The organism is Sphingomonas sp. Mn802worker, assembly GCF_000382485.1.
Taxonomy (GTDB): Bacteria; Pseudomonadota; Alphaproteobacteria; order Sphingomonadales; family Sphingomonadaceae; genus Sphingomonas.
Genome location: NZ_AORY01000004.1, coordinates 112,581 through 225,009 on the forward strand (window position 1 = coordinate 112,581; position 112,429 = coordinate 225,009).

Annotated in this window: 108 protein-coding genes, 3 tRNA genes, 1 pseudogene and 1 riboswitch (2 of these 113 only partly in view); of the genes and pseudogenes, 54 read left to right on the forward strand and 58 right to left on the reverse strand. The window is 65.4% G+C overall.

Annotated elements, in window-relative coordinates:
• Positions 1-353: the 3' portion of a hypothetical protein gene (locus SMN802W_RS0103990; RefSeq protein ID WP_019515599.1), read on the forward strand. Its footprint begins 190 nt before the window's first position; only the last 353 of its 543 coding nucleotides appear in the window; the start codon falls outside the window, past its left edge; its stop codon occupies positions 351-353.
• Positions 354-527: 174 nt separating this feature from the next.
• On the opposite strand, the gene SMN802W_RS0103995 is transcribed toward SMN802W_RS0103990, so the two are convergent.
• The 3 genes from SMN802W_RS0103995 to SMN802W_RS0104005 all read right to left on the reverse strand — a co-directional run bounded on the left by SMN802W_RS0103995 (position 528) and on the right by SMN802W_RS0104005 (position 5,531).
• Positions 528-1,451 (reverse strand): Gfo/Idh/MocA family protein, encoded by a 924-nt coding sequence (locus SMN802W_RS0103995; protein ID WP_019515600.1) that lies wholly within the window; start codon positions 1,449-1,451, stop codon positions 528-530.
• 23 nt (positions 1,452-1,474) lie between these two features.
• Positions 1,475-2,566, reverse strand: a complete 1,092-nt coding sequence (locus SMN802W_RS0104000; RefSeq protein ID WP_051083495.1) for a glycosyl hydrolase family 43 — start codon at positions 2,564-2,566, stop codon at positions 1,475-1,477.
• A gap of 82 nt (positions 2,567-2,648) precedes the next feature.
• Complete coding sequence (locus tag SMN802W_RS0104005; RefSeq protein WP_238560103.1) at positions 2,649-5,531, reverse strand: TonB-dependent receptor; 2,883 nt, start codon at positions 5,529-5,531, stop codon at positions 2,649-2,651.
• 159 nt (positions 5,532-5,690) lie between these two features.
• Here SMN802W_RS0104005 and SMN802W_RS0104010 point away from each other — a divergent pair, with 159 nt between their 5' ends.
• The 4 genes from SMN802W_RS0104010 to SMN802W_RS0104025 are packed head-to-tail and all read left to right on the forward strand — an operon-like array spanning position 5,691 to position 10,711.
• Positions 5,691-7,502 carry an IlvD/Edd family dehydratase gene (locus SMN802W_RS0104010; protein ID WP_019515603.1) on the forward strand — a complete coding sequence of 604 codons (1,812 nt, stop codon included), beginning with the start codon at positions 5,691-5,693 and terminating at the stop codon, positions 7,500-7,502.
• Positions 7,502-8,350, forward strand: a complete 849-nt coding sequence (locus tag SMN802W_RS0104015) for an SMP-30/gluconolactonase/LRE family protein (protein WP_019515604.1) — start codon at positions 7,502-7,504, stop codon at positions 8,348-8,350. The genes SMN802W_RS0104010 and SMN802W_RS0104015 overlap by 1 nt, the downstream gene beginning before the upstream one ends.
• Before the next feature lie 32 nt (positions 8,351-8,382).
• A complete protein-coding gene (locus tag SMN802W_RS0104020) occupies positions 8,383-9,519 on the forward strand; it encodes an aldose epimerase family protein (RefSeq protein WP_019515605.1) in 1,137 nt (378 codons plus the stop codon).
• A gap of 58 nt (positions 9,520-9,577) precedes the next feature.
• Positions 9,578-10,711 (forward strand): cellulase family glycosylhydrolase, encoded by a 1,134-nt coding sequence (locus SMN802W_RS0104025; protein ID WP_051083497.1) that lies wholly within the window; start codon positions 9,578-9,580, stop codon positions 10,709-10,711.
• A gap of 89 nt (positions 10,712-10,800) precedes the next feature.
• On the opposite strand, the gene SMN802W_RS0104030 is transcribed toward SMN802W_RS0104025, so the two are convergent.
• From SMN802W_RS0104030 to SMN802W_RS0104045, 4 genes are read right to left on the reverse strand one after another with little or no spacing between them, the layout of a single operon-like run.
• Complete coding sequence (locus tag SMN802W_RS0104030) at positions 10,801-11,793, reverse strand: glycoside hydrolase family 43 protein (RefSeq protein WP_019515607.1); 993 nt, start codon at positions 11,791-11,793, stop codon at positions 10,801-10,803.
• Positions 11,790-12,416 (reverse strand): 2-dehydro-3-deoxy-6-phosphogalactonate aldolase, encoded by a 627-nt coding sequence (locus SMN802W_RS0104035; protein WP_019515608.1) that lies wholly within the window; start codon positions 12,414-12,416, stop codon positions 11,790-11,792. Before SMN802W_RS0104035 ends, SMN802W_RS0104030 begins: the two co-directional genes overlap by 4 nt.
• Positions 12,413-13,282, reverse strand: coding sequence for a 2-dehydro-3-deoxygalactonokinase (locus SMN802W_RS0104040; protein ID WP_019515609.1), 870 nt, complete (start codon positions 13,280-13,282; stop codon positions 12,413-12,415). Before SMN802W_RS0104040 ends, SMN802W_RS0104035 begins: the two co-directional genes overlap by 4 nt.
• Positions 13,279-14,868 carry a sodium/sugar symporter gene (locus tag SMN802W_RS0104045; protein ID WP_019515610.1) on the reverse strand — a complete coding sequence of 530 codons (1,590 nt, stop codon included), beginning with the start codon at positions 14,866-14,868 and terminating at the stop codon, positions 13,279-13,281. The genes SMN802W_RS0104040 and SMN802W_RS0104045 overlap by 4 nt, the downstream gene beginning before the upstream one ends.
• Positions 14,869-14,986: 118 nt before the next feature.
• On the opposite strand from SMN802W_RS0104045, the gene SMN802W_RS0104050 reads away from it, so the two are divergent.
• Positions 14,987-15,709 carry a FadR/GntR family transcriptional regulator gene (locus SMN802W_RS0104050; protein ID WP_019515611.1) on the forward strand — a complete coding sequence of 241 codons (723 nt, stop codon included), beginning with the start codon at positions 14,987-14,989 and terminating at the stop codon, positions 15,707-15,709.
• Positions 15,710-16,051: 342 nt separating this feature from the next.
• Entirely contained in the window at positions 16,052-17,095 is a 1,044-nt protein-coding gene (locus tag SMN802W_RS16360) for a redoxin domain-containing protein (protein ID WP_037523280.1), read from the forward strand.
• A gap of 36 nt (positions 17,096-17,131) precedes the next feature.
• Here the strand turns inward: SMN802W_RS16360 and SMN802W_RS0104060 are convergent.
• Positions 17,132-17,206 (reverse strand) — tRNA-Thr (locus tag SMN802W_RS0104060).
• A 104-nt stretch (positions 17,207-17,310) separates the two neighbouring features.
• Between SMN802W_RS0104060 and SMN802W_RS18550 the strand changes: the two genes are divergently transcribed.
• Complete coding sequence (locus tag SMN802W_RS18550) at positions 17,311-17,460, forward strand: hypothetical protein (protein ID WP_193378568.1); 150 nt, start codon at positions 17,311-17,313, stop codon at positions 17,458-17,460.
• A 16-nt stretch (positions 17,461-17,476) separates the two neighbouring features.
• Here the strand turns inward: SMN802W_RS18550 and SMN802W_RS0104070 are convergent, their stop codons facing one another.
• Positions 17,477-19,276, reverse strand: coding sequence for an aminopeptidase P family protein (locus tag SMN802W_RS0104070; protein ID WP_019515614.1), 1,800 nt, complete (start codon positions 19,274-19,276; stop codon positions 17,477-17,479).
• 183 nt (positions 19,277-19,459) lie between these two features.
• Here SMN802W_RS0104070 and SMN802W_RS0104075 point away from each other — a divergent pair, with 183 nt between their 5' ends.
• The 3 genes and pseudogenes from SMN802W_RS0104075 to ppc all read left to right on the forward strand — a co-directional run bounded on the left by SMN802W_RS0104075 (position 19,460) and on the right by ppc (position 23,250).
• Positions 19,460-20,026, forward strand: a complete 567-nt coding sequence (locus SMN802W_RS0104075; RefSeq protein WP_019515615.1) for an HNH endonuclease — start codon at positions 19,460-19,462, stop codon at positions 20,024-20,026.
• A 41-nt stretch (positions 20,027-20,067) separates the two neighbouring features.
• Positions 20,068-20,502, forward strand: a complete 435-nt coding sequence (locus tag SMN802W_RS16370; protein WP_162139992.1) for a hypothetical protein — start codon at positions 20,068-20,070, stop codon at positions 20,500-20,502.
• Between the two features lie 67 nt (positions 20,503-20,569).
• A pseudogene (ppc, locus tag SMN802W_RS16375) lies at positions 20,570-23,250 on the forward strand (phosphoenolpyruvate carboxylase).
• 81 nt (positions 23,251-23,331) lie between these two features.
• On the opposite strand, the gene SMN802W_RS18805 reads toward ppc, so the two are convergent.
• Complete coding sequence (locus SMN802W_RS18805; protein WP_274543654.1) at positions 23,332-23,457, reverse strand: hypothetical protein; 126 nt, start codon at positions 23,455-23,457, stop codon at positions 23,332-23,334.
• Positions 23,458-23,572: 115 nt separating this feature from the next.
• On the reverse strand, positions 23,573-26,182 hold the full coding sequence (pepN, locus tag SMN802W_RS0104095; protein ID WP_026325725.1) for an aminopeptidase N: 2,610 nt from the start codon (positions 26,180-26,182) through the stop codon (positions 23,573-23,575).
• Positions 26,183-26,306: 124 nt separating this feature from the next.
• Between pepN and SMN802W_RS0104100 the strand changes: the two genes are divergently transcribed.
• Entirely contained in the window at positions 26,307-27,875 is a 1,569-nt protein-coding gene (locus tag SMN802W_RS0104100; protein ID WP_156818756.1) for a M28 family peptidase, read from the forward strand.
• Positions 27,875-28,690, forward strand: coding sequence for a hypothetical protein (locus SMN802W_RS0104105; protein WP_019515620.1), 816 nt, complete (start codon positions 27,875-27,877; stop codon positions 28,688-28,690). Before SMN802W_RS0104100 ends, SMN802W_RS0104105 begins: the two co-directional genes overlap by 1 nt.
• On the opposite strand, the gene SMN802W_RS0104110 is transcribed toward SMN802W_RS0104105, so the two are convergent.
• From SMN802W_RS0104110 to SMN802W_RS0104120, 3 genes are all read right to left on the reverse strand, one after another.
• On the reverse strand, positions 28,600-29,523 hold the full coding sequence (locus SMN802W_RS0104110; protein WP_026325726.1) for a DMT family transporter: 924 nt from the start codon (positions 29,521-29,523) through the stop codon (positions 28,600-28,602). The genes SMN802W_RS0104105 and SMN802W_RS0104110 overlap by 91 nt on opposite strands.
• 51 nt (positions 29,524-29,574) lie before the next feature.
• Positions 29,575-29,811 carry a hypothetical protein gene (locus SMN802W_RS0104115; protein ID WP_019515623.1) on the reverse strand — a complete coding sequence of 79 codons (237 nt, stop codon included), beginning with the start codon at positions 29,809-29,811 and terminating at the stop codon, positions 29,575-29,577.
• Positions 29,812-30,016: 205 nt separating this feature from the next.
• Positions 30,017-30,325, reverse strand: coding sequence for a hypothetical protein (locus SMN802W_RS0104120; protein ID WP_156818719.1), 309 nt, complete (start codon positions 30,323-30,325; stop codon positions 30,017-30,019).
• A 196-nt stretch (positions 30,326-30,521) separates the two neighbouring features.
• Between SMN802W_RS0104120 and SMN802W_RS0104125 the strand changes: the two genes are divergently transcribed.
• Positions 30,522-30,977 carry a glycine zipper 2TM domain-containing protein gene (locus SMN802W_RS0104125; protein ID WP_019515625.1) on the forward strand — a complete coding sequence of 152 codons (456 nt, stop codon included), beginning with the start codon at positions 30,522-30,524 and terminating at the stop codon, positions 30,975-30,977.
• Between the two features lie 37 nt (positions 30,978-31,014).
• On the opposite strand, the gene SMN802W_RS0104130 is transcribed toward SMN802W_RS0104125, so the two are convergent.
• The 3 genes from SMN802W_RS0104130 to SMN802W_RS0104140 form a co-directional block, all read right to left on the reverse strand.
• Positions 31,015-32,016, reverse strand: coding sequence for a threonine aldolase family protein (locus SMN802W_RS0104130; protein WP_026325727.1), 1,002 nt, complete (start codon positions 32,014-32,016; stop codon positions 31,015-31,017).
• Between the two features lie 46 nt (positions 32,017-32,062).
• A complete protein-coding gene (locus SMN802W_RS0104135) occupies positions 32,063-33,124 on the reverse strand; it encodes a sodium:calcium antiporter (protein WP_019515627.1) in 1,062 nt (353 codons plus the stop codon).
• A 320-nt stretch (positions 33,125-33,444) separates the two neighbouring features.
• Positions 33,445-35,586 carry a transglycosylase domain-containing protein gene (locus SMN802W_RS0104140; RefSeq protein ID WP_019515628.1) on the reverse strand — a complete coding sequence of 714 codons (2,142 nt, stop codon included), beginning with the start codon at positions 35,584-35,586 and terminating at the stop codon, positions 33,445-33,447.
• Between the two features lie 110 nt (positions 35,587-35,696).
• Between SMN802W_RS0104140 and SMN802W_RS0104145 the strand changes: the two genes are divergently transcribed.
• Positions 35,697-36,164, forward strand: a complete 468-nt coding sequence (locus tag SMN802W_RS0104145; RefSeq protein WP_019515629.1) for a YaiI/YqxD family protein — start codon at positions 35,697-35,699, stop codon at positions 36,162-36,164.
• Positions 36,165-36,209: 45 nt separating this feature from the next.
• A complete protein-coding gene (locus SMN802W_RS0104150) occupies positions 36,210-37,088 on the forward strand; it encodes an aldolase/citrate lyase family protein (RefSeq protein WP_019515630.1) in 879 nt (292 codons plus the stop codon).
• Here SMN802W_RS0104150 and SMN802W_RS16380 read toward each other — a convergent pair.
• Positions 37,073-37,558, reverse strand: coding sequence for a hypothetical protein (locus SMN802W_RS16380; protein WP_019515631.1), 486 nt, complete (start codon positions 37,556-37,558; stop codon positions 37,073-37,075). The two genes, SMN802W_RS0104150 and SMN802W_RS16380, sit on opposite strands and share 16 nt — an antisense overlap.
• 140 nt (positions 37,559-37,698) lie before the next feature.
• Between SMN802W_RS16380 and rpiB the strand changes: the two genes are divergently transcribed.
• Genes rpiB through SMN802W_RS0104180 form a run of 5 tightly spaced genes read left to right on the forward strand, consistent with a single transcriptional unit; the run spans position 37,699 to position 40,833 of the window.
• Positions 37,699-38,133: a ribose 5-phosphate isomerase B gene (gene rpiB, locus SMN802W_RS0104160; RefSeq protein WP_019515632.1), complete on the forward strand. Its 435-nt coding sequence runs from the start codon at positions 37,699-37,701 to the stop codon at positions 38,131-38,133.
• Entirely contained in the window at positions 38,130-39,455 is a 1,326-nt protein-coding gene (glyA, locus tag SMN802W_RS0104165; RefSeq protein ID WP_019515633.1) for a serine hydroxymethyltransferase, read from the forward strand. The genes rpiB and glyA overlap by 4 nt, the downstream gene beginning before the upstream one ends.
• Before the next feature lie 5 nt (positions 39,456-39,460).
• A complete protein-coding gene (locus tag SMN802W_RS18555; protein WP_019515634.1) occupies positions 39,461-39,634 on the forward strand; it encodes a hypothetical protein in 174 nt (57 codons plus the stop codon).
• Positions 39,635-40,096 carry a transcriptional regulator NrdR gene (gene nrdR / locus SMN802W_RS0104175; protein ID WP_019515635.1) on the forward strand — a complete coding sequence of 154 codons (462 nt, stop codon included), beginning with the start codon at positions 39,635-39,637 and terminating at the stop codon, positions 40,094-40,096.
• Positions 40,093-40,833: an RNA methyltransferase gene (locus SMN802W_RS0104180; protein WP_019515636.1), complete on the forward strand. Its 741-nt coding sequence runs from the start codon at positions 40,093-40,095 to the stop codon at positions 40,831-40,833. The genes nrdR and SMN802W_RS0104180 overlap by 4 nt, the downstream gene beginning before the upstream one ends.
• A gap of 9 nt (positions 40,834-40,842) precedes the next feature.
• Here SMN802W_RS0104180 and SMN802W_RS0104185 read toward each other — a convergent pair whose 3' ends face one another.
• Both SMN802W_RS0104185 and SMN802W_RS16385 read right to left on the reverse strand, forming a co-directional pair.
• On the reverse strand, positions 40,843-41,703 hold the full coding sequence (locus SMN802W_RS0104185; RefSeq protein WP_156818720.1) for a Brp/Blh family beta-carotene 15,15'-dioxygenase: 861 nt from the start codon (positions 41,701-41,703) through the stop codon (positions 40,843-40,845).
• Between the two features lie 14 nt (positions 41,704-41,717).
• Positions 41,718-42,440, reverse strand: a complete 723-nt coding sequence (locus SMN802W_RS16385) for a bacteriorhodopsin (protein ID WP_037523293.1) — start codon at positions 42,438-42,440, stop codon at positions 41,718-41,720.
• Between the two features lie 456 nt (positions 42,441-42,896).
• Here SMN802W_RS16385 and SMN802W_RS0104195 point away from each other — a divergent pair, with 456 nt between their 5' ends.
• Positions 42,897-43,628: an HNH endonuclease gene (locus SMN802W_RS0104195; RefSeq protein WP_238560104.1), complete on the forward strand. Its 732-nt coding sequence runs from the start codon at positions 42,897-42,899 to the stop codon at positions 43,626-43,628.
• Here SMN802W_RS0104195 and SMN802W_RS17800 read toward each other — a convergent pair.
• The 3 genes from SMN802W_RS17800 to SMN802W_RS17810 all read right to left on the reverse strand — a co-directional run bounded on the left by SMN802W_RS17800 (position 43,623) and on the right by SMN802W_RS17810 (position 45,073).
• Complete coding sequence (locus SMN802W_RS17800) at positions 43,623-44,033, reverse strand: hypothetical protein (RefSeq protein WP_202951004.1); 411 nt, start codon at positions 44,031-44,033, stop codon at positions 43,623-43,625. The two genes, SMN802W_RS0104195 and SMN802W_RS17800, sit on opposite strands and share 6 nt — an antisense overlap.
• Positions 44,034-44,109: 76 nt before the next feature.
• Entirely contained in the window at positions 44,110-44,604 is a 495-nt protein-coding gene (locus tag SMN802W_RS18470) for a RipA family octameric membrane protein (RefSeq protein WP_443208577.1), read from the reverse strand.
• A 58-nt stretch (positions 44,605-44,662) separates the two neighbouring features.
• Positions 44,663-45,073 (reverse strand): TIR domain-containing protein, encoded by a 411-nt coding sequence (locus SMN802W_RS17810; RefSeq protein WP_083925588.1) that lies wholly within the window; start codon positions 45,071-45,073, stop codon positions 44,663-44,665.
• A gap of 822 nt (positions 45,074-45,895) precedes the next feature.
• Between SMN802W_RS17810 and SMN802W_RS17820 the strand changes: the two genes are divergently transcribed.
• The 3 genes from SMN802W_RS17820 (at position 45,896) to SMN802W_RS0104210 (ending at position 49,040) form a co-directional block, all read left to right on the forward strand.
• Positions 45,896-46,849, forward strand: a complete 954-nt coding sequence (locus tag SMN802W_RS17820) for a COG2958 family protein (protein WP_083925590.1) — start codon at positions 45,896-45,898, stop codon at positions 46,847-46,849.
• A 171-nt stretch (positions 46,850-47,020) separates the two neighbouring features.
• Positions 47,021-47,596, forward strand: a complete 576-nt coding sequence (locus SMN802W_RS0104200) for a recombinase family protein (RefSeq protein WP_026325731.1) — start codon at positions 47,021-47,023, stop codon at positions 47,594-47,596.
• A gap of 769 nt (positions 47,597-48,365) precedes the next feature.
• Complete coding sequence (locus SMN802W_RS0104210; protein WP_019515642.1) at positions 48,366-49,040, forward strand: hypothetical protein; 675 nt, start codon at positions 48,366-48,368, stop codon at positions 49,038-49,040.
• Positions 49,041-49,443: 403 nt separating this feature from the next.
• Here SMN802W_RS0104210 and SMN802W_RS18120 read toward each other — a convergent pair whose 3' ends face one another.
• Positions 49,444-50,010 carry a hypothetical protein gene (locus SMN802W_RS18120; protein ID WP_156818721.1) on the reverse strand — a complete coding sequence of 189 codons (567 nt, stop codon included), beginning with the start codon at positions 50,008-50,010 and terminating at the stop codon, positions 49,444-49,446.
• Positions 50,011-50,220: 210 nt separating this feature from the next.
• On the opposite strand from SMN802W_RS18120, the gene SMN802W_RS18885 reads away from it, so the two are divergent.
• Complete coding sequence (locus tag SMN802W_RS18885; RefSeq protein WP_083925592.1) at positions 50,221-50,463, forward strand: DUF6771 family protein; 243 nt, start codon at positions 50,221-50,223, stop codon at positions 50,461-50,463.
• Positions 50,464-50,598: 135 nt separating this feature from the next.
• On the opposite strand, the gene SMN802W_RS17485 is transcribed toward SMN802W_RS18885, so the two are convergent.
• From SMN802W_RS17485 to SMN802W_RS17830, 3 genes are all read right to left on the reverse strand, one after another.
• Positions 50,599-51,258: an outer membrane protein gene (locus tag SMN802W_RS17485; protein ID WP_083925594.1), complete on the reverse strand. Its 660-nt coding sequence runs from the start codon at positions 51,256-51,258 to the stop codon at positions 50,599-50,601.
• 424 nt (positions 51,259-51,682) lie between these two features.
• Positions 51,683-52,531, reverse strand: a complete 849-nt coding sequence (locus SMN802W_RS18125; protein ID WP_156818722.1) for a hypothetical protein — start codon at positions 52,529-52,531, stop codon at positions 51,683-51,685.
• Between the two features lie 817 nt (positions 52,532-53,348).
• Positions 53,349-53,555 carry a helix-turn-helix transcriptional regulator gene (locus SMN802W_RS17830; protein ID WP_083925595.1) on the reverse strand — a complete coding sequence of 69 codons (207 nt, stop codon included), beginning with the start codon at positions 53,553-53,555 and terminating at the stop codon, positions 53,349-53,351.
• Positions 53,556-53,691: 136 nt separating this feature from the next.
• Here SMN802W_RS17830 and SMN802W_RS17835 point away from each other — a divergent pair, with 136 nt between their 5' ends.
• On the forward strand, positions 53,692-54,870 hold the full coding sequence (locus tag SMN802W_RS17835; RefSeq protein ID WP_156818723.1) for a tyrosine-type recombinase/integrase: 1,179 nt from the start codon (positions 53,692-53,694) through the stop codon (positions 54,868-54,870).
• A gap of 63 nt (positions 54,871-54,933) precedes the next feature.
• On the opposite strand, the gene SMN802W_RS0104235 is transcribed toward SMN802W_RS17835, so the two are convergent.
• Positions 54,934-55,019 (reverse strand) — tRNA-Tyr (locus tag SMN802W_RS0104235).
• A gap of 228 nt (positions 55,020-55,247) precedes the next feature.
• Between SMN802W_RS0104235 and rlmB the strand changes: the two genes are divergently transcribed.
• Positions 55,248-55,994: a 23S rRNA (guanosine(2251)-2'-O)-methyltransferase RlmB gene (rlmB, locus tag SMN802W_RS0104240; RefSeq protein WP_019515647.1), complete on the forward strand. Its 747-nt coding sequence runs from the start codon at positions 55,248-55,250 to the stop codon at positions 55,992-55,994.
• Between the two features lie 31 nt (positions 55,995-56,025).
• Here rlmB and SMN802W_RS0104245 read toward each other — a convergent pair whose 3' ends face one another.
• Positions 56,026-56,343, reverse strand: coding sequence for a 2Fe-2S iron-sulfur cluster-binding protein (locus SMN802W_RS0104245; protein ID WP_019515648.1), 318 nt, complete (start codon positions 56,341-56,343; stop codon positions 56,026-56,028).
• A 78-nt stretch (positions 56,344-56,421) separates the two neighbouring features.
• Between SMN802W_RS0104245 and SMN802W_RS0104250 the strand changes: the two genes are divergently transcribed.
• On the forward strand, positions 56,422-57,051 hold the full coding sequence (locus SMN802W_RS0104250) for a DNA-3-methyladenine glycosylase family protein (RefSeq protein ID WP_019515649.1): 630 nt from the start codon (positions 56,422-56,424) through the stop codon (positions 57,049-57,051).
• Positions 57,052-57,141: 90 nt separating this feature from the next.
• Here SMN802W_RS0104250 and SMN802W_RS0104255 read toward each other — a convergent pair whose 3' ends face one another.
• On the reverse strand, positions 57,142-57,603 hold the full coding sequence (locus tag SMN802W_RS0104255) for a VOC family protein (protein ID WP_019515650.1): 462 nt from the start codon (positions 57,601-57,603) through the stop codon (positions 57,142-57,144).
• Positions 57,604-57,767: 164 nt separating this feature from the next.
• Positions 57,768-57,877: riboswitch (TPP riboswitch) on the forward strand.
• Positions 57,878-57,905: 28 nt separating this feature from the next.
• Between SMN802W_RS0104255 and SMN802W_RS0104260 the strand changes: the two genes are divergently transcribed.
• From SMN802W_RS0104260 to dapF, 5 genes are all read left to right on the forward strand, one after another.
• Complete coding sequence (locus SMN802W_RS0104260) at positions 57,906-60,215, forward strand: TonB-dependent receptor (RefSeq protein WP_019515651.1); 2,310 nt, start codon at positions 57,906-57,908, stop codon at positions 60,213-60,215.
• 47 nt (positions 60,216-60,262) lie between these two features.
• The gene (locus SMN802W_RS0104265) at positions 60,263-61,372 is read left to right on the forward strand and encodes a phosphotransferase enzyme family protein (protein WP_019515652.1); all 1,110 of its coding nucleotides are present in this window, start codon (positions 60,263-60,265) and stop codon (positions 61,370-61,372) included.
• The gene (pnuC, locus tag SMN802W_RS0104270; RefSeq protein WP_019515653.1) at positions 61,372-61,926 is read left to right on the forward strand and encodes a nicotinamide riboside transporter PnuC; all 555 of its coding nucleotides are present in this window, start codon (positions 61,372-61,374) and stop codon (positions 61,924-61,926) included. Before SMN802W_RS0104265 ends, pnuC begins: the two co-directional genes overlap by 1 nt.
• A 98-nt stretch (positions 61,927-62,024) precedes the next feature.
• Positions 62,025-62,498: a DUF6456 domain-containing protein gene (locus SMN802W_RS0104275; protein ID WP_026325733.1), complete on the forward strand. Its 474-nt coding sequence runs from the start codon at positions 62,025-62,027 to the stop codon at positions 62,496-62,498.
• Positions 62,499-62,606: 108 nt separating this feature from the next.
• Positions 62,607-63,566 (forward strand): diaminopimelate epimerase, encoded by a 960-nt coding sequence (gene dapF / locus SMN802W_RS0104280; protein ID WP_019515655.1) that lies wholly within the window; start codon positions 62,607-62,609, stop codon positions 63,564-63,566.
• A 58-nt stretch (positions 63,567-63,624) separates the two neighbouring features.
• Here the strand turns inward: dapF and ligD are convergent, their stop codons facing one another.
• Together ligD and ku are read right to left on the reverse strand one after the other, a co-directional pair.
• Complete coding sequence (gene ligD, locus SMN802W_RS0104285) at positions 63,625-66,042, reverse strand: DNA ligase D (protein ID WP_019515656.1); 2,418 nt, start codon at positions 66,040-66,042, stop codon at positions 63,625-63,627.
• A 7-nt stretch (positions 66,043-66,049) separates the two neighbouring features.
• Positions 66,050-66,946, reverse strand: coding sequence for a non-homologous end joining protein Ku (gene ku, locus SMN802W_RS0104290; protein WP_019515657.1), 897 nt, complete (start codon positions 66,944-66,946; stop codon positions 66,050-66,052).
• Positions 66,947-67,033: 87 nt separating this feature from the next.
• Here ku and pdxH point away from each other — a divergent pair, with 87 nt between their 5' ends.
• From pdxH to SMN802W_RS0104305, 3 genes are read left to right on the forward strand one after another with little or no spacing between them, the layout of a single operon-like run.
• Positions 67,034-67,612: a pyridoxamine 5'-phosphate oxidase gene (gene pdxH, locus SMN802W_RS0104295; RefSeq protein WP_019515658.1), complete on the forward strand. Its 579-nt coding sequence runs from the start codon at positions 67,034-67,036 to the stop codon at positions 67,610-67,612.
• Positions 67,609-68,556: a cation diffusion facilitator family transporter gene (locus SMN802W_RS0104300; protein WP_019515659.1), complete on the forward strand. Its 948-nt coding sequence runs from the start codon at positions 67,609-67,611 to the stop codon at positions 68,554-68,556. The genes pdxH and SMN802W_RS0104300 overlap by 4 nt, the downstream gene beginning before the upstream one ends.
• Positions 68,557-68,591: 35 nt before the next feature.
• Positions 68,592-69,395 carry a PhzF family phenazine biosynthesis protein gene (locus tag SMN802W_RS0104305; protein ID WP_026325734.1) on the forward strand — a complete coding sequence of 268 codons (804 nt, stop codon included), beginning with the start codon at positions 68,592-68,594 and terminating at the stop codon, positions 69,393-69,395.
• Positions 69,396-69,414: 19 nt separating this feature from the next.
• On the opposite strand, the gene SMN802W_RS0104310 is transcribed toward SMN802W_RS0104305, so the two are convergent.
• Positions 69,415-70,305 (reverse strand): prephenate dehydratase, encoded by an 891-nt coding sequence (locus SMN802W_RS0104310; RefSeq protein WP_019515661.1) that lies wholly within the window; start codon positions 70,303-70,305, stop codon positions 69,415-69,417.
• A gap of 106 nt (positions 70,306-70,411) precedes the next feature.
• On the opposite strand from SMN802W_RS0104310, the gene SMN802W_RS0104315 reads away from it, so the two are divergent.
• On the forward strand, positions 70,412-71,116 hold the full coding sequence (locus tag SMN802W_RS0104315) for a c-type cytochrome (protein WP_019515662.1): 705 nt from the start codon (positions 70,412-70,414) through the stop codon (positions 71,114-71,116).
• A 7-nt stretch (positions 71,117-71,123) separates the two neighbouring features.
• On the opposite strand, the gene SMN802W_RS17500 is transcribed toward SMN802W_RS0104315, so the two are convergent.
• The 3 genes from SMN802W_RS17500 to SMN802W_RS0104330 all read right to left on the reverse strand — a co-directional run bounded on the left by SMN802W_RS17500 (position 71,124) and on the right by SMN802W_RS0104330 (position 73,821).
• Positions 71,124-72,233, reverse strand: coding sequence for a cache domain-containing protein (locus tag SMN802W_RS17500; RefSeq protein WP_019515663.1), 1,110 nt, complete (start codon positions 72,231-72,233; stop codon positions 71,124-71,126).
• Between the two features lie 119 nt (positions 72,234-72,352).
• Positions 72,353-73,240, reverse strand: a complete 888-nt coding sequence (locus SMN802W_RS0104325; protein ID WP_019515664.1) for an LOG family protein — start codon at positions 73,238-73,240, stop codon at positions 72,353-72,355.
• A 41-nt stretch (positions 73,241-73,281) separates the two neighbouring features.
• Positions 73,282-73,821, reverse strand: coding sequence for an extensin family protein (locus SMN802W_RS0104330; protein WP_019515665.1), 540 nt, complete (start codon positions 73,819-73,821; stop codon positions 73,282-73,284).
• Between the two features lie 413 nt (positions 73,822-74,234).
• Between SMN802W_RS0104330 and SMN802W_RS0104335 the strand changes: the two genes are divergently transcribed.
• The 7 genes from SMN802W_RS0104335 to SMN802W_RS0104365 all read left to right on the forward strand — a co-directional run bounded on the left by SMN802W_RS0104335 (position 74,235) and on the right by SMN802W_RS0104365 (position 81,333).
• On the forward strand, positions 74,235-75,398 hold the full coding sequence (locus tag SMN802W_RS0104335; protein WP_019515666.1) for a phosphoserine transaminase: 1,164 nt from the start codon (positions 74,235-74,237) through the stop codon (positions 75,396-75,398).
• A gap of 112 nt (positions 75,399-75,510) precedes the next feature.
• Positions 75,511-77,088 carry a phosphoglycerate dehydrogenase gene (gene serA, locus SMN802W_RS0104340; protein ID WP_026325737.1) on the forward strand — a complete coding sequence of 526 codons (1,578 nt, stop codon included), beginning with the start codon at positions 75,511-75,513 and terminating at the stop codon, positions 77,086-77,088.
• A 119-nt stretch (positions 77,089-77,207) separates the two neighbouring features.
• Positions 77,208-77,546, forward strand: a complete 339-nt coding sequence (locus SMN802W_RS0104345; protein WP_238560105.1) for an endonuclease domain-containing protein — start codon at positions 77,208-77,210, stop codon at positions 77,544-77,546.
• Positions 77,546-78,640: an ATP phosphoribosyltransferase regulatory subunit gene (locus SMN802W_RS0104350; protein WP_019515669.1), complete on the forward strand. Its 1,095-nt coding sequence runs from the start codon at positions 77,546-77,548 to the stop codon at positions 78,638-78,640. Before SMN802W_RS0104345 ends, SMN802W_RS0104350 begins: the two co-directional genes overlap by 1 nt.
• An 84-nt stretch (positions 78,641-78,724) precedes the next feature.
• Entirely contained in the window at positions 78,725-79,342 is a 618-nt protein-coding gene (locus SMN802W_RS17505) for an energy transducer TonB (protein ID WP_238560121.1), read from the forward strand.
• Positions 79,343-79,616: 274 nt separating this feature from the next.
• Entirely contained in the window at positions 79,617-80,906 is a 1,290-nt protein-coding gene (locus tag SMN802W_RS0104360; protein ID WP_019515671.1) for an adenylosuccinate synthase, read from the forward strand.
• A gap of 76 nt (positions 80,907-80,982) precedes the next feature.
• A complete protein-coding gene (locus SMN802W_RS0104365; protein ID WP_019515672.1) occupies positions 80,983-81,333 on the forward strand; it encodes a hypothetical protein in 351 nt (116 codons plus the stop codon).
• A 206-nt stretch (positions 81,334-81,539) separates the two neighbouring features.
• On the opposite strand, the gene aroC is transcribed toward SMN802W_RS0104365, so the two are convergent.
• From aroC to SMN802W_RS0104425, 12 genes are all read right to left on the reverse strand, one after another.
• Complete coding sequence (aroC, locus tag SMN802W_RS0104370; RefSeq protein WP_019515673.1) at positions 81,540-82,619, reverse strand: chorismate synthase; 1,080 nt, start codon at positions 82,617-82,619, stop codon at positions 81,540-81,542.
• The gene (locus SMN802W_RS0104375; RefSeq protein ID WP_019515674.1) at positions 82,616-83,188 is read right to left on the reverse strand and encodes a GNAT family N-acetyltransferase; all 573 of its coding nucleotides are present in this window, start codon (positions 83,186-83,188) and stop codon (positions 82,616-82,618) included. The genes aroC and SMN802W_RS0104375 overlap by 4 nt, the downstream gene beginning before the upstream one ends.
• Positions 83,185-83,988 carry an enoyl-ACP reductase FabI gene (gene fabI, locus SMN802W_RS0104380; RefSeq protein ID WP_026325738.1) on the reverse strand — a complete coding sequence of 268 codons (804 nt, stop codon included), beginning with the start codon at positions 83,986-83,988 and terminating at the stop codon, positions 83,185-83,187. Before fabI ends, SMN802W_RS0104375 begins: the two co-directional genes overlap by 4 nt.
• Positions 83,985-84,890: a YihY/virulence factor BrkB family protein gene (locus tag SMN802W_RS0104385; RefSeq protein WP_193378573.1), complete on the reverse strand. Its 906-nt coding sequence runs from the start codon at positions 84,888-84,890 to the stop codon at positions 83,985-83,987. Before SMN802W_RS0104385 ends, fabI begins: the two co-directional genes overlap by 4 nt.
• A 77-nt stretch (positions 84,891-84,967) precedes the next feature.
• Positions 84,968-85,924, reverse strand: coding sequence for a DnaJ C-terminal domain-containing protein (locus SMN802W_RS0104390; protein ID WP_019515677.1), 957 nt, complete (start codon positions 85,922-85,924; stop codon positions 84,968-84,970).
• Between the two features lie 57 nt (positions 85,925-85,981).
• Positions 85,982-86,884: a transglutaminase family protein gene (locus SMN802W_RS0104395; RefSeq protein ID WP_019515678.1), complete on the reverse strand. Its 903-nt coding sequence runs from the start codon at positions 86,882-86,884 to the stop codon at positions 85,982-85,984.
• Positions 86,885-86,891: 7 nt separating this feature from the next.
• Positions 86,892-89,363 carry a circularly permuted type 2 ATP-grasp protein gene (locus SMN802W_RS0104400; protein ID WP_026325739.1) on the reverse strand — a complete coding sequence of 824 codons (2,472 nt, stop codon included), beginning with the start codon at positions 89,361-89,363 and terminating at the stop codon, positions 86,892-86,894.
• A gap of 91 nt (positions 89,364-89,454) precedes the next feature.
• Positions 89,455-90,501, reverse strand: coding sequence for a glycosyltransferase family 2 protein (locus SMN802W_RS0104405; protein ID WP_019515680.1), 1,047 nt, complete (start codon positions 90,499-90,501; stop codon positions 89,455-89,457).
• Positions 90,502-90,587: 86 nt separating this feature from the next.
• Complete coding sequence (locus SMN802W_RS0104410; RefSeq protein ID WP_019515681.1) at positions 90,588-92,021, reverse strand: M48 family metalloprotease; 1,434 nt, start codon at positions 92,019-92,021, stop codon at positions 90,588-90,590.
• Between the two features lie 88 nt (positions 92,022-92,109).
• Entirely contained in the window at positions 92,110-93,939 is a 1,830-nt protein-coding gene (locus SMN802W_RS0104415) for a DUF885 domain-containing protein (protein WP_019515682.1), read from the reverse strand.
• A 103-nt stretch (positions 93,940-94,042) separates the two neighbouring features.
• Positions 94,043-96,157 carry a RelA/SpoT family protein gene (locus SMN802W_RS0104420; RefSeq protein WP_019515683.1) on the reverse strand — a complete coding sequence of 705 codons (2,115 nt, stop codon included), beginning with the start codon at positions 96,155-96,157 and terminating at the stop codon, positions 94,043-94,045.
• Between the two features lie 168 nt (positions 96,158-96,325).
• Complete coding sequence (locus SMN802W_RS0104425) at positions 96,326-96,661, reverse strand: CC_3452 family protein (RefSeq protein WP_019515684.1); 336 nt, start codon at positions 96,659-96,661, stop codon at positions 96,326-96,328.
• A gap of 170 nt (positions 96,662-96,831) precedes the next feature.
• On the opposite strand from SMN802W_RS0104425, the gene SMN802W_RS0104430 reads away from it, so the two are divergent.
• The gene (locus SMN802W_RS0104430; protein ID WP_019515685.1) at positions 96,832-97,296 is read left to right on the forward strand and encodes a winged helix-turn-helix transcriptional regulator; all 465 of its coding nucleotides are present in this window, start codon (positions 96,832-96,834) and stop codon (positions 97,294-97,296) included.
• Here SMN802W_RS0104430 and SMN802W_RS0104435 read toward each other — a convergent pair.
• From SMN802W_RS0104435 to SMN802W_RS0104445, 3 genes are all read right to left on the reverse strand, one after another.
• Entirely contained in the window at positions 97,289-97,723 is a 435-nt protein-coding gene (locus SMN802W_RS0104435; RefSeq protein WP_238560106.1) for an acyl-CoA thioesterase, read from the reverse strand. The two genes, SMN802W_RS0104430 and SMN802W_RS0104435, sit on opposite strands and share 8 nt — an antisense overlap.
• Before the next feature lie 14 nt (positions 97,724-97,737).
• Positions 97,738-98,511: a sulfite exporter TauE/SafE family protein gene (locus tag SMN802W_RS0104440; protein ID WP_019515687.1), complete on the reverse strand. Its 774-nt coding sequence runs from the start codon at positions 98,509-98,511 to the stop codon at positions 97,738-97,740.
• A gap of 76 nt (positions 98,512-98,587) precedes the next feature.
• Positions 98,588-99,796 carry an LL-diaminopimelate aminotransferase gene (locus tag SMN802W_RS0104445; protein ID WP_026325740.1) on the reverse strand — a complete coding sequence of 403 codons (1,209 nt, stop codon included), beginning with the start codon at positions 99,794-99,796 and terminating at the stop codon, positions 98,588-98,590.
• A 116-nt stretch (positions 99,797-99,912) separates the two neighbouring features.
• Between SMN802W_RS0104445 and SMN802W_RS0104450 the strand changes: the two genes are divergently transcribed.
• The 6 genes from SMN802W_RS0104450 to SMN802W_RS0104470 all read left to right on the forward strand — a co-directional run bounded on the left by SMN802W_RS0104450 (position 99,913) and on the right by SMN802W_RS0104470 (position 104,465).
• Complete coding sequence (locus SMN802W_RS0104450; protein WP_019515689.1) at positions 99,913-101,628, forward strand: class I poly(R)-hydroxyalkanoic acid synthase; 1,716 nt, start codon at positions 99,913-99,915, stop codon at positions 101,626-101,628.
• Positions 101,629-101,715: 87 nt separating this feature from the next.
• Positions 101,716-102,384 carry a phasin family protein gene (locus tag SMN802W_RS17510; RefSeq protein ID WP_019515690.1) on the forward strand — a complete coding sequence of 223 codons (669 nt, stop codon included), beginning with the start codon at positions 101,716-101,718 and terminating at the stop codon, positions 102,382-102,384.
• Between the two features lie 146 nt (positions 102,385-102,530).
• Complete coding sequence (clpS, locus tag SMN802W_RS0104460; RefSeq protein ID WP_019515691.1) at positions 102,531-102,863, forward strand: ATP-dependent Clp protease adapter ClpS; 333 nt, start codon at positions 102,531-102,533, stop codon at positions 102,861-102,863.
• A gap of 71 nt (positions 102,864-102,934) precedes the next feature.
• A complete protein-coding gene (locus SMN802W_RS16415) occupies positions 102,935-103,543 on the forward strand; it encodes a dienelactone hydrolase family protein (protein WP_083925599.1) in 609 nt (202 codons plus the stop codon).
• Positions 103,527-103,739 carry a hypothetical protein gene (locus tag SMN802W_RS17840; RefSeq protein ID WP_019515692.1) on the forward strand — a complete coding sequence of 71 codons (213 nt, stop codon included), beginning with the start codon at positions 103,527-103,529 and terminating at the stop codon, positions 103,737-103,739. Before SMN802W_RS16415 ends, SMN802W_RS17840 begins: the two co-directional genes overlap by 17 nt.
• 102 nt (positions 103,740-103,841) lie before the next feature.
• The gene (locus tag SMN802W_RS0104470; protein WP_019515693.1) at positions 103,842-104,465 is read left to right on the forward strand and encodes a glutathione S-transferase N-terminal domain-containing protein; all 624 of its coding nucleotides are present in this window, start codon (positions 103,842-103,844) and stop codon (positions 104,463-104,465) included.
• Here the strand turns inward: SMN802W_RS0104470 and SMN802W_RS17845 are convergent.
• From SMN802W_RS17845 to SMN802W_RS0104495, 5 genes are all read right to left on the reverse strand, one after another.
• Entirely contained in the window at positions 104,462-104,635 is a 174-nt protein-coding gene (locus SMN802W_RS17845) for a DUF1289 domain-containing protein (RefSeq protein ID WP_083925601.1), read from the reverse strand. The genes SMN802W_RS0104470 and SMN802W_RS17845 overlap by 4 nt on opposite strands.
• 2 nt (positions 104,636-104,637) lie before the next feature.
• Positions 104,638-105,744 (reverse strand): AI-2E family transporter, encoded by a 1,107-nt coding sequence (locus SMN802W_RS0104480; protein WP_019515695.1) that lies wholly within the window; start codon positions 105,742-105,744, stop codon positions 104,638-104,640.
• 106 nt (positions 105,745-105,850) lie between these two features.
• Positions 105,851-107,251 (reverse strand): DEAD/DEAH box helicase, encoded by a 1,401-nt coding sequence (locus tag SMN802W_RS0104485; RefSeq protein WP_019515696.1) that lies wholly within the window; start codon positions 107,249-107,251, stop codon positions 105,851-105,853.
• Between the two features lie 169 nt (positions 107,252-107,420).
• Complete coding sequence (locus SMN802W_RS0104490) at positions 107,421-109,316, reverse strand: S9 family peptidase (protein WP_019515697.1); 1,896 nt, start codon at positions 109,314-109,316, stop codon at positions 107,421-107,423.
• A gap of 482 nt (positions 109,317-109,798) precedes the next feature.
• Positions 109,799-110,761: a DUF3883 domain-containing protein gene (locus SMN802W_RS0104495; RefSeq protein ID WP_238560107.1), complete on the reverse strand. Its 963-nt coding sequence runs from the start codon at positions 110,759-110,761 to the stop codon at positions 109,799-109,801.
• 694 nt (positions 110,762-111,455) lie between these two features.
• On the opposite strand from SMN802W_RS0104495, the gene SMN802W_RS18475 reads away from it, so the two are divergent.
• Positions 111,456-111,689: a hypothetical protein gene (locus tag SMN802W_RS18475; RefSeq protein WP_019515700.1), complete on the forward strand. Its 234-nt coding sequence runs from the start codon at positions 111,456-111,458 to the stop codon at positions 111,687-111,689.
• A gap of 37 nt (positions 111,690-111,726) precedes the next feature.
• Here SMN802W_RS18475 and SMN802W_RS0104510 read toward each other — a convergent pair.
• A tRNA-Val gene (locus tag SMN802W_RS0104510) sits at positions 111,727-111,801 on the reverse strand.
• 43 nt (positions 111,802-111,844) lie between these two features.
• Positions 111,845-112,222 carry a cell cycle two-component system response regulator CpdR gene (gene cpdR / locus SMN802W_RS0104515; protein ID WP_026325742.1) on the reverse strand — a complete coding sequence of 126 codons (378 nt, stop codon included), beginning with the start codon at positions 112,220-112,222 and terminating at the stop codon, positions 111,845-111,847.
• A 134-nt stretch (positions 112,223-112,356) separates the two neighbouring features.
• Here cpdR and SMN802W_RS0104520 point away from each other — a divergent pair, with 134 nt between their 5' ends.
• Positions 112,357-112,429: the start of an N-formylglutamate amidohydrolase gene (locus tag SMN802W_RS0104520; protein ID WP_019515702.1), read on the forward strand. 773 nt of this gene lie beyond the right edge of the window; 73 of the gene's 846 nt are visible here — the first part of the coding sequence; its start codon is at positions 112,357-112,359; the stop codon falls past the right edge of the window.

Genomic DNA, 112,429 nt, shown 5'->3' on the forward strand with positions numbered 1-112,429 from the left:
ATCCGATCGAGAACGAGCCGGATCAATTGTTCATGAAGGTGCGCAGTGAAGCCAAGGACGAGCATTGGTCGGCGCAGGCCGAGGCCCGGCTCGACGCGGCACTCCGGCATATCCCCGGGATTGGACACGGGCGGCCGCTGACGATCACGTGCGGCGCATCGACCTGCGAGGTATCGGGGTCGGCCGCCAACAATGACGATTACGACAAGGTGCAGAACACCTGGGTAGCGCTGAACGCGGCGATGCGCGATCCCGAGTTGGCGCGCGCCGGGCTTGCCCTTGCCGGATCGACGCTCGGCACCGCGCGCGATGTTGCCGGGTTCGTCATCTATTATCGACGGCAGCCAGCTTGATCGCTCCCTCTCACGGGCTTCACGCTAGAAGGCGAGGTCGGCGTGTGCGCGACGCGCGCCGATGTCGCTTGCGGGGCAGTGCCAGCAATATGATTCGCGGTGCGTTATCCAAAACGGAGCGACAGCCCGACCGGCCATGTCGGACGCCGCTGCATCATCCGCGACCGTCGAGCATCAGAAGTCGAACGGCTCGACCGTTTTCCGCTCAGCCACGAGGAAGGCGTCGGCGACGAGTTGCAGCGGGCTGACATCGACATCCGATTGCCCGGTCGCGATCAGGTCCGCGAAGCGGCGGTAGAGCCGTGCATATTCCTCGTTCTGCCCGGTCGTGGCGGTCGTGCCGGGCAGCGCGATGGTCCGGCCGCCGTCACGTAAGGCGAGCGTGCCGGCCTCGGTATCGACCCCAATATCCCATTGTTGCGGGCCGGTTTGCAGGAAGTCGAGGCTGACCTCGACCGGTGCGTCGCCGCAGCGCATCCGAACGGTTGCCGCGATCGGGCTGACGCGGTTTGCGGGCACCGCCAGCGTCGCTGCGCTGACCAGCAGAGCGTGCGGCAGGATACGGGTCGCGATCGAGAGCGCGTTGATGGCGGGATCGAACACCCCGAAGCCGCCCGCCGCCATGATCCACTCCTGCCCGGGATGCCATTTGCGGATGTCCTCCTTCCAGTCGATCCGCACCGCCCGAATGCGCTTGCCCGCCAGCCAGTCGCGCGCGGTGTCGACCGCGGCGGCCTCGCGCGAGTGCCAGGTGGTGAACAGCGTCAAGCCTACGTCGCGCGCGACCTTGTCCAGCAGCGCAACCTCGGACACGGTGGCCGCAGGCGGCTTTTCCAACATCACGTGCTTGCCCGCGCGGAGGGCCGCCAGCGCCTGATCGACGCGGCCGGAGGGCGGCGTGCACAGCGACACGGCGGCGAGATCGCCGCGCGCCGCCAGCATCGCCTCGATCGACGGATATGCATCGATGCCGTCGACTTGCGCCGCGCGGCTGGCGGTGGCGGCCAGATCGAACGCCGCGACCGACGCGATCGCGGGCAAATGCTGGTCGCGCGCGATCTTGCCGATGCCGACCAGTCCCAGACGCACTTGGTTCATTGCATCACCTCTGGACGATCCTTCTACCGTGCCGGCGCAGCCGGATAGGCCGCGACCAGCGCATCATATTGCTTGCGGCTGATCGGGATCATCGATCCGTGCCGAAGCCCCGCAGGCATGGTGTAGCGATCCCACGCCGCTACACCCGAGTTGCCCGACACCTGGAACCACGGACCGGAAAGGCGTGGCGCCTTAGACAGACCGTAGCTGGTTCCGGCATATTGCTCGTAATACAGGAACCAGTCCTTGTCGCCCGGTGCGCGGATCAGCGTCGGTGCCTCGCGGAAATTGGGGCTGAGCGACGGGCCGGGCAGGGGATAGGGACCGGTCAGCGTCGGCCCACAGCTCATCCGCACGGTCTTGCCGGTCGTCCAATTGTACGACGGGTAACGCTCGTCCTTGATGATCGCGCAGTAACCGGGCCCGGAGTCGTTCGGGACCACGAAGGTGTCGATCGTCGCCATGTCCCAGTCGAACAGCCGGCGCGGCGTCCCGGTGAACCGTTTCAGGTCGGGCGACAGGACGTAGAGCGTCCGCTGGCTCGCCCAATAGCGCTCGGGATCCTCGGGTACGCCGGGCACGGTCGCGGTGTGCCATGTCAGCATGAAGCGTTTGGATGCTTCGTCGAAGAACAGCTTGGGCGCGCCGATCCGCTGCAATGGGTTGGCGAGGCCCGGGACGTGCATCAGATCGGGCTTGTAGGTGCCGAACGGCGTCCAGCGGACGAGATCGTCCGATACCCAGAAACGGATCAGCGGGTCCTCGTCGCTCTTGTTGCCGACGAGGTAATAGCGGCCATCGGGCCCGCGCGCGATCGATGGGTGGCCGTGGTAATCCTCCGTCACCGCCTTGCCGCCGTTCAGCTCCTGCCAGTGTAGGCCATCACGACTGACCGAGTAGAACAGGACGCCGTAGCGTTCCTTGGTCATGTGCGCGAACAGATACGCTTTGTCGGGGTCGACATAGGGCGTCTCGAGCGCGCCGGGCGGCACCTCCGCCTGCTGCGCCGCCGCGATCGGTGCGGCGAGCCCGGCTACGAGCGCGTGGAGAAGGCGCGATGCGCGCGCCGTTCGCCGGGGGCGAATTCTATCGGCAGTGCGGCGGTCGAAGAGCATCGGCTCGTCCTTTCCGCGGTGGCTGACACCGCGAGGCCGGCACCGCGCGGGCATGCGCCCGGCGCGATGCCGGCGTGAGTCGTCAGAAGCGGGCGCGGATGCTGGCGCCGTAGAACTTGTCGTCCAGGCGGACGTCGTGCGGGAACAGCGTCTTGTCGAAGTAGCTGTAATACCGCCCGCCGAGCACGTTCACGCCGTCGACGCTGACCGTCACGTTCGGCGTGATGTCGTAGGAGACGGAGAAGTCGAGCCGTCCGTTTGCGCGTACCCGGTTGAACTGGCTGTCGAAGTTCGCGCCGACCAACGTACCGCCGTTGAACAGCACCTCGTTATACCCGTCGCGCCAGGTGTAGACCGCGCGCGCGGTGATGCCGTACTTCTCGTACAGACCACCGGCCGTATAGGCGTATTTCGACACGCCGAGCAGCGGCTGCCCTTCGAGCGGGTCGCCCGGCGTCTTGATGACGCTGTCGGCGTAGGTGAAGTTGGCGAGCACGCCGAACCCGTCGAGCCCCTCGGGCAGGAAGTCGAAGAAGGTCTGCGTGCCGACCTCGATCCCCTTCAGCGTCGAGGAGCCGACGTTACGCGGCTGCGTCACGCGGTAGCTGATGCCGTTGATGACCTGCGTCGAATTGGCAGCAGCGACGCGGTCCTTGATGTTGCGGTAATAGCCCGCAATCGTGAACGAGCTCGACCGCCCGAAGTACAATTCCGCCGTTGCATCGAAATTGTCCGACAGCACCGCGCGCAGGTCGGGATTGCCGCCGCTGGCGGTCGGCACGACGTTGGTGTTCGCGGGGATCACGAACGACAGACCCGGGTTCAGATCACCGAAGGTCGGGCGCGACAGCGTCTTGGCATAGGTGCCGCGGAACTGAAGGTTCGAGGTCGCACGGTAACGGATGCTCGCGTTCGGCAGGACATAGGTATCGGTCGTGTCGCGCGTCGTCGGGGTGAACACGGTGTTGCCGCCGACCGAGCTGACCGAGGTGCCGGTCAGCGAGCGCGTCGAGCGCACCACGCGGACGCCGGCCAGACCATCGATCAACGACGCGCCGCCCAGGTCGATCTCGTACTTGCCCTGCACATAGGCGGCGAGCGTGTTCTCGCGCGCGTCGTAGTTGCGCGTCGGGCTGTAGGCCGGATCGCCTGCCGCGCCGCCGAAGATTGCGCGCAGGCGGTCGGTCTGGTCGAGCAGGAAATCGCGGTCGGGCGTCACCCATGCGGCCCCGCCGTTGATGAACGGGATCGTGGCGGGTGTCTCGACCAGGAAGTCGCCCGGCAGGCCGACCGAATTGACCAGCGTGTTGCGGTTGCCGCCCGGCGCGCCCGGCCCGCCCGGCGCGGTGCCGCGGAAGGTGGCGTCGCGCTTGTTGTAGCGCACGCCGATCTGGAACTGGCGCAGGAAATTGCTTTCGATGTCGAAGGCGGCATCGAGCTTCGCGGCATACTGGCTGCTGTTCGCGCGGGTGATCTCCTGGAACAGCGAGTTGGCGAAGCGGAAATCGGTCGCGCTGCCCAGCGGATTGCCCGGCGTGTTGGTGGTGCCGTGCTTGTTGTCGTCGATAACGATGCCGACGCTCGGGATCTGCTTGCCGACATCGACGATGATCGTGCGGTTGCCGGTGGTTGAGTTGATGTAGCTGAGATCGAGGTTGACGTGCACCGCGTCGCGATTGAAGCGGAAGCCGCCGCCGCCGACATATTGGTCGGTGAAGCTGGTCTTCGCCTGCGTGCTGGTCAGGCCGGGTACGCCGTTGAAGGTCGCGCTGGCGCCGACGCACAGGTTCTGCGGTGAATCGTTCGGGCCCCCCCCGGGGAAGCCTGCACCGTTGACCGGCGCGGTGAAGCATTCGTCGGTGCGCTGAACGTCGCTGATGCTGCGCGACCCGAACAGGTCGGACGAGATGAAGTAGCTACCAAAGCGCGCCCGGTAGCCGGCGTATAGACCGTCGGCGTAGATTTCGAGGTCGGGCGAGGGGCGCCACTGGAACGCGGCGTTGACCTGCGGGCGCGTGTTGCGGCCGTTGTCGACCACGCCGCCGACGCAGGTCGGCAGCACGGTGTCACGCGCACCGGGAGGGCCGTTGTTGGCCGAGCGCGGATCGCAGTTGAACGAGATCGGGCGGCTGAAATTGTTGCGCGCGTATGAAACGTCGGCGAGCAGGCCCATCTCGCCGATGCCGGTGTCCCAGCGGCCGGACACCAGCATGCCGGCGGTGAAGCTCGTCTTGTCGGAAATGTCGCCGTAGAATCCGCGTACGTTGGTGGCGACGGTCAGCCCCTTCTTGAAGTTGAACGGCTTCTGCAGCTTCATGTTGATCGAACCGGCGATGCCGCCCTCGATCAGGTCGGCGGAGTTCGACTTGTAAACGTCGACGCCGGCGAGCGCTTCGGCCGGGAGATCCTGGAACGCGAAGCCGCGACCGACGCCGGTGAAAATCTCGCGCCCGTCGACGGTCGTCAGGATATCACCGAGACCGCGAACGATCGGTGCCTGGATCTCGTTGTTGAAGCCATTCGACACCTGCACGCCGGGTACGCGCTGCAACGCCGAGGCGACCGAATTGTCGGGGAACTTGCCGATGTCGTCGGCGACGAGCGAGTCGACCACCTGATCGGCGTTGCGCTTGATGTTACGCGATGCGGTCAGGCTGGCGCGCTGACCGGTGACGACGATGTCATCGCCGACCTCGCCTTGGTCGGACGGGCCGCGTTCGGCCGCGCCGCCGACCGTCTGCGCTGCGGTCTGGTCGCCGTTCTGCTCGTTGGTGGCGGCGGCGCCGGCGGTCGGCATCTCCGCGGTCGAGCCGCTCTGCGCGGTCGAGCCTGCCTGACTGGTCGATCCGGGCTGCTGTACGGCGGTGTCGGCGGTGTCGGCGGTCTGCGCCGCGACATTGGTCGCGCACAAGGCCAGCACGAGTGCCGATGCACTGATGGTACCACGAAGTGCGGAAACGCGCATAATCCCCTCCCATGACATGGCCGGTCGCTGCGGCCTTCGCGCCATCCGCTACTTCAGTCTTATTCATCATACAAGTATTGTTTGTTGCTGCATCGCGCTGCTATATTCGGCTATACGGAAAGCGCCGACTACCGGGAGTGGGTCGGCCGGGGAGGATCGATGGCAGCGGATCAGGGGCAGGCGGGACCTGCGACAGGCGGGCTGCGTAGCCGCCAGTGGTTCAACAATCCCGACAATCCCGACATGACGGCGCTCTATATCGAGCGTTATCTCAATTACGGGTTGAGCCTTGAGGAGCTGCAATCCGATCGCCCGATCATCGGGATCGCGCAATCGGGCAGCGACCTGGTGCCGTGCAATCGCCATCATCTGGTGCTGGCGGAGCGCGTGAAGGCGGGTATCCGCGATGCCGGGGGCATTCCGATCGAGTTTCCGACGCACCCGTTGCAGGAAACGGGCAAGCGCCCCACTGCCGGGCTCGACCGCAACCTTGCCTATCTGGGGCTGGTCGAGGTGCTGTACGGTTATCCGCTTGACGGTGTCGTCCTGACGATCGGATGCGACAAGACCACGCCGTCGGCGCTGATGGCAGCGGCGACCGTCAACATTCCGGCGATCGCACTGTCGGTCGGGCCGATGCTGAACGGCTGGTACAAGGGGCAGCGCACGGGATCGGGCACGATCGTGTGGAAGGCGCGCGAGCTGCTGGCGGCCGGTGAGATCGACCAGGCGGGCTTCATCAAGCTGGTCGCCTCGTCTGCGCCGTCGACCGGTTTCTGCAACACGATGGGCACCGCGACGACGATGAACAGCCTGGCCGAGGCGCTGGGCATGTCGCTGCCCGGATCGGCGGCGATCCCGGCGCCCTACCGCGACCGGCAGGAATGCGCGTGGGAGACTGGGCGGCAGATCGTCGAGATGGTCCGCGCGGATCGCAAGCCGTCGGACATCATGACGCGCGCGGCGTTCCTGAACGCGATCCGCGTCAATTCCGCGATCGGCGGGTCGACCAACGCACCCATCCACCTGAACGCGATCGCGCGCCACATGGGTGTCGAGTTGACGCTGGCGGACTGGGAGGATCATGGCGCCGACGTGCCGCTGCTCGTCAACCTGCAACCGGCGGGCAGCTATCTGGGCGAGGATTACTACCGCGCCGGCGGTGTGCCGGCGGTCATGGGCGAGCTGTACCGCGCGGGACTGCTCGACGGCGGCGTGCTGACCGCCAACGGCGCGACCGTCGCCGATAATATCGGTGACGCGCAGATACAGGACAGCGACGTAATCCGCCCGTTTGCCGAGCCGCTTAAGTCCGATGCCGGACTGGTCGTGCTGAAGGGCAATTTGTTCGATGCTGCGGTGATGAAGCTGTCGGTCATTTCCGACGAGTTCCGCTCGCGCTATCTGGCCGATCCGGCACACCCCGACATGTTCGAGGCGCGCGCGGTCGTGTTCGACGGCCCGGAGGATTACCATGACCGGATCGACGATCCCGCACTCGGCATCGACGAGCACACCGTGCTGGTGATCCGCGGCGCGGGCCCGGTCGGCTATCCCGGCGGTGCCGAGGTGGTGAACATGCGCTCGCCGGCCGCGCTGATCCGCGCCGGCATCCATGCGCTGCCGTGCATCGGCGACGGACGGCAATCGGGAACGAGCGGCAGTCCGTCGATCCTGAACGCCTCGCCAGAGGCAGCGGTCGGCGGCGGCCTGGCGCTACTGCGCACCGGCGACATGATCCGCATCGATTTGAACACGCGCAGTGCCGACATGCTGGTCGACGACCATGAGATCGAGCGGCGCCGGTCGGAACTCGCGACGGTAGAGAATGCGATCACGCCGCCGTCGCAGACCCCGTGGCAGGAAATCCAGCGCGGCATGGTCGGGCAGTTCTCGACCGGTGCGGTGCTGGAGCCCGCGGTCAAGTTCCAGCGGATCGCGCAGCAGGGCATCCCGCGGGACAGCCACTGATGTCTGACGTGCGCATCGTTCCACGCGACCGCCGTGACACGCTGGGCGAGGGGCTGCTGTGGAGCGCGCGCGAGCAGGCGGTGTTCTGGGTCGACATCCTTGAGCGGCGCGTGCAGCGGCTGACGCTCGCGGACGACGCGGTGACCGTGTGGGAACTGCCCGATGTCGTCGGTTGGCTGATCGAGCGCGAGCAGGGCGGCTTTGTCGCAGGTATCGGGCGCGCCTTCGCCGCGCTGACGCTTGATCCGCTGACGATCGAGACGATCGCGGCCCCCGAGCCCGAGCGCGAGGGCAATCGCTTCAACGATGCCAAGGCGGATAGGGCGGGGCGCATCTGGGCCGGATCGATGCCGTTTGGCTGCGACCGACCGTCGGGGGCGTTCTACCGTCTCGACCCCGATGGCAGCGCGACGCGGGTGAGCGACGGCTATACGATCGCGAACGGTCCCGCGATCGGTGACGGGTTCCTGCTCCACACCGACACCGCGCTGCGCACGATCTTCCGGTACCCGCTGCATGATGACGGCTCGATCGGGCCGCGGACGCCGTTCATCGTGTTCGAGGACGGCTGGGGCAATCCCGATGGCATGACCTTCGATGCCGAGGGGCATTTATGGGTCGCGTGCTGGGGCGGCGCGTGCGTCGCGCGCTTCGATCCCGCGGGCCGCCGCGAGCGCGTGATCGCGCTGCCCACGTCGCAGATCACCAACGTGGCATTTGCTGGCGACGCGCTCGACCGCATGTTCGTGACCTCTGCCGCCGAGCGCTGCGACGGGGAACATGCCGGCGCGCTGTTCGAGGTCGATGCCGGCTGCCGCGGTGTCGCGCCGTACCGCTTCAAGGGATAGCGAGCGCGGTTCGTGACGCTCGACGAGGGAGAATGATGATGCGCAAGACGATGATCGCCGCCGCCCTGCTGGCCGGCACCGCCGCCAGCCCGGCACTCGCAGCCGACGCGCGGCGAAGCGACTTCGGCACCTTGCCCGACGGCCGGCACGTTCCCGCCGTCACGCTGACCAACGCCAAGGGCGTGAGCGCAACGGTGATCGCGCTGGGTGCGGCGCTGCAATCGCTCAAGATGCCCGACCGCGCGGGCAAGGTCGCCGACGTGCAGGTCGGTTACGACACGCTGGAGGGTTACGCGACGAAGCCCGAGTTCTTCGGTGCGACGGTCGGCCGCGTCGCGAACCGCGTGGCGAAGGGACGCTTCACCATCGACGGTCGGCAATATTCGACGCCGGTCAACAACGGTCCCAACTCGCTCCACGGCGGGACCAAGGGGTTCGACAAGGTGCTGTGGCAGGTCGTCGACACGAAGAACGGACCTGCCGCGTCGGTGACGCTGCGCTACGTCAGCCCGGACGGCGACATGGGCTATCCCGGTACGCTGACGACGACCGCGACCTATTCGCTCGACGAGCAGAACCAGCTGACGATTGCCTATACCGCGACGACGGACAAGCCGACCTACGTCAACATCTCTAACCACGCTTACTGGAACCTCGCCGGGCCGGGTGCCGGGGCGATGGGGCATGTCGTGACGATCCCGGCGGACCGCTACACGCCGACCGACGCGTCCTCGATCCCGCTCGGCCGTCACGCCAGGGTCGCGGGTACGGTGTTCGATTTCCGTAGGCCGACCGCGGTCGAAGACCGGGTACGCGACGCGCGTGACCAGCAGATCGTGTTCGGGCGCGGGTACGACCACAATTGGGTGATCGGCGACCGTGTCACGACCGACCAGCACATGATGGCGCGGGTGGTCGAGCCGGTATCGGGCCGCGGGTTCGAGCTGTGGTCGAACCAACCGGGGCTGCAATTCTACTCGGGCAATTTCTTCGACGGGACGGTCGCAGGCAAGAACGGCCAGCTGTACCGGATGGGCGACGCGATCGTGATGGAGCCGCAGGTGTTCCCCGACGCGATGAACCAGCCGGGCTTTCCCTCGATCCGGCTCGATCCCGGTCAGACCTATCGCAACACCATGACCTACAAGCTTTTCGTCCAGAAGAAGTAACCGGGAGGATCACGTGAAAAAGCATCTGTTGGCGTCGCTGCTGCTCGGCAGCACGCTCATGTGCGGGGGTGCCGAGGCGCGCGTTCGCTGGACCGAGGCGCAGGCGAACGCCTGGTACGGCAAGCAGCCGTGGCTGGTCGGCAGCAACTACACGCCCGCGACCGCGATCAACCAGATGGAGATGTGGCAGGCCGCGACCTGGGACCCGAAACGGATCGATTACGAGCTGGGTCTGGCACAGGGCATCGGCATGAACACAATGCGCGTGTTCCTGCACGACCAGCTATGGACGAGCGACCCCGAAGGGTTTCGCCGCCGCATCGACGAGTTCCTGACGCTCGCGCAGCGCCACGGAATCAAGCCGCTGTTCGTGCTGTTCGACAGCTGCTGGGATCCCGATCCGAAGCTCGGGCCGCAGCATCCGCCGATCCCGGGCGTGCACAATTCGGGCTGGGTGCAGGGGCCGGGTCTGCCGGGCCTGCGCGACAAGACGCGCTATCCCGCCTACCGCGCCTATGTGCAGGGGGTGATCGGCGCGTTCAGGAACGACGACCGCGTGCTCGGCTGGGACGTGTGGAACGAGCCCGACAACGGTGCCGACCAGTACAAGGGGCAGGAGGGCAAGGAGCCGCTGGTGCGCGCGCTGCTGGCGCAGGTGTTCGACTGGGCACGCGCCGCCGAGCCGTCGCAGCCGATCACCTCGGGTGTGTGGCAGCACGACGACTGGTCGCAGAACGGCGGCAAGCTGACGCCGATGGAGAAGCTGCAGCTCAGCCAGTCGGACGTGATCTCGTTCCACGACTATAACTGGCCGGAGAAGTTCGAGGCGCGCGTCAAGCAACTGCTGCCGTACAATCGCCCGATCCTGTGCACCGAATATATGGCGCGCGGCAACGGTTCGACCTTCGACGGCTCGCTGCCGATCGGCAAGCGCTACAATATCGCCATGATGAACTGGGGCTTCGTCGACGGAAAGACGCAGACCCGGCTGCCGTGGGACAGCTGGAAGAAGCCGTACACCTATGAGGAGCCGACGATCTGGTTCCACGAGGTGTTCCGCAACGACGGCACGCCGTACCGGCAGGCCGAGACCGACCTGATCCGCAGCCTGGCCGCGGCGCCCAAGGGCGTGGTGCCCGCGACGATGCCGGGGCAAGTACAGGCGGTTCCCGCGCGCCAGCGTCGACGCTGATACGAGCCGGGCGGCGTTCGTGAACGCTGCCCGGCAATAACGATGATGGATTGATCGGGAGCGGGCGTGTTGCGTCCGCTCCCGTTTTGTCAGCGGGTCGGCGGTGCCGGCTGCTCGCCGCTGACCGGCAGTGCGAAGACCGGTTGCCCGTCCTTCGACCAGGTGACGCGTTGGACATGCGGCGCGCGCGCGGGCGTGCACTTCATGCCGGCGCGCGGGTTGGCGTGATAGACGATCCACGTCTGGCTGCCGGCCGCGAAGAAGGCATTGTGTCCGGGTGCGAAGACGCCGCCTGCCGGGTTCTTCGCCACCACGGGGGTCGGCTGCTTGTGCCAGCTGGCCGCGTTCAGCGGATCGCTGCCGGGGGCGGCGTGGAGCAGGCCGATGGCGTAATCGTCCGACCAGCACGCGCTGCCCGAATAGCTGAGGAACAGGTCGCCCTTTGGTCCCTTGAGGAAGGCCGGCCCTTCGAGAATTTGCCGGCCGCCCTGCCGCTCCCATGTCTGGTCGGGGCGCGCGATCACCACCTCCTCGCCCGCCAGCGTCCAGGGGTTGGTCATCCGCGCGATCGCCAGCACGCTGTCTGGCCCGACATAGGGCGAGTAGACGAAGTAACGCTTGCCGCCGGTTGCGAAGGTGGTGCCGTCGATCCCCGACCACTGGGTGTTGACGCGGCCGCGATCGATCCAGCGGCCCTGCAACGGATCGCGCGAGGCGTTCTCCAGCACGAAGATGCCGCGGTGGTCGTCATCGTCGTGACCGCTCGCCGCCGCGGTATAATAGATGAACCACTTGCCATCGATACGGTGCAGCTCGGGCGCCCAGATCGACTGCGCGTTGGGGCCGGTCGCGGGCGGCGTCCACACGACATGCTCGGGTGCGTCGGCGAGCTTGGCCAGATCGGTGGTGGCGCGGATCGCCAGCCGGTTCCTGAGCGTCGCCATGTAATAATAGGTGCCGCCGACCTGCACGATCGACGGATCGGGGCCCGAGGGCAGCAGCGGGTTGACCAGCATCGGCGACGGTGCCGCGACGAGCGGTGCGGCAATCGTCAGCGCCAGCGCGGCAAGGGCCTTCTTCATGCCGACGCACTCCAGCCGGCGACAAAGGCATCGGCGGCGGCGCGTACCTGCGCGGGGGTCGAGCCGACGCGGTAGAGCGCAGAGCCGAGCCCGAAGCCGTTTGCCCCCGCCTCGCGCCACGGCGTCATGTTGTCGGGCGTGATGCCGCCGACGGTTAGTACGGGCACGTGTTTCGGCAGCACCGCGCGTTGCGCCTTCAACACCGCCGGGCTCGCCGCCTCGGCCGGGAACAGCTTGAGCGCGGTGGCGCCCGCGTCCAAGGCGGCGAACGCTTCTGACGGGGTGAAATAGCCTGGCAGCGACGCCATGCCGGCCGCCGCGGTGGCGGCGATAACCGACAGGTTGGTGTTGGGCGAGATGACCATGCCTCCGCCGGCGTCCTGCACGCGTGCCACATCGGCGACGTTCAGCACCGTGCCGGCGCCGAACAGCGCATGGTCGCCGAAGCGCCGCGCCAGCCGTTCGATGCTGGTGAACGGATTGGGCGAGTTGAGCGGCACCTCGATCAGCGTGAAGCCGGCGGCGAGCAGTTCCTCGCCTACGCCCTCGACTGTGTCGGGTGTGACGCCGCGCAGGATGGCGACGAGCGGCAAGGCGGCGAACGCCTGCGTGAAATCGATCATGACATGAGTTCCCAGATGCGGGTGATTCCCGCCACGAAGGCGAAGTGGCTGTCGACAGCGATGCTTTGCGCGCCGACTTGCTCGATCGCTGCGGCGTAAAGCGCGCCGAGCGCCGGGTCGGCGAGCACATGGACCCGGTCGCCCGCGGACACCTGCGCGCGCACGTCGCTGCCGATCAGCAGCCCGCTGACGTAGGAGGCGGCGTCGGCGTCGTCACGTAGGCCGAGCAGACTGGCGGGGCGAACGCCGAACAAGGCCGCGAGCAGATCGTGGTCGCCGGCGCGCGCCACGCCGTCACGGAATGCCTGTCCGTCGACGACCGCATCCGTCATCGCCGCGCCGATCAGTGCGTGATCGCGCAGCAGCGCAAAGGCTTCGCCGGTCATCGCGGTGGCGAAGTCAACCAGCGCGCCATTGCGCATACGCGCCCATTTGCAATGCGTACCGGGCTGGCACAGCAGCGCGTCTTCGGGCACGAGGCCGCCCGCGACCGCGCCGAGCAGCTGAACCTCCTCTCCACGCATCACGTCCGCGCGGGTGCCATCGACGATGCTTACGCCGGGGACGATGAAGACGTCGTCCTCCACGCGCCGCGCTGCTGCGGCAAGCGTGTCGAGCGTGGCGGGGCAGGCGACATAGCCTGCGTCGACCCAGCCGCGGTTCGACCCGATCATGCCGGCGAGCAGCATCGGCCGATCGCCCATCTGCTGCTTGAGCGCGCGGGCGGCGGCAGCGAGATCATCGTCTGCGACCGCACGGATGCCGAGGCCGTCGCGCTCGCTGCGGGTGACCACGCCGTGCTCGATCAGATAGGCGCGCCGGTTGGTCGTCCCCCAGTCGACCGCGATGAAGCTGTTCGCGCTCACCAGAAGGTCGCGTACAGGACGACGAGGATCAGGACGACGGCAAGCGCGCCGACGTTGAAGCTCGTCGTCGTGCGATAGCCGACGTCATGAGTGTCGATCGTGTCACGGTCACCGCGGTTGGGCGTCAGCAGCGAGACGACGACGGCGAGCGCGAGTGCTGCAAGGAACACGACACCCATCCGGTCCATGAACGGCAGGCCGGGCGTCCACACCTTCATTCCCCACGACAGCAGCACTGAGGCGACCGCGGCGGTGATCGCGCCCGCCTCGTTGGCGCGCTTCCAGAACAGGCCGAGCAGGAAGATGACGGTGATGCCCGGCGTGAAGAAGCCGGTGAATTCCTGGATGAACTGGAAAGCCTGCTCCGACGATCCGACCAGCGGACGTGCGGTCAGGATCGCTAGCACGATCGCGACCGACGCGGCGATGCGCCCGACCAGCACGAGGCGTCGATCATCGGCGATATGATCCTCCGCCGCCGACGGCTTGCGCTTGAACTTCGCCCAGACGTCGAGCGTGAAGATCGTCGCGATCGAATTGATCTTGGACGCGGTCGACGCGATGATCGCCGCCACCAGCGCCGCAAAGACGAGGCCGAGCAGCCCGCTCGGCAGCAGCCGCATCATGGTCGGATAGGCTTCGTCTGGCTTGGGCAGGCCGGGCGCCAGGATCACCGCCGCGATGCCCGGCAGCACGATCACTATCGGCATCAGGAGTTTTAGGAACGCGGCGAACAGCACGCCCTTGCGCGCCTCGTCGAGCGACTTGGCGGCGAGCGCGCGCTGGATGATGTACTGGTTGAACCCCCAATAGCTCAGGTTGGCGATCCACATGCCGCCGATCAGCACCGACAGGCCGGGCAGGTCCATGTAGTGCGGATTGCCCTTGTCGAGGATCATGTCGAAGTGATCGGGGATCTCGCGGGTCAGACGCGAGAAGCCGGCGACGACGCCGCTGCCCTGTCCCAGCTCGCCAAGCGTCAGATAGGCGATGATGAGGCCGCCGAGCACCAGCAGCGTCACCTGCACGATGTCGGTCAGCGCGACCGCCTTCAACCCGCCCTTCAGCTGATACAGCAGCGCGAACACGCCCAGCACGACGAGCGCCAAGTCCTGGTTGACGCCCGCGACCTTGGTGACCGCGATCGAGCCGAGCCAGATGATGCTGGTCAGATTGACGAAGACGTAGAGCGCGAGCCAGAAAAGCGCCATCAGCGTCCGGATCGACGGGCCGTAGCGCCGCTCCAGGAACTGCGGCATCGTGTAGATCTCGTTGCGCAGGAAGATCGGCAGGAAATACTTGCCGACGATCAGCAGCGTCAGCGCCGCCATCCATTCGTACGACGCGATCGCAAGGCCGATGGCATAGCCCGACCCGGACATGCCGACGATCTGCTCGGCGGAGATGTTGGCGGCGATCAGGCTGGCACCGATCGCCCACCACGGCAGGTTCTTGGAGGCGAGGAAATAATCGGTGGTGTTCTTGGGACCGGCGCCGGCCTTGTCGCGGCTGACCCATTGCGCCAGCGCGAAGATGCCGATCGCATAGGCGACCACTACCAGTACGTCGATCGTCGCCAGCTGCACCTACGCTCTCCCCATCATGCACGCTTATGCGTTCACGCTCCTTTTATATGATAGATGAGACATGTCGACTGTGATTTAGTTGCTGGTGCGACGAGCAAGGTTGGTAGAGTGGTAGGGCGTGGATATCGATTCGGAATCGCCGGTGCGGCAAAACCTTGGCCGCAACCTGACCTTCGGGCTCCAGGAATTGCTCGGTCGCGCCATCGTCGTCGGCGAATATAGCGAGAAGCCGTTCCCGACCGAGAACGAACTGGTGCGCCAGCACGGGGTCAGCCGCTCGGTCACGCGCGAAGCGGTCAAGATGCTCGGCGCCAAGGGACTGCTCGGCGCGCGGCCTAAACAGGGCACGTTCGTCATGCCGGCGGAGGCGTGGAACCTGTTCGACGCCGACGTGCTGCGCTGGTTGCTGGAACGACGCCCGTCGATTGAGCTGCTGCGCCGCTTCAACGAACTGCGTATGGGGGTGGAGCCACAGGCGGCAGCGCTCGCGGCACAACGCGCCGACGACGAGCAGCGCGCCGCTATCGTTCAAGGGCTCGAGCGGATGAAGGCCGCTGACCGCGGCGAAGACGATTCACTCGACGCCGATCTGGCATTTCACGTCGCGATCCTGCGCGCGACCAACAACCCCTTTTTCGTCCAGTTCCGCGACATGGTGGCGACCGCGCTCAGGGTGTCGATCCGCGTGACCAACCGGATCGCTGGCCGCACCGCCAGCATCCATGACCATGCAGCGGTATGCGAGGCAATCCTGGCGAGCGATCCCGACCGCGCGAAGATCGCGATGCAGGCGCTGATCGACGACGTGCTGGTCCTGATCGAGCGACTGGACGATCTCTAGGGCTGAACTCATTGATGTGAGTGTCGCGATCGCACCCAGGTCGGCAAGGTGATCGGGCTAGCCACGCGTCTTGGTTACCGGATGGAGCGGCCGCAGCCGTTCTTTCCGAGGCGCTACGACAAGCTTCGATCGCGCTTCGTCGGTGGCCGAGCGGCATCGTCTTCGTCAACCGGGACGGGTAGCGCTGGCGAGATGCATCGGGTGTTGACGTGTCGCCGACGCGAACGCCTGCCACGCGTCGCTCTGCTGCGCCAACCGACCTTCGCATGGCTCGCGATCGGCCGGTCGGCCGCTTATGATGCGCTTGCCACCGCCCGCCCGCAGCTTCAGGTTCCACATCTCATGTCCTCCGCCTCTTACCCGCCGTTGTCGATCGGCGAGCCCGCGCCCTGGTTCACCGCACCCATGCTGGGGCAGGAAGCGGGCGCGGATTTCGACAAGGCCGGGGGGCGGCACGTCCTGCTGCTGCTGTTCGGGACGGCGGCGCATCCCGCGTGCGAGGTGGCGCTGGAGGTGCTGCAACGCCACGCCTCCATGTTCGCCGATGGTCGCGCCGCGATGCTGGGCGTCACGATCGATCCGCACGACGCCCAGCATCCCCGGGTGCAGGCATTGCAACGCGCAGGGATGCACATCTTCGTCGACGCCGATCAGCAGGTCAGCCGGCGCTACGGCGCGATCGAGACAACGCCGGACGGGCTGACACTCAGACCGTATTGGGTGCTGCTGGACCCCGCGTTGCGTGTGACCGGACTGTTTCCGCTCTCTGCCGCGCAGGAAGCGATCGCGACGCTGCGCCAGCAATGCACGGCGCCGCCGATCGACGTGGCGGCGCCTGCGCTCGTGCTGCCGCATGTCCTCGACGCATCCTTCGCCGCCGAACTCATCGCGCTGCACGCTCGCCATGGCGGCGTCGAATCGGGCGTGATGCGGCAGGTCGGCGACCGCACCGTCGAGGTGCAGAACCATGCGGTCAAGCGTCGTCGCGACGTACTGGTCGAGGAACCTGCGTTGCAGTCCTACCTGCGCGAGGCGATCACGCGCCGGCTGGTGCCGATGATCGAGCGGTGCTTTCAATACCGCCCGACCGAGATCGAACGCTATCTCGTCTCCTGCTACGACGCGCGCGATCATGCGCACTTCGCGCCGCACCGTGATAACACCACCCCGGCGACCGCGCACCGTCGGCTTGCCGTCACGATCAACCTCAACGACGATTATGACGGCGGCGACCTTCGTTTTCCCGAGTTCGGCATGCGCAGCTACCGTGCACCGCGATGCGGGGCGATCGTGTTCTCCTGCTCGCTGCTCCACGAGGTGACCCGCATGACGGCCGGCCGACGCTATGCGACGCTGCCGTTCCTGTACGGCGGTGCGGCAGGCTGATCCGCGCACCAGCGCTGGTCGGCGGAATGGGAAAAATGGTGCTGCCGGTGAGGATTGAACTCACGACCTCAGCCTTACCAAGGATGCGCTCTACCACTGAGCTACGGCAGCACTCGCGTCGTGTCAGCGACGGGAGGGCGCCTAAGAGCGGTTTGGCCCATGATTGTCAAGGCGTGATCGCCGCATTAGCACAAATCCATGACCCGGCCGACTTCATGACGAAACCCGACGACCGCGCCGCCCGACTGGCGGAACAACTGCGCGCCAACCTGCACCGCCGCAAGGCGCAAGCGCGCGCCGGGCGGGAGGAGGCAGACGCGCAGACGGACACGGCGCAGGACAAGCCGCGCCGCACGCCCGAATAGCGGTGGCGCCTCCGCGTCAGGCCGCGATCGGTGCGCATTTCTCCACCAGCCAGGCACGATCATCCGCCGGCAGGACGGGACCGAGCGTTTCGACCACCCGAGCGTGATAGGCGTCGAGCCAGGCGCGCTCTTCGCGCGACAACAGGTCGGCGTCGATCAGGTCGCGCTCGATCGGTGCGAGCGTCAGCGTCTCGAACGCCAGCATCGTGGCCTCGCCGCCGGGCAGATCGCGCTCCACCACCAGCAGCAGGTTCTCGATACGGATGCCGTACTCGCCCGCCTTGTAGTAGCCTGGCTCGTTGGACAGGATCATGCCGGCGCGAAGCGGCTCCTGCGGCCCGCCGCCGGGATAGCTCGGCTTGGCGATCCGGGCCGGGCCTTCGTGCACCGCGAGGAAGCTGCCGACGCCGTGGCCGGTGCCGTGCGCGAAATCCAGCCCCGCAGCCCAGAGCGGCAAGCGGGCGAGCGCATCAAGCTGCTGCCCGCTGGTGCCGGGCGGGAAGGTCGCGGTAGCGAGCGCGATATGGCCCTTCAGCACGCGGGTGTAACGATCGCGCATCTCCGCAGTCGGCGTGCCGACAGGCACGACGCGGGTCACATCGGTGGTACCGTCGAGATACTGTCCGCCTGAATCGATCAGGTAAAGCTGACACAGCTCGATCGCGCGGTTGGACTTCTCCGTCACGTGATAGTGCGGCAGTGCGCCATTCGGGCCGGTCGCGGAGATCGCGTCGAACGACAGGTCGCGCAAGCATCCCGTTTCCTCGCGGAAGCGCCGGAGCTGCGCGGCGGCGGAGAGTTCGGTCTGGTCACCCCCCGGTGCCTCGGCAGCGATCCAGCGCAGGAACCGCGTCAGCGCCGCGCCGTCGCGGATGCTGGCGGCGCGGTGGCCTGCGATCTCGGCTGCGTTCTTGGTTGCCTTCGGGATGATCGTCGGGTCGCGAAGCGCGAGCGCGGTGCCGCCGCCCGCCTCGACCGCATCGAAGATCGCCGCGACGGCGAGTGCCGGATCGATCGCGACGCGCTTGCCCGCGAAGCGGCCGAGCGCCGGGGCGAACTCGGCACGATCGTGAACGCGCACTGCATTGCCCAGATGCTGGTGCACCGCGTCGGTCATCTTCTCCGGCGCGACGAACAGGTCGGCGGTGCCGTCCGCGCCGACGATCGTATAGGCGAGCGCGACGGGCGTACGCGAGACATCCTCGCCGCGGATGTTGAGCAGCCAGGCGGTCGAATCGAGCGCAGGGATCACCGCCGCATCGGCCCCTACCTCGCCAAGCCAGTCGGCGACGCGCGCGCGCTTCGCGGCCGAGCTTTCGCCCGAATCTGCGTCGCTGTGGACCGTCAACGGTGCCAGCGACGGGGCAGGGCGATCGTGCCACACCGCGTCGATCGGATTGGCGTCGACCGCGACGAGCTGCGCACCCTTTGCCGCCAGCGCCGTGCGGGTCTGCTCGACCCAGGCGCGGGTGTGAAGCCACGGATCGTAGCCGACGCGCGCGCCTTCGCTCGCGTTCGCCGCCAGCCAGTCGGCGACATTGTTCTCCGGCACCGCGACATAGTCCCAATCGCCCGCCGACACCTGCTCGCGCACTTGGATCGTATAGCGCCCGTCGGTGAAGATCGCAGCCACGCCCGGCAGCACCGCCGCGATGCCCGCCGATCCGCCGAACCCGGTCAGCCAGCCGAGCCGCTGCGCGTAGCCGCCGACATATTCGCTCATATATTCGTCGGTCAGCGGCACGACGAAGCCGTCGAGGTGCTGGCGGGCGAGCTCGTCGCGCAGGGCGCGGAGACGGTCGGAATGGGTCGACATGGATATTGTCCGGTTCTGGCGGGTTGATGCGGTACCATGTGCCAGACCAGACCGCGTCGCGCCAACCCGGCTGCGCCCAATGGTGGGAAGCCGCCGGGGTTGACCGGGCGAAAGCGCCTCTGTCATCATGGCGTCATCCCCGCTCGGCACAGCGGGCACGAGCGATGACTAGGGGGATCTGACGTGTTCCATCCCGATCTGATGCGCCATCCGGACTCCTGTCCGACGCTGGTGCTGAACGCCGACTACACGCCGCTGTCCTATTATCCCCTGAGCATCTGGCCGTGGCAGACCGCGATCAAGGCGGTGTTCCTCGACCGCGTCGACATCGTCGCGCATTACGAACGCGAGGTGCACAGCCCCAACCACACGATCAAGCTGCCGTCGGTCATCGCCTTGAAGCAGTTCGTGCGGCCGTCGCAATTTCCCGCCTTCACGCGGTTCAACCTGTTCCTGCGCGACAAGTTCGAGTGCCAATATTGCGGTCACGGGCGTGACCTGACGTTCGACCACGTGATCCCGCGGGCGCAGGGCGGACGCACGACGTGGGAGAACGTCGTCACCGCCTGTAGCCCGTGTAATCTGAAAAAGGGCGGGCGCACGCCGAAACAGGCGCACATGCCACTGTTCCTCGAACCGATCCGCCCGACCAGCTGGCAGCTGCAGGAGCACGGCCGGCGCTTTCCGCCCAATTATCTGCACGCGACATGGCGCGATTGGCTGTACTGGGACGTTGAACTCGAAGCCTGACGCCCGTTGGTCGCAGGTCTGGGTCGATCAAAGGGGTCATGATGCGGTTGTTGCTGGTTGGCGGGTGCGCGCTCGCGCTGATGGGCTGTTCGGGCAAGTCGGCGGACGAGAAGGCGATGCAGAATGCCGAACTGGCGAACTATACGCCGCCTTTCGTCATGTCGCGGCTCGACTTCGGCGGCGTGATCGAGCGGCGCTTCCGCCGGCTCGACGCCAACAATGACGACAAGCTGGAGCCGAGCGAGATTGCGCCGCGTCGCCGCGACTTCGTCATGCAGTTCGACACGAACAAGGACGGCGTCATCAGCACCGATGAGTGGAGCCGCGGGATGCTCGCCTGGTTCGACCGGCAGGACCTGAACCATGACGGCACCTTGACCAGCGACGAGCGCGAGCGTGCGCGCGAGTTGCACGACGCCGATCTGCCGACACCCGACGACGAGCCGGCGAACAACACCGCAGCCGCCGCGCGCTGAAGTCGGGTTCGGCGGATCAGATCGATCGGCGGTTGACCGCGCCGGTGGTGCGACGCAGCATGGCGGCATGACCCTGCCTCCGATCACCAACAACCCCGACGTGCGTTATCTCGGCCGCGTGCTGGGCGACGTTATCCGCGCCTACGGAGGCGACAAACTCTATGAGCGGACCGAGGCGATCCGCTCCGCCTCGGTCGAGCGGCATCGCAGCGGCGACGCGTCGCCCGACGCCGAACTCGGCGCGCTCGACCTCGACGAGACGCTCGATTTCGTCCGCGGCTTCATGCTGTTCTCGATGCTTGCCAACCTGGCCGAGGATCGGCAGGGGTTCGCCGCCGAGAAGGGCGCGGACATGGCCGCCGCGCTGGAGCGGCTGGCGGGCGAGGGGATCGGCCGCGATGCGGTGATCGCGCTGCTCGACCACGCGCTCGTCGCACCCGTGCTGACCGCGCACCCGACCGAGGTCCGGCGCAAGAGCATGATCGACCACCGCAACCGCATCGCGCAGCTGATGGCGATGCGCGACCGCGGCGTCGAGGTGACACCCGAGGGCGATCTGGTCGACGAGGCGATCGTGCGGCAGGTAGCGCTGCTGTGGCAGACCCGCGTGCTCAGGCGCGAGCGGCTGTATGTGGTCGACGAGGTCGAGACCGCGCTCAGCTACCTGCGTGACGTGTTCCTGCCGGTCATCCCCGCGCTCTACCAGCGCTGGGATCGCGCACTCGGGCAACGCGTTCCGTCGTTTCTGCGGCCCGGCAGCTGGATCGGCGGCGACCGCGACGGCAACCCGTTCGTGACCGCAGACTCGCTTCGGACCGCGCTCGCACGCGCGTCGGAGGCGGTGCTCGGCTTCTACCTCGAACAGCTGCACGCGATGGGGCAGGAGCTGTCGATCTCGACCAACCACGCCGCGGTCGACGGCGAGGTCGCGCGACTGGCCGAGGCAAGCGGCGACGTGGCCGAGAGCCGTAGTGACGAGCCGTACCGCCGCGCATTGTCGGGCATCTATGCGCGTACCGCAGCAACCTTTGCCAAGCTGGTGGGAAAACCCGCTCCCAGGCCCGGCGCGCTCAAGGGCGAGCCTTACGCCGACCCTGCCGGCTTGCGCGCCGATCTGGTCGCGATCGCCCGGCCGCTGGCGCAGGGCGGCGACGGACTGCTCGGCAGCGGCGGTGCGATCGGGCGGCTGATCCGCGCGGTCGACGTGTTTGGCTTCCACCTCGCCACGCTCGACCTGCGGCAGAACAGCGCGGTGCACGAGCGCGTCGTGGGCGAGATGCTGCGTGTTGCGGGCGTGTGCGACGACTATGCGGCGCTCGGCGAGGACGAGCGCGTCGCGCTGCTCCGGCGCGAACTCGCCAGCCCGCGCCCGCTCACCTCACGCTTCGCCGACTATTCGGAGGAGACCGCGGGCGAACTGGCGATCGTCCAGGCAGCGGCTGACGCGCACCGCGCCTACGGCCCGGCGTGTCTGCGCCAGTACATCGTGTCGATGTGCACGTCGGTCAGCGACCTGCTCGAGGTGCACCTGCTACTGAAGGAGGTCGGGCTCTACCGGCCGGGCGCGCCTGCAAGCGCCGACGTGATGGCGGTGCCCTTGTTCGAGACGATCGACGATTTGGAAGCCGCGCCCGGCGTGATGACGGACTGGTTCGCGACTCCAGAGGTCGCCGCGATCGCCTCAAGCCGTGGTCATCAGGAAGTGATGATCGGCTATTCCGACAGCAACAAGGACGGCGGTTACCTGACCTCGACGTGGCAGTTGTCGAAGGCGTCAACCGCGCTGCGCCCGGTGTTCGAGGCGGCAGGCGTGGGGATGCAGCTGTTCCACGGTCGCGGCGGCGCGGTCGGGCGCGGCGGCGGTTCCTCCTTCGCCGCGATCCGCGCACAGCCGCCCGGCACCGTACAGGGGCGCATCCGCATCACCGAACAAGGAGAGGTGATCGCAGGCAAGTACGGCACGCGCGAGAGCGCGATGACCAATCTTGAGGCGATGGCCTCGGCGACGCTGCTCACCAGTCTCGAACCCGCGCCGCTATCGAACAGCGAGAACGAGGCGTTCGGCGCGGCGATGGACCGCATCTCCGACGCGGCCTTCCGCGCCTATCGCGGGCTGGTGTACGAAAATAATTTCGGAGGAGGGGGGGCTTCCGCACCTTCTTCCGCCAGATGACGCCGATCGCGGAGATCGCAGGATTGAAGATCGGCAGCCGCCCGGCGAGCCGCAAGAAATCCGACGCGATCGAGGATCTGCGCGCGATCCCCTGGGTGTTCAGCTGGGCGCAGGCGCGCGTCATGCTGCCGGGCTGGTACGGCGTCGGGCAGGCGCTCGCCGGCTTTGAGGACCGCGCGCTGCTGAAGGAGATGACGGAAGCGTGGCCGCTGTTCGGCGCCACGCTCGCCAATATGGAGATGGTGCTGGCGAAATCCGACATGGCGCTTGCAGCCCGCTATGCCGAGCTGGTCGAGGACGCAGGTCTGCGGGAACGCGTGTTCGGCCGCATCCGTGACGACTGGCATCTGACCCGCGACCAGTTGATCGAGGTGACCAGCCAGACGCGCTTGCTCGAAAAGCATCCCGCGCTCGACGCTTCGATCCGGCTGCGTCTGCCTTATATCGAGCCGCTCAATCTGCTGCAGATCGAACTCATCAAGCGCAATCGCGCCGGTGAGGAGGATGCGCGCGTACGCGAGGGCATCTTGCTGTCGATCAACGCGATCGCGACCGCGCTGCGCAATTCGGGGTGACGTTGGCGTGCCTTCGCGTCAGCCCGAGATGACGTGATCGGCTCAGGCCCGTGAGGTCACGAACTCAATTGTTCGCTGACTTTACGCCAGACCCAGGCCTAGCGCCAGCGCGGCGCCGATGCCCAGCGTGCAGGCGGACAGCAGCAACGTCGCGCCGAACTCCAGCTCGCTCCAGGCGCGACACACCCGGTGGTCCCAGTGTTCCATCATCCTTCTCCTGGCGTGATCCCGTCGTCGGTGATCGTCGCCAGCGCAGAAGGTTCTCCAATCGTCCACGCAGGTCAAGACAGCCTCACTGCCCTTGCCGTACGTGGGGCTATCACTATTCAAGGCTCTTTGACGCCTGCTCGAACAGGTCCTTCGACAGGCCGGGATGCGCGACGATGCGTTCGAGCTCGGCGCGCATCAGTGCGGCACGGGTCGGATCGAAACGGCGCCAGCGGCCGAGCGGCGGCAGCAGCTTCGCCGCGGTCTGCGGATTGAGCGCGTCGAGCGCGATCAACTGATCGGCGAGCCAGCGATAGCCCGCGCCGCCCTCTGCATGGAACGCGCGCTGGTTGACGCCGAACGCGCCGATCAGCGAGCGCGCGCGGTTCGGGTTGGCAAGCGAGAAATCGGGATGGTTCGCAAGCTCGGCGACCAGTTTCGGCGTGTCGTCGGCGGAGGACAGCGCCTGCGTCTGAAACCATTTGTCGAGCACCAGCGAATTGCCCTGATAGCGCTGGTAGAAGCTGCCGAGCGCGGCGTCGCGCTCCTCCGAATGCGTGCCGACCAGCGTGGTGAGTGCGCCCTGACGGTCGGTCATGTTGTCGGCGCTCGTGAACTGCGCGTAGGCGAGTTTCGCCGCGTCGTCCGCGCCGGAGGCCGCGATATAGCCGAGGGCGACGTTGCGTAGCCGCCGCCGGCCCTTGTCCTCGGGCGTGTAGGCGTAGGCGCGACCGCTGCCCGCCTCGTACGCGGCACGCCAGCGCGGCTCCAGTTCGCGCCCGAGATCGCGGCGCAGCGCCTCGCGCGCAGCATGGATCGCGTCCGGGTCGACCGTCGACATCTGGTCGCCGACGAAGCTTTCCGACGGCAGCAGCACGGCTTCGGCGACGAAGGCCGGGTCGAGCTCGGCATTGTCGAGCGTGTCGGCAACCGCCGCGATCACCGCGGCATGATCCGCATGTCCCTCGATCGTCGCCGCGACCAGCGTGTCGAGCATCAACTGCTGCATCGCCTCGTAGCGCGCGAACGGATCGTCGTCGTGGCGGGCGAGAAAGGCGAGGTCGGCGGCAGTGCGATCGCTGTCGATCACGACCGGCGCGGAGAAGCCGCGGTTGAGCGATACGATCGGGCGCTCGGCTACGCCCTCGAACGTCACGCTCGCGCTCGCGTCCGACAGGATGACGAGCTGCTCGTCGGTCAGCGGTACACCCGTTTCGGCACCGAACAGGCGCAGCTTGAGCGGCAACACCTGCGGTTGCTTGTTCGACTGTCCCGGCGTGTCAGGCACCTTTTGCGCGAGGTTGAGCGTCGCGCGGCCTGAGCCGGCCTCATGCTCCAGCGACACCGACACGCGCGGAGTACCCGCCTGCGAATACCACAGGCGAAACTGCGACAGGTCGACCCCGCCCGCTTCCTCCATGCAGGCGACATAATCCTCGCACGTCGCGGCGGTGCCGTCGAAGCGATCGAAGTAGAGGTCGGTGGCGGCGCGGAAGCGCTCGGGGCCCAGGATCGTCGCCATCATGCGGATCAGCTCCGCACCCTTGTTGTAGATCGTGGCGGTGTAGAAGTTCGAGATCTCGAGGTAGCGTTCGGGGCGGACGGGATGCGCGAGCGGGCTGGCGTCCTCCGGGAACTGTCCCGCGCGCAAACCCCGTACGTCCTCGATCCGCTTCACCGCGGCCGAGCCCTGGTCGGCGGAAAAGCCCTGGTCGCGGTAGACGGTGAAGCCTTCCTTCAGGCTCAGCTGGAACCAATCGCGGCAGGTGATGCGGTTACCTGACCAATTGTGGAAATACTCGTGCGCGACGACTGCCGCGATGGCGTCATAATCGTAGTCGGTCGCGGTGTCGGGATCGGCGAGGATGTAGCGGCTATTGAAGATGTTCAGCCCCTTGTTCTCCATTGCACCAAAGTTGAAATCGTCGACCGCGACGATGTTGAACACGTCGAGATCATATTCGCGGCCGTAGACGCGCTCGTCCCACACCATCGACAGCTTCAATGCGTGGAGCGCGTGGTCGGTCTTCGCCAGATCGGCCTCGCGCACCCAGATGCCGAGTTCGACCGTGCGGCCCGAGCGCGTGGTGAAGCTACCGCGATTGACCGCCAGGTCGCCCGCGACCAGGGCAAACAGATACGACGGTTTCGGATAGGGATCGTGCCACTCGGCCCAGTGCGTGCCGTCGTCATTGTCGCCCTGCGCCACCGGATCGCCGTTGGCGAGCAGCACGGGAAAACGTGCCTTGTCCGCCGTCATCCTGACCGAATAGGTCGACAGCACGTCGGGGCGGTCGGGGAAATAGGTGATGCGCCGGAAGCCTTCCGCCTCGCATTGCGTGCACAGGTTCCCGCCCGACGCGTACAGCCCCATTAGCTGCGTGTTGCGCTCGGGCGCGATCTCGACCTCGGTCTCGACCGTGTGCGCGTCGTTGGGAAGCGGCAGCACCAGCTGCTCGCCCTCGACGCGCCAGTCATTGACCGCGACGCCGTCCACCTTGACCGATACGATCCGCTGGCCTGCGCCATCGAGCCGGAGCGGAAGGTCGTGTGCGCCGGATCGCTCGACCGACAGGCGTGCGCGCACCCGCGTCATGGCGGGATCGAGCGCGAAGTCGAGCGCAGTCGTTGGCACCGTCCAGGCGGGCGCGGTATAATCCTCGCGCCGGATCACCGCCGGCGCGGCGGGTGCGGGGGTCAGGGCGGCGTGCGTGGCGTCGAGCATGACGGTTCCTATCATCGGCGAACGCCAAGGTTCCATAGCCAAGGTGTCGGATCGGTAGGGTTGCGCACGATCGGCCTGCCGCCTAGCCGTCGACATCATGAAAAGAGCGAACATCGTGAAGCGTATGCCGGCCGTTGCATCACTGGTCGTGCTGCTCAGCGCGACTGAGCCACCCGCACCGCGTGCCGCAGAGGAAGCCGCGATCCGCGCGCACGTCGCCTATCTCGCCTCCGATGCGCTTGCCGGGCGCGAGGCAGGCAGCGCGGGGTTCGATACCGCCGCCGCCTATGTTGCGCAGCAATTCGCCGCCGCCCGATTGAAGCCGGGGGCGGACGGCGCGTATCTGCAACGCGTTCCGTTGGTGAGATACCAGATCGCGGGCCATGCCGCTGCGTCGATCAACGGTACAGCACTGACACCGGGTGGGGACTTCACTGCGACCGCGAATCCGCAGGCGGCGCGGACCGACATGTCGGCGCGCGTCGTCTTCGTCGGGCAGGGCGTCTCCGCCCCCACGCGCGGCCACGACGATTATGCGCAGGTCGACGCGCGCGGCGCGATCGTCGCGCTGGTCGGCGGCGCGCCCGACGATTTGCAGAGCGAGGAGCACGCTTACTTCGCCAGCATCCGTACCAAGCTGCAGGCGGCCGCCGCGCATGGTGCGATCGGCGCAGTGCTGCTGACCGGCGCCAAAAAGGCGCGACCGGTGCGCGCGGGCGGGGTGCAATATGGCTGGGCGACGCCCGAGGGCACCGCCTTTGCACCCGGCGTGCCGCTGCTGGCGAGCTTCACCGACGCCGGCGCGAACAAGCTGTTCGCGGGCGCGGGCACGACCTGGGACCAAGCGCGCGCGGAGGTGAACGGCAAGCAGGCGTTCCCGCCCGCCGCTCTCAAGATTACGCTGCGCATCCAGAGCGCGACGCAGTTCACGCCCGTAGCCTCCTCCAACGTCGTCGGCGTTCTGCCCGGCACCGATCCGTCGCGATCGAACGAGGTGGTCGTGCTCTCCGCGCACCTCGACCATATCGGCATCAGCAAGAAGCCGAATGCGAAGGGCGACGCGATCAACAACGGCGCGCTCGACGACGCGATCGGCATCGCCAGCCTGATCGAGGAAGCGCGCCGCTTCCAGCGCGCTGGCGCGGGCAAACGGACGATCGTGTTCCTGGCGGTGACGGCCGAGGAGAAGGGGCTGGTCGGCAGCGATTATTTCGTGCGGCATCGGCCCAAGGGGCTGAAGAACATCGTCGCCGACGTGAACCTGGACATGCCGGTGCTGACCTATGCGTTCAGCGACGTGGTCGCGTTCGGCGGCGACCGCTCGACGCTCGGCCCCGTGATCGCGCGCGCGGCGAAAGGGGCAGGCGTCGTCACCTCGCCCGATCCGATTCCCGAGCAGACGATCTTCACGCGGTCGGACCATTTCCGCTTCGTCGAGGCGGGCGTGCCGTCCGTCTTCCTGTGGCCTGGGCTGAAGGCCGAGGGGGCGCGCGCCGCGTTCGAGGATTTCATGAAGAACCGCTACCACCAGCCGGGCGACGAGATCGACGCCGGCATCCTGTGGGATCAGGCGGTGCGCTTCGTCGACATCAACTACGCGATCGCGCGCGACATCGCCGATGCGCCGGCCAAACCGGTGTGGAACAAGGGCGATTATTTCGGCACCGCGTTCAAGGGGCCGATGGCGAACTGATGTTCGTCTTTGGCCTGGGCTATGCCGCACGGGCGATCGTCGCGGCGGCGGGCGCCGCCGTGGTCGGCACCACGCGCGATGGCCGCGACGGCACGATCCGCTACGACGACGCCGTCGCGGTGCGATCGGCATTGGCGGCAAGCGAGCGCGTGCTGGTGTCGATCCCGCCCGACGCGCAGGGCGATCCGGTGCTGCGCGATTATGCCGAACAGCTGTCGGGCAAATGGGTCGGCTATCTCTCCTCCACCGGCGTCTACGGCGACGCGGGTGGCGGCTGGGTCGACGAAAGCGCTCCCGCCGACCGCGGACGCCGCCCATTGCGCAACGCCGCCGACGCCGCCTGGCTCGCGCACGGCGCGCACGTGTTCCGCCTGCCCGGCATCTACGGTCCCGGCCGCTCCGCACTCGACCGCGTGGCGGCAGGCGAGGCACACCGCACCGGCATCAGCGATCAGGTGTTCAGCCGCGTCCACGTCGACGACATCGCGGCAGGCGTCGTCGCCGCGTTCGCTGCGCCGCCAAGTGCGTACAATCTGGCGGACGACGAACCCGCCAGCCAGGACGCGGTGGTCGAGTACGCTGCCGCGCTACTCGGCCTAGCGCCGCCGCCGTTCGCGTCGCTCGATGCGCTGTCACCGATGGCGCGCGGCTTTTATGCCGAGAACCGGCGTGTCGCGAACGGCAAGGCGAAGCGCGTGCTCGGCTGGCGTCCGCGCTACCCGACCTATCGGTTCGGCCTGCGCGCGGTCAGCGCGATGACCAGCCCGACGCCCGCCAGCACGCCGCCCGCCGCCGACAGCAGCGACCAGCGGTAACCTTCGAACACTGTCGACAGCAGCATCGCGATCACCGGCACGATCACGCTGTTGTACGCCGCCTTGGCCGGGCCGATCGTGCGGATGATGCGGAAATAAAGCGTGAAGGCGAGCGCTGAGGCGGCGAGCCCGAGGTAGAGCACGCCCGCGATGTAAGCAGGCCGCGGATCGAACACCGGCGCACCGACCGTCGCCAGCGCGTAGGCCGCATCCATGCCCGCACCCAGCAGCATCGCGAACGCCAGCGTCGGGATCATCGGGTAGCGCGCGGCGGTCTTGGTCGCCTGCATGACGTTCGCGACCGAGGCGGACAGGATCGCGCACCCTGTCAGCGCGATCCCGATCAACGCTTCGCGCGGACCGTTTGGGTCGCTGCGCGCCTCCTGAATGAACAGCAGCGCGACGCCTGCCATCGCGACCGCGGACCCGGCGAGCAGCTGCCGCCCCATCCGCTGCCCGAGGAAGACGCGCGCGAAAACCGCGTTCGGGACCAGCAGCAACGCGAACACGACTGAGACGAGGCCCGAGGTGATGTGCTGCTCGGCACGGTAGACGAAGTTGAAGTTGCACACGAACTGCGCCAGCCCCAGCACGCCCGCAAACAGCCAGCCGGTGCGATCCAGCGCGAACCGCTCACGCTTCCACACCGCCACGCCGGTTAGCGTCGCGCCCGCAACCGCAAAGCGATAGGCGACCGACCAGCTCGGCGGCACCGCCGCTCCGGCGAGTTGATCGCGAATGACGATCCAGGTCGATCCCCAGATCAGCAGCACGATCGTGAATGGGATCAGCACGCTGGCGCGGGTCGACTGCGGGGGCGGAGCGGCGGACATGGCTCAGCCGCTTATCAGATCATCCGCGCGCCGCTACCCGCACGATCGCGCTCAGGCGCTCCGCGGCGGAAAGGCGCGCTTCCACCACCCCCGGCCGAAGCGATGCCAAAGCCACACGAGCAGCAACACGACCGCGAGCGGCGGTCCGGCCCAGGCAAGCAGCGTCAGGAGCGACGCGAGTGTCCAGGTAAGCGATGCATAGCCCGCCTGCGCCGCCTCGGTCAGCCGGGCGGCGAGGCCGACCCCGCTGCCGGCTGCATAGGTGAAGAGGATCGGTGTCGTCGCCACTCGCTCACGTGCGGCCGCCGCCGCGGCCTTGGCGGCGCGTTCGGCCTATTCGGCGCTCGGCGCAGCCGCGTCGGTCGCCACGTCGTCATCCATCGCCGGCACCATGGCGTTTGGATCGGATCGAAGCGCGATTGCCGGGTCGGTGCCGATGATCTCTGCGCCGATCAGCGCGCCCCCCGACAGACTCCACCGCCTTGACGCCGCGTCAGCCGAAGCCGCGTGCAGCGGGTGCCGCTACCGCAACGTCGAGCGAGGCGGCGACGCTCCCCGCTCCGTCGAGGCGATACGTCATGCCGGTGATGCGGCAGCGTGCCGGTGTCAGCTGCTCGCACGCTTCCGCCTGCGCCTCCTGCGCGTCGGCGATCCCCACGGAAGGAAGACGGAAGTCGTAGCGATAGGCGAAGGCGACACCCTTCGCCCGCGTCGCTGCCTCGCCCGGACCATCGTTGTCCGGTGCTTTGCTGCACCCTGCCATCACAACGCAGGCAGTCACCCCCATGACAAGCCAACGCATCACTTCCCCCCGGCTTTGATGCTTTATCGTGGCGTAGCCCTCAGACAGGCGCAACTCACCAGGTGCGCAATCATGTACAATCCGGGAATACTGAACCGCCGATAACGGACGCATTCAGCCTCCGCTCAACGCAGGGCGTGCATTCATCCACCATCGACGCCGCACCCTTGCCGCGCCGGAACAGTGGAGCAGGCCGATGTTGAAGACGCTTTCGATCGCCGCCGGGACGCTGGCGATGGCCGTTACCTCGTTCACCCCGATCGCGGCGCAGGCGCAGGGTTATTATCGCGGCTATGACGATCGCGGCTACAGCCGGGCGGATAACGACGATCGCTATCGCGACCATGAGCGCGCCTACGCCGACGCCGATCGTGACGGCTGGAACCAGGGGCCGCAATATTACGAGACCGATGCCCCGCGTCGCTATCGCTCGCGTACCTACCGCGATGCGCGAGACTATCGTTACACCGATCGCGGCTGCCAGAACGGCACTACGGGTACGATCGTCGGTGCGATCGCAGGCGGCCTGCTCGGTCGCGTGATCGATCGTCGCGGCGACCGCACGCTCGGCACCGTGCTGGGCGCCGGCGGCGGCGCGCTGGCGGGCAATGCGGTCGAGCGGTCGAACAATCCGGCTTACTGCCGCCGCTAGGAAGAACGCGGGGAGGGCGGTGAGCGCCCTCCCGACGTCAGAGCGCGGCGATCGCCTCGGCGAGCGGACGGATGTCGTCGGCGCGCTGGTCCCATGACACGACCAGCCGCGCCTCGCCCGCACCCCAGTCGTAGAAGTCGAACCCCTTGGCGCGCAAGGACGCCGCCTCCTCGGCAGTGACGCGCAGGAACACCTCATTGCCGTCCGCCGGGTGGATCAGCCGATCACCCGCCGCCGCCGCGATCAGCTGCGCGCCCGCGTTGCTCGCGCGCGCGCAATCGAGCCACAGGTCGTTGTCGAGCATCGCCAGGATTTGCGCCGCGAGGTAACGGCCCTTCGACAGCAGCAGCCCAGCACGTTTGCGGCGGAACACCGTCGCATCGGCGAGGTCGGGCCGGAAGAAGACGAGCGCTTCCGCGTTCATGCCGCCGTTCTTGACGAAGCCGAACGACAGCACGTCGACCCCGCCGCGCCACGTGAGGTCAGCCGGGCTCGCGCCGGTCGCGACCACCGCATTGGCGAAGCGCGCGCCGTCCATGTGGAAGTGCAAGCCCCGCGCACGCGCGACCGCGCCGATCGCCGCGACTTCGTCGGCCGAATAGGCGAGCCCGTACTCGGTCTGGTTGGTGATCGAAATCGCGCTCGGCACCTGCTGGTGGATGTCGTAACGCTGGACGTTCAGCACCGCCTCCACCGTCTCCGGTGTCACCTTTGCGCCGTCGCCGTCCGCCAGCAGCAGCTTGGCGCCATGAGTGTAGAATTCGGGCGCGCCGCATTCGTCGTTCTGGATGTGCGCGTCGCGGTGGCACACGACCGATCCGTGCGGCGGGCAGAGTGCGGCGAGCGCGAGGCAGTTCGCCGCCGTGCCGCTCGGCACCCAGAAGGCGCGCACTTCGGTCTCGAACGTCTCCGACAGCCGCGCGTCGAGCTGTTTCGACCAGCGGTCGCCATCGTACGCCGTGTCGAGTGTGTCGACTTCGCTGAGTGCGCGCATGACGGACGGGTGGACAGGGGCGGCGTTGTCGGAGAAGAAGCGCATGTTCAGCGCCTTGGGTCGCGCGACCGCCTCCGTCAATGTCCTTGCGTCAACCCTGCGCTGCGATCGCGAACAGCCCGGCGACGCCGATCGCGTAGAGGACGAGCACCGCCAGCGAGTCGATCCCGACACGCCAGAACAACCGCTTGGGACGAAAGATCAGCCCGGCGGCATAGACGCAGGTCAGCAGCACGCCGAGGCCAGCGAGATAGATGTCGCTCGCCTGTGCCGACGGTAGCACCGCCTGCCCGGACACGACCACGGCGAGCAGGAACAACACCGGCAGGAACGCATTGCCGCCGAAGATGTCGCTGATTGCGAGCTGGTAATCCTTCATACGCACCGAGGTGATGCCGGTCGACAGCTCGGGTAGCGAGGTCGCGGCGGCGAGCACCGTCGCGCCGAACAGCACGCCCGACAGCCCGATCTGGTCGGCAATCGCGTCGCCGCTGCGTTCCAGCAGCACGCCCGCGATGAGCGTGGCGAGCGCGGCCAAGCCGAACACCCAGAACACGCGCGCGCTGTCCCCCGCTGCCTTGTCCTTCTTCCCCTGCGAATGGCCCTTCGGCTCTTCCTGCGTGTCGGGGGCGTCGCCGGCATTGTCGTGCCACGGCAGGCTGCGGCTGGCACGGCTCGACAGCCAGATGCCGACCAGCCAGAGCGCGGCGATCGCGAGCGCGCCCGGCGTCACGCGGAACGCGATCAGGCTATCCGGCAATTGCGTCGCCATGATCGCGACGATCAGGACCGCGACCACCAGCACCGCCTCGATCACCAGGCTCAGGCTCGCGGCGCGGTAGGTGAGCGGCATCCGCTCCTTCATCGCCATGTCCATGAAGACGAGCACCACCGTCTGGATTGCGATCCCGCCCAGGATGTTGCCGACCGCGACACCGATGTTGCCGCTCGCCGCGGCGCTGACGGTGATCGCGATCTCGGGCAGGTTGGTGGCGACCGCGAGCACGACGATCCCGCCCAGCGCCTTGCCGAGGTGCAGCCGCGCCGAGAGCACGTCGGTCGTATCGGCGAGCTTGACCCCCGCGAACCAGATCACACCCGCGCTGGCGGCGAAGACCAGCAGGAGCAGCGGAAGCGAGAGTTGCGCGAACATCGATGCCCCTTGGTCGGCCGCAATTGCGCGGCGAGGAAGCGTAACGTGTGGATGCGGCTAGAGGTTCGTCGGCGCGACGAGGGTGTCTGCCTGTCATCACCCCGGCCGTGATCCGCGGTTTCACCTGTTGGTACGGAACGCCTCGAAAACGCGGATGCGGGCCGGCATGGCGGGCCAAGGATTGCGGGTGACCGACTGAACCGCGTCCTGCTTCATCCAACGGCATCGCGACGCTGGATCACGGTCGGGGTGACGAGCGGGTGGTCGCCGTCGATGGATCAGAGGTGCGCGACGCGATCATGCGCGCGTCGCTGCGCCAGCTACTCCTCGCCGCCGTCGCCGTCGTCGGGCGCGCGGCGTTCCTCGCGCGGTGGCGGAGGGGGGCCGCGATCACGCGGGCCGACGATCAGCGAACCGTCACCCGACTGACGGATGTCGACGCCCAGATCGCGCAACCGGTCGGCGGTCTGGTCGACCGCGCCGTCGATCAGGTCGCCGACCGGATCGCCGTTGCCGATGACCGCCTCAGGGTCGACCGCATTTTCTTCGACGACGACAGGCTTCACCACCGGCTGGATGTTGAGCGCCGATTGCATGAAGTTGCGCCAGATCTGCGCTGGGATGCCGCCGCCGTGCAGTCCCGGGTTGGGCGTATTGTCGTCGTTGCCGACCCACACGCCGACGACCAGATCGCCCGCGAAGCCGATGAACCACGCATCGCGTCCCGATTGCGACGTGCCGGTCTTGCCGTAACCCGGCACCGACAGCGCCGCCTGCCGCCCGGTTCCGCGGATCGAGGACGACAGCAGCGATAGCATCGCCGCGCGCTGGTCCTCGGGGATCGTCTTCTGCCCACCGGTCAGAGACTCGAACCAGCCCTTGTTGCCCGCTGTCTCACGCAGCCCGTGCGCCTCTACCGGATAGCGCCCGTTCGCAATCGCGGCATAGGCGGCGGTAAGTTCGAGCAGCGACACCTCAGAGGTGCCGAGCCCGATCGTCGCCTCGTTCGCGATCGGCGTCGAGATACCCAGATCGCGCGCCGCCTTGATGACGTTGCGCACGCCGACCTGTTGCGTCAGCCGCGCCGCCGCGACGTTCGAGGATCGTGCAAAGGCGCGCGCGAGCGTTATCTCGCCCAGATAGCGGCCATCGTCGTTCTTCGGCTTCCATCCCGCGATCTCGACCGGCTCGTCGAGCACGGTGGAGGCCGGCGTCATCCCGGCGCGGATCGCGGCGAGGTAGACGAACAGCTTGAAGGTCGAACCCGGCTGCCGCTTTGCCTGCGTCGCGCGGTTGAACGGCGAGTCGGCGTAGCTCTTGCCCCCGACCATCGCGACCACCTCACCGTTCGGGCGCATCGCGACCAGCGCGGCCTGCGCCTTCTTCAGCCCCGCCTGGCGGATCACGCGCTCGGCGGTCGCCTGCAGCTTGCGGTCGAGCGTCGTCTTGACCTTGGTCTCGTCACGGATCTCGCCGGCCTGGTCGCGCGCGCTCGGCAGCACCCAGTCGGCGAAGTACGTACCGGTCGGCACCGCCTGCGGCGCGGCGGCAAGCACGCGCTGCGGCTGCACGGCTTGCGCCTCGCGGTGCGTCAGGAAGCCCGCATCCTCCATTGCGCCGATCACCACCGCCTGTCGCTTGCGCGCGCCAGCCAGGTTGCCGGTGGGCGCGAGCCGCGACGGCGCCTTGACGAGGCCTGCGAGCATCGCGGCCTGTCCGACGTTCAGGTTCTGCGGTTTGCGCCCGAAATAATGCTGTGACGCGGCGGTCAGCCCGTAGACGTTGTCGCCGAAATAGACGTTCGACAGATAACGCGACAGGATCTCGTTCTTCGACAGCCATGCCTCAAGCCAGAAGGCAATCGCGACCTCGCGGATCTTGCGTGCGGCGGTGCGGTCTGAATCGAGGAAGGCGTTCTTCGCCAACTGCTGCGTGATCGTCGATCCGCCCTCGCGCACCCCGCCACCGCGCATGTTGTGCCACGCCGCGCGCGCGATTCCGCGCGGATCGATCCCCCAATGCGAGAAGAAGCGCCGGTCCTCGATCGCGACGAACGCCTCGCGCACGTGCGGCGGCAGCGTGGACGCGTCTACGGGCGCGCCGATGATCGCGCCGCGCCGGGCGATCGGCACGCCGCTGGCGTCGGTCAGCGTGATCGACGGCGGCGTCGGCGGCTTCAATGACTGCGACAAGGGCGCAGTGACCGCGAGCCAGATCACCGCCAGGATGAACAGCACGATGCCGGCCGCGGTGCCGCGGACCAGCCACTTGCCCCAGCGGATGCGGCGACGGCGCGGCGGCTCGTCGCCACCACCAAAGCCGGAACCTTTCGCGGGCTCGCTTTGCCACGCATCGAATGACGGCAGCGGTTGGCCAGGGGGTGGGGCGGGGCGCCAGGGATCGCGCGGCGGGTCGGCCGGCGCGTGATTGTACCGGACGCGGCCTGAGTCGTATGGGTCCATGTCTTGGTCCGGTGACTTACAACGATATGACAGTGGCCGCAACCCGCGGCACGAGGAAGGCATGATAGCGTGATGCGGATGGTAGCGGAAGCGACGCGGGCGACCCTTACGTGAGCCCAGTCACAATCCCGGTCACGATCCTGGTCGACGCCGACGCCTGCCCGGTGAAGGAGGAGATCTACCGCGTCGCCTATCGCACCGGCGCGCACGTGGTCGTCGTCAGCAACCAGTGGCTGCGCGTGCCGCAGCATCCACAGGTCCGCCGCGTCGTCGTGGATGACGGGTTCGACGCCGCCGACGACTGGATCGCCGAGGCGGCCGACGCGCGCAGCGTGGTGGTGACGAGCGACATCCTGCTCGCCGACCGCTGCATCAAGAAAGGCGCGGTCGTGCTGGCGCCGACCGGCCGCCCGTTCACCGCCGCCTCAATCGGCGGCGCGATCGCAACGCGTGCGATCATGGCCGACCTGCGCGCGGGAGGCGATCAGATCGGCGGGCCTGCGCCGTTCTCGGCCGCCGACCGCTCGCGCTTTCTGAACGCGCTCGACGCACTGCTGGTGAAACTGGCACGTGGTTGAGCGACCGATAGGATGTTGTCCGATCCCGTTCGATCAAGCAGAGACATGGTGATGCCCGACCACGCCAGTTCTGTCCGACCGCGGCGCAGTGCGCTCTACATGCCCGCGTCGAACCCGCGCGCGATCGCCAAGGCGCGTGAGTTGGCGTGCGACGTCGTCATCCTCGACTTGGAGGATGCGGTCGCGCCCGAGCAGAAGGTCGCCGCACGCTTGGCGGCAGTCGAGGCGGTGCGCGCCGGTGGTTTCGGATACCGCGATTTGGTGGTGCGCGCCAATGCACTAGACACCAAGTGGGGTGTGGACGATCTCGCCGCCTTGCGTGAATGCGAGGTTGAAGCGGTGCTGCTGCCGAAGGTGTCGCACGCCGACACGCTGCGTACGGCGCGAGACGCGATCGGCGAAGGGCCTGCATTGTGGGCGATGATCGAGACCGCGCGCGGCGTCGTGAACCTGCCCGCCATCGTTGACGCGGCGACGGAGGTCGGGCTCACCGCCCTAGTGGTCGGTACCAACGACCTCGCCAAGGAACTGCGTTGCCGTCCCGGTCGCGACCGCGCGCCGCTGTTATCGGTCCTGACGCAGATCGTGCTGGCGGCACGGATGACCGGGCTGGTCGCGCTAGACGGCGTCATCAACGTGCTAGACGACGAGGAGGCCATCGCCGCCGAGTGTGCGCAGGGGCTGGAATGGGGCTTCGACGGCAAGACGCTGATCCACCCGGCCCAGATCGCGCCTGCCAATCGCGTCTTCACGCCTGCGGCCGAGGACGTGGCGTGGGCGGAGAAGATCACCGCCGCCTTCGCAGCCCCCGAACATGCCGTGCAGGGCGCGATCCGGGTCGATGGCAAGATGGTCGAACGGCTGCATCTCGACGAAGCGCGACGCACGCTCGCGCTTCATGAGGCAATTCAGGCGCGGCAGTAACCCTCGCCCGACTTCACGGTCAGGCAGTTCTTCTTGCCCGCGAGCCACTTCAACCCGGTGGCGTCACCGTCACTCGGACGCAGCAGCAACGTCTCGCCACCCCGCGTGAAGCGCAAGCCCTCCGGCGTGACCGTCGCCGGATAGGTGCCCTTGTTGTCGAGATCGTATTGCATCTCCAGCGATGCGGTGTTCGCACCCGTAGACGTCACGTTCAGATAGGTCCCCTCGACGCCGATCCAGCGCCCGGCCCACTTCTTTACATCGACACCTGCGGTGGTCGGCACCGGGCTGGCCGATGCAGCCGCTGTCGGTGTCGCCGTCGTCACGCCAGTTGCCGGGGTGGCGATGTTGTCGGCGGCCGGCTCGGTCGAACCCGCGCTTGTCATGCTGTTGGTGCTCGTCGATGGCGGCGTGCCGTTGCAGGCGGCGAGCAACAGGACGGCGGCGGCGAGGGGCATGACCTGTTTCATGACCGTTCCAAACACGCACGCTACCGTTCGTGTTCCAAGTCGTGTGCTCGGGCACGAGTGTTGCGGGTAGCGCGCACGCGCCGACCTCGCTAAGGGGCGACGCATCCCGATCCATCGACCACGAAGGCGTTCGAACCACCTTGCGCATCGTTATCGCATCCGATCACGCGGCCGTCGCGATGAAGGCCGATCTTGTCCAATGGCTGGGTGAGCAAGGACATGACGTGCTCGACCTCGGCACCCACGGCGACGCCAGCGTCGACTACCCCGATTACGGCTACGCGCTGGCCGAGGCGCTGGCGGACGGGCGCGCCGAACGCGGCATCGCGCTGTGCGGATCGGGCATCGGCATCATGATCGCGGCCAATCGCAACCCGGCGGTACGCTGCGCGCTTGTCGCCGAACCGCTGTCGGCGGGCCTTGCGCGCAGCCACAACGACGCCAACGCGATCGCCATGGGCGCGCGGCTGATCGGGCCGGAGATGACGCGCGCCTGCGTGTCCGCGTTCCTGTCCACCGATTTCCTCGGCGGCCGCCACTGCGCGCGCGTCGACAAGCTGAAGGACCCCGCATGAGCAGCAATCCGCAGATCGCCAACGACGTGCAGCCCAACTACGAACGGGAAAGCGGCTTCTTCACGCGCAGCCTCGCCGACGCCGACGCCGCGGTGTTCGCGGGCATCGAGCACGAGCTGACGCGCGAGCAGACGCAGATCGAGCTGATCGCGAGCGAGAACATCGTGTCGCGCGCGGTGCTGGAGGCGCAGGGCTCGGTCTTCACCAACAAGTACGCCGAGGGCTATCCGGGCAAGCGCTATTACCAGGGTTGCGCGCCGTCAGACGAGGTCGAGGTACTCGCGATCGAGCGCGCCAAGCAGTTGTTCGGCTGCGGTTACGCCAACGTGCAGCCGCACTCGGGCGCGCAGGCGAACGGCGCGGTGATGCTGGCGCTCGCCAAGCCCGGCGACACGATCATGGGCCTGAGCCTCGATGCGGGCGGGCACCTGACGCACGGCGCACGCGCGGCGATGAGCGGCAAGTGGTTCAACGCGGTTCAGTACGGCGTTACGCCCGACACGCACCTGATCGACTACGATCAAGTCGAGGCGCTCGCGCTTGAGCACAAACCCAAGGTGCTCATCACCGGCGGCTCGGCCTATCCGCGCCACATCGACTTTGCGCGCTTCCGCGCCATCGCGGACAAGGTCGGCGCGTTCTTCATGGTCGACATGGCGCATTTCGCAGGCTTGGTTGCGGGCGGCGTCCACCCGACGCCGTTCGGACACGCTCACGTCGTCACCACCACCACGCACAAGACACTGCGCGGACCGCGCGGCGGCATGGTGATGACCGATGACGAGGGCGTAGCGAAGAAGATTAATTCGGCGGTTTTCCCCGGCCTTCAGGGTGGTCCGCTGATGCACGTCGTCGCCGCCAAGGCGGTCGCGTTCGGCGAGGCGCTGCGCCCCGACTTCAAGGCGTACGCCGCCGCCGTGGTGGAGAATGCCAAGGTGCTCGCCGCGACGATGAAGGAGCGCGGTGCCGATCTCGTTTCGGGTGGGACCGACACGCATCTCGCACTCGTCGACCTCACCCCGCTCGGCGTCACGGGCCGCGACGCCGACGAGGCGCTGGAGCGCGCGGGCATCACCTGCAACAAGAACGGCATCCCCAACGATCCGCTGCCCCCGGTTAAGACCAGCGGCATCCGCGTCGGCTCGCCCGCCGGCACGACGCGCGGCTTCGGACCCGCCGAGTTCCGCGAGATCGGCAACATGGTCGCCGACGTGCTCGACGGCTTGGCAAAGAAGGGCGAGCATGGGGACCCCGAGGTCGAGGCAGACGTTCGTGGTCGCGTGCGCGACCTGTGCGCACGCTTCCCGATCTACGAAGGATAAGCGACGTGTCGAAGTTCGATGAAATCCAGACCGAAGTGAAGACGACCCCGGGCCTGGGCAAGAAGATGGCGAAGTATGGTGCAGTGGGCGCGATCGTCGCGATCCCGATCCCCTTCGTCGGCCCGATCTTCGGTGCGCTAGCGGGTGCCGCGGTCGCTTATGCGAAGCGCAAGGACTGAATGCGCTGTCCGTTCTGCGGCCATGAGGCCAGCCAGGTAAAGGACAGTCGCCCGACCGACGACGGCGCCGCGATCCGGCGCCGTCGCCAGTGTGAGGGATGTGCCGCGCGCTTCACTACCTTCGAGCGCATCCAGTTGCGCGACCTCGTGGTGGTGAAAAGCGAGCAACGTCGCGAGCCGTTCGACCGCGAGAAGCTGCTTCGCTCGGTCTCGATCGCCGCGCGCAAGCGCCCGATCGATGCGTTGGCGATCGAGAAGCTGGTCAGCGGCATCCAGCGTCAGCTCGAGACCACCGGCGATACCGAGGTCACCTCCAAGCAGATCGGCGAGATGGTGATGGAAGGGCTCAAGGGGCTCGACTCGGTCGCCTACATCCGCTTCGCCAGCGTCTACCGCGACTTCAGCGAGGCGCGCGATTTCGAGGAGTTCGCCGGCACCGTCGAGGAGGCCGCGCGGGGATGACTGAGACTGCTCCGACGATTCCGCCACCCGCCATCGTCCTCGTGCGCCCGCAACTGGGTGAGAACATCGGCAAGGCCGCACGCGCGATGCTCAACTTCGGGCTGACCGACCTGCGGCTCGTCGCGCCGCGCGACGGCTGGCCCAATCCCGCCGCCGGTCCTGCCGCCTCGGGTGCCGACGTGGTGCTCGAACGCGCGCGCGTGTTCGAGACGGTGGCGGACGCGGTCGCCGACTGCGCACACGTCTACGCCACCACCGTGCGCAAGCGAGGCGTGACCAAGCCGGTCGTCACGCCCGAGGTTGCCGCGCGCCAGGTCCACGCCGAACCGGGCGGGTCCGCGATCCTGTTCGGCCCCGAACGCTCGGGGCTGGAAACCGAAGATGTCGCGCTCGCGCGCACGATCGTGACGGTGCCGATCAACGCCGAGTTCGGTAGCCTCAACCTCGCGCAGGCGGTGATCCTCGTCGCCTACGAATGGTCGAAGCATGTCGCGCTGGCGAGCCCGCCGGAAGTCGCGTTTGATCCGCCTGCGCCACAAGGCGAACTCGACGGCATGATCGCGCAGCTCGACGACATGCTGGAAGCCGCCAACTTTTTCTTCCCACCCGCGCGTGTTCCGACGACCAAACGTACGATCCGCACGCTTCTGACAAAACCGGGTTGGACCAGCCAGGAGGTACGCACGCTGCGCGGTGTGCTGTCGGCGCTCGCCGGGAAGAAGGCAGCGCGCGGCTGAACTCGGGCGTCAGGCGGACGTCGGAAGCGGCTCAGAATGTGCCTCACTCGCAAACCACGGCGTGACCAGCAGATGCGGCACGGCCAGCGCGGCAATCGCGGCGAACAGCGCCCTCACACCCGAGGCATCGATCCGCAGCAGCACCGCGGCGACTACGCCCGCCAGCACAAAGGCGAGCAGCAGGATCGGCCCGACCGCGCGAAAATAGTCGAGGGTGGTCGCGCAACCGATCCGCTCCTGCCGCTGAGCGGTCTGCGGCAGCGCGTGCAGGATCAGGAAGCCGAGCGAGAAACCGATCAATGGCGGAAAGATCAGCAGCGCGAGCGTGCCGACTGCCAATCGCAAGTTGCGACGCTGCAATGCCAGCACCAGCAAACCTAGCGCCGTCATGCCCCCGATCAATGCCAGCGCGTTGACAAGTGTCGGTACGAGCGTGTCCGGCCCACCCGCGATCACCAGCAGGTCGCGCAAATTCGCTTTGTGGATCACGGCCGGCGTCGCGACCAGGCTGATCCCGCGTGCGCTACGCTCCATCAGCGATCCCGCCGGCGCGTCCTCCAGTGCAAAATGGATCGCGGAGGCGACGAGAAACAGCGGCAGCGCGACGGCCGGCTCGGTGGTCCACCACCATAGGCATCCGAGCGATACCAAGCCGTAGAGTGCGAGAAACGACGGACGCCGCGATTGGTCGACGATCGCCAGATCGCTTGCGCCATGTGCCATCCCGATCACGCCAACCGCGACGATCGTGTAACATAGCTGGACGAGCAACGGGGCGAAGGAGGCGGCGACCCCCGCCACCCCCAGCAGCGCCCAACCTATCGAGCGGCCGTCGAGGGGGCGTGCTCCGAACTCGATCCGATCGCGCATCGGAGCACGCACCTTCACGCGTGAACGCGATCGTGCTCGTAGCCTGACCCACGCTCGCGCAATGCCTTCTCGACGTTATTCGCGGCGTAGAAGGCGTAGACCACCTTCGCGACCACATCCATGATCAGGATCGCCCACACCGTGGTCAGGTCGGTCACAATCTTCAGTCCCTCGGGCCCGACCAAGAACACGATCGGGTAGAGGAACCAGATAACGGTCAGGAAGCCGACATTCTTGACATACGCGCTGCCCAACGCCTGCCCCCGCTCAAACGCGCGTGCACGCAGCGGCACCCACAACAGGTACAGCACGCCCGCGAACGCGACGCACGACCACAGATACCACACCCACTTGCCGACCGGCACGATCGCGAGCGAGGAAATCAGACCGGTGACGATCATCAACACGTCGAGCACGATGATCGCGGTCAGATAACCGCCGACTTCACCAGTCGAGCCGCGTTCGTGAAATGCGACCAGCACCAGCCCGGCCAGGAGGATCGGCGTCGTCACCGACCAATCGAGATAGCGGGCAAGGTAAGTGGCGCTACCGTCGAGCTTGACCAGCGTACCGATGCCGAACGCCATCGCCAGATACGCCGTCGCGGCGATGAACGGTACGCTTGCATGGAGCAATGTGTGGTGTCTGGACGGCGGTTCCTTGCTCCCCGTCGCATAGATCGCGAGCGATCCCAGCGACATGATGGTGAAACCGATCAGGAAAACCATACCATCCATAACCAACCCCTGCGCACGAACGAACGGCGGGATGCCGGCGTCAGGGCTGTAACGGAAATCAAGCGCGCAGCGCTCCGTCACCTGCAAAAAATTGTTTCGCTTTGTTTCTGGGAAAGCGGGAAGTCGCATACGGAAGTATCGACCAGCCAGCGCCCACGGTCGCAATCAAGTGATTGGTAGAAGGAAAGTGGTGGAAGGGACTGGATTCGAACCAGTGTACGCTCACGCGGGCAGATTTACAGTCGACCGGCAAATGGTGCCTAGAAAGTCCCTTTCACACCCATAAACAAGCACTTAGCTTAAGGATGGCGAGTCTCATCGTGCCCCCAAAAGCCCGCTTTTTCCGCTATTTTCCCGCACTGATTACCCACGAATTACCCCAAGCGTGGAGCGGGCTAGGAGTGAGCGCTGTTGCCATACCGCTAGGTCATCGTACCATCCGGTATGGCAACGAGCGTGCGCAACCCGGTTTGGAACCGCGATGAGCTAACGCTCGCGCTCGACCTGTATGTAAAGACGGTTGGTAACCCGACAGGTGCGGACTTTGCCTTGGTGGATCAGCTATCCAACACGCTAAACAAGATGCACCGGCTTAGCGGGGTGACCGGAGCGGAGACGCTTCGGAACCGCAACGGCGTCTACCTAAAGGTTATGAACTTTCGGCGCTTCGATCCGGCGTACCTCAACCAAGGTAAGGTCGGGATGCAGCGCGGTAATCGCCTAGAAGCCGTGCTGTGGGCCGAATACGACGGAAAGGCACGCGACCTAGCTATCGACGCGGAAGCGATCACACGGGCCGTTAACGGGGCCGATGAGGCAAAAGTAGCGAAGCTTCCGCCAGCCGAGCCTTACGAAGGGGAAGAGGGCGGCGTTATAATTCGCCTTCACAAGCGATACGAGCGCGACCCCAAGCTGGTACGAGAGAAGCGTAAGGCTGCAATCGAGGCCGGTTCGCTAGCGTGCGAGGTATGCGGGTTCGACTTCGAAGCGGCGTATGGAAAGCTAGGAAGCGGGTACATTGAAGTACATCACACCAGGCCGGTCCATACCTTGAAGAAAGGCGCGAAGACTAAGCTAGGGGACCTCGCAGTCCTATGTGCGAACTGTCATCGGATGGCACATAGAACACCTTTACCGTTATCGATAGATGCCCTGAAACAAATAGTGTTAAGCAAAGAGGAGCTATAATTCACGCGTCACTTGTTTAATCGGTTCGATGTGGAAGATGGTCCTTCCAAGTGACAGAGCGTACGCTACTATGTCACCAGTTCCGCCTGTGCCTTCCGCTGGTTCGCCATCCCAGACAGCGATTAGACAATCTGTTTCCCGAGTAATCCACTTACCGGCAGCCAAAAACGCTCTCTCTTCGGGTTCGTCCGAGTCAAGCTTAATAACTTCTGACGCTGATAGAAGTTTGAGATAACGGCCTAGTGAATCGTTGTCGAAGTGAGTCTCATAATCTTCGATAGGGATTACTGCGGTCAATTTGCCACCGCTTGCCAGCACCGCGTCACCAAACAATTGATCAGTTCCAGCGGCCAGGCTGGAAAAGCCGTTTAAGTCGGGCTTGCCGTCAAGGAAGCTATCGATCATTGATCGAACCCACGACCAGTCTATACCTTCTCGCTCTTGGTGTCCCGTGATACCGATTTTCAGCGGATTTCTCCTATTAGCAAGCACTGGCAAGTAGCCTGCGCAACAAGACCTGCCAGGGAAGTAGAGAAGCGGCTTGCGCCGCATACATCGCAATAAATACTTTTGGGACAAGTTTCTCGGTAACATGAAAGGGCTTGTGTCGTTTTCCATCGCCATCTGGATCGAGTTCAGCCCACTCGGCGGTATATGGCGAAACTAATAGATCCTCTTCTATCTTATTAATCACCGCGAACTTAGCATTATTAAGAGTTTTATAGCTTTCTATTGACCTAGTCCAATAGACTGAAACGAGTATTCCGGCTATCGATATAAGCAGTGTCGTTCGAATTGTAGAAGTGCTTGTGCCTAGATACGCAGAGCCGCCCACTAAAAGGGTGTTGATCGACAGGTAGAATGAGTTAGCCGCCTGTCGGCGCTGGCTCACCCTATCAGCCATTTCAACCATAAGCTTATATATCTCGAGGCGTTCGCTTCTATGGTCTTGGATATTTCGTCTAAATAACGGCACGTCTGCCTAACCTGATATAAGGTGTATATGACGTAAGACTTGCGTGTTTTTAGGTTTGCTAGGCGTTTTTCCCCTCTTTCATCATCTGGCTAACCGCACCTGCCACGCCGTCCCATGTCCAAGGTATAACACGGCTGCGAACTAGTCCCGATGGTAGAGGGCTGGTCGCATCGGCCCCGCCCACATATACCCCAAAAAAAGGCACATTTTGAGACTTAGCCATCGCGATTTCTTTAGCAACGCCAGTCGCAGTAGACATATACTTACCAACAAGAACAATCATAAGGTGTGTCTTGTTGATCTTCGCTTTCACAAGACCTTCCCATTCAGACTGTTTCATCGGCTCTTTAGCCGACCAGTCTTGGTGTGAAAATGGAGTTTTAGAATGCCAAGCTTGACCTGCAAATAGCATCTTCTCGGTGCTATTATTGTCAACATCAAAGCTTATAAATGCTCTTGGTTCTGCCATTTCCTTCTCCGATCATTATCTAGGGGTTGGCTAATTGGCTAGTTGAGTTACCATAGCTGCGGAGCTGCACCGATCTTACGGTGGGCAGAACGCACGCGATCAATCCACTCTTGGAATGGTTGCTTCCATCGCTGGTCAGCGAGGCTGGGTGGATTATCTAAGTTGAATGCTGGCATAGAGAGGCCGACAGCTCCCCTATCAAGAAGGCCTTCGGGAACGACGCCGTCTTCTCGCCAAACCAGGATCGGTATACCTAGCTGATAGGCCATTGCTGGTTCGATCTGGCAGTAAGGACTGCTAAGCCATGTTTCGGATTGTGTTACCTCGGCTTCCCCTAAGTCAGACTGCGGCCGATCCACTCTCTTATCTACAAGGGACCGTCTAAATGCGAGCGCGATAAGGCCGTAACTGCCAGTCATTAGTCGCCGTATAGCCTCTAGCGGAGCATCGATGCTATATTCGGATCGGCCGAGGGTCATCGGTCGGAGGCAAGCCTCGGTAAGGGCTTTCTCGACCTTAACTAGAAAAGCCTCTTGGCGTTTCAGGTAAGCTTTGGGACAACTTACAAAAACGGGTATCTCCATTCTCGTAGCTTATCCAAAACGACGCCATGCGCAAGCGCGACTATATTTACAATATTACATTGGGCAAAGAGGGCTTCTATGTCGTGCGCAAGCAAAGCCGAGGAATGTAGTGCCAAGGCTTATGTGGTTTGTAATTCGCTAGGCTTTCCAACTGACAAGAACGGGCTTGCTTGATGGAGGAGCGCTAGGCATCGTCCCGTTAGCCTCCTGTGTAGGAGCGAGGTAGCGGGGATCGAAATTGGCGCTTAAGCTTAACAAGGCGGTGGCGGAATGCCTGCGCCTGCAAGCCGGGCAACGGCTTAAGGCGCGCGACATAGCGGCTTGGATATACCGGACCTATCCCGAAGAATGCCGAGCAAAGCTGGATCGGAGCGCGGCGCTTAAGTCGGAAGACGATCTACTACAGCAGCTTGTTGCCGAAGTTGGCGCAAATAGGCCCTTAATCGTGAAGGCGAATCCCCAAATTCGTACTGTGGAGGTCCGACCTCGGCTCTACTATTGGACAGAAGAAAGTGAGAAGGAAGAAGCTGACGCTGTTGACGAGCGGGGGAGCATTGCCGGCAAAAGTGTAGCAACGTTGGCTCCTGCTGTGACCGTCGAAGAAGCGGCGCTATTCGAAGCCGATTTGTATCCGTTGCTTGGAGCCTTTCTTGCGTCGGAGTCCGGGTTGAATGTTCAACGTATTGATGAGAGGCGTTCGTCGAATAAGAGAGGGCCACAAGGAAATAAGTGGCTTTATCCCGACATTGTTGCGCTTGAAGACCTAACACGCGGATGGACGAAAGAGATACGGGACTGCGTATCGGAGGTAGGAGCTAGAAAGTTCCGGCTTTGGTCCTTAGAAGTGAAACTGCTTCTAAACCGATCCAATGTCAGGGAAGCATATTTTCAAGCTGTATCGAACTCGTCGTGGGCGAATTTCGCTTATCTCGCTGCTGCCGAAATCGAAGGTTTAGAGACGCTGAAGGAGCTGAGGATACTTAGTTCGTTGCATGGTGTTGGCCTTATTCGTATTGATATCCAATCGCCTTCCGACAGCGAAGTATTGATACCTGCGAGAGAGCGCGTTGAAGTCGATTGGGCAAATTGCGATCGTCTAGCTTCCGAGAACTCCGATTTTCAGGCCGTCGTCCAGCGATTGTGGGAGTTTCATCGAACTGGTGGCGTCAAGTCAGCCGAATGGAAGGTCTAAGCGCGAGCCAGCTTATCTAGAAGGTAGTGCAAGTACGCTAGCACAATGCGGAAGTTGTAAGCTTTGAGCCACGCCGGTTCAGGGCATGAAGGGCGGCTAAAAAGACACTGGACTCTTTAGTGAGCTACGCGCAAAAGAATTGCGTAACTTATGAGCGAGTCGGGGTCTAATATGAGCCGCCTGTACTATCTGCGTTGTTCGAGCGCCGACTCTAGCGTGGAGTCGCAACGCAAGGCGCTTGGCAGCAACGCTGATCGCGAGTTTGTTGATGAAGGGGTAAGCGGCGCGATCCGGGCGGAGGATCGCCCCGGCTTCGCCGCTCTACTGGCATATGCTCGCGAAGGTGACGTGATAAGCGTTTACGCCATCGACCGATTAGGGCGCGACGCAATCGACGTACAAACCACCATCCGCAAGCTGATCGACAAGGGCGTTACTGTAGACGTTCTCGGGCTAGGCCCCATAGGTAAGGGCGTAGGAGAGCTTATAGTCGCGGTACTTGCACAGGTAGCCGATATGGAGCGCCAGCGTATCAAGGAGCGCTGTGACGCTGGTAGGGTCGTTGCTAGGGCTTCCTTAGCTGCTACAGGTAAGACTCATCGGGGTAAGGTGAGCCTCGGTAGGCCAATGGCTAATGATCCGGCTGCTGTCCTAGCGTGGCGTAAAGACAATGCAGCAAGCATCGCGGTCACCGCCCGCCACTTCAACCTCTCGGCTGCAACGGTGAAGCGCTACTGTGCTATTTAACTAGCACACCATTTCCGATGGTGGTTGGCGCGGGCGCTTGTCGTCCGCGCATCGCTTTCGGTGCGTCTCTTCGGTGAAGAGGGGAAGTCCTAGGATTTCGCGGGAACCTTGAGGCCATACCATCCAGCCACCAACACCCAAATTTCCCAAATCCTCACACTAGGAGAAAGGGCTTAGCTGCCCGTCGTCGGATGGTGCCCGTTGCCCTCGGCTGCCTAGTCCTCCATTGTAGCTTCGTCGCTCCGCAAAATCGGGACGATGAGGCGTGGAATCCTCTTTGTTTGCGTAGCTCGGTCAGTTTCTGGCCGGGTGACCGCACGCGTATGTCCAAGGCTCACGCCCAAAGGCGGCGGTGCCTCGGGCTACGCACGGGGATTCCAACACCCGGCTCTTCGCCGGGTACGCCTCCTAACAAGAAGGGGGGCTTCATGTTTTTTCGACCTACACAAATTGGCGCTGGTGCGATTCTAGCGGCCATGCTGGCGGTTGCGCCCGCGACCGCCGACAGCTTGCCCGAACTGTGGCAACGCCCTGTACGAGCCTCCTACGACACGCAGAAGAGCGCATTAGCGCTAGAACACTGCATCGGCAGTGCAGTTAGCGATTGGGGTTCGCCTAGCGTTCTTCACGGTGAGGGCGTCACCGATCTATGGGTGAGCCTACCATATGCCATTCGCATCACCGATGCGGGGCAGACGCGCACCGTGAAGTTTACCGCAACCGCCGCCTACGATGATCGGGTAAACCGCGCGATCAAGGGGTGCCTGTGATGACCACCCTTCTTATTGTCGTTTTCGCCTTCTTCGGGCTTCTTATGTTGCTCGGCTGGGCCGTGAACACCAACATGGCGAGGAACCAAGCTAAGCAGGATGCGGCAGTAGCGGAGCTTAAAGAGCGATTTGGCGAAGGCGATTACTACTACAGCCTGTCAGGTCCGCGTTGCATCGGCATAGCTTGGGGTCGCGATCAGCTTATCCTCGGCAGCGACGTTGCTAGCGCCACTGCCTTGCCGCTTTCCGACGTGCGTAGCGCTGATATCGAGATTGACGGTGTGGAGGTCACTACCTCGCGCTCAACCACCAGCACGAACCGGGGATCGCAGCTTGCCGGGGGCTTGGTAGGCGGTGTCCTCCTCGGTCCCGCTGGCGCGCTTGTAGGTGGGCTTACCGGCGGTAGCACGACGACCGGAAAGGCTGTGGGTCAACGTAAGATCAAGTCGGTAAAGCTGGTGATCCGGGTAGCCGACCGGGTTGCGCCCTTACGTACCCACGTCTTCTTCGACCACCCACATGGCGAGGGCTACGAGGCAATCCACCCGATGCTTCAACCAGAACTAGAGAAGGCGGCGCACTATCATGCGCTACTTACAGGGGTGATAGAGGATCGGGTTAGCGGAAGCGCCGCTACTTCCGCTGCACCTATACAGTCTGGATCAGCCGCCTAGGTGTTCCTGTGCAGCGCGCTTAGCATCGGCAATGCTCTTGCGAGCGCGCTTAGCTACAGCCTTCACCGGCTCCGCTACGGCTTCCGCTGCCTTCGCTACAATAGTACCCGGCTTGCGTCCTAGACCGCGTTCCTGGCCATATAGCTACGTGACTTATTCTATAACTGACAGTTTTCGGCTGCGCATTCGGTAAATTAAACTTCCGCACTAAACGTTACTAATGTTTAGATTGACTCATGCTGTAAGGAAGCGAGTCTAGCTCGGTTCTATGCTACCATAGAGAACGATGGCACGACCGATTTTGGAAACAAGCGCTTGGCATGACTCCCAAAATCATCTGCCAATCGTTGAGCCTCCCTTCTGTCTTTGTGCATCATATCAATAATTTGAGATGCAACTTGGTTTAAAGCGTAGGCAAGCGGAATAACGCGGCTTGCTTCTTCTTTTTTAACTTAGTCGTTCCGACGCCGTCGATAAGTTCGCTTGCCGGTAGCATAGCCATTAACCGCTCCCGTCGATCAGAGTATGACTTCACCACTGCCTTAAGTGCCTCGTACCGCTTGTCGAGTAGAGTTAAGGCGTTTGCAAAGTCGTTGCTTTCCAGCTTCCGCATGAAAAGAGCAATCTCGCGACTATCAAATCGTACCGACGGACCTACATCAGCCCCAAGTAGTGGCAAGACCTTTTGCCAGAGTTGCCAGTCCTTGTGGCCGTTAGCATGGGCATTATAGAGCATTTCATTTATCTGCGAACAGATGGTGTATGTTCCATTGACGATTTCTAACAATTTGACAAAGGCTGATTGGAGCGTTCCAAGGTCGAGTTGTAGCTGATTGGCCTCATCTTTAGCTGTGGCTTCCCGAGTTGCCTTCACTGCCAAAGCATATGCGGGTACCCCGCCTGCCAGCGCACCGATAATGCCGCCCGTCACCGACGTAAGCAAGTCCCAAGCGTGATCTGTATCAGCCACCACAAGCCCATTTAGTGAGGCTCTGACAGCTGCCTCCAATGCGACTACAAAAGCTAGTAGAAGATCTAACATCGCCTTTTCATAGTCCTAACCAGAGCAAACGAGATTAAACTTAAGTCCCTACTTGTAATTCCGGATTTCCTGTGATGTTAGCTACGTTGTAATATCGCTGGTTGGTTAAGGCTGCAATTCAAAAGCAGTAATTAGGAGATAGTCGAAACTGCCAAACCGCTCCCCGCGTATTTTCGTGCGTACGAATGGTGGCTTGACCCTGCTACGCTCGCGTTGGCCATCTTAACCGCGCCCGGCTGGGTTCGTGTCGGCATTACGGCTCCGGTTAAGAGGATACGGGAGCAAGCGGCGCATGAGCTTGCACGTTCGCTGTGCGAAGCTGTTCGTCCTATGGAGCAGGTAGATCGCAATCAAATGCGACTACCGCTAGAGCATCTGTAAGCGTAGAATGAAGCAATTTGCCCGTAGAGGGGCGTAGAATGCAGAAAGACGTTCGGGGTAGGGCGACCTACCTCTAACGCCTTGATGCTCTGGATGAGGCTGTAAACGCTCTTATGCCTTTAGAGCGGGATTTGACTAGAAGCGATATCCCAAACCGTAAGTTACTTGGTGGCGTGCAGTCTTAAGCTTAGCCGTCGACCCCTCTTCGCCAAGGGCTAGGTCGCTGTAATCAGTGTAGGTGTAATCAACTCGATTATAGACCCGGCGACCAAGGGTGAACTCTAATCCACCGCCTACATGGTAACCGTCGAGATTGTCGCCGTAGCTTTCGTCCGGTAGAAAGCCTTCGAAGTCGCGGTACTCGTAGCCGATACGACCATTAGAGTAGCCACCTTTGGCATACAGCATGAACGTTCCGTCTAGATTGATGCCTATTCGACCACCAACCGTTATATTGCGACCGGCCTTCACACACGCGCGATCTAGGCCGAAGACCTCGGCGCAATCCTTCGCGGTCGAACCATCTACACCGGCGTAAGCGCCGACAACGACGCTATTCAATTGAACGTCGTAACCGACCTCGCCACCATAAGCTAAGCCGCTCTTTCCGTTCTGATCGCGGTAGGTAACGCCATCGTCAATTAGCAAGCCGTCTAGGGTCGGACGATCCCAACCAATCTTAGCTTCAATGCGCGGACCTGTATGCGTCGGTGCCTCTGTCAGCTCGTACTGCGCCATCGCTGGCATTGCGGTAAGTGCCACGGCGATAGCCGCCATCATTGAAGCCGTCTTCATCTTTACCCCCGTCGCCTTTGCTGGCGTTAGGGGTGAGGCTAAAGCGAACTTGTTAGAACCGGGTGAACAATGCTGCCATAGCGGCCCTACAAGCCCGTACAAGGCAATCTAGGCTGTTGAGTAGGCCGTCCTGCCATCCGTGCCTTGATGCTCTGTATGGCGCTCTAAACGGCAATTTAGAGCGTTAGCCTTCGCAGGTTGCTGGCATCTTCTAGTCGGTCTTACGACAAGCCGCTGTTCTGTGAGGTCCGCATTGTTTTTAGCGGTTGCTGATAGCGGCGACGCAAGCGCCTTATCGTCGAACGGCAAACAGAAGAGTAAATTAGCTTCGCTCTTCTGATCTGCCAGTCAAAGTCCTCTAACCCCTATCTGTATACAGACTAGCTCGCTAGTAGCTAGGCTAGCCGATGAAGATAGAAACTAATTAGTTCTTGATAGTGAGTTTAGGCTTAAAGCCTGTATGTTTAGAAAATACACTTTCAATGACCTCTTCAACCAACTTTGTCTTCGCTAAAGGAACTCGAATGGAATCATGAACCGGGAGGCTAAGAACGTTATGTTTAAAGGCTAGCGTTTCCATAACCTCTAGCATGATTTCACTTTCTCGGTAGTGAAGGTCCGCCCACGTAAAAGAGCTTTCCATCCAAGCATCCACTACGGGGAAGGTGGAGCGAATGGCGTCGCGAACCTTTTTTATTGGAAAGGTCTTACGCACCGCGAAGAAGACTTTTTTCGCGTTCTCATCTTCTAGCTCGTTTACTACTTCGTTGGGCCAATTGCGATGAAATTTGGGATTGCTCCACGTCATATTCATCCAAGCCTTGACAATCGGCCGGGGTAGCTTCGTTCCTTCATAAGGATCGGGCGTGGCAGGAAGAGCCATACCAAGCAGGGAATAGGCGATCGTAAGAAAGCACGCGGAGATATCGACCTCTACAGTGTCCTCGCCATCAAATTTGATGAGAGAGCGTTGACCTAGCTCCCGATGCTTTAGCCCTTGGTAGCCCCCTCCATGAACGTAGATGCGACCCCCTTTCCGGTAGGCGTGGCCGGGTTGATCGCCTTGGTTGTAAATGCGTGTAAGCGTGATTTCATCTAGGTTACCTGCCTCGGGGCCGGTGACCGAATGGGAAGCGATGTACGCGTTGATAGCGCGCATCCTTGCGGCTTGCCGCTTTACCTCGGGATTGTGCCAGTCGACCTTTAAGCGCTTACCTTGAAGCTTATTCTTGCCTCGACGTTTGGACGTGGCGCGAAGCTGGATCAGCTGCACGTATTCGGCTTCGCGTGGGTAGTGAAAATGACTGCGGCACTCCAATGCCCTAATGCCGTATCCAGCTAGGTAGTCAGTGAGGCGAACGGTCGCAGAGATACGTGTGACGACGCCGGGCTCGTCCCTAAAGCCCTGTTTTCCCCCGAAAACCTCTACCAGCCGATGCGCTTTTAGGTCTTCTAGTGCCCGCTTGAAAGGATCGCGGCTGATAGGTTGGCCGGTGAACTTGCATGGAGCCATTGGGCGATAGCACGGCCGTAGAGGGGTGTAAGACGCACCCTTAAGCGCGTCAGCAAGGATTGTGCCGACCGCCATGATGTACTTAGAACTTGGTCTTCTAGGTCTTCCTCTGCTAGTTCGCACTAGCTCAACTATATGAGTGATGGCGGTAATCGCCTCGACGCTTGCTGGCTTTGCAAGCAGAGTCATAGTTACTGATTGCTGTTCTCGAACCTCCTTGGCTGGGGGTAGGGGGCAGGAGTCTATTAGTCCAACATTGGAGTCGTTCGCTGCTAGCAGAGAACCGTCATCGAGCGGTAGTTTATTCAAAATAGTCATTGGATCCTGTATGTTTACATAAGTATATAGTATGTTAAGGGTATTTAGGATTACGCGTTAATTTAGCTTCGCCGGCGCGCCGAAAAGTGAAGGTGTAAACACGTTACTCGTCGCCGAGCCTTCACCCTAAGGCAAAAGCTTAAGTTGAAGGCCGTTGGGTCGGAAGTGTAGCCACGGTTGTGCGCGTGAAACGTCTAACGTCAAACCAATGCTGGTGCGGATACGAGCGGCAAACACGCTTAAGGACAGACAAGCAGCATCAAGCCGCTGCCCCGTTAAGCTGCACGAACGCTTCTAAGTCTTTCAGGTAATAAAAGGTGCGCCCGCCAACACGGATGCAGCGCGGTCCTTTGCCTCGCGATCTATAATTGGCAAGCGTCTTGACCGATAAGCCAAGGTAGTCGGCTGCGCCTCTTCTTGTAACACGCCCATCAGGGGTGCTGTCAACGTTGACTCGGGTAATCATTTGCGGCTCCTATAGTACTCGCCCGTTCGTCGAGTCGTGAGAGCTACTAAACGAGCGGAGCAGGGGCGCAACCGTTAGTAAAGAATGGTCTTAACTGTACCAATCTAAACTACATGACCTATTGCGAGTTAGTAACGTGGCACTCAAATACAAATACCTTCACCAATCAGCTTTGAAAGCACTTACTCCCGGGCAATCCATCACCGAACATGCCATCGTTGCCACGCGAACGAAGACCGGTGATATCCGCTACAGAATACAGACGATGGTGGACGGCGAACGCATCCACCGCACCATAGGAACGCATAGCGGCGGGGTGCGGCGGGAAACGTGCGAGCGGGAGCTAGAAACGCTGCGGACCCATGCAAGGGAGGAAAGGCTGAACCTGCCTAAGGGACGAAAGCTGCATCGCTCGTTCGCCGAAGCCGCCGAGAGCTATCTCACGCGTATGCAGGAAACGGGCGGAAAGGATTTGGCCAATAAGCGCCGACACCTGCGGAACTACCTTGTCCCATTCCTCGGTACGGACCGGCTCGACAAAATAACAGATTTCCGATTGCGACAGTATCGTACTCATCGAGAAAGCTCGAAGGCCACGCCCGCCACTATCAATAGGGAACTTTCGACATTCTCTCACATGATGCGACGTGCATCATCCAAGGGTTGGCAATGGGTAAAGCCGGAGGCGGTGCCTGACATTCCGAAGGAAAAAGAGGCTAGAAAACCTATACAAGTGCTAACCGTGGAAGAGTGTGACAGACTTATCGCTGCGTCGAAAAAAGACTTCGATCCGCACACGCACTTGTTTGTTCTCTTCGGTCTTAACACAGCGATGAGACACGGAGAGATTGTTTGTCGGAAATTCAGCGACGTTGACTTCGCGACTAATCGGATATGGATCGACCGTGCGAAAGCGGGGGAACGAAACCAACCGATCACCGTGGCTCTAGCGGACGCACTTAGCCGCGAACAGGCGAAACGCGACGATAAGGAAGGGTGGATATTCCCTGCCTCTCGGAGCGATAGCAAGAGCGGCCATCGGCGAGAGCTAGGGATTGCCTTTCGTCGCTGCGTCGAAGCCGCTGGACTCACGTCGAAGGCATGTACTCCGCACGTCATGCGCCATACCGCTATCACGCGTCTGGTGAAGGCTGGCGTCGACCTCCTTACGATCAAGCGAATCAGCGGACACAAGACAACCGCGATGGTGGAACATTATATGCATATTCACGGATCACACATCGATGAGGCGGTCGCGACGCTGAACACCACCCGCGTTAATCCGTTTACCCACGACTTACCCAAGCTGTCTTAACTGTAAGCTGGCTAGGAGGCGCGCGCTGGGCAAATCACCCAACAAAAACAGCCATGTAAGGGGTGGTGGAAGGGACTGGATTCGAACCAGTGTACGCTCACGCGGGCAGATTTACAGTCTGCTGCCTTTAACCACTCGGCCACCCTTCCATCCGGGTCGGCGCGGACGTGTGTCCGACGCCTGCTGCACGCTGCTCAAGGCGGGGTGCAGGCGGCTGGTCAAGCCGCGGTTCTGCGCCGCTGCTGCGACGAAGAAGGCGGCTCCTAGAGGCGTGTGCGGCCGTGCGCAAGCCCCTTCGCGCGCGCAGCAGCCGCACGCTTGCGCACGCGGTGCCCCCGGCATAGGCACGCCACCATGCTTATAGAATTTCAGCGCTGATGGCGCGTCGCGGCCATCGTCCCAGCCAGACGCAGGGCAATCGCCCGCGCTTCTGGGGCCGTCACGCGGTCACTGCCGCGCTCGCCAACCCTGAACGCGTCGTCCGCAAGATGTGGGGCACGCGCGAGGCGCTGTCGACGCTCGATATCCCTTCGTCGCTGCCGGTCGTCTTTGCCGAGGCGCCCGATCTCGGCCGGCTGGTGCCGAATGACGCGCCGCATCAGGGGCTGGTGGCGGAGGTCGATCCGCTCGAGGAGATCTGGCTAGGGGACCTGCTCGCACAGGGCGAGGGTGATCGCCGCCCGCTGATCGTGCTCGATCAGGTGACCGACCCGCACAATGTCGGTGCGATCATGCGCTCCGCCGCGGCATTCGACGCGCTCGGCATCGTCACGCAGGACCGTCACGCTCCGCCTGAATCGGGCGTGCTCGCGCGCTCGGCCTCGGGTGCGCTGGAGGTCGTGCCGTGGGTGCGCGTCGTCAATCTCGCGCGCGCGCTCGACGAGATCGGCGAGGCGGGGTTCTGGCGCATCGGGCTGACTGGCCACGCTTCCGCGACGCTGGGTGAGCAGCTGGGCGAGACCCGCCCCGCAATCGTGCTCGGCGCGGAGGGCGAGGGGATGCGGCAGAATACCGAGGCGCATTGCGACCAGCTCGCGCGGCTGCCGATCTCGGGCAAGGTGGAGAGCCTGAACGTCTCCAACGCCGCCGCGATCGCACTCTATGCGGTGGCGGCGCGGGGATGATCGGGCGCGGCGGTGACCGCGCCCGCCAGCCTCAATCCTCCTCGGCGATCCGCACCTTCAAGCCGTCGAGCGCCGCGGTGAACTGGATCTGGCACGACAGGCGCGATCCGGCATTGCGGTCTGCGGACGAGTCGAGCAGGTCGTTCTCATCCTCGCTCATCGCGGGCAGGCGATCGGCGAAGGCGGGATCGACGTGGACGTGGCAGGTTGCGCATGAACAGCAGCCGCCGCACAGCGCCAGGATCTCGTCGATACCTGCGTCGCGGATCACTTCCATTACCGACAGGCCGACCTCGCCCTCGATCTCGCGTTCTTCCCCCTCGCGCGTGACGACGATAAGCTTGGGCATGATGATGTCTCCGACAAGTTTGCGCCGCCATGCCGCGTCGGGCGCGCCCGGGCAATGGGTGGCGCGAGCGGTTCCGCAATGGGCCTGAACGAGCGCGACCTGCGTGCCGGGCTCGATGCGCTGGGCGCGATCGAGCCCGCCTTCGCCGCCGCGATCGCGCGCGTCGGCTATCCCGCGCCGCGCATCCGCCAGCGCGGCTATGCCACCCTGCTGCGCACGATCGTGGGGCAGCAGGTGAGCGTGCGCGCCGCCGACGCGGTGTGGCGCAAGCTGGAGGAGCAGGTCGGCGATCCGAACGATCCCGCCGTCATCGCGGCGGCGAGCGACGAGGCGTTACGCGCCTGCGGCTTCTCGCGGCAGAAGACGGGCTATGCGCGCAGCCTCGCCGAGGAGGTGCTGAGCGGCCGGCTCGACCTGACACATCTGTCCGCCGACGATGAGGAAGCGGTCGCGCAACTCGTCCGCATCAAGGGGATCGGGCGCTGGTCGGCCGAGGTATATCTGCTGTTCGCCGAAGGCCGCCCCGACATCTGGCCGGCGGGCGACCTGGCGGTGCAGATCGAGGTCGGCCGCATCCTGGGCCACGATGCCCGCCCGAGCGAGAAGCTGACCCGCGAGATTGCAGAAGGCTGGCGCCCACACCGCGGCGCGGCGGCGATCTTCACCTGGCACCATTACGGCGCCGGGCCGGACGCCGCTCCGGTATGATGGCTACGTCTGCTTTCAACCTGTGCCGACGACGTTGCGCCATCGCTTTCGAAAGATGGTGAGGTGGGAAGACGTTGGCGGGATCATCGATCACCCGGCGGGCGGCTGCATCAGCTCTATCGTGATATGGTCGGGCCCCGAAACGTAGGCGACCAACGTTCCCTTTCGTGGGCCACCCTGGATCGGCAAGGGACTGCCTTTGGCCTTCCATCCTGCCACCTCGACGCGAGCGATGGTGGCGTGGATATCCTGCACGGCCAAAGCCAGGTGACCCGCTCCGATCGATCCCGCGCTGTCGGGCACAATCCCGTTCTGGTGCCCTTGCGAGTATTGCAGCAGTTCCACCACATAGCCGTCGGATGCCCTGACGATCGCCGTCTTCACGCTCGGATCATCGACACCGGTCACCTGCTGCAGGAAGTCGCCCCCCATCTCCGATCGACGTTCGAGCGTGAAACCGAGCGCTTCGGTCCAGAAGCGCACGGCTTCATCCAACGATGAAACGGCGAAGCCCGTGTGATCCACGGCAAGTACGATTGCGGCATCTGTCATCACTGTACCTTCTCCGATTGGTATCTGCGGTGTCATAGCCAGCGCCCGGCTGCAATCGACACCAATAGCGCGACAGGGAGCCGGGCTTCTGCCGAACGATCGTAACCGGATCGCGCCCGACTTCGACGATCGGCGTTTGCACGGACGTCAGAACCGCGTAGACGGCGCTATCCCCGGGGGACCGCTGACGCGCGGTTGAGAGGTGGGCAGCAGCCCATGACCCGCTGAACCTGATCCGGGTCATACCGGCGTAGGGAGGGTCGCGGCTCCGTCGTCCCTCCATGTGGAGTGGACCTGACACGATGCCGGCCAAGATTTCGTATGCTCATCTGACGATCCGCTATGGCGGCGTGGCGCTGTTCGCGGCTGCCGTGGCTTTACCCGGGGCCGCCTCGGCGCAGCAGACGACCGACGTGCCGAACGACATCCGCGTCGTCGGTCACCGCGATCCCGAAGGTCTGTTGCCGGACCAGACCGAACCGAAGGCGGTCAGCGCGATCTCCTCCGACTTCATCGTCAAGCAGGCCCCGACGCTCAACGCGTTTCAGCTCGTCAACCTGCTGCCCGGTGCGAACGTCGCCTCGAGCGACCCCTATGGCCTGTCGACGAGTTCGAGTCTGACGCTGCGCGGACTGGGGCAGGACGAGATCGGCGTGCTGCTGGAAGGCGCACCGCAGAACGACATCGGCTATTATTACGCTTATCCGTCGCAATTCGCCGATCCGGGCAACGTGCGGCAGATCGCATTGGCGCAAGGGTCGGTCGACCTAGGCTCGCCGACGGTCGTCGGCGCGGGCGGGTTGCTGTCGCTGACGCTCGACGATCCCAAGGCGACGCGGCAGGCGCTGGTCGATCTTTCGCTCGGGTCCTTTGCGCTGCGCCGCGTGTTCGCCCGTGTCGACACGGGTGCGATCGGCACGACAGGGCTGAAGGCGTTCGTGTCCTATTCGAACACGCGCGCGGACAATTGGCGTGGTGCGGGCTATGACACGCGCCAGCACGTCGATGCCAAGCTGCTGCGCGAGTGGGGGAACGGCAACCGCGCCAGCCTGGCATTGTCGTACAACGACGCCAATTCGGCGAGCTATCCCAGCCCGACGCTTGCCGAGTGGCAGGCCCAAGGGCGTAACTTCAACTACGACGCGCGCTATACGCCGGGAGACACCAACTACTGGCGGCTCTACCGCGCGCCGTTCCGCAACCTCTACGCCTCCGCCCCGGTGCATGTCGGGCTGAGCGATCGGCTGACGCTCGACAGCACGAGCTATCTCCAGTTCGGCTACGGCAACTCGCCATATGGCACGCAGCTCGCCACCACCGGCAACTTTCTGGGTAATGAGGAGCTGGCGCAACCGATCGCCCTGCCCGGGGCGGTTGATGGCGTGGCAAACGTGCTGGGCAATTATACCGGCGATCAGATGCGCACGGGCAGCGTCAGCAAGTTGACGCTGCAGGCGGGCGTCCACCGGATCACCGCCGGCCTATGGTTCGATTACGGCACCGACCGGGTCACGCAATCCTACACCGCGGTCGATGCCGACGGGCGCCCGGCTGACGAATGGGGTTACCGCAAGAAGGCGATCCGCACCGCCGATGGTCGCCTGCTCGCCTATGAGAACCAGCGCACCGTCACCGTGACGAAAGCGTTCTTCCTCGCCGACAGTATCGCGCTCGGGCCCCGCCTGACGATCGATGCCGGGGTCAAGGGAGTCGGATTGCTGCGTTCGGGGCGCAACTATCTGCCCGGACCGCAGAGCCGCGTCAGGGGTGACAACTTCACCCTGCTGCCACGCGCCGCGATCCACTACGCGCTGGACGACCGCCAGCAGCTGTTCGCCAACGTTACGACCAATTTCCGCACGCCCAATGAGTTCACGCTCTACGACAGCTATGATGGCGGCGTCGTGTCGACCCGCGGCACCGATACGCTGAAGAACGAATATTCGATCTCGCAGGAAGTTGGCTATCGCTACATCGGCCCCAGCCTGTCGGGGTCGATCACCGGCTTCCACTACAAGTTCCGCAATCGCCAGCTTGCAACCGTGATCGATGCCGGCGGCGCGCAGGTCAATTCGACGCTGAACGCCGGCGGGCAGACCTCCTTCGGGGTCGATGCCGAGATCGACTATCGCCCCGCCAAGGGCGTCAGCGTCTACGTCTCGGGCGAGTATCTGCGCGCGCGGATCGACGACGATCTGCCCGTCGGTGCCGATTATCTGCCGACGCGGGGCAAGCGCGCGGTGTCGAGTCCGGTGGTGCAGATCGGGGGCGGTGGCACGTATGACGACGGTCGCCTGTTCGGCAGCATCGCCGGCAAATACGTCGGGCGCCAATATGCCACGTTCATCAACGACGAGAGCATCAGGGGCTACGCGACGCTCGACATCGCGCTCGGCGTGCACTTGGCGGATTGGCTCGACGGCAAGCGGACCGACCTGCGCGTCAACGCGATCAACGTGACCAATCCGCATGTGCTGGCCGGCGTCCAGTCGGTCAGCACCAACGCCGGCGACGTCGTCGGGCGACGCGGCACGCTCATCACCGGCTCCGCGCCGGCATATTACGTCGGCAGCGGCGCAGCCGTCGTCGCCACCGTGTCGCGTGGTTTCTGAGCGTGAGTAATGCTGAGGATGCGGTAACTGGCCACCGCGTGCACGGCATGGTGCTGGCGATGGAGGCGCCGACATGGCCTGCGATCACGCAGGACGAAGCGGAGGCCGTGCTTGCCCGCTTCCCGACCGCCGCACCGATCGAAGCATTGTGCTGGCATTCCCCGCGTCCGTTCTCGGCGGCGACGCTGATCGACACGGTGGACGGCGCGCTTGTTCTCAAACGCCACGATCGCCGGGTGCGTACGGTCGCCGGCTTGGCGGAGGAGCATGCCTTCATCGCGCATCTCGCCAGCGCCGGAACATCGGTGCCCGATGCGCTGCGGACGGCCGACGGGGAGAGCGCGGTCGCGGTGGGTGAATGGAGCTACGAACTCCATAGGCGCGGGGCGGGGAACGATGTGTACCGCGACCGTCCGTCATGGACGCCGTTCCTGTCCGAGGTGCATGCTCGTGAAGCGGGCATCGCGCTGGCTCGACTGCATGAGGCGTCGCGCGGCTTCGATGCGCCGGCCCGCGTCACGCAACCGCTCGTCGCCAGCCTTTCCATCCTGTCGGCGTCAGATCCGCTGTCCGGCGCCGAGGCCTATGTCGATGCACGTCCGGCATTGGCTGCGTTTCTGTCGGGACGGCAGTCGCAACGCTGGCTGTCGTCGCTCTTCGCGGCGACAGGCGACGACCTGCCGCGCCGCCTCGCCGATCAGCCACCGCTGTGGACCCACAACGATTGGCACCCGTCCAATCTGCTCTGGATGGCGGACGGCACGGTTGAAACCGTGTTCGACTTCGGTCTGGCCGATCGGACCTGCGCCCTGCACGATCTGGCGATCGCGATCGAGCGGACCGCTTTCGCATGGCTGGAACTCGGCCAAGTGGGCGACGATACCATCGCCAACCCTGCGGCCGCGTTTGCGCTGCTCGCCGGATATGAGGCGATCCGCCCATTGAACCGCGACGAGATCGACTTGCTCACTCGGCTGCTGCCGCTGGTGCATGTCGAATTCGCTTTGTCCGAGATCGATTATTTCGCCGGGATCGTCGGTGATCCCGATGCGGCGTCGCTGGCCTGGGAGGGCTATCTCCTCGGTCACGCCGACTGGTTCCGTTCCGCAGTGGGGAAGGACTTCCTCACGCGGCTTCGCGCCGGTCGCAGCCTTTGATGTCGCCGCTCGAGGTCGCCGCTGTCGCGACCAGCTTCCTTGCGATCTGGCTGACGGCGCGGCGCAACATGCTGTGCTGGCCGCTCAACCTCGTCGCCTGTGCCTTGTACTTCAAGCTGTTCCTCGACGTGCGCCTCTACGCCGACATGGTGCTCCAGGCGCTGTTCGGCGTCGGCATCCTCTATGGTTGGATCGTCTGGCTTCGCAGCAGGCACGACACCGGCGAGGTCATCGTGCTGCCGCTGCGGCGGGTGCGCGCGCTGGCAGGTCTGGCCGCCGGCGTGCTCGGCGGGGTGGCGATCGGATGGTTCACCAGTCGCTATACCGATGCGGCGCTGCCATGGCTTGACGCGATGCTCAGCAGCTTCAGCCTGGTTGCGCAATATTGGACGGCGCGCCGTCATCGCCAAAGCTGGCTGCTCTGGATCGCGGTCGACATCATCTATGTCGGCATGTTCGTCGTGAAGGGGCTTGTGCTGACGGCGGGGCTCTATGCGGTGATGATCGGCCTCGCGGTGATCGGTTACCGGGCATGGCGGACGGTGCGAGACTAGCTGGTCAACGCCTTCTCACTCCCAGGTGTATCAGTCGGCTGTCCTACACATGCCCGATCGTGCCAACGCCCGCGCCGGATAGAGCGATGGGAGTCGACATGCGCGAGTTGGTGGACCGGATGATCGATGCGAGCGGGCGGCAGTGCGCGGTGCCGCCCGGCCGGCGGGTGACGGGACGCAGCGTCACCGTCAACCTGCGCGAGTCGCCGCTCGCCTGGCTTGCCGCGCGCGGACTAGTGTCGGCGCGGCAGGCAGAAGCGGGCGAGCGGTTGCGCTGCGATTACGAGAGTGCGGCGATTACGCCGGCGGTGACGATGCGCTGGGAAGCGCGCGTCGACGGCGGGACGGGCGACGGCCTCAGCCCCGGTGAGCGGCAGGTGGCGGCGAAGCGGCGCTTCGACGCCGCCATCGCGGCGGCGGGGCGGGGGTTGTCGGACATCCTGTGGCGCGTGATCTGCGCGGGCGAGGCGCTTCCCGCGGCCGAGCGCGATCTCGGCTGGCCGGCGCGCAGCGGGCGGCTGGTGCTGGGGCTGGCGCTTGACCGGCTTGCGGATCATTACCGGCTGCCCTGATGCGCGCGTCGACGCTGGATGCGCAACCAAGCCGGCTTGAACCGGTTGGCCCTTCGCGCCGATAGGAGCCGTCATGACGATCGTTCATCCCGCCGCCGGAGCCTGTTGATGCTGGTGCGCTTCACCAAATGCCACGGATCGGGCAATGATTTCCCGCTGGTCGACGCACGCGACTGGAGCTTGTCGGACGGCGAATGGGCCAGTCTCGCGCGCGTGCTCGCGACGCGCGACGGGCCGGTCGGCGGCGACGGCATCCTTGCGCTGGTTGTGGGCGACGAGGCGGCGGCGTTCGGCATGCGGATGTTCAACAGCGACGGATCGGAGGCGGAGACGTGCCTGAACGGACTGCGCTGCGTCGCGCGCGCCGGCTTCGCGGCGGCCGGGGTCGAGACCGCCACTGTCCGGTTGAAGACCTCGCACGCGCAGGTCGAGCATGTCGGCGATCTCGCACCCGGCGTGTACACGGTGGCGGAGACGGCGGGTCCGGTATCGCTCGCGACGGCGGACTGGCCGATCATTGGCGCCCCCGAACGGCTGATCGATGCGGTCGTGCCCGGGCTGTCGAGCCAGCGTGCCTTTACCGCGATCGCGATCCCCAACCCGCATCTCGTCACCTTCGTCGACCGGATCGACGAGGCCGAACTGGTCGCAGTCGGCGAGGCGTGCGAGGCGGCGCCGGCATGGCTTCCCAATCGCGCCAACGTGTCCTTCGTCGAGCGGCGCGGCGACACCACCTTGTTCGTCCGCACGTTCGAGCGCGGGGTGGGCCTGACCAACAGCTGCGGCAGCGCGATGGCGGCGTCGACCTATGCCGCGTGCCTGACCGGCCGAGTGGAGTTCGGGCGCGAGATCACCGTGCTCAACCGCGGCGGGCTGGTCCGTGCGCGCGCCGAGGTCGACGCGATGGTGACGCTCAACGGTAATGCGACATGGGAGTGGGACGGAGAGGTCGAGGTCGACCTCGCGTCCGAGCGGGCGGGAGAAGTGACGGTGCTGCGCCGCTACGATGACGAAGTGGCGGCATGGCGTGCGGTGACTGAGGAAGCGCGGCCAACTGCTCCTGCGTAACCGGCTAGACTGTCGCTGCTTGGTTAGAGGTGCGGTCTCGCGTCGGATGGGCGGCGCCCTACAGGTTTGGCAACGCCTGATCCGCAATCCCCCAGCCTGACAGCGCGCGGTCGTTCGCGCGTGCGATCAGCGCGTCGGCGTCACCCACGTGCCAGTTCGCAGCGGTGTCGAGGTCGCGCAGTTCGCTCCACGTGACGGGTGCGGCGACCGGCGCGCCGGCGCGCGCCCGCGCTGAATAGGGCATAATCGCGGTCGATCCGCGTCCGTTGCGTAGATAGTCGATGAAGATGCGACCCTTGCGCTTCGTCTTGCTCATGTTCGCCACGAAGCGCACAGGGTCGGCCTGCGCCAGCGCGCGCGCGAACCGCTCGGCGAAGTCGTGCACGGCGGGCCAATCGGCCTTTGGGGTGAGCGGCACCACGACGTGGATGCCCTTGCCTCCCGACAGCAAGGGGAAGCTGGCGAGCCCGATCTCGCCCAATTGATCGCGCACGAACTCGGCTGCCTTCTTCGTCTCGGCGAAGTTCAGCCCCTCGTCGGGGTCGAGGTCGAAGATCATGCGGTCGGGCCGCTCCAGCGCGTCGACGCGCGAACCCCAGCCGTGGAACTCGATCGTTCCCATCTGCACGCAGGTGAGCAGCGCTGCGGCGTCATCGATCCAGAGGTAATCCTCTTGCGCGCCGTCCTTTTCCGCGACCGCTACCCGGTGTACGGCGTCGCCGAACGATCCCGCGTCGTGCTTCTGGAAAAAGCATTGCTTGGCGCGTCCCTGCGGGCAGCGCACCAGGCTGATCGGACGGTGCCCACTCCACGGCAGCATGATCGCGGCGACCGCGGTGTAATAATTGGCGAGGTCGCCCTTGGTCACCTTAGCATCGGGATCGATCACGCGGTCGCGGTTGGTGATCTTCACGCTTGGCGCTGGCTTAGCGGCGAGCGGGCGCGGTTGTTCGAGCAGGACCTCGGACGCTGCCTTGTCGCCACGCAGCCCGAGGAAGCTCGGGTGGCGCAAAAGGCCGTCGGGCGTCGTTTCGGTGAAGGCGATCTCGGCGACCAGATCGGGGCGGACCCAATGTGCGCCCCGGACCATCGCGCGCGGCGCGTCGACAGGCGCGGTCTTGCGCGCACGAGCGTCGAGCTGTTCGCGCAGGTCGTTCATCAACGCCTGCGTAAGGCCGGTGCCGACCTTGCCGGCGTAGCGCAGCTTGCCGCCATCATGCACGCCGAGCAGCAGCGACTTGAACCCGCGCTTCTTGGTCGAGGGCAGCCAGCCCAGAATCACGAACTCCTGCCGGCGGGTGCATTTGATCTTGAGCCAGTCGGACGAGCGCCCGCCATGGTAGCGCGCATCGGCCCGCTTCGACACGACGCCCTCCAGCGCCTCGGCGCACATCTTGTCGAGCAACTGCTCGCCGCTGCCGACCACGTGCTCGGCATAGTGGAGCCGGGCGTCGTCGCCGATGACAGCCTGCAACCGCGCCTTGCGTTCGATCGTCGGCAGCGCGGTCAGGTCCTCACCATCCAGCGCGAGCAGGTCGAACGCGAACATCGTCATCTCGCCGCCCGACGCGATCGCGTCCTTGAGCGTCGAGAAGTCCGGTCGCCCGTCCTTGAAGGCGACGATCTCGCCATCAATCAACGCCGATCGCACGTCGAGCGCGGCGGCGGCCGCGGCGATGCCGGGGAACTTGTCGCTCCAGTCTAGCCCGCTGCGGGTGAATACCTTCGCTTTTTCACCCGCCACTGCGACCAGCGCGCGGTAGCCGTCGTACTTCACCTCGTGCAGCCACGCAGTGCCGGTCGGCACCGTATCCACCAGAGCGCACAACTGCGGTTGGGTGAAGGCGGGCAGGGCGGCGGGTTGGGCAGCCTTCTTCCGCACGGGCTTGCGCTTCTGCTTCTTGCCCTCCGCAATCTCTTGCATCGTTCGCCCGGTCGACACGCTGGTCAGCGCGGTTTCGACCAACGTGTCGGTGCCGCCGGCCGCGGCGTCGCCGATTTTGCGCAACAGCCAGTTCTCGCGCTTCTCCTTCGCCAGCGGTTTGAGGCGGATCAGCAGCCACTCGCCGCGCATCCGCTCTCCGTCGAGAACGAAGTGGAGGTGCCCGGCGTCGAGGTCCTTCGCGCTCTTCCCCTTGATCGGCGACCAGGTGCCGCGGTCCCACAGCATCACCGTGCCGCCGCCGTACTCGCCTTCGGGAATGGTGCCCTCGAACGCGCCGTAGTCGAGCGGATGATCCTCGGTCCTGACCGCCAGCCGTTTCTCGTCGGGATCGAGGCTGGGCCCGCGCGTCACCGCCCAGCTTTTCAGCACGCCGTCGACCTCCAAACGGAAGTCCCAATGCAGCCGCGTCGCGTCGTGCTTCTGCACCACAAAGCTGTTGCCGTGGTCTTTCGCCAGCGTGCCCGCAGGCTCGGCCGTGCGCGTGAAATCGCGCTTGGCATTGTAGCGGGCGAGGGGGTCGACAACGGCCATCGTTGCCTCAGGCACGCTTCTTTGCGGGTATGGCCTTCTTCGTCGCCGGCTTCTTCGCGGCTGGTTTCTTGGCATCGGTTTTCGGCGCTGTCTTCTTCGCCGGCTCGCTGCCCGACTTGCCCTCCATCGACTTCTTGAGCGCCGCCATCAGGTCAACGACGTTCGACGCCGAGCGTCCGCCCTCATCCTTGTCCTCGATGATCTTCGTGTTTTTCTTCGACTTGCGCTTGCGCTCGATCAGGTCCTTCAACGCGTCGACGTAGCGATCATGGAACTCCTGCGGATCGAACGCCGCGGTCTTGCGGTCGATCAGCGCCTCGGCGAGGTCGAGCAGTTCAGGATCAGGCTTGCTGTCGGGTATGTCGCGGAAATATCCTTGCGCCTTGTTGACCTCGTCCGCGTAGCGCAGCGTTTCCAGGATCAGCCCGCGCCCGCACGGCTTCAGGCTGACGATATATTCGCGCCCGCGCATCGCCAGTTGCCCGAGCCCGACCTTCTTGGTCCGACGTAGCGCCTCGCGCAGCACGATGAATGCTTCTTCGGCCAGATCATCGGCCGGCACGACGAAATACGGCTTCTCGTAATAGAGGACGTCGATCTCCGACTGATCGACGAATTGCGTCAGCTCCAACGTCTTTTTCGATTCGAGCTTCACCGCGTCGATCTCGTCCTGCTCCAGCAGCACGTACTCGCCCTTCTCGACCTCGAAGCCCTTGATGATGTCGTCGGCGTCTACAGGGCCGATGCCAGGGGCGACCTTCTCATACTTGATCCGCTCGCCCGAGGGTTCGTGGATCTGGTGAAACGCGATCTGCGCGCCAGACTTGGTCGCGGAATAGATCTCGACCGGGATCGAGACGAGCGCGAGGCGGATTTGCCCCTGCCAGTAAGCGCGCGCGGCCATTTATCGAAACCCTTCGTTGCGTAAGCGATTCAAATCATGAGCGAAGGAGTCGTTCCGAACCCGCGCCGCCTGCGCTATGGAGCGGGCATGAGTGACGATCCTTTCGTGCTGTTCGACGCCTGGTATGCCGAGGCGAGGGAGAGCGAGCCCAACGACCCCAATGCCATGGCGCTAGCGACGGCCGACGCCGCCGGGCGTCCGTCGCTGCGCATGGTGCTGCTGAAAGGGCATGGATCGGATGGCTTCGTGTTCTACACCAACCGCGGCAGCCGCAAGGCCGAGGCGCTGGCCGAGAACATGCAGGCGGGCCTGCTGTTTCACTGGAAATCGCTGCGGCGGCAGGTTCGTGTCGAAGGCGCGGTGAGCTTCGCAAGCGATGCGGAGAGCGACGCCTATTTCGCGACCCGCGGCCGGGACTCGCAACTGGGTGCGTGGGCGTCCGACCAGTCGCGCCCGCTCGACACGCGTGCGACGTTCGAGGCACGCTTCGAGGAGATGAAGGCGCGTTTCGACGGGCAGGACGTGCCGCGCCCGCCCAATTGGGGCGGCTACCGCGTGACGCCCGACCGGATCGAGTTCTGGCAGGATCGCGCGCATCGCCTGCACGAGCGTCGCCTTTTCACGCGAACCGGTGACGGATGGAGCGAAGGATTGCTGTTCCCATGACCGAGAGTGAACGCAAGCGCGTGATCCCGATCGCGATGCGCGCCGCGCTGGCGAGCGTCGCGATGGCGACCAGCCTGCTGGTGGTAAAGGGCTATGCCGCATGGCACACCGGATCGGTCGCGATGCTCGGGTCGCTCGCCGACACCGGGCTCGACCTGCTCGCCAGCCTCGTCACGCTCTACGGCGTCAAGCTCGCTGCCGAGCCTGCCGACCACGACCACCGCTTCGGGCACGGCAAGGCGGAGGCGCTCGCGGCGCTGTTCCAGGTCGTGCTGATCACCGCTTCGGCGATCGGCATCGCGTGGCGCGCGGTGGAGCGCTTCTCCGCGCCGCAGGTCAACGAGGATGCGGGGCTCGGGATCGGCGTGTCGGTGCTGGCGATCCTCGCGACGATGGTGCTGCTGGCGTATCAGCGCAGCGTAATCCGCAAGACCGGATCGGTCGCGATCCTTGCCGACAACGTCCATTATCAATCGGACGTGCTGTTGAACGTCGCGGTCATCGCCGCGCTGGTGATCGACCAGTATCTGGGCGTGAAGGGCGCCGATCCGATCTTCGGCATCGCGATCGCGCTGTGGCTCGTCTGGGGCGCATTTCAGGCGTCAAGCCAGGCAATCGACATGCTGATGGACAAGGAATGGCCGGAGGACCAGCGCTCGGCCTTCATGGAAGTCGCCGCGCGCCAGCCCGGTATCCGCGGCATCCACGACTTCCGCACGCGCCGCGCCGGCTCCCATGATTTCGCGCAATTCCACATGGAGGTCGACCCCAATCTCACCGTCCGTGAGGCGCACGACATCGTCGAGTCGGTCGAAATCGCGTTGCGGCGTACCTTTCCGAAGGTCGAGACGCTGATCCACCTCGATCCCGAGGGGCACGAAGACACCGACAATCCGCTGGTCGAGGCCGACGCAACACCGCACTGGTTCGGCAAGCGGCTGTAGCGCCGTCGTTCCCCCGACAGCTTCAAGGACACATGATGCGCATCCCCTTCACCCAGGTCGACGCCTTCGCCGAGGAAGCGTTCGGGGGCAATCCGGCGGCGGTGATGCCGTTACCCAAGTGGCTTGATGACGACACATTGCTCGCCATCGCGGTCGAGAACAATCTGTCCGAAACCGCTTTCCTGGTGCCCGACACCAGCGGCGAGGCGGATTACGAGCTGCGCTGGTTCACGCCGGGCGCAGAGGTCGCGCTGTGCGGACACGCGACGCTGGCGAGCGGGCATGTCGTGCTATCCTCCGATGCCGATCGCGAAAGCGTCCGTTTTCGTACGCGGCAGGCCGGCGTGCTCGAGGTCGCGCGTGACGGACACCGTTATGCGATGGCACTGCCCGCCTGGGTGCCGCAGGCAAAGCCGCTGCCCGAGATTGTCGCCGGGCTGGAGCTGCCGGACGGCGCGGTGCAGGATACGCTGTGGCACGACAAGGGCTATGCGCTGGTCGTGGTCGAGAACGAGCAACAGGTGCGTGATTGCGCGCCCGACATGCGCGCGCTGGCGCCGCTAGGCCCTTATGTCATCATCGTCGCCGCGCCGGGCGAGACGAGCGACGTGGTCAGCCGCGTGTTCGTCCCCGCGTTCGACATCGACGAGGATCCGGTCACCGGCTCGGCGCACGCAGTGATGGTGCCTTATTGGGCCGAGCGGCTCGGGCGCGACCGGATGAGCGCATATCAGGCATCGGCGCGCGGCGGGCGATTGTCGTGCCGGCTCGACGGCGACCGCGTGATGCTGGGCGGCGCGTGCGTGACGGTGATCGAGGGCACGTTCCTAATGCCGTGAGGTGCCGGCCAGGCGTGATCTAGCCGCGGCGTCGCGCCTGCGCGTAGGTGCCGAGCACGCGGACCCATTTGGCGTGGAACCCCAGTTCCTCCATCGCGCGGTCGAACCCCGGCTCGCCGGGTTTCCCTTCCACGTCGCAGAAAAACTCGGTCGCGGCAAAGCTGCCGCCGCGCTGGTAGCTTTCCAGCTTGGTCATGTTGACGCCGTTGGTCGCAAAGCCGCCCATCGCCTTGTAAAGCGCGGCGGGGACGTTCTTTACCTCGAAGATGAAGGTTGTCATCCACGCGTCCCCCCCGACCGCCGGGCGGCTGCCACGTGCGAGCGCGACGAAGCGCGTGGTGTTGTGGTCCGCGTCGGCGATGTCGACGCCGAGCAGGTTCAACCCGTAAAGCGCGGCAGCACCCGGCGGCGCCAGCGCGGCGACGCGCGGATCGGCCAACTCGGCGACGATCGCGGCGGCGCCGGCGGTGTCGGGGTAATTGACCGGCTTGATGTTATGCGCGCGCAGCCAGTGGCGGCACTGGCCGAGCGCCTGCGGATGACTCATCGCCTCTGCCACTTCACCCGCTGTGCCGACGCCCATCAACGCGTGGCGGATGGCAAGGAAATGCTCCCCGGTGATGACCAGCCCTGATTCGGGCAGCAGGAAATGGATGTCGGCGACGCGGCCGTGGAGCGAGTTCTCGATCGGGATCAGCGCGTGCGCGGCACGCCCCTCCTTCACCGCGTCGAGCGCATCCTCAAAGGAGAAGCACGGCAGCGGCAACGCCTCGGGGAACGCTTCGGTGATCGCGACATGGCTGTTGGCGCCCGGCGCGCCCTGGAATGACACCGTGCGCTCGGGCTCGGCGGTGGCGGCGGCGATCATCGCGTCGACGATCGGGCGGGCGGGGGCGGCGTAGTTCTGCATGGCTGGCTGCCGGCGGGTAGGGCGCGGGGGCGGGTCGCTCAAGTGCGCTTGCGGTGCTGGCCGCGCTTTTCTATGGGTTGGCCACAATTAGGGGCGGTTCTACGACATGGACGATCGGAACAACACGATTGCGGGCTGGGTGCTGGCGGGCTGCGGTGCGGCGCTGGGGCTTTCGATCGTGGGCGGCATGATCTTCCACGGCGAGCGTCCCGAGAAGATGGGCTATGCGATCGAGGGCGTCGAGGAGGCCGGCGGCGGCGGTGAAGCGAAAGCGGTGCCGATCGCGTCCTTGCTCCCGACCGCAGACCCGGCGAAGGGCGCCGACGTGTTCAAGAAGTGCGCCGCCTGCCACACGATCAACCAGGGCGGCGCGAACGGCGTCGGACCCAACCTGTACGGCACGCTGGGTGAGCCGATCGGGCAGGGCAAGGGCGGCTTCGCCTTTTCCGACGCGTTGAAGGGTGTCGGCGGCAATTGGGACTTTGAGCGCATGAACGCGTGGCTGACTTCTCCACGCAAGTTCGCCAACGGCACCAAGATGACCTTTGCCGGGCTTTCGAGCCCGGAGGATCGCGCCAACGTGATCGCCTACATCAACCAGCAGGGCTCGAACCTGCCGCTGCCCGCTGCCCCGGCACCGGGTGCGGATGCGGGTGCAAAGGACGCAGCGGTCGCCAATGTGACCGACGCGGCGAAGGGCAACACCGCCGACATCGCGAACACCGGTACGCCTGCCTCCGGCGCACCGTCGATCGATCCCAACGCGTCGAAGGACAAAGCGCTGGCGGTCACCCCGCCGGCCAAGCAGTAACCGCGCGCTACGCCGCAGCGTCGAGGCGTCGCGGCGTGACCAGCGAAGGCGCGTTGTCGCTTCCCGCCCGCGCGGCGCGCAGGCGCAGCGTGCCGGCGATCTCGTCCTCACGCGCGACACGATCCTCGATGATGCAGCGAAAGGCGAGGCCGGGAATGCCGTGGTCGGTCGGGACCGCCGCCTGCGCCACGATCAGCCCGTCCAGCGACTGAAGCCGCGCCTCGCCCGCGGTTGCGGCGGCATAGGGCAGGTCGTGGTGGAAGGGGTAGGGGCCGGTGGTCGCGACCACGCGGGCGGCGCGGTCGACGATCGAGATGGTGGCGCGACTGCTCGCGCGTCGGATCACGTCGAGGATCGCGGCAGTCTGTCCTTCGAAGTCATATTCCAGGTAACAGACGCCTAGGATCTGTTCCTCGATCTTCACCGGAGCGACGAAGACCAGCACCTTTCGCTTGTTCGACCACGGGTTTTCCCACACCTCGTCGGTCGCCCACCCACCGCTCGCTCCGCCGGCCATGATGTGGTTGAATTGCGGATAGCCTGAGAAGTTGACGCCGCGAACCGCCGCATTGTCGTGCGCGCATGCGACGACGTCGCCGTCCGCATTGACGACAAAGGCGTTCAGGAAATAGGGCGAAAAGCGCAGCAGCGACTGCAATCGCTCAAGCGCGCGGGCTCCGGCGCGCGTCAAGGGCGCCGATCCGCCGTCGAGCAGGACCGCTTCCTGGATCGACTGATCGCTGGCGAGCATCCTGACGTCGATCGAGCGATCGAACAGCGAGCGCGACAGCGTGTCGGCGATCGACTGCGCGAGTTCGCCGAGGCGGCCGCCTTCCACCTCCTGCACCAGCTCTCCTGCGATCGCGGCGCCGTGCCGGATGCGTCCGAGCACCTCGTCGCGGAACGAACTGGCGGCAGCGCTCGCCTGTCCGGCCAGCGCCTTCACCTCTTGCGCCACGACCGCAAAACCGCGGCCTGCCTCACCCGAACGCGCCGCCTCAATCGCGGCGTTGAGCGCCAGCAGCTTTGTCTGCGCGGCGATCACCTCGCTACGCTGCGCGTGCGCGTTGACATCGTCTCCAAGGGTGGTGAGCAGGGAACGGATACGACGCGGCATGGACACCCCGATGACGAACGGTGCTCTGCGATAACCTAAGCTACTTAACAAACCCGTTAGCCACGGGAGGTCGGGCACGAAGATCGACGCGCCCGATCGTCGGTCGGTTCGGCAGCCGCTCAACGCGGCGGCTGCGGCATCCGCTCCTGCCGCTCGCGGTAGAATTCCTGTACTACCGCCCAGCCCTCGGCCGCGCTTTCGACGTAGCGGAAGATGCCCAGGTCGCGTTCCGACACGACGCCTTCCTCCACCAGCGCGTCGAAATTGACCACGCGCTGCCAGAACTCGCGCCCGAACAGCAGCACCGGCATCGGCTCGATCTTGCCGGTCTGGATCAGCGTCAGCAGCTCGAACAGCTCGTCAAACGTGCCGAACCCGCCCGGGAACGCTGCCAGCGCGCGCGCGTGAAGCAGGAAGTGCATCTTGCGGAGCGCGAAATAGTGGAACTGCGTCGACAAGGACGGGGTAACGTAGGGGTTTGGCGCCTGCTCGTGCGGCAGGACGATGTTCAACCCGATCGACTCGGCGTGCACGTCGGTCGCGCCGCGGTTGGCGGCTTCCATGATCGACGGGCCGCCGCCCGAGCAGACCACGAAGTGGCGCTTACCCGCCTCGTCGCGCGGGAAGTTGGAGCATAGTTGCGCCAGTTCGCGCGCCATGTCGTAGTACTTAGACTTCGCAACCAGGCTCTCGGCGATGCGGCGGCTCTTCTCGTCGGTCGCCATGTCGAGCAGCGCCTGCGCCTTGGCGGGCTCGGGGATGCGCGCCGAGCCGTAGAAGACGAAGGTCGAGCCGATATGCGCCTCGTCCAGGATCAACTGCGTCTTGAGCAGCTCGAGCTGGAAGCGGACCGGGCGCAAATCCTCGCGGACGAGGAAGTCCATGTCCTGGAACGCCAGCTTGTACGCCGGGCTCTCGGTCTGTGGGGTGGAGATGCTCTGACGGGCGGCGTCGGCATCCTGCTTTGCGCGCGGGAAGACGCGGCTGGGTACGCGGGTTTCTGTCATTCGCAGGCGATAAGCCGCGCGGATGACGGCTGCAAGACGCGCTAGCGGCAGAAGCTGGTGTGATCGTCCTCAAGGTGGAGGTGATCGTGGTGCGCGGCGTTATAGTCGGGCGACAGCACGGTGCCGAAGCGGCGGCATGCACTGGTGTGGATCGTCTGAAGAAAACGTCGCACGTCGGCGTCGGGAGAGTTCCAGTCGCGCTGGATGCTGACGCGGCGCCCGTCCTTCAGCTCGAACGTGGCGACATCGATCGCGTTGGCGATGGCGTGTCCCGACCGGCGGGCGGGGCCGCGTGTGCCGACGGTGTTGCGGCAGGCGTAGCTGCCCATGCTGACGATGCGCGACAGTTCGGAGCCGAGGATCTGGTATGCCGCCGGCGCGACGCCGTTGCGCGCCCACGCCGCGAACGCGCGCGCCTCGCCGCAGCGGACCGCGCCCAGGTTTGCGGTCGGCACGCCGATGTCGAGCAGCTTGACCGTGCCGGTCAGCCCGCAGCCCGGGCCGGTCTGCTTGTCGGGCAGCGGTTGAAAGTCGACCCCCATTGCCCGTAGGTCGGCGAAGCAGCGCTGCGTCTCGCGCACGCTTGGGGCCTCGGTGATGCGCGGCGCGGTTGCAGGTCGTTCGGTTCGGCCGCAGGCGGTGAGCGCGAGCAGCAGCGCAGTTGCAGCAAATGAGTGCCGGCCGCGCGGTGCTCGACGCGGAGACGTAGCACACGCGACCATTACGCGCTGGATCGCTGCCACCTCTTTTTCGCTACGCACGCTTACACACTTCATGAGTCGGGCGAGTATGCGGCGCAATCCTGCCTGGGTGTTAACGATGACAAAAGCTGCGGCAGGCCGGTGCCCGAGGCGGATGGGTCGTGCTTCTGTGTTAGGTCTGCGCGGAGCAACCCGCACGCTTGACGGTTGACGCCCGCCGCTATTTGCTGCAGCGCGGTCGACGGGCCACGCGGTCCCAACGCCGCGCGTGCTCTCTGTGAGGAGAGTTGACATTGACTGACACGTTTGCCGCCGACACCATCATTGCGCCTGAACTCGGTGGAACAAAGCCCGCGATCAAGCCGGTACGTCCGCATTTCTCGTCCGGCCCCTGCGCCAAGCCGCCGGGCTACGATCCCGCCAAGCTGGCGACCGACGTGCTCGGTCGCTCGCACCGCTCGAAGCTCGGGAAGCAGCGGCTGCAATATTGCATCGACCTGATGCGTGAGCTGCTGCGCCTGCCCGACACGCACCGGATCGGCATCGTTCCAGGCTCGGACACCGGCGCGTTCGAGATGGCGATGTGGACGATGCTCGGCGCACGCCCCGTCACCGCGCTCGCGTGGGAGAGTTTCGGCGAGGGCTGGGTGACCGATGCGGTCAAGCAGCTCAAGATCGATCCCACCGTAATCCGCGCCGATTACGGGCAGCTGCCCGACCTTACACAGGTCGATTGGTCGAACGACGTGCTGTTTACCTGGAACGGCACCACCAGCGGCGTTCGCGTACCGAACGGCGACTGGATCGCGGACGATCGTGAGGGGCTGAGCTTCGCCGACGCAACATCGGGCGTGTTCGCCTACGACCTGCCGTGGGACAAGATCGACGTCGCGACGTTCAGCTGGCAAAAGGTCCTGGGTGGTGAAGGCGCGCATGGCGTGCTGATCCTTGGGCCGCGCGCGGTCGAGCGGCTGGAGAGCTACACGCCTGCCTGGCCGCTACCCAAGGTGTTCCGCCTCGTCTCGAAGGGCAAGCTGTCGGAGGGCGTGTTCAAGGGCGAGACGATCAACACGCCGTCGATGCTCGCGGTCGAGGACGCGATCTGGTCGCTCGAATGGGCCAAGTCGCTCGGCGCAGGCGGGTTGATCGCGCGCTCCGACGCCAATGCCGCTGCGCTGGACCGGATCGTTGCCGAGCGTGAGTGGCTCGGGCATCTGGCGGAGGATCAGGCATCGCGCTCGAAGACCAGTGTCTGCCTGACGGTCGCCGGCGCAGACGAGGCGCTTATAAAGAAGATGGCGTCGCTTCTCGAGGCCGAGGGCGCCGCGTTCGACATCGCCGGCTATCGCGACGCGCCGCCGGGCCTGCGGATTTGGTGTGGTGCGACCGTCGATACCGCCGATATCGAGGCGCTCGGCCCCTGGCTCGACTGGGCCTACGCGCACGCGCGCGGCTGACTTCCCACAGGTGGTGAGGGGTGACCTCACCGATTCAAATCGACACAAGGGTCGGCGCGTGGGGCAGCCCCTCACCCCGACCCTCCCCCCGCGGGGGAGAGGGAGTAGAGACATGCCCAAGGTACTGATTTCCGACAAGATGGACCCGCGCGCGGCGCAGATTTTCCGTGAACGCGGGGTCGAGGTCGACGAGATCACCGGCAAGACGCCTGACGAGCTGAAGGCGATCATCGGCGTCTATGACGGCCTCGCGATCCGTTCCTCGACCAAGGTGACTGCCGACATCCTTGAACATGCGACCAACCTGAAGGTTATCGGACGTGCCGGAATCGGCGTCGACAATGTCGACATTCCCGCGGCGTCGGCGAAGGGTGTGGTCGTGATGAACACGCCGTTCGGCAATTCGATCACGACCGCCGAGCACGCCATCGCGCTGATGTTCGCGCTGGCGCGGCAATTGCCCGAGGCGGATGCGTCGACGCAGGCCGGCAAGTGGGAGAAGAACCGCTTCATGGGGGTCGAGCTGACCTCCAAGACGCTCGGGCTGATCGGCGCGGGCAACATTGGCTCGATCGTCGCCGACCGTGCGCGTGGGTTGAAGATGAAGGTGGTCGCGTTCGATCCGTTCCTGACGCCCGAGCGCGCGGTCGAGATCGGCGTCGAGAAGGTGACGCTCGACGAACTGCTCAGCAGAGCCGACTTCATCACGCTCCACACGCCGCTGACCGATCAGACGCGCAACATCCTGTCGGCGGAAAACATCGCCAAGACCAAGAAGGGTGTGCGGATCATCAACTGCGCGCGCGGCGGGCTGATCGACGAGGCGGCATTGAAGGACGCGCTCGATAGCGGCCAGGTCGCGGGCGCCGCGCTCGACGTGTTCGTTGAGGAGCCGGCGAAGGCGTCGCCCTTGTTCGGCACGCCCAATTTCGTCTCCACCCCGCATCTGGGCGCGTCGACCACCGAGGCGCAGGTCAACGTCGCGATCCAGGTCGCCGAGCAGATGGCCGACTATCTCGTGTCGGGCGGCGTCACCAACGCGCTCAACATGCCGAGCCTGTCGGCGGAGGAAGCGCCCAAGTTGAAGCCGTACATGGCGCTGGCCGAGAAGCTCGGCAGCCTAGTCGGGCAGCTGTCGACCGGCGCGATCGACCGCATCTCGGTCCATACCGAGGGAGCCGCGGCGGAACTGAACCAGAAGCCGATCACGAGTGCGGTGCTCGCCGGGTTCCTGCGTACGCAGACCGCGACCGTCAACATGGTCAACGCGCCGCTACTCGCGCGCGACCGCGGCATGGAGGTGCGCGAGATCAGGAGCGAGCGCGAAGGCGATTACCACACGCTGGTGCGCGTCTCGGTCCGCACCGCGGACGGAGAGCGATCGGTCGTAGGCACGCTGTTCGGCGACGCAGCGCCTCGGCTGGTCGAGCTGTTCGGGATCAAGGTCGAGGCCGATCTGGCGGGCCCGATGCTATACGTCGTCAACGAGGACGCGCCGGGCTTCATCGGTCGCCTGGGTACGCTGTTGGGAGAGGCGGGGGTCAACATCGGCACTTTCCACCTCGGCCGGCGTCAGGCGGGTGGCGAGGCGGTGCTGCTGCTCTCGGTCGACGAACGCGTCGACGGCGACCTGCTGGCGCGCGTGAAGGCGCTGCCGGGCGTGAAGACCGCGATGGGTCTGACGTTCTGAGGTGAGCGGCGGGGAAGCGGGAAGCAAAGCCCTCTCCCTGATGGGGAGAGGGTTGGGAGAGGGGGAGCGACGTGTCCACCGGCGAAACGCTTCGACGAGCGAAAGCGATGCGGTTGGAGATGACTCAGCCCGAACGTGAATTGTGGACCGCCCTGCGCGCCCATCGCTTCAGCGGCGTGAAGTTCAGCCGCCAGGTTCCGATCGGGCCCTTCATCCTCGACTTCGTTGCACGGTTACGCAAACTCGCGATCGAGGTTGACGGCGACACGCACGCGGGCAACGAGGCGCGTGACGAGCGGCGGACGGCGTGGCTCGAAGAGCAGGGCTATGATGTGATCCGGTTCAGCAACGCGGACGTGATGCACAATCTTGAGGGCGTGTTGTTGGCGATCAAGGAAGCGCTCGATGCCGGCCCCTCTCCCAAACCCTCTCCCCGGCGGGGAGAGGGCTTCCGTTGATGACCGCTCTCCTTCCCGAAGGTCTGCGCGATCGGCTGCCGCCGCACGCCGATGCCGCAGCCGCGATCGAGGCGCGCCTGCTCGCCGCCGTCGGGCTCCACGGCTATGAACGCGTCGACCCGCCGCTGGCCGAATATGCAGAGAGCCTGTCGACTCGCTTAAAGGCCGGCGGACTGACCGACGCGGTGCGCTTCGTCGATCCGGTATCACAGCGCACGCTCGCGGTCCGGCCCGACCTGACCGCGCAGGTCGCGCGCGTCGCGGCGACGCGGATGGCGCACCACCCGCGCCCGGTGCGGCTCAGTTATGCGGGATCGATCCTGAAACTGCGCGGGGGGCAGCTCTCGCCTGCGCGTGAGCTGCGGCAGATCGGGGCCGAGCTGATCGGGATGGACTCGGTCGCCGCCGCGCGAGAGGTCGTGACGGTCGCAGTGGAGGCGTTGGAGGCCGCAGGTGTTTCCGGCGTGTCGATCGACTTCACGCTGCCCGATCTGGTTGATGCACTCGCGGCCGGGCCACTGCCGGTGGCGCCCGAGCGCTTGGAGCAATTGCGCGACCGGCTCGATGCAAAGGACGCCGGCAGCGTCGCGCAACTCGCACCCGATTACCTGCCGCTGATCGAGGCCGCGGGAACGTTCGAGCAGGCACTCGCGCGATTACGGGCGCTTGATACCTCGGGTGTGCTGGCGTCGCGGCTTAATGGCCTGGCGCATATTGCGCGCGCGGTCGACAACCACGTCGCGCTGACGCTCGACCCGACCGAGCGGCATGGCTTCGAGTATCAGACCTGGCTCGGCTTCTCGCTGTTCGCGCGCGGCGCAGGCGCGGAGATCGGCCGCGGCGGCACCTACACGATCGTCCACGAGGGCGGCGCGGAAGAAGCCGCGACCGGCTTCTCGCTCTACGGCGACCGTCTGACGAGCGAGCCTGCACCCGAGCGCCGTCGTCTGTTCCTGCCGCTCGGCACCCCGGCCGAGGAGGGCGCAGCGATGCGCGCCGCCGGCTGGGTGACCGTTGCAGCGCTGGAGCCGGGCGACACGCCGGAGGCGCAATTATGCACGCACGTCTGGGCGGGCGAGGTAAGGGCGGCTTAGGCCGCCATCGTACACGGGCGTTGTCATACCCGGCTTGATGCACGATCATCAGAAGGGAGATAGCTGATGAGCGAGATCGTGTTGGTGGCGCTTGCCGGCCCCGCGATTATCTATCCAGGGCCAACGCCGATCGGCGATCCTGCCAGGTGGATTGGCCCGTCCGATTATCCGGCTGATGCCATCTTCGAGCGCAAGCAGGGCGTCTCGGTTGTTGAAGTCACCGTTGATCCGACAGGCCATGCGGTGCAGTGCAGGGTTCCAGTTGGGAGTGGCAGCGTATCGCTTGACAAGACAGCATGTGCAGCCGTTGCGGGGCGGGGATTGTGGCAGCCGACGATCGATCAATCGGGTAAGCCGATCTTCGCAATCTATCGACAGCGGGTGTCGTGGATGCTTCCGGGGCCGCTTTTCAAGTCGCCCGGCGTTCAATCAGACATGCAGATCGAGGTCGCGAAGCTGCCCGTTTCTGCTGGCGATGCGACGGTCGTCGTTCGTCAGATACAGCGCGCGGATGGCAGTCAGGAAAGCTGCGAGGTCGTGCAGCCAAGCCCCTCGCCGGCGCTCAACAGCATCGCATGTATCGTTGGCGCGCAGCTGACCGCGACCGCGCCGATCGGCGATGCGGCTGGCCAACGTGTGCGCGGCGCGCGCTGGCGTATGATCGAGTTCGTCGAGAAAGGTGCCGCACCTCCTTCCAAGTAGCAAGGCGGGCGTTTGTCGGCTGTCCTACGCTCGCGTCTGGTGGCAGACCGTGAGCGTGCCGTTCGATCCCCTGTCTGCCCGCTCAACTCGTATTGTTCTGGGCACGCTCTCGCGCGCATATGCGGATGGGTGTAACTTCAGTGACCTTCCACCACTCGGTTGACCCGCCGCGCGCGCACGGCTACCCGCGCCGCGGACAATTCGGAACCGTTCGCGCGCCGAGCCCTGTCGAAGGGCGCGCGGACTGCACGCGGCAGGCGGAGTTCTGTATCTCATGGCGAATGTAGCAGTGGTCGGCGCCCAATGGGGCGACGAGGGCAAGGGCAAGGTCGTTGACTGGCTCGCCGAGCGCGCCGACGTGGTCGTCCGCTTTCAGGGCGGGCACAACGCGGGCCACACGCTGGTGGTGGGCGAGAACGTTTACAAACTGTCGTTGCTGCCCTCGGGCATCGTACGCGGTACGCCTTCGGTGATCGGGAACGGCGTCGTGCTCGACCCCTGGGCGCTGCGTGACGAGGTCGGGCGGCTGAGCAAGCAGGGCGTCGTCGCCACGCCCGATACGCTCAGGATCGCGGATACCTGCGCGCTGATCCTGCCGTTCCACCGCGATCTTGATGCGCTGCGCGAGGATGCGAGCGGGGCGGGGAAGATCGGCACCACGCGCCGCGGCATCGGCCCGGCGTACGAGGACAAGGTCGGTCGCCGCGCGCTGCGGGTATGCGATCTTGCGCATCTGGATGACCTTGGACCACAGCTAGACCGCCTGTGCGCGCACCACGATGCGTTGCGCGCCGGCTTCGGCGAGGCACCGATCGACCGTGAGCGCCTGCTCGCCGACCTGCGTGAGATCGCCGAGTTCGTGCTCTCGTTCGCAAAGCCCGTGTGGCGCGACCTGAACGAGGCACGCACGGCGGGTCGCCGCATCCTGTTCGAGGGTGCGCAGGGCGTGTTGCTCGATGTCGATCACGGCACCTACCCCTATGTCACCTCGTCCAACACGATCGCGGGCACCGCGGCGGGCGGGTCGGGGCTAGGGCCGGCGGCGGTCGGCTTCGTACTCGGCATCGCCAAGGCGTACACCACGCGCGTTGGATCGGGACCGTTCCCGACCGAGCTTGACGACGAGACGGGCGAACGGCTTGGCACGCGCGGCCGCGAGTTCGGCACGGTGACGGGGCGCAAGCGCCGCTGCGGCTGGTTCGACGCGGTGCTGGTGCGGCAATCGGCGGCGGTCAGCGGCATCACCGGCATCGCGCTCACCAAGCTCGACGTGCTCGACGGCTTTGAGACGATCAGCATCTGCACGGGCTACCGGCTGCGTGGGGCCGAGCTCGATTACTACCCCGCGCACGCGAAGGATCAGGCGGAGGTCGAGCCGATCTACGAGGTGATGGAGGGATGGTCGGGCTCGACCGCGGGCGCGCGCAGCTGGGCCGATCTGCCGGCACAGGCGATCAAGTACATCCGCCGCGTCGAAGAGCTGATCCGCTGCCCGGTTGCGCTCGTCTCGACGAGTCCGGAGCGCGAGGATACGATCCTTGTGCGCGATCCGTTCGCCGACTGATCCGACCGACATACGAAAAGGCCCGGGCGTGAACCCGAGCCTTTTCTGATCACACCCTAACGAGGATCAGCGCGGCGTGCTGCCCATCGTGTTCGGCGTCGTGCTCACCGGGTCGGTCGACGGCGTCATTGTCGAGTCGGTCGTCGACGTGCTCGGGTTCGTGCTGGGCGACGACATCGTGCCCTTGCGCGTGCTGCGGCGCGACGAACGCGTCGTCGTGGTGGTCGACGGTGTGCTCATGGTCGAGTTGGTCGACATCGTGCTGTCGGTGGTCGGCGACTGCATCGAACCCATGGTGCCGGTCTGGCTGCCCATGGAGCCGGTCGTGGTGCCGGTGCCCATCGAGCCACCCGCGGTGCCGCCGGTGGTCTGCGCTGAGGCCAGCGCCGGGAATGCAAGCGCCATTGCGGCGAGCGGGATCATGTAACGCATTTCAGTCTCTCCTTCGTATCGGAAGGCTTAACGAGACGTATCCCAAGATGTTCCGGCTGCTGCGGCCGGTTGGGTGCGCGACAAGTCGGATCGAGTAAAATAGACTTACGATCGATTAGTGAAAATCGACGATCATTGCGGGGGTAATTGTACTTCATCGGTACTACCCCGACTACTGCCATTATTGCCGTTCCGCGACAATCACCCACATTGCGCGCGGTGGAGCAATGCCTGATCCGCCAGCACCAGCGCGACCATCGCTTCGACCACCGGCACTCCGCGAATACCGACACACGGATCGTGCCGGCCGCGCGTGGCGATCTCCGCCGCCTCGCCCGTCCGCGTGATCGTCTCAACCGGGGTCAGGATCGAGCTGGTCGGCTTGAACGCAACGCGTAGCCGGATCGGCTGTCCCGTCGCTATCCCGCCCGCGATGCCGCCGGCATGGTTGGTGAGAAAGGCCGGGCGGTCCTTCCCGCCATCGGCGCCGGGGCGCATGCGATCGGCATTCTCCTCGCCCGACAAGGCAGCCGCGGCGAATCCGTCGCCGATTTCGACACCCTTCACCGCGTTGATCGACATGGCGGCGGCGGCGAGTTCGCTGTCGAGCTTGGCGTAAAGCGGCGCGCCCCAGCCGGCGGGCACGCCGGTCGCCTCGCACGCGACCACCGCGCCGAGCGACGATCCCGCCTTGCGCGCCGCGTCTACCTTCGCCTCCCAGCGTACCGCTGCCTCCGCATCAGGGCAAAAGAAGGGATTGGCGTCGATCTGCGCGTCGTCAAACCGTGCGGGATCGATCGCGTCACCGCCGATCGCCTCGACCCAGGCGCGGATGCGGACCTGCGGCACGACCAGCCGCGCGACCGCGCCCGCTGCGACGCGCGACGCGGTCTCGCGTGCCGACGACCGCCCGCCGCCGCGATAATCGCGGAAGCCGTATTTGGCGTCATAGGCGTAATCGGCGTGACCGGGACGATAGGCCTGCGCCACCTCCGAATAATCCTTCGATCGCTGGTCGACATTCTCGATCATCAGACTGATCGGCGTGCCGGTCGTGCGGCCTTCGAACACGCCCGACAGGATGCGCACTTCGTCCGGCTCGCGTCGTTGCGTCGTGAAGCGCGACGTGCCGGGGCGGCGGCGGTCGAGCCACGGCTGGATGTCGCCTTCCGTCAGTGCGATCCCCGGCGGGCAGCCATCGACTACCGCGCCGATCGCCGGACCGTGGCTCTCACCCCAGGTCGTGAAGCGAAACACGCGACCAAAGGTGTTGAAGCTCATGGTTGTGACAGCGCCTCAAATGGAGAGGCGTGGCGCGCATGCTCGCGCACGCCGCATGGCATCAACCCGCCCTGGAGCGGTAATGCCATCAGATAATCGCCCGCATAGGGCGAGGCGAAATTGCGCGCGAAATCGGCATCGAAGCCGAAGCGCGCGTAGAAAGCGGGATCGCCCAGCACGAAGCAGAGCACCACACCCTCCTGCTCCAGCCGATCAAGCCCGGCCTGGATCAGCGCCTCGGCGACGCCTTGCTGACGGTGCGCCGCGGCCACCGCCACGGGTGCCAGCGCCACCGCAGCGATCGGCTTGCCCGCGACCGCGACATCCATGCGGCTGAACGCCACCGTCCCGACGAGCGCGCCGGTTTCTTCATCATGGGCGGCGAGCATCAGCACCATGTCGCCCGCAACACACAGATCGCGAACCAGATCGGCCTCCTCCGCCCGTGCGAAGCTGCTGCGCAGCAGAGCGTCGATCGCGGCGACGTCTGCCCCGCCAGCGGGTGCGATCGCGATCATGCCCGTGTCGCTTGCAGCCTGACCACCGTGCGCGGCGTCGCGAGCACTCACGCCAACGCGATGTCGGGTGCGTCCTCGGCCTTCATGCCGATGACATTGTAGCCGGCATCGACGTGATGGATCTCGCCCGTCACGCCCGCGGCGAGGTCGGACAACAGGTACAACCCTGCGCCGCCGACATCGTCGATCGTGACGTTGCGGCGCAGCGGAGAGTTGAGCTCGTTCCACTTCAGAATGTAGCGGAAATCGCCGATGCCGCTCGCCGCCAGCGTCTTGATCGGACCGGCCGAGATCGCGTTCACGCGGATGTTCTCCGGCCCCAGATCCATCGCCAGATATTTGACGCTCGTCTCCAGCGCCGCCTTGGCGACGCCCATGACGTTGTAGTGCGGCACGACCTTCTCCGCGCCGTAATAGCTGAGCGTCAGCAGGCTGCCGCCGTCCGGCATCATCGCGCGCGCGCGCTTCGCCACCGCGACGAAGCTGTAGGCGGACACGTTCATCGTCAGCAGGAAATTGTCGAGGCTGGTGTCGACATACTTGCCGCGCAATTCGTTCTTGTCGGAGAAGCCGATCGCGTGGACGACGAAGTCGAGCGTCGGCCAGTCGGCGGCGAGCGCATCGAACGCTGCGTCCAGCCGCGTCATGTCCGACACGTCGCAGTCGATCAGCTTGCTCGAGCCGAGCTGCTCGGCGAGCGGACGCACGCGCTTTTCAAGCGATTCACCCTGGTAGGAGAAGGCGAGTTCGGCGCCCGCCTCGCTCAGCTTCTTCGCAATACCCCATGCGAGCGACCGATCGTTGGCGAGCCCCATGATCAGCCCGCGCTTGCCCGCCATCAATCCGTTCACGCCGTCGCCGTCCCTGCTATCATCTTGTCAGCTGTTCCCTCTACAACCGGTTCGGGCGGTTCCGCCAGTGCCGCGTTCAGATGCGCGCCGAACACGAGGCCAAGCCCGATCAGGTAGAAGAACAACAGCATGACGACCACGCCCGCGAGACTCCCGTAGGTCAGGTCGTAACCGCCCAGCTTGGAGAGCACCCACGGCAATCCCGCAGTCATGCTGACCCACCAGAGCGCGGTAAACAAAGCACCCGGCCATTTGCGATCGTCGCTATGACGATATTTGCTCGGCGTGACTGAGTAGAACAGCATGTACAGCGCGCCGAACATGATCGCGGCGGGAACGAAGCGGGCGAGGCCCAGCCAGCCGGCAATATTCTCAGCGAACGGAAGCAGACGATAGATGAACTGCTCGGCCGCGGTCAGCATGCCCTGGACGAAGAACGAGACCAGCGCGACGAACACCGATGCGACGATCGCCAGGCTGAGCCCCAGCCTCGCGCGCCACAGCGACTGCGTCGCGCGCGTACCGTATGCGCGGCGGAAGATGTCGCGGATCGTCTCGATGAAGCTGCCGACCGTCCACAGTCCGACGAGGCCACCCAGCCACAGCAGCGATCCCGTCCGCGCCTGCAACACGTCCGCGATCGGCTTGCGCAACAGCTCGGCCGATTCAGGCGGCAGCACCGACAAGAAGCTCGCCACAGCGCGCTGCGTTTCCGCGCTTTGCCCGACCAGCGACAGCACCGCCGCCGCCACGATGAAGAAGGGAAATAGCGTCATCAGCGCGAGATAGGCGAGGTTGCCGGCGTGGATGAAACCGTCATTGTAGACGCCAAGCGCGGCACGCTTCAGCACCTCGAAGAAGGCGCTACCCGGTTTCACCCGCGCATATTCCTTCGACACCATCGCGCGCGCACTGGCGTGGTGACGGGCGCGGTCTTCGGGCGTCAGCGAGGGCGGGGCATCGACATCAGTCACTCGACTCAGACGCCCATCGCGTCGCGCGGGTTCCGCTCCTCGGGTGACCAGTCGACGACGAACGCCTTCAACGCCGCGTCGTCGGCGGGCAGATCGACCATCAGCGTGACCAACTGATCGCCGCGACCACCACCTTTCTTGTGGAAGCCCTTGCCCTTCAGGCGCAACACCTTGCCGCTGGTCGCGCCGGGCGCGATCGTCAGCATGACCGGCTTCTCGACCGTGGGTGCCTTCACCGCACCACCCAGCACCGCCTCGCGCAGGCTGATCGGTAAGTCGAGGCGCACGTCATCGCCCTCGCGCGTGAAGAAACGGTGCGGCACGACCTCGATCGTCACGATCGCGTCGCCGGCGCCGCCCGGACCGGCCTCACCTTTGCCGGACAGCCGCATCTGCGTGCCATCCTCGACACCCGCGGGCAGTTTCAGATCGATCGTCTTGCCGTCGCCGAGCGTGATCCGCTGCGCTGCCATTGCCGCTGCATCGACGAAGGGGACGCGCAGGCGATACTGCACGTTCGCGCCCTTTGCGCGCGGCTGCTGGCGACGGCCAAAACCGCTGGCGAACCCGCCGCCGCCTGCCTGCCGCCCGCCGAACAGCCCTTCGAAGATGTCGGACATGTCCGCGCCTTCGCCGCCGAAGTCGAACTGCTGACCCTGAAAGCCGCCGCCCCCCATGCCACCGGGGCCACCCGGACCGCCGGGTCGCCCGCCACCGCCGAAGCCGAACGGTGCGGCAGGATTGCCGTCGCCATCGATCTCGCCGCGATCGAAGCGCGCGCGTTTATCCTTGTCGGTCAGCAGGTCGTACGCGCCCGTCACCTGGCTGAACCGCTCGGACGCCTTGGGGTTATCCTTGTTGCGGTCGGGATGCAGCTCTTTTGCGAGCTTGCGATATGCTTTCTTGATGTCGGCCTCGGACGCGCTCCGCGCGACGCCCAGGGTCTGGTACGGATCGGCCATCTATTCCCCGTTGAGTGTGTTACCCGACTATGTGGGGCAGGTTGATGATGAGTGCAATCACGCCGGTTCTTCCTGCGCTGGCATCTCCTGGGGGGCGACGTCGACGCTGACCTCCATCGATTGCGCGCCCGAGCCGAGCACGACGCCGTCGACCGGCGCGATCTCGGCATAGTCGCGTCCGACCGCGACAACGACATGGTCGCCCGCCATCCAGATGCCGTTGGTGGGATCGAGCCCGACCCAGCCGTGATCGGGACCGCACCACAGCAGCACCCAGGCGTGTGTCGCGTCGGCGCCGACCAGCCGCTCCTGACCGGGGGGCGGGAGCGTGCGGATGTAGCCCGAGGCGTAGGCGGCGGGCAGTCCGGCGGCGCGGAGCCCCGTGATCATGATCTGCGCGAAATCCTGGCACACGCCGCGCCGCTTCGCGAACGCTTCGTGCGGGGGGGTGTCGACCAGAGTCGCGGTCGCGTCGAATGCGAAATCGTGCTGGATCCGCCGCGCGAGTGCGATGCCGGCTTCCAAGGCACCGCGGCCCGGATCGAGATCGGTCGCGCAATAATCGGCAATGGCCTGGTCGAGCGGGATCAGTGGGGAGGGGAACAGGTAGTTCGCGGGGCTCGCCGCCGACAGGTCGCTTGATGCGCGCGCGAGCGCGGCGATCTCTCCAAGCGTCGGGTCGCCGGCATCCGGCATCGGTACAAGCCGATCAACGCGGACGCGCGCCATCGACTCGATCGTCAGCCGGCGGACCGGCTGCTCAATAACCAGCCGTGTCACATTGGCGAGTCCGGCCTCCGCGACCGCGGGGTAGGTGCGCCCGAACGGAGTGACGCGGAGCTCATACTGTTCGACGCTCTGCCCCGGCCAGTCAACCGGGCGCAGCCGCAGGTTGCAGCGCGCGAACTTGACCGCGTTGCCGTAATCGAACCGCGTGACGTGAACGATGTCGTAGATCACGTCGTGCTCACGCCAGCGTCAGGCCGCTGGCGCGCAACGGCTCCGCACCTTGCAGGAAGTATCGCCGCGCGACCGCGTCGGAGATGCGCGCCAGCCGCCGCTCGACCTCGGCGAGCAGGTCGGCATCGATCGTCGCGGCGCGCGCGGTTGCGACCAGCGCCTTCAACTCGGTCGCCTCGACCTGCTGCGGCTCGGCCATGCCGTCGTCACCCAGCACCGGAAGCGCCGAAAGATGCTCGCCGATCGCTTCGACCTGGAACGCCAGCGCGCGCGGGTTGCCGGGGTCGAGCAGCACAAGGTCGATCGCGGGCACGCGCGCGACCCCGGTCAGGTAGCGCTGGCGATAGCTGATCTGGCTGTTGGCGAGGTCAAGCAGCGTCGACACGTCGTCCTGGCTACCGCCCACCATGCCGAAGCCACGCGCCGCACGGACGATCGCCCCCGCGCGCTCGATCCGGCGGCCGAGATCGTGGAACCGCCATGACGCGGTGCGCCCCATATGCTCGGCCGACAGGCCAGCGATCGCGGCGTAGCGGCGCTGGAGCGAGCCGGTGCGGTCGAGCATGCCGCGATGCGTCGGGAAGGGCGCGTCGAGCAGGCGCACCATGTCGGCCGACAGCCGGTCGCGGCAGCCGCCCGCAATACGGTTGGTATGGCCGTTGATCGTGCGCACCGATTGCCACTCGTGCGCCTCCATCGCGGTGCGCGCGAACTGCGTCAGGTCCGTACGACGCAATGTCGGCGGGGCAGGGGCGGCTCCGCTTGCGACAATCTCCGACACCAGGCGCGCCACCGTGTCGAGCCCGAGCGCCGCGCCTGCATCTGCGTCGATCGAATTCCCAAGCATCACGCGGATTGCGGTCAGCAGCGCCTCGCCACGCTCCAGATAACGACCTAGCCAGAAGAAATTGTCGGCGACGCGGCTCGGCAGCGTACCGGGATTGCGCCGGATCTGCTGCGTGTTGATCGCGGGCAGCAGTGACAGCGTCGGCACCGGCTCGGGCCCATGGACGCAGACATCGGCCGACCACATGCCTTCGCCCATCACCGCGGCGCGATTGTCGGGGTGCTCGCCAATTCGCGCGAAGCCGCCGGGCATCACCTGCCAGCGCCCCTCGCCATCGCGCGCGGCAAAGACGCGCAACGTGAACGGGCGCGGCACCAGCGCGTCGCCGACGACCACCGGCATGGTCGACAGCCTGACCACCTCCTGCCCGACATAATCCTGCGGGCGTCGGTCGAGGTCGGCGAGGAAGCGCGCGCGTGCGTCCTCGTCCATGTCGCCGCCCGCAACCGTCCGCTCACCCGGCAAACCGAGCGTCGCGCTGCCGAAGGCGGAGGAGAGCAGCATCGAGCGATGCTCCTCCGCGACGTGGGCGCATTCGGACGGCTGCCCGCACCACCAGGTCGCGATCTGCGGCAGGCGCAGCTCGTCGCCCGTCAGACGGGTGCACAGCTGCGGCAGGAATGCGCCGATCGCGGCACTCTCCAGCACGCCTGCGCCCGGTGCGTTGGCGAGCACGACGTTCCCGGCCGCATAGGCGTCGATCAGTCCGGGGACGCCGATCTGCGAATGGCTGTCGAATGCCAATGGATCAAGCAGTCGCGGATCAACACGGCGCCACAACGCATCGATCCGCTTCAGCCCCGCAATCGTGCGGACATAGACCTTGTCCTCCAGCGCGGCGAGGTCGTCGCCCTCGACCAGCAGCAATCCCAGATAGCGCGCCAGATGCGCCTGTTCGGGATAGCTGGTGTTATACCGCCCGGGGGTAAGCAGCCCGATGCGCGGGTCGCTGCGCCGGCATGCGGCGGCGAGGCCGTCGCGGAATGCGGCAAAGAAGGAGGCGTGGCGACGTACGTTCAATCGCGCCTGCAATCCGCCGAGCGTGCGGCTGACCGCCAGTCGGTTTTCCAGCGCATAGCCCGCGCCGGTCGGCATTCGCAGATGATCGGCAAGTACGCGCCACTCGCCCGACGGACCGCGCCCCAGCTCGACCGCGACGAAATGCAGGTGATGACCGCCCGGCGGCGCAAGTCCCACCAGCGGGCGTGTGAAGTGCGGGCTGCCCGTCACCAGCGCCGCGGGCAGGTGCCCGCGCGAGACGAGATTGCCGGGTCCGTAAAGGTCGCCGAGGATCAGCTCGAGCAGGTCGGCGCGCTGGACGACGCCACGCTCGATATGCTGCCATTCGTCGTTGTCGATCAGCATCGGCACCGGCGACAAGGGCCACGGCCGCTCGTTCGCCTCGCCGATGACGCGGAAGCCGGTGCCGATGTCGACCGAATGCCGCTGCACCCGTTCGCGCGCATGGCCTAGGTTGTCGCCTGCAACTGCGGCGAGCTCCTCCAGCATCGCGGTCCAGGCAAGGTCGGGCGAGCCGCACAGCACGTCAGCGCCGCCGGCGGTCGCGCAATAATCGCCGACCCAGCGGCGCGCATGGGTGCCGGCGTCGAACAAGGCGGGTTGTGTCGCCAATCCAGTCCCCAAGCGGTGCGCCGGGTGATCTAGGTCAAGCGGGTCATCAACACAAAGGGAAAGCGCGCCTCGACTGGTCCGGCTGCGTTGGTCAGGCGGCGCGACCGCCCGCGACCTGCTCCGCCGGGACGATCGTCGTCTCGGCCTGGAACCCCAGCGTCGCGCGGCCGTGCACCGGACCCGCGATGTCGGCGACGAGGTAGAGCGGGCGTCGCTTTGCCTCGATGTAGAGCCGGCCGAGATACTCTCCGATCATGCCGAGCACGAACATCTGGATCGAGCTCAGCACGACGACGACGAGCATGGTCGAGGTCCAGCCCTGCACCCGGTCGCCGGCGAAATAGCCCCACGCGATGTAGAACAGCAGCAGCAGCGAGACGCCGGCGAGCACCACCGACAGATGGCTCGCCCAGCGAAGCGGTGCGGTGGAGAAGCCGGTCACCGCGTCGAGTGCCAGCCGCACCATCTTGCCGAGCGGGTAGTTGGTCTCACCCGCGTGCCGTTCCGCGCGGTCGTAGGGGAAGGGCACCTGACGGAAGCCCACCCAGGCGACCATGCCGCGGATGAAGCGCGCCTGTTCGGGCAGCGACAGCAGTGCGTCGAGTGCACGACGCGTCATCAGGCGGAAATCGCCGGTGTCGAGCGGGATCGGGGTATCGGTGACGCGGTCGAGCACGCGGTAGAAAGCGGCGGCGGTCGCCTTCTTGAACAGCGTCTCGCCCTGGCGCTTGCGGCGCACCGCATAGACGACATCGGCGCCCTCGCGCGCCATCGCCTCGCACATGTCACCCAGAAGCTCGGGCGGATCCTGCAGATCGGCGTCGATGATGAGGATATACTGGCCCGAGCAAAGGTCGAGCCCAGCGGTCAGCGCCAGCTGGTGCCCGTGATTGCGCGACAGGTTGACCGCCACGACGTGGTTGTCCTCGCTCGCCAGCCGCTGCATCGCCACCCAGCTGCCGTCGCGCGATCCGTCGTTGATCAGCACGATCTCGTGATCGTCGCCGACGACGCCGCGCACCGCCGCCGATACGCGCGCGTGAAGCAGCGGCAGCGTCGCCTCTTCGTTGTAGCACGGAATGACGACCGAGATGGCGGGACGGCGGGTGACGGTGTGGCTTGCGAGCGGGCGGGACATGGCCGCTCGGGTAAAGCACCGTTGCCACGAACGCAAAGGCGCGCGTGCGGCTTGCCCCGCCCCGCGCGCCGTTCGTCAGATGCGGATCAGCCCGCGACCACCAGCTTCACCAGCATGCCCGGCGTCAGCCGGGCGTCGTCGGCAAGGCCGTTGAGTGTCAGGAACCGCTCGCGCTGGTAAGTTGGATATGCCATCTGCCGCGAAAGGCTGTCGACCGTGTCGCCCGCCTTGATGGTGGCGATGCGGATGCGCTTGCCTTTGATCGCAGCAGCTTCGGTGGCGCTCATTGGTGCGAGGCTCTCGATCAGCGGCGTGAACGCGCCGATGCCCGATCCACGCGGCGTGACCAGCGTGAAATTGTAAGTAGCGGACAGGAAGCGGTAGGCGACGATCGTCGCGTCGACCGCGCGCCCGTTCGCCGACGCGCTGACGGTCGACCAGGCGTAATCCACGCCGTTGGCGCGTCCGGTGCGCACCTCGCCGCCGGCGGAAGCGCCGAGACTGGAGAAGCGTTGGGTGATGAAGCCGGGCAGGTCGCTGGTCGCCGCGGCGGTGCGGAACTGCGCCTGTCCGCCGCTGCCCGACACGGTAACTGCATCGGTGCCGTTGTTGATCTGATATCCCGCGGGTGCGGTGAAGCGGATGCGTAAGCCGGGATGGAGGAACGTCTGCCCGTCGATCACACCCTGCGCCGGATCGTCGTCATAGCGCAGCCCGTCGAGCCGGCGCAGAAAAGCGATATCCTGCTGCGCCGGCGGCTCAGTGCGGCCCGTCGCCTGCGCCAGCGCACGCGCGCGGCGAATACGGTCAATGCCGTTCGGGTGCGTCGAGGCCCAGGTCGGCACTGCATTGGCATCGCGACCGGCAACGCGCGCCTGCAACGTCGTCTCGTCGTTCAACTGCGCCAGCATGTCGGCCGCGGCATAGGGATCGTAGCCCGCGGCAGTGATGTACTTCACGCCCAGCCCGTCGGCGGCATATTCCTGATCGCGACCATATTTGAGCGTGTACAGCCCGGCCGCCTGCTGTGCTCCCTTGCCGACCAATTGCCCCAGCGCACCGTTGCCCGCGACCGCACCGACGACGCCGGCGAGCAGCCCGCCGAGCGACGCGGTTCGGTTGCGTCCGGCCGAGTGGCGCGCGGCGACGTGCCCGACCTCGTGCCCCATCACCGAGGCGAGTTCGGCCTCCGAGTTCATCAGCGCCATCAGCTGCCGCGTGACGTAGACATAGCCGCCGGGGATCGCGAACGCATTCTCGACCGGCGAGTTGAGCAAGGTGACGGTAAAGTCGCCCTGCGCGTTCGACAGCCCGGACTGCACCGCAACGCGCTTGCCGACCTGCTCGACATAGGCGGCCTGCGGACCGTCATAGGCGCCGCCGAACTCGGCCAACAGCTGAGGGTTCGCCTGTGCGCCCTGTGCCTTGTCGGTGGCGGAGATGGACTGGGCCGCAACAGGCGTCGCGGTCGTGGCGATGGTGCCCGCGGCGAGCGCGGTGGCGGCAAGCAGATAACGCATGATGTTCCTCCCGATCCGGTCACAATGCGGGAGGAGGCTGGAGGGTTGCAAGCGGCAGGCGCGGTCCTCACGCGCCTGCCTGTGGGCTTCAAACCATTTTGCGCGCGCGTTCCTCGACGATCCGCTCGAGCATCGACAGCGGCATCGCGCCTGATTCGAGCACGTCGTGGAAATGCTTGATGTCGAACTTCGCGCCCGAAATCTTCTTCGCATTGTCGCGCGCACGCAGCCAGGCGGCGTGGCCGATCTTGTAGGAGCACGCCTGCCCGGGCGAGACGCAGTAACGCTCGACCTCGCGTTGCGAGCGCCCGCGTGCGAAGCCAACCGTGTTGACGAAGTAATCGGTCGCCTGCGCGTGGGTCCAGCGCTTGGTATGGATACCAGTGTCGGCGACCAGCCGCGCGGCGCGGAACAGGAAGCTCTGCAGGTAGCCGGCACGCTCGACCGGTGTCGCATAACCGCCGATCTCGTCCGCCAATTGCTCGGCGTAGAGCGCCCAACCCTCAAGATACGCGTTGAAGAACGCGATCTTGCGCAAGGGATGCGTGGGTGCGCGCTGCGCGGTCGAGATCTGCAGATGATGACCCGGCACGCCCTCGTGATAGGTGAGGCTCGGCAGCGTGTATTTCGGCCAGTCGCCGACGCTTTTCAGGTTGATCCAATAGATCGCCGGGCGCGATCCATCGAGCGGTGCACGGAAATAATAACCGTTCGGCGCACCGTCCTGGATCGAGGGATCGACGCGCTTGATCTCCAGCGGCGCGTTTGGCGGATTGCTGAACACGCGCGGCAGCCGCGCCTGCATCGACTTCACGCCCTCGTTCAGGCTGGTGAGCAGCGCGGTGCGCCCGGCGTCGCTGTCGGGGTAGAGCTGCGCCGGCGACTTGTTGAGTTGATCGAGCCGCGCGCCGACGCTGCCCTGCGTCATGCCCTGACCCTTCAGGATCGCGTCCAGCTGCGCCGACAGGTCCGCGACCTGCTCCAGCCCCATGCGATGCACCTCGTCGGGCGTCAGCGTCGTCGTCGTCGCCTGCGCGAGCGCGGCGGCGTAGATCGCGTCGCCGCCGGGGATCGCCCACACGCCCGCGGCCGAGCGCGCGCCGGTGCGCAGCTGCTTCATCAGCGCGATCTGCCGGTCGAGCGCGGGGTAGACCTGCGCCTCGACGATTTTCGTCGCGCGCGCCTGCCAGTCGCCGGGCAGGTTCGCCGCCTTCGCGCGCGTGACGAGCGACTGGACGAGGCCGTTCTCGCCCGCCGGCAACCCACGCAGCTTCGCCATCTGCCCGAGTGTCAGGTCGATCGAGAAATCGGGTGCGACGCGGCCCTTTGCCGCCTGCTCGCGTTGCACCGCGCTCTCGCCGTCGAGCTGGCGATCCATCAGCGACAATCGGTCGAGATACGCCTCCGCGTCGTCGGCGGTCTGCACCGGGTGCGTCGAGGCGAGGAAGTCGGGCAGCGAGAAATAGACGCCGTCCTGCTGGGTGATCGGATACGGTCCCTGCGGCGAGCCGAGCCCGAAGCGCTCCGGTCCGACGATCTGCGAATCGATGTTATAGAGCACGACTTCGCGGTCGATTTTCGCTTGCGGCGACAGCGTGTCGGGCGCGACCGCGGCGACCTCCGCGCGCATCCGTTTGGCAAGCGCCAAGTCCTTGGCGAGCGCGCCGGGACCGTTGTCGCTGAGTTCATGCCGCAGATGCGCGTTCGCACCCTTGTCGAAGCCGAGCGAAGTGGCGAACTCGGGCGAATTGGCGACCGTCTGCGCCAGCACGCGGTCGAACGCGGCGGTCAGCTTCGCATCGCCGGGTGCGGCAGCGGTCGTGGCACCGGCGGCGGTCTGCGCGAAGGCGCGCGAAAAGGGCAGCGCGGTCAGCGCCGCGGTTGCGGTTCCGGCGGCAAGAAAATGGCGGCGATCCATGCAGGTGCATCCTGTGCGCGAGAGAAGGTCAGGAACAAGAGCCTAACCGTCCACGCTGGTGGTACAAGGGGCTAAGACACGCCGCGTCCGCCGGGCGCGGCGTTCACACCCGCTCGGCGGCGTTCACCATGTCGGCGGCGCGCAGCGCGGCGAGCAGGCGCATCAACTGGTGGGCGTCGTGCACCTCGACGTCGATCGTGTTGGTGTGGAACTGCGTGTCACGGCTGTCGAGCCGGATGTTGATGATGTTGGCCTTGTGCTGGCCGATGATGGTGGCGAGGCTGCCGAGCATACCGGGCTCGTTCCTGACCTCGACCGAGATGCGCGCGGTCGCGCCCTCGGTCTTGTTGCCCCATTTGACGTCGATCCAGTCGGTCTCTTCCTCCGACCGCTCGGCGAGATCGGCGAGCGTCGCGCAATCGATCGCATGCACCTCGATCGACGCGTCGGGGCGGCGCAGCCCGACGATGCGGTCGCCCGGCACCGGGTGGCAGCAGGTGCCCAGTTCATAGGCGACGCCGGGCGCCAGCCCCTCGATCGAGATTGCGCTCGACTGCGGCGCGTGCGCGACGTCTGCACCCGCGGAGCCGGGCATCAGTGCCTCCATCACCTGCTGGTCGGTCAGCGTCTTGCGCGCGATCGCCTGCATCAGCGCGCCCTCATCGGGTAGCTTGAGCCGCGCCAGCGCGTGCCCCAACGCGTCGGCGGCGAGCGTCGCCGGCAGGCGATGGACGATGTCGTCGAACAACTTGCGCCCGAGCGTGATTGACTGCTCGCGCTCGGTGATGCGCAGGTGGCGGCGGATCGCGGCCAGCGCCTTGCCGGTGATCGCGAACGACAGCCAGGTCGCCTGCGGCTCCTGCGCCTTGCTGCGCAGGACCTGGACCTGGTCGCCGTTCTCAATCGGGGTACGCAGCGGCACAACACGGCCGTTGATCTTCGCGCCAACCGCCTGATCGCCCAGATCGGTGTGGACCGCATAGGCGAAGTCGATCGGCGTCGCGCCCTTCGGCAACTGGATCAGCTCGCCCTTGGGCGTGAACGCAAAGATGCGATCCTGGTACATCGCCATGCGCGTATGCTCGAGCAATTCCTCGGGCGTTTCGGCATTGTCGAGGATCTCGACCAGATCGGCGATCCAGCTCGGGCGATTGTCGGGTCCTGCGGGGGCGGCGTGGTCGCCCGCCTGCTTGTACGCCCAATGTGCGGCGAGCCCGAACTCGGCCTCGGCGTGCATTTCCTCGGTGCGGATCTGGATCTCGATGCGGCGGTTCTCGGCGTGAATCACGCTGGTGTGAAGCGAGCGGTAGCCGTTGCGCTTGGGCGTCGAGATGAAGTCCTTGAACCGTCCCGGCACCATCGGCCAGCGCCCGTGGATGATGCCCAGCGCCTTGTAGCAATCCTCAACAGTCGGCACGATGACGCGGAACGCCATGATGTCCGACAATTGCTCGAAGCTGATGTGGCGCTCCTGCATCTTGCGCCAGATGCTGTACGGGTGCTTCTGCCGCCCCGACACCTCGCCCTCGATGCCCTTGCGCGAGAGCAGCAGGTGGAGACCAGAGCCGATCTTGGCGATCCGATCGCCGCCGCCTTCGTTGAGTAGCGCGAGACGCTTGGTGATCGACTCGTACGCTTCCGGTTCGAGCTGCTGGAAGGCGAGCGTCTGCATCTCCTTCATGAACTCGTACATGCCAATCCGCTCGGCGAGCGGCGCGTAGATGTCCATCGTCTCCTTGGCGATGCGGCGGCGCTTCTCGGGCTTGGCGATAAAGTGCAGCGTGCGCATGTTGTGGAGCCGGTCGGCCAGCTTGACGAGCAGCACGCGGATGTCGCCCGACATCGCAAGCAGGAACTTGCGCAGGTTTTCCGCCGCGCGCTCGCTCTCGGTCTGCGCCTCGATCTTCGACAGCTTGGTCACGCCGTCGACCAGCCGCGCGACATTGCCGCCGAAGATGCGCTCGATCTCCTCCGGCGTTGCGACCGTATCCTCGACCGTGTCGTGGAGGATCGCGGTGGCGATCGTCTCATCGTCGAGATGCAGCTCGGTCAGGATGCCCGCCACCTCGATCGGGTGGCTGAAGTACGGGTCGCCGTTGGCGCGCTTCTGCGTCCCGTGCGCGTTGACTGAAAAGACATAGGCGCGGTTGAGCATCGCCTCATCGGCTTGCGGGTCATAGTCGAGCACCCGGTCGACCAGTTCGTACTGTCTGAGCACCGGTCTAGGATGGGGTGATTGGCTGCTGCTTTGCAACACAATTGCTACACTTGGCCTGATCGAGCGCGCAAAAAAGAGCCCCGGCCGCGGGAGTTGCGGCCAGGGCTCACGATCTCGCGGCTGGAGAGGGCGCCGCGATCTTTGTGACGTTTTCGGGCGTGGATCCGATCAGTTGGCGGCCACGCTCTGCGCTGGGGTTCCAGACTTGCCGTTGCACTTGTCGAGCTGCGCGGCGTCATACGCCTTGCCGGCGACGACGAACGAGGAGAGACCGCCGACATCGCGCGCGACCAGCTGGCACAGCACCGTGTCGCGCTCTGGCGCGCGCATCGCGACGAAGGCGCCGTTCTGCTGCGACCACAGCGTAGAGCGCGTGATCAGCCGGGTCTTGGCGACCTTCACCGCCGGAGTGGCAACATAATAGCCCGGCACCTGGGCCTGGACGCCGGCCGCACCGATGATGGCGGCAGTGGCGACAGCGGCAGCGGCGAGACGACGGATCATGGGGAGGCTCCGTGATAAGAAGTTGCGGATCGCTACTTATATCGTTTAAAAACCAGTTGCAAGAAGAAACTCGCAGATGCGAGTTGCGATACAGGACCTGTATGTGTTGAGGAAAAGCGGTTCAGCCGGCTTTCCCCATAAGCTAGGCTCTCCCGCGAAGAGGATGCGTGATGGGTCAAGTGCGTGAAAATCTGGCGGAATGCTCGCTGCCCGCGGCATTGGAGCTGATGGGAGATCGCTGGGCATTCCTGATCCTGCGCGCCAGCTTCAACGGGCTGCATCATTTCGAGGAATTGCAGCAGGAGCTAGGCATCGCGCGCAACATCCTTGCCAATCGGCTGGCGCGGTTCGTCGAACATGGCATTATGGCGCGCGCCAGCGTGCCGGAGGACCGGCGCAAGATCGTCTATAACCTGACCGAAAAGGGCTTCGCGCTGCTTCCCGCGATGGTCGCGCTCAGGCAATGGGGTGAGCGTTGGGAGACGGGCAGCCCGGCATTTCCGATTCTGGTTGACGTGCGCGACGGCCGACCGATCCAGCAGGTCGCGGTGCTGAGCCACGACGGCCGCGCACTCGGCAAGGGCGATTTGCACTGGGCGCTGCCCGGCGATGTCGAGGAGCCGGCGGCTAGCTGACGCCGGTCGGCAGTTGCTCCAGATAGGCGCGGATCGACGGCGGAAGCGGCACGAGACGGCCGCTCGCCAGATCGACGTGAACGCTCACCATACGGATCGAGCATGCCAATGTGCCGGTCGTTGGGTTTACCAGCTCGAAGCGTTTGGTGATGCTCGTCCTGCCGATTGCCTCGATCCGCACGAACGCCTCGACCTCGTCGCCGAGGCGGAAGGGGGAGAGGTAATCGAGCTCGGCGCGGCGCACGTTGAACTCGGCGTGGCGCCATTCCTCCACCACGTCGGCGATGCTGGTCCAGTCCCAGAACTCGGTCACCGCCACGTCGGCATATTCGAGATAGCGCGAGTTGAAGACGATCTTCTGCCCGTCGATCTCGGCGTAGCGGACCTTGAAGCGCGTCGAGAAGGCGAAGCCGGCGCGATTGGTCACGAGAGCGACCGGCATTAGAACAGCAGCCGCACGCCGACGATCGCCAGCGTGACCGCAAGCACGGGGGTCAGCACCCGGTCGGACACGCGCGTCGCGATCAGGCTGCCGACGATGATGCCGGGCACCGATCCGAGCAGCAGCGAGACGAGCAGTCCGACATCGACCGATCCGATCCACCAATGGCCAAGCCCCGCGATCAGCGTCAGCGGCACCGCATGCGCGATGTCCGATCCGACCAGCCGCTTCACCGGCAATTGCGGATAGAGGATCAGCAGCGCCGTCATGCCGAGCGCACCCGCCCCGACCGAAGTCAGCGATACCATCACGCCGAGCGCCACACCCAGCAGCGTTGTCAGTTGCGCCAGCCGGGCCGCGGGCAGGCGCTCGAACCGCGGCGCCATGCGTGCGACGATCCGCTGGCGAAAGAACAGCGCCACCGCAGTTGCGACCAGCGCGATGCCCAGGATCAGCGCGATGACGCTGCCGCTGCCGCCCGTCTTCGGCACGCGGCTGAGCACCAGCAGCGTCGCCAGCGTCGCGGGGATGCTGCCGAGTGCCAGCCGGCGCACGACATGCCAGTCGACCGTTCCACGCGATCCATGGACGCCGGTGCCAACCGCCTTGGTCGCCGACGCGTAGAGCAGGTCGGTGCCGACCGCCGTGGTCGGGTGAAACCCGAACAGCAGCACCAGCAGCGGCGTCATCAGCGAACCGCCGCCAACGCCGGTCAGCCCGACGAGCATGCCGACCAGGACGCCGGCGAGCGAATAGAGCGGGGTGACGGTCACAATGCTATGCTCCCCGAACTTGCCGCCACGCGTCCGGCGAGCGCGAGCCTGCGCGCGTCATCGTACGCCAAGCGCGTCAAACGCTCGCGCGGCCGGGCGTGTTGACGCCCATCGATTGCAGGTAGCGCTTCACGTTGCGCGCCGCCTGGCGCAGCCGCTGCTCGTTCTCGACCATCGCGATGCGCACGAAGCCTTCACCGTTCTCGCCGTAGCCGACACCGGGCGCGACCGCGACCTTGGCATGGGTCAGCAATTGCTTGGAGAATTCAAGACTGCCCAGATGCGCTAGCGCGGGCGGCAGCGGCGCCCAGGCGAACATGCTGGCGGGAGGGGCGGGAATGTCCCAGCCGGCGCGCGCGAAGCCTTCCACCATTACGTCGCGGCGTTTGTGATAAAGCTGGCGGTTCTTTTCCACGATATCCTGCGGGCCGTTCAAGGCCGCACACGCCGCCGCCTGGATCGGGGTGAACGCGCCGTAATCGAGGTAGGACTTCACCCGCGTCATCGCCGCGATCAGCGTCTTGTTGCCGACCGCGAAGCCGATCCGCCAGCCCGCCATCGAATAGGTCTTCGACAGCGAAGTGAACTCGATCGCGACGTCCTTCGCGCCCTTCACCTGCAAGATCGACGGCGTCGGGCGGCCGTCGAAATACAGCTCGGAATAAGCGAGGTCGGAGATGATCCACACCTGGTTCGCGCGCGCCCAGGCGACCAGCCGCTCGTAAAAAGCGAGGTCCACCGCCTCTGCGGTCGGGTTCGACGGGTAATTGACCACCAGCACGCTGGGACGCGGCACAGTGAAGTTCATCGCGCGCTCAAGGCTCTCGAAATAGCGCTCGTCAGGCGTCGTCGGGACAGCGCGGATCGTCGCGCCTGCGATGATGAACCCGAATGTGTGGATCGGATAGGACGGATTGGGCGCCAGCACCACGTCACCCGGCGCGGTGATCGCAGTGGCGAGGCTGGCGAGCCCCTCCTTCGACCCCATCGTCACCACCACTTCGGTCTCGGGATCGACGTCTACCCCGAAGCGGCGCCCGTAGTAATTCGCTTGCGCGCGGCGGAGGCCGGGAATGCCCTTCGATGCCGAATAGCCGTGCGCGTCGGGCTTCTTCGCAACCTCGATCAGCTTCTCAATCACGTGGTCGGGCGGGGGCAGGTCGGGGTTGCCCATGCCAAGATCGATGATGTCCTCTCCGCCCGCACGCGCCGCGGCCCGCATCGCGTTCACTTCCGCGATCACGTACGGCGGCAGGCGCTTCATGCGGTAGAATTCGTCGGACATCATGCTCCCTTTCGCGCGTTCACTATAAGGGTGATCGCCGCTAGATACCAAATGCGGTTCTGCTTCGCGGCGGCAAAGATAAGCAACGCGGGGCGCGGGTGACGGGAGAGAGTCGGATGGCCGATCGATCGAGCAACGCCGGAGCCGGAGACGGCGCATCCAGGTCGCCTGCCGCGCTGGCGATCGAACAATGGACCGCGCTGATGACGCAGGCGCAGACCGCGATGGTCGAGGCGAGCAGTGCGCTGCCCGGCGTCGCCCAAGGGCAGGCAGCAAGGCAGGTGGCCGATTTCTGGCGCGACCAGCTAGGCCTGTGGGAACGCTTTATGGCGCCGTCCACGGGCGAGCGCGCGCTGGAGAAGGACAAGCGTTTCGCCGACGAGGCGTGGCGGAGCCCGGCGTTCGACTGGATTCGCCAGAGCTACGCGCTCCTGTCTGATCACCTGATGCGCGGCGTTGACGCGCTCGACGGCGTCGACGAGGCGCAGCGCGCGCAAATGCGCTTCGCCGCACGCGGCTTTGTGGAGGCGATGAGCCCGTCGAACTTTCCCTTCACCAACCCGCAGGTGATGCAGGAAGCGCTCGCCACCAACGGTCAGAACTTGGTCAAGGGGATGCGGAACCTCGTCGCCGATCTGGCGCGCGGGCAGTTGACCCATACCGACGCGACCGCGTTCGAGATCGGCCAGAATCTCGCCACGACGCCAGGCGCGGTGGTCAAGCGAACGCGGCTATACGAACTGATCCATTATACGCCTACCACCGAGCAGGTGCTCGAGACGCCGCTGGTGATCTTCCCGCCATGGATCAACCGCTTCTACATCCTCGACCTTACCCCTGAGAAAAGCTTTATCCGCTGGGCGGTCGAGCAGGGCGTCAGCGTGTTCATGGTGTCATGGCGTTCCGCCGACGCCAGCATGGCCGACGTGACGTGGGACGATTACGTCGCGGCGCAGGTCGACGCGATCGACACGATCCGGGAGCTGCTCGGCGTGCCTGATGTCCACGCAATCGGGTATTGCGTCGCCGGCACGACGCTCGCCGCCACGCTCGCCTATCTCGCCGCACACGGTGAGGCGCAGAAGGTCAGGAGCGCGACATTCTTTACTGCGCAGGTCGATTTCTCGAACGCGGGCGAGCTCAAGCACTTCGTCACCGATGAGCAGTTGAACCTCGTGCGGTCGCTTTCCACCGAAGGATTTCTCGACGGGCGCTACATGGCGGCGACGTTCAACCTGCTGCGCGGGCGCGACCTGATCTGGAACTACGTCACCACCAACTATCTGTTGGGGAAGGATTATGCCGCCTTCGACCTGCTTCACTGGAACGGTGACGTCACCAACCTGCCGGCGGCGTGGCACCACAGCTATCTAACTGACCTCTACCGCGACAACCTGCTGGTCGAGCCGGGGCGGCTCGCGATCAACGAAACGCCGCTCGACCTGACGCGCGTGACGACGCCGAGCTATGTTCAGGCGGGTCGCGAGGATCACATCGCGCCGGCGGAAAGCGTGTGGGAACTGACGCGGCAGTTTCGCGGCCCGGTGCGCTTCGTCCTTGCCGGGTCGGGGCATATCGCGGGTGTCGTCAATCCGCCTGCTGCCAACAAGTACCAACACTGGACGCTCGACGACGATGCTGCACCTCCTGAAACGCTCGTCGATTTCGTTACGCGAGCGCGCGATACGAAGGGAAGCTGGTGGCCCGACTGGATCAATTGGCTGCGTAGTCGCGGCGCGGAGATGGCGGAGGCGGCCGGTGCGCGCCAGCCGGGCGGCGGCGCGCTGCCCGCGATCGAGCCTGCCCCGGGGAGCTACGTGCGCCAGCGCTGACCCCTTTTGCTGCGACGCACAATAGGCTTGAACCGGCCGCTTCGATCCACTATTGTGCAGTGCAGCAAGGATAGATGAGGAAGCGGTTTGGCCGAGTTGACTATCAAGCCGAAGCGTACATCGCGTGCGTTCAAGAACGGGGCTGTAGCGGTGCCGTTCGCCGCCGGGGTCGAGCCGGTTGCGGCCACGCCGATCGCTGACAAGACGATCGACGAAGTCATCGAAGCGATTGCTCACCTGCCGATCGGCGAAGCCACTTCGACGACGAACGCTTCCCGTTCCAGTGACGACCAACCGACCGCCGCAGCGACGGCACCCGCGAGCCAGGAGAACCAGACCATGACCGACACGATGCAGAACACCGCCGAGACGATGCAGGCGAAGGCCGAGGACGCGATGGGCAAGGGCAAGCAGGCGTTCGCCGACATGACCGCCTTCGGTCAGGGCAACGTCGAGGCGATCGTCGAGTCGACCCGCGTCGCGTTCAAGGGCATGGAAGCGATGACGCAGGCGCGCGCCGCCTTCGCCAAGCAGTCGTTCGACGCGACCGTGCATACGCTGAAGTCGATGGCCGAGGTTCGCTCGCCGGCGGACCTGTTCAAGCTTCAGGGCGAGTATCTACGCAGCTCGATGGACGCGCTGGTCGCCGAAACCTCGCGCTCGACCGAGGCGACGCTGAAGCTCGTCGGTGAGATCGCACAGCCGATCCAGAACCGCGTCGCGATCGCCGCCGAGAAGGTCCGCACCGCGGCCTGATCTGCCCATCGGGTAATCGAGCGGGCGGCCGGGCAAGATGCACGGCCGCCCTTTTCGCGTTCGCGGGCCTTGCCCTTGGGCGCGGTGTTGCCATATTTTGCGGCGTGCGCGTGATGACCGATCAACGATCCCTGACACCTTTGCTCATGGCCGAGCGGCGCGGTGACGACTCCGACGGCGACGGTACTGGTGTCGGTATCGCCACGCGGACGCGTGTCAAGACCAAGAAGCCGACGCCGTACCGCGTGCTGATGCTCAACGACGATTACACCCCGATGGAGTTCGTCGTGCTGTGCCTGCAGCGCTTCTTCCGCATGAATGCCGAGGAAGCGACGCGCGTCATGCTCCACGTTCACCAGAAGGGCGTCGGCGTCTGCGGTGTCTTCTCCTACGAGGTCGCCGAGACCAAGGTCGGGCAGGTGATGGACTTCGCGCGGCAGCACCAGCATCCGCTACAATGTACGCTGGAAAAAGCCTGACCTCTTCAGTTTAGCGACTTGGCAATCGGCCGGGCGCGCCTAGTCTCTCGCATGACGCGCAGGAGACGAGTATGGCCGACGACATCCGCGACCGCGCGGTCGCGATCTACGACCGTTTCAGGCACGAGCACCACGATCGCCGCACCTTGTTGCGAGAGATGACGCTCCTGACCGGCAGCGCGTTTGCGGCCGAGGTGCTGGTCGGCGGCATCGCCGCGTCGACCGCCGCCGTCGTGATCATCGCGCCTGCCGAAAAGCGTTTGAAGACCTTTTCCAACGCGCGCGTGCCCGTTGCCGGAGGAGAGCCGATCGAGGGCTATATCGCAACCCCGCTTGGCAAGCGCCCGACAGCAACCGTGTTGGTGTTCCACGAGAACCGCGGGCTGACCCCGCACCTTCAGGATGTCGCGCGGGGTGTCGCGCTCGCCGGCTTTTTCGCGATCGCGCCCGACTTCCTCTCAGACGCAGGCGGCAGGCCGACCGACGAAGATCGTGTGCGCTATAATAGGCGCGGCGAACCTCGACACGATCGTCGGCGAGGCGGCAGGCGTCCTGCGGCATTTTGTCGGCTCGAGAACGCCGCGGTTGCGTGTCGGCGTGATCGGCCTCTGCTGGGGCGACGCGCTTGTCAACCGTGTGCAATCGCGGCGGGCGACCGGCTGAGTGCAGGCGTCGCTTAGTCACGGCCCGGCGCCCGATCCCGCCGAAGCCGTGAAGGTCACCGCGCCACCGCTGCTCCACTATGCCGGCAAGGACGCGCGCGTCGCGCAGATTGGGCGCCATGGATTGCCGCGCTCAAGGCGGCGGGAGAAGCCGGTAGGGGCCTTCACCTACCCGAACGTCGACCCTGCCTTCAACAATGACACGTCGGCGTAGCATTATGACAAGGCCGCGGCCGACCTCGCATGGTCGCGCACGCTCGCGGCCCTTCATCGCTACCTTGACGCCTGATCTCGCCCGTGTTCTCTTGATGTTCCTTTGGCGGAGTCGATCATGCTGACCTTCTTTACCAACCCGATGTCGCGCGGGCGGATCATCCGCTGGATGCTGGAGGAGGTCGGCGCGCCGTACGAGACGGTGGTCACCCAATGGGGCGCAGCGCCCGCCGAACTGCTCGCCGCCAATCCGCTCGCCAAGGTGCCGACGATCATCCACGATGGGGCGGTGGTGAGCGAGACGGCGGCGATCTGCGCCTATCTTGCCGATGCGTTTCCGGAAGCCGGCCTCGCACCCGCCGCCGATGAGCGCGCCGCTTATTACCGCTGGATGTTCTTCACCGCCGGTCCGGTCGAGGCCGCGATGATGGACAGCCATCTGGGGGTCACGCTGCCGCCTGAGAAGGAGGCGATGATCGGCTACGGCAATCTCGCGCGCGCGGTCGACGCGCTGGAGCAGGCGGTGTCGGCGCACGATCATATAGCAGGTCCGCGCTTTACCGCCGCCGATGTCTATGTCGGCAGCTCGATCGATTTCTACTTGCAGTTCGGCATGCTGGAGAAGCGCGAGGCATTTGCGCGCTACGTCGACCGACTGCGCGAGCGGCCCGCCTGGGTACGTGCGCGCGAGATCGACGACGCTCTTATCGCAGCGGCACAGCGCTAAGCCGCCGTGCGGCGGACTTCAACGCGTGCCAGGATCGCGCGCTTTTCGTTGTCGTTAGCGCGCGACCAGTCGGCAATCTCCGCCATCGTGCGAAAACAGCCGAGGCATAGTCCGTTCGCACGGTTCATCGTGCAGACGAGGATGCATGGGGAGAGCGGTCCGTCGCTCATCGTCAGCCGGCGACCGCGTCACCAGCGAACCGGTCGTCGTCGCGCGTCGCTGCACCATGCTCGCGCTGTTCGGTCAGGATCTGCCACGCGGTGATGAACAAAGCCGCGACCACTGGCCCGACGACGATGCCGCTCAGCCCCAACAACTCGATTCCGCCCAGCGTCGTCACCAGCACGACCCAGTCGGGGATGCCGGTGTCGCGCCCCACCAGGATCGGGCGGAGGATGTTGTCGGCGCTGCCGATCACCAGCGCGCCCGAGACAATCACGACCACGCCTTGCCACAATGCGCTCGTCGCCAGCAGGTAGATCGCAACGGGGATCCAGATGATCGCGGGTCCGATCGCGGGCAGCAATGACGCGATCGCCATCAGCAGCCCCCACAGCATGGCGGCGGGCAGGCCGACCAGCCAGAAGGTAATGGCGCCGAGCGCTCCTTGCACCAGCCCGACGATGACCGATCCCTTGATCGTCGCGCGCATGACCGAGACGAAGCGGTCGACCAGACGCTCGGTCACGCCGCGCTCGAGCGGTATGGAGCGGCACACTGCCGGGCCGAGGCGGTCGCCGTCGCGCAGCAGGAAGAAGGTGGCGTACAGCCCGACGCCGAACGCGACCACGGCGGCGAGCGCGTCGGCACCGATCGACAGCGCCCGGCTCGCAATCATGCTGACCCGGCTGCCGATCGCGTTGGACACCTGCGCCTGCGTTCGCTCGAAACTGTCGAGCCCGGCCTTGTCGGCGAGTTGTTGCAGCTTCAACGGCAGCGCGTCGTGGACCTGCTGGAAATAGGCGGCGAAGTTGATCTGGCCGCTACGCACCTTGGCATAGACGCCGCTCGCCTGGTCGATCACCATCGTGCCGATGATGATTGTCGGCAGCACGACCGCGACTGTGATGATCAACAACGTGAGCAGGGCCGCCGTGTTGGCACGGTTGGGAAAGCGCGCGCGTAATCGGTGCTGGAGCGGCTGGAACAGGATCGCGGCCAGCACGCTCCACAACAGCGCCACCGCATAGCTCGATACGATCGCGCCCAGGAACAGAGTCACCAAGCCGACGAACAGCACCAGACCGCCGTTCTCGATCCGTCGCGCACTCAATGCCATGTGGTAACTGCCCCCGATGCCACCGTCGCGCGACTGTTTCGACTGCGATCGGCTTTGGCGTTCAACCGTCACGTCACCGCAACGGTTCCGGGCATCTCACGCGCGTTCAGCGGGTCAGCGTCACCTGCAGGAAGTCGGGCACCGGACCGTTCCAGCCGTCGTCCGGACCATTGTCACTGCGTTCCCGGCGTGGCGCGTCATACCGCCCGCGCGAGCGATCAGACCGCTCGGTGGGCGCCTCCGCGCGCGGGGCAGGGTCACGCTGCTCGCCGCGCGGACGGCGGCTCGATGCCGCAGCCTCATCGGCCTGCGCGGCGATCGGCTCCTCGCGTCGCGTCCGCTCACGTCGTGGGGCGCGGGCAGGGCGCTCTTCCTCGGGCTCGCCGGGCAGCGCGTCGAGCGTCTTGATCTTCTCGCCGGTCAGTTTTTCGATGTTCTGGATGTTTTCGGCGTCATCCGGCCCGACCATCGTATAGGCGACGCCGGTCGCACCCGCGCGGCCAGTGCGACCGATGCGGTGGACGTAATCGTCCGGGTGCCACGGCGCGTCGAAGTTGACGACGTGGCTCACCCCCTTTACGTCGAGACCGCGTGCCGCGACGTCGGAGGCGACGAGGATGTTGATGTCGCCGTTCTTGAACCGCTCCAACTCGGCGATGCGCGCCGACTGATCCATGTCGCCGTGGATCTCGCCGCTCCTGAATCCATGACCCTGCAGGCTCTTGTTGAGCTCGCGCACCGTCGTCTTGCGGTTGCAGAAGATGATCGCGGTGCGCACGTCCTCGCCGCGAAGCAACTGGCGCACGACCTTGCGCTTCTCGAACGACTGTCCCTTCACCGGCACCACCCACTGCGTGATGTTGGTGTTGGTGGTGGCAGGGCGCGCGACCTCGATCGTCTTGGGATTGGTCAGGAAACGGTCGGCCAGCTTCTTGATTGGCGCGGGCATGGTGGCGGAGAACAGCAGCGTCTGGCGCTTCGCCGGCAGCTTGGTGCAGATTTCCTCGATGTCTGGGATGAACCCCATGTCGAGCATCCGGTCGGCCTCGTCGATAACCAGCATCGAACAACCGGTCAGCAGAATCTTGCCGCGCTGGAACAGGTCCATCAGCCGCCCCGGCGTCGCGATCAGTACGTCGACGCCCTTTTCCAGCGCCTTGACCTGATCGCCCATCTGCACGCCGCCGATCAGCAGCGCCATCGATAGCTTGTGGTACTTGCCGTATTGCTCGAAATTCTCGGCCACCTGTGCCGCCAATTCACGCGTCGGCTCGAGGATCAGGCTGCGCGGCATCCGCGCGCGGCTGCGGCCGTGCGCCAGAATGTCGATCATGGGCAGCACGAACGACGCGGTCTTGCCCGTGCCGGTCTGCGCTATCGCGACCATGTCGCGCATCATCAGCACGGAGGGGATCGCCGACGCCTGGATCGGTGTCGGCTCGGTATAGCCGGTGTCCCCCACCGCGCGGAGTAGTTCGTCGGAGAGGCCGAGGTCGGCGAAGCTCATGCAAGTGTCCGATTGGTGCCCGGCGCGGCGCTCGCGACCGATCTTCCTGAGCCTGCGCGCTTGATGATCGACGCTGCAAAGTCAAGGAAAAGCCACCCGCCGCGCCGTCGACACACCGGTTTGCGCGAGGACCGCGTCGCCCAGGTCACAGCAACGCGCCGGGTTCGGCTCAGCGCGCCGCCTTCACGTAGCGGTCGAACCACGCGATGGAGCGTGCGCGCACGTCCTTCGACTGTTCCGCTCCACTCACGCAGTGGCCCGCGTCGGGATAGATCACGAGGCTGACGGGCACGTTCTGGTCCTTGAGTGCATGCCACCACTCGATCGACTGCGTCGGCGGCACCTCGATGTCGCGTTCGCCGACGTAGATGAAGGTCGGCGTCTTCGCCTTCTTCGCCTGATAGATCGCCGACACGTCCTCGTAGGCCTTCATGTCGTCGTACATAGAACGCCCGAAGAACGGCAGCATCCACTGGTCGATGCCGTTGGTGCCGTAATAGCTGACCCAGTTCGATAGCCCCGCGCCCGCGACGATCGCCTTGAAGCGGTTGGTCTGCGTGTTGGCCCACATCGCCATGAACCCGCCGTAGCTGCATCCGCCCAGCCCCAGGCGGTTGTTGTCGACCGGCGCGACCCGCTCCACCGCCTCGATGCCGGCCAGGATGTCACGCAGGTCGCCGCCGCCGAAGTCGCGCTTGTTGGCGGCGGTGAACGCCTCGCCCTGGCCGTAGCTGCCGCGCGGGTTGGGTAGGAAGACGTAATAGCCCGCGTTCAACAGCGCGGCGTTCATCGTCGTCGGCGCGAGATAGCCCGGCATGTTCGCCGCCGAGGGACCGCCGTGCACCATGGTGATCATCGGCGCCTTGCCCGCCGCGGCGCTCCTGGGAGCGAGCAGCCAGCCCTGCACGTCGTACCCTTCGTTCTTCCACGACACGCTGCGTGCGGTGCCGGGCGCGGTCAGCGTGTCATTGTCGTGCGTGATCTGCCGCACGCTCGAGAGCGGTCCGGCGTAGATCGCGGGCGCGTGCTCGTAATCCTGCACCACTGCCGCGGCGACGCGACCGTCGGCGGAGAACACCGCGCGGCCATCGCCCGCTGCCGCGCTCGCCGGCTTGGAGAAGGCGGGCTTGACCGCCTGCCCGGTGATGAGCGTGCCGAACTGCAACTGATCGCCCGCCAGCGTCACCGCGCGCAGACCGCCCGTCGTCCAGTCGATCGTCGTCACGGTCGACTTCGCGCCGGCGGTGATGTTGCGCGGCGCGCCGCCCGCCAGCGGCACCGTGTAGACGTCACCCCCGATCGAGCCGAAATCACTCATCAACCCGCCGATGAACGCGACCGTGCGCCCGTCGGGTGAGACTCGCGGCTGGTTGAGTTGCATCGCGGGCTTCGCGATCGGGCGCACCGCGCCGGTATTCGCATTAATTGCGTCGAGGCCGGCGACCCACCAGTTGTTGTCGCCGTTGCCTAGCGCCGTCGTCGCGACGAAGCCGCGCCCGTCAGGGGTCCAGTCATATTCGTAGATGTAGCGGCCCGCGGGCGACAGCGGTGTCACCGTCGTCGTCTCGCGCCACAGGTCGAACACGGCGAGGCGCTGCTCATCGTTCTTCTCGCCGATCTCGCCCACCATGCGCACGCCCGCCTGTGTCGCACCCGACTCCTTAGCCGCACCCAGCGTGACGAGCAGCGCGACGCGCTTTGCATCGGGCGACACGCGCGGTGTCTGCGCGATCCCCGCCACGGTCGCGATCGTACGCGTCGTCTTCGCATCCGCGTACATCAGCCGCACGTTGCCCGCCTTGCCGTCACGCGCGAGGAAGACGAGGTCGCCGTTCGGCGCAAAGGTCAGCCCCGCGTAGCTGCATGTCGCGCACGGATCGATCGTGCGCAGCACATGGCCATCGACCGCACTGCGCATCGTTACCCTGCCGTGCCCCGCGTCGGACTCCACCGCCACGACCCGGTCACCCGCGGGCGCGAGTGCGAGTCCGCCATATTGATGGATCGTCTGCGCAGCGGCGGGCGCGGCGGTGGTAAGCAGGACGGCAAGCGGGATCAGGCGCATCGGAACTCCCGGAGAACAGCGTGGGGCGTGCCGTGGGCTTAACATGCCGACGCTCGCCCGCAAGTCACAGCGGTTACGATCTCCGGCCGCGTCGGGACACGCGCTCATTCACGAAAAAACCCGCTAAGCCGATGGCCTAGCGGGTCTTTCATGGTGGGCGTGGCAAGGATTGAACTTGCGACCCCTGCGATGTCAACACAGTGCAGTGGAGCAAGAAAGGCTGATTTTCGCCGGTTCTGGGTGGCCCTCTCTCGGAACATGAGCAGAACAAGTGGGTAATTTTCGGCTAAATCACCCGAGTTTCACCCGAATATATCAATGGCTTTGCGGGTAGCCATTCGCTTCATGCCGCCCCCGGACCTTGCCAACCGCACCGAACAAGGCCGTCCCTCGCGAGCCGCGCACGCCGCTCGCAGAACTCGCGCGATCGAGCACGCCGCCGAGCGCAAGGTCGCCCGAAATGCCGGCCGTCGGACCGGAACTCAGCGTCGACGGCCGAAATTGTAGCGGATGCTGTCGCCGGCGATGTTCAAAACGCCGTCCGCGTCGGGGCCCAGCGGGTTAGGCAGGATGTCGATGGTCGTCGCCTTGGTGCTCCCGACGTTCGCCACGTAGGCGACGACGTATCGTTCCGCAGATCGCGACCGGGCGACGTCTCGCGCGCGACGGACCTCGGTCTCGCCCAGCTCGAACCGACAGGGATCCTCGGTGCTCGCCTTGACCTCGATGAACCAGGTCTGCTTGTTGAAGGCGATCCGGAAGTCGTAGCCCAGTCCGTCGCTTCCCTTGCGACCGGTGAACTGCTCGCTGTTGCCGGACACCCAGCAGGCGTCGACGTCGTGACCTGGCTGCCGCGCCTTGAGCCAGTGGTAGACCGTGAGCTCGCCAAGCAGGCCGATCATGTCCTTCTTCGCCTGCGGAACCCCTGCGAACGCGCCGCCCCGTCCTCCGCCACCGCCGCCGCCGCCGCGCTTGGGCAGGTCGGCGGTTGGGACGAGGTCCGCGAACGTGCCGATCGGCCGGTTCAGGACCGCCTTCGACAGGCCGGACGACACCTCGTCGGACAGCTTCAGCCAGTCCACCGTTTCGGGGTCGCGGGACTCGCCGTTCAGCTGGACCGACCGCGCCTGCCGTTCCATCCGCTCCCGATTCTCGCGCGCCTTCTGGGCCTGCGCCTCCACCTCCGTCTGCGCCACGCCGAGCTCGTCCCGATCGATGCTGAGCGGCATGTGCTGAGGCCATGCCGAAAGCCGCGAGAACCACCTGAGCAGCTCCGCGCCCGTCCAGACGCGGCAGTCGAAGGCTCCCGCGTCGTCCAGCATGCGCCTCAGCTCGGCCTCGGCCTGTGAGAGCTCCCGCCACACGTCGGGCGGCACGACCCCGTGCTGTATCGCCCATGCCCGCACGAGCGGCTGCGCGGCGGCGGCGGTCTTCCGCAGCGACACCGTGTTTGCGCTGCGCACCGAGTTCAGATCGGGAAGGCCGCCAGCCCCAACGTCGTGTCGGTGTTCGAGGTGAGAGACGGTCGCCCGCGCGACCTGCGACTGAAGAAGCCGGAGACTCCGGAGCCGCGATAGCCTCCGTGAAGCGGAAGGTCCGCGATCTGCACATGGCCCGTCACGGGGATCGCTGCTGCTACTGCCGCAAGAACCTTCACGGCGGCGGGCACTTCGTCATCGACCGCGAGCACGTCCTTCCCAAGTCGCGGGCCGCCTATCGGCTGCTTGCCTACGAGATCTGGAACCTCGGCATCGCCTGTAAGCGCTGCAACATGCAGTATAAGCGGAGCAAGATCGACTTCGTGGTGGATCCCACCGACGGGGCAGCCCTGCGGACGAGCGTGGCTCAGGCTGAGCGACGAGCCCGCCGTTCCGCCGCCGCCGGGCGCCTCTGCCAAGGCTCCCGATCTGCTGCTCGTCCGTCGGCGGGGCCAGCTTTCGCTGGCCCGCGTCGACGGTCCCGCGGCGGAGGCGGTCTACGTGCGGGACAGCGGGGACGCCATCGCCGCGAGTCTGGTCGATGTCACCGGGGATCCTCTCTTCGACGTCCGCGTCTCGGATCCCGCCAGGATCGGCGTGCTCATGCGGCGGCTCTACGGCAGCAGGGTCCGCCTGGGGTCCGAAGCTGCTGCGGCACTCGATGGCCACCATCCTGGCGAACCGTCGCGTCGACATCATCGAATTGGAAATCGCGCTGGGACACCGCGTGCTCAAGAAGACCTCTTCTCGCTACGCGATATTCGATCCCGAGTATCTGTCGACCATCACAGCCGGGATCGAGGACGTGATCGCCGACCTCCTCAAGACGGTCGGCCCGGCGCTTCACCCGAAGCTCACCCGAGCCCACGATAACGTCGTGCCGCTTCGGGCATGAAAAATCCCGCCAATCCGTTGGACTGGCGGGATTTTTATGGTGGGCGTGGCAAGGATTGAACTTGCGACCCCTGCGATGTCAACACAGTGCTCTACCACTGAGCTACACGCCCGAGGGGGGTGCCTCTAGCGGGGGTCACCGGGCATGGCAAGCGCTCAATTCAATTCATTCAACGCGTCGACGTTGAACAGGCGATCAACCTCCAGCACGAGATCGCGCAGGTGGAACGGTTTCGACAGGACGCGAGCCTGCGGCATGGCATTGCCCGCCTTCAGCGTCACCGCGGCAAAGCCGGTGATGAACATGACGCGCAAATGCGGGACCAGCTCGGACGCCTTTTGCGCCAGCTCGATCCCGTCCATCTCGGGCATCACAATGTCGGTCAGCAGCAGATCGAACGATTCTTCTTCCAGCAGCGGCAGCGCCGCGGTGCCGCGATCGACTGCCTTCACCGCGTAGCCCGACCGTTCCAGCGCACGCGTCAGATATTCGCGCATCACCGCGTCGTCCTCGGCCAGCAGAATTTTGATCATCATCACCCTCGATCGAACAACCGTGGTTATGCCGCGAAGAGGGGTAACATTCCACCGCCGGAAATGGTGAACATTGTCGCAATGCGGCACGCGGAGTTGCCCCTGCGGCGAAGCTTCCATACGGATCGGGTGAAATGACCGCTTCGTTCCGCATCATCGGCAACGTTGCGCCCGACAGTCCGGTGGTGCTGTCGGTGCCGCATGCCG

What these genes read in the sequence shown, in the direction of transcription:
- SMN802W_RS0104030 (WP_019515607.1), bottom strand. Translation starts at nt 11,793, where the DNA reads ATGAAGAAGGCCCTTGCCGCGCTGGCGCTGACGATTGCCGCACCGCTC.
- SMN802W_RS0104305 (WP_026325734.1), top strand. Translation starts at nt 68,592, where the DNA reads ATGCGCATCCCCTTCACCCAGGTCGACGCCTTCGCCGAGGAAGCGTTC.
- SMN802W_RS0104325 (WP_019515664.1), bottom strand. Translation starts at nt 73,240, where the DNA reads ATGACAGAAACCCGCGTACCCAGCCGCGTCTTCCCGCGCGCAAAGCAG.
- SMN802W_RS0104265 (WP_019515652.1), top strand. Translation starts at nt 60,263, where the DNA reads ATGGTGCTGGCGATGGAGGCGCCGACATGGCCTGCGATCACGCAGGAC.
- ligD (WP_019515656.1), bottom strand. Translation starts at nt 66,042, where the DNA reads ATGGCCGTTGTCGACCCCCTCGCCCGCTACAATGCCAAGCGCGATTTC.
- pnuC (WP_019515653.1), top strand. Translation starts at nt 61,372, where the DNA reads ATGTCGCCGCTCGAGGTCGCCGCTGTCGCGACCAGCTTCCTTGCGATC.
- SMN802W_RS16380 (WP_019515631.1), bottom strand. Translation starts at nt 37,558, where the DNA reads ATGAAACAGGTCATGCCCCTCGCCGCCGCCGTCCTGTTGCTCGCCGCC.
- SMN802W_RS0104300 (WP_019515659.1), top strand. Translation starts at nt 67,609, where the DNA reads ATGACCGAGAGTGAACGCAAGCGCGTGATCCCGATCGCGATGCGCGCC.
- SMN802W_RS16370 (WP_162139992.1), top strand. Translation starts at nt 20,068, where the DNA reads ATGCGGTTGTTGCTGGTTGGCGGGTGCGCGCTCGCGCTGATGGGCTGT.
- serA (WP_026325737.1), top strand. Translation starts at nt 75,511, where the DNA reads ATGCCCAAGGTACTGATTTCCGACAAGATGGACCCGCGCGCGGCGCAG.
- rlmB (WP_019515647.1), top strand. Translation starts at nt 55,248, where the DNA reads ATGGCGCGTCGCGGCCATCGTCCCAGCCAGACGCAGGGCAATCGCCCG.
- SMN802W_RS0104415 (WP_019515682.1), bottom strand. Translation starts at nt 93,939, where the DNA reads ATGGATCGCCGCCATTTTCTTGCCGCCGGAACCGCAACCGCGGCGCTG.
- SMN802W_RS0104360 (WP_019515671.1), top strand. Translation starts at nt 79,617, where the DNA reads ATGGCGAATGTAGCAGTGGTCGGCGCCCAATGGGGCGACGAGGGCAAG.
- SMN802W_RS18550 (WP_193378568.1), top strand. Translation starts at nt 17,311, where the DNA reads ATGACGAAACCCGACGACCGCGCCGCCCGACTGGCGGAACAACTGCGC.
- SMN802W_RS0104490 (WP_019515697.1), bottom strand. Translation starts at nt 109,316, where the DNA reads ATGCGCCTGATCCCGCTTGCCGTCCTGCTTACCACCGCCGCGCCCGCC.
- cpdR (WP_026325742.1), bottom strand. Translation starts at nt 112,222, where the DNA reads ATGATCAAAATTCTGCTGGCCGAGGACGACGCGGTGATGCGCGAATAT.
- SMN802W_RS0104000 (WP_051083495.1), bottom strand. Translation starts at nt 2,566, where the DNA reads ATGCTCTTCGACCGCCGCACTGCCGATAGAATTCGCCCCCGGCGAACG.
- SMN802W_RS17485 (WP_083925594.1), bottom strand. Translation starts at nt 51,258, where the DNA reads ATGAAGACGGCTTCAATGATGGCGGCTATCGCCGTGGCACTTACCGCA.
- pdxH (WP_019515658.1), top strand. Translation starts at nt 67,034, where the DNA reads ATGAGTGACGATCCTTTCGTGCTGTTCGACGCCTGGTATGCCGAGGCG.
- SMN802W_RS17830 (WP_083925595.1), bottom strand. Translation starts at nt 53,555, where the DNA reads ATGATTACCCGAGTCAACGTTGACAGCACCCCTGATGGGCGTGTTACA.
- SMN802W_RS0104120 (WP_156818719.1), bottom strand. Translation starts at nt 30,325, where the DNA reads ATGCGTTGGCTTGTCATGGGGGTGACTGCCTGCGTTGTGATGGCAGGG.
- SMN802W_RS0104070 (WP_019515614.1), bottom strand. Translation starts at nt 19,276, where the DNA reads ATGTCGACCCATTCCGACCGTCTCCGCGCCCTGCGCGACGAGCTCGCC.
- SMN802W_RS18805 (WP_274543654.1), bottom strand. Translation starts at nt 23,457, where the DNA reads ATGGAACACTGGGACCACCGGGTGTGTCGCGCCTGGAGCGAGCTGGAG.
- SMN802W_RS0104250 (WP_019515649.1), top strand. Translation starts at nt 56,422, where the DNA reads ATGGGCCTGAACGAGCGCGACCTGCGTGCCGGGCTCGATGCGCTGGGC.
- SMN802W_RS0104450 (WP_019515689.1), top strand. Translation starts at nt 99,913, where the DNA reads ATGGCCGATCGATCGAGCAACGCCGGAGCCGGAGACGGCGCATCCAGG.
- SMN802W_RS0104390 (WP_019515677.1), bottom strand. Translation starts at nt 85,924, where the DNA reads ATGGCCGATCCGTACCAGACCCTGGGCGTCGCGCGGAGCGCGTCCGAG.
- SMN802W_RS0104310 (WP_019515661.1), bottom strand. Translation starts at nt 70,305, where the DNA reads ATGCAGAACTACGCCGCCCCCGCCCGCCCGATCGTCGACGCGATGATC.
- SMN802W_RS0104405 (WP_019515680.1), bottom strand. Translation starts at nt 90,501, where the DNA reads ATGTCCCGCCCGCTCGCAAGCCACACCGTCACCCGCCGTCCCGCCATC.
- dapF (WP_019515655.1), top strand. Translation starts at nt 62,607, where the DNA reads ATGCTGGTGCGCTTCACCAAATGCCACGGATCGGGCAATGATTTCCCG.
- SMN802W_RS0104445 (WP_026325740.1), bottom strand. Translation starts at nt 99,796, where the DNA reads ATGTCCGACGAATTCTACCGCATGAAGCGCCTGCCGCCGTACGTGATC.
- SMN802W_RS0104005 (WP_238560103.1), bottom strand. Translation starts at nt 5,531, where the DNA reads ATGCGCGTTTCCGCACTTCGTGGTACCATCAGTGCATCGGCACTCGTG.
- SMN802W_RS0104135 (WP_019515627.1), bottom strand. Translation starts at nt 33,124, where the DNA reads ATGTTCGCGCAACTCTCGCTTCCGCTGCTCCTGCTGGTCTTCGCCGCC.
- SMN802W_RS17500 (WP_019515663.1), bottom strand. Translation starts at nt 72,233, where the DNA reads ATGCCGCGTCGTATCCGTTCCCTGCTCACCACCCTTGGAGACGATGTC.
- aroC (WP_019515673.1), bottom strand. Translation starts at nt 82,619, where the DNA reads ATGAGCTTCAACACCTTTGGTCGCGTGTTTCGCTTCACGACCTGGGGT.
- SMN802W_RS0104410 (WP_019515681.1), bottom strand. Translation starts at nt 92,021, where the DNA reads ATGCGTTATCTGCTTGCCGCCACCGCGCTCGCCGCGGGCACCATCGCC.
- glyA (WP_019515633.1), top strand. Translation starts at nt 38,130, where the DNA reads ATGAGCAGCAATCCGCAGATCGCCAACGACGTGCAGCCCAACTACGAA.
- SMN802W_RS0104245 (WP_019515648.1), bottom strand. Translation starts at nt 56,343, where the DNA reads ATGCCCAAGCTTATCGTCGTCACGCGCGAGGGGGAAGAACGCGAGATC.
- SMN802W_RS0104210 (WP_019515642.1), top strand. Translation starts at nt 48,366, where the DNA reads ATGACCACCCTTCTTATTGTCGTTTTCGCCTTCTTCGGGCTTCTTATG.
- SMN802W_RS16385 (WP_037523293.1), bottom strand. Translation starts at nt 42,440, where the DNA reads ATGGATGGTATGGTTTTCCTGATCGGTTTCACCATCATGTCGCTGGGA.
- SMN802W_RS16415 (WP_083925599.1), top strand. Translation starts at nt 102,935, where the DNA reads ATGGCCGACGACATCCGCGACCGCGCGGTCGCGATCTACGACCGTTTC.
- SMN802W_RS0104185 (WP_156818720.1), bottom strand. Translation starts at nt 41,703, where the DNA reads ATGCGCGATCGGATCGAGTTCGGAGCACGCCCCCTCGACGGCCGCTCG.
- SMN802W_RS0104035 (WP_019515608.1), bottom strand. Translation starts at nt 12,416, where the DNA reads ATGATCGATTTCACGCAGGCGTTCGCCGCCTTGCCGCTCGTCGCCATC.
- SMN802W_RS0104275 (WP_026325733.1), top strand. Translation starts at nt 62,025, where the DNA reads ATGCGCGAGTTGGTGGACCGGATGATCGATGCGAGCGGGCGGCAGTGC.
- SMN802W_RS0104180 (WP_019515636.1), top strand. Translation starts at nt 40,093, where the DNA reads ATGACTGAGACTGCTCCGACGATTCCGCCACCCGCCATCGTCCTCGTG.
- SMN802W_RS18475 (WP_019515700.1), top strand. Translation starts at nt 111,456, where the DNA reads ATGGCCACCATCCTGGCGAACCGTCGCGTCGACATCATCGAATTGGAA.
- SMN802W_RS0104015 (WP_019515604.1), top strand. Translation starts at nt 7,502, where the DNA reads ATGTCTGACGTGCGCATCGTTCCACGCGACCGCCGTGACACGCTGGGC.
- pepN (WP_026325725.1), bottom strand. Translation starts at nt 26,182, where the DNA reads ATGCTCGACGCCACGCACGCCGCCCTGACCCCCGCACCCGCCGCGCCG.
- nrdR (WP_019515635.1), top strand. Translation starts at nt 39,635, where the DNA reads ATGCGCTGTCCGTTCTGCGGCCATGAGGCCAGCCAGGTAAAGGACAGT.
- SMN802W_RS0104125 (WP_019515625.1), top strand. Translation starts at nt 30,522, where the DNA reads ATGTTGAAGACGCTTTCGATCGCCGCCGGGACGCTGGCGATGGCCGTT.
- SMN802W_RS0104150 (WP_019515630.1), top strand. Translation starts at nt 36,210, where the DNA reads ATGGTGATGCCCGACCACGCCAGTTCTGTCCGACCGCGGCGCAGTGCG.
- ku (WP_019515657.1), bottom strand. Translation starts at nt 66,946, where the DNA reads ATGGCCGCGCGCGCTTACTGGCAGGGGCAAATCCGCCTCGCGCTCGTC.
- SMN802W_RS0104110 (WP_026325726.1), bottom strand. Translation starts at nt 29,523, where the DNA reads ATGTCCGCCGCTCCGCCCCCGCAGTCGACCCGCGCCAGCGTGCTGATC.
- SMN802W_RS0104105 (WP_019515620.1), top strand. Translation starts at nt 27,875, where the DNA reads ATGTTCGTCTTTGGCCTGGGCTATGCCGCACGGGCGATCGTCGCGGCG.
- SMN802W_RS0104350 (WP_019515669.1), top strand. Translation starts at nt 77,546, where the DNA reads ATGACCGCTCTCCTTCCCGAAGGTCTGCGCGATCGGCTGCCGCCGCAC.
- SMN802W_RS0104140 (WP_019515628.1), bottom strand. Translation starts at nt 35,586, where the DNA reads ATGGACCCATACGACTCAGGCCGCGTCCGGTACAATCACGCGCCGGCC.
- SMN802W_RS17845 (WP_083925601.1), bottom strand. Translation starts at nt 104,635, where the DNA reads ATGAGCGACGGACCGCTCTCCCCATGCATCCTCGTCTGCACGATGAAC.
- SMN802W_RS0104315 (WP_019515662.1), top strand. Translation starts at nt 70,412, where the DNA reads ATGGACGATCGGAACAACACGATTGCGGGCTGGGTGCTGGCGGGCTGC.
- SMN802W_RS0104010 (WP_019515603.1), top strand. Translation starts at nt 5,691, where the DNA reads ATGGCAGCGGATCAGGGGCAGGCGGGACCTGCGACAGGCGGGCTGCGT.
- SMN802W_RS0104100 (WP_156818756.1), top strand. Translation starts at nt 26,307, where the DNA reads ATGCCGGCCGTTGCATCACTGGTCGTGCTGCTCAGCGCGACTGAGCCA.
- SMN802W_RS0104255 (WP_019515650.1), bottom strand. Translation starts at nt 57,603, where the DNA reads ATGACAGATGCCGCAATCGTACTTGCCGTGGATCACACGGGCTTCGCC.
- SMN802W_RS0103995 (WP_019515600.1), bottom strand. Translation starts at nt 1,451, where the DNA reads ATGAACCAAGTGCGTCTGGGACTGGTCGGCATCGGCAAGATCGCGCGC.
- SMN802W_RS0104385 (WP_193378573.1), bottom strand. Translation starts at nt 84,890, where the DNA reads ATGGTGTCGAAGGAATATGCGCGGGTGAAACCGGGTAGCGCCTTCTTC.
- SMN802W_RS17800 (WP_202951004.1), bottom strand. Translation starts at nt 44,033, where the DNA reads ATGATCGATAGCTTCCTTGACGGCAAGCCCGACTTAAACGGCTTTTCC.
- SMN802W_RS0104480 (WP_019515695.1), bottom strand. Translation starts at nt 105,744, where the DNA reads ATGGCATTGAGTGCGCGACGGATCGAGAACGGCGGTCTGGTGCTGTTC.
- SMN802W_RS16360 (WP_037523280.1), top strand. Translation starts at nt 16,052, where the DNA reads ATGTCCTCCGCCTCTTACCCGCCGTTGTCGATCGGCGAGCCCGCGCCC.
- SMN802W_RS0104430 (WP_019515685.1), top strand. Translation starts at nt 96,832, where the DNA reads ATGGGTCAAGTGCGTGAAAATCTGGCGGAATGCTCGCTGCCCGCGGCA.
- SMN802W_RS0104020 (WP_019515605.1), top strand. Translation starts at nt 8,383, where the DNA reads ATGATGATGCGCAAGACGATGATCGCCGCCGCCCTGCTGGCCGGCACC.
- clpS (WP_019515691.1), top strand. Translation starts at nt 102,531, where the DNA reads ATGGCCGAGCGGCGCGGTGACGACTCCGACGGCGACGGTACTGGTGTC.
- SMN802W_RS0104485 (WP_019515696.1), bottom strand. Translation starts at nt 107,251, where the DNA reads ATGAGCTTCGCCGACCTCGGCCTCTCCGACGAACTACTCCGCGCGGTG.
- SMN802W_RS0104130 (WP_026325727.1), bottom strand. Translation starts at nt 32,016, where the DNA reads ATGCGCTTCTTCTCCGACAACGCCGCCCCTGTCCACCCGTCCGTCATG.
- SMN802W_RS0104260 (WP_019515651.1), top strand. Translation starts at nt 57,906, where the DNA reads ATGCCGGCCAAGATTTCGTATGCTCATCTGACGATCCGCTATGGCGGC.
- SMN802W_RS17810 (WP_083925588.1), bottom strand. Translation starts at nt 45,073, where the DNA reads ATGGCAGAACCAAGAGCATTTATAAGCTTTGATGTTGACAATAATAGC.
- SMN802W_RS0104025 (WP_051083497.1), top strand. Translation starts at nt 9,578, where the DNA reads ATGTGCGGGGGTGCCGAGGCGCGCGTTCGCTGGACCGAGGCGCAGGCG.
- SMN802W_RS0104200 (WP_026325731.1), top strand. Translation starts at nt 47,021, where the DNA reads ATGAGCCGCCTGTACTATCTGCGTTGTTCGAGCGCCGACTCTAGCGTG.
- SMN802W_RS0104425 (WP_019515684.1), bottom strand. Translation starts at nt 96,661, where the DNA reads ATGATCCGTCGTCTCGCCGCTGCCGCTGTCGCCACTGCCGCCATCATC.
- SMN802W_RS0104345 (WP_238560105.1), top strand. Translation starts at nt 77,208, where the DNA reads ATGACTCAGCCCGAACGTGAATTGTGGACCGCCCTGCGCGCCCATCGC.